The sequence below is a fragment of the Mycobacterium sp. SMC-15 genome (genome assembly GCF_045310925.1).
In the GTDB taxonomy this organism is placed as follows: domain Bacteria; phylum Actinomycetota; class Actinomycetes; order Mycobacteriales; family Mycobacteriaceae; genus Mycobacterium.
In genome coordinates this window covers 55,179-169,486 of sequence record NZ_JBJIAJ010000001.1, presented here as the reverse complement: position 1 = coordinate 169,486, position 114,308 = coordinate 55,179, and the positions used below count along the sequence as shown (strand labels likewise).

Below are 114,308 nucleotides of genomic sequence, written 5' to 3'. Positions count from 1 at the left end.
CGGATCGCCCTACCTGATCTCACCGGGCCGCGTCGTGAGAGACGACGGCAGCCCGTATCGGGTCTTCACGCCGTTCTTTCGGCGGTGGCGCGAACACGGCTGGCGCCGTCCGGCGCTGTCACGCCCCGAATCGGCGCACTGGATCGACCCCACGGAGCTGCCCGGCAAGGGTGCGCAACCGGTGGAGATCCCCGACTTCGGCGGGCAGGCCGACGCCCCGGCCGGGGAAGCCGCCGCGCGTGAGCATTGGAAAACGTTTGTGGCCAGCGGGTTAGACCGCTACGACCAAGACCGCGACCTGCTCGGCCGTAACGGGGCCAGTCGGATGTCGGCCTACCTGAAGTTCGGCAACATCCACCCGCGCACCATGGCCGCCGACCTCGACGCGCACCGGCCAGGACCCGCAGCGTATTTGCGGCAGTTGGCTTTCCGGGACTTCTACGCCGCGGTACTGCACCACTGGCCACGCAGTGCCTGGGAGAACTGGAACACCGAGTTCGACGCGATCCAGACCGATACCGACGCCGAGGCACAACGACACTTCGAACGCTGGAAGGCCGGGACCACCGGCTTTCCCCTTGTCGACGCGGGCATGCGCGAACTGCTCGCCACCGGATTCATGCACAACCGAGCGCGAATGATCGTGGCCTCGTTCCTGGTCAAGGACTTGCACCTGCCCTGGCAGTGGGGTGCCCGCTGGTTTCTGGATCAGTTGGTCGACGGCGATCTGGCCAACAATCAGCATGGCTGGCAATGGTGCGCGGGGACCGGTACCGATGCGTCGCCGTACTTTCGCGTGTTCAACCCGACGCTGCAGGGCCGAAAGTTCGATCCCGACGGGTCCTACGTACGTCGCTGGGTTCCGGAGTTGGCCGATGTCACCGATGCCCACCTGCTGCGGCCCGGGCGCCCGCCGGGTTACCCGGAGCCGATCGTCGACCATCGTCACGAGCGGGCCGAGGCGCTGCGGCGGTATCAGCGGATCAGTACGTAGCGCTGCCCGCACGCCCCAACAGATGCCGCAGCAGCGGTTCGAGTTCGGGGGCACGGAAACGATGTTCGGCCGCGCTCAGGCGCGCCGGCAGCACTCGCTGGCTCGCGCAGGCCAGTTCACGCGCGCCTTGGGCGCCGAGCAGCAGGCGTGGCCCCAGGCCCGGGACGGGAAGAATCGTGGGCCGGCGCAGCACGCGACCCAGTGTCTTGGTGTAGTCGCTGTTTCGTACCGGATGCGGAGCGACGGCGTTCACCGGTCCGGAAAGTCCGGTGTCCCACAGGGCTCGGTGATAGATGTCGATCAGGTCGTCGATCCCAATCCAGGGCAGCCACTGTCGGCCGCTGCCCAACCGACCGCCCAGGCCGGCGGCGAACAGCGGCCGCATCAGCCGCAGCGTGCCGCCGCGCGGCGACTGCACAATGCCGGTGCGAACGCGCACGACGCGGGTCCCGGACTGCTCCGCCGGCGCCAGCGCGTCCTCCCAGGCGGCGACGACGTCGGCCAGATAGCCGTCCCCGCGTTGACTGTCCTCGGTGAGGACATCGTCGCCGCGGTCATAGCCGTAATAGCCGACCGCCGAAGCGCAGATCAGGGCGCTCGGCCCGGCGGCCGTGGCGGCAACCAGCTCGGCGAGTCTGCGCGTCGGACCGATTCTGCTGTCGCGGATCACCCGGCGATGCTGCGCGGTGAAGCGTCCCGCGATCGACGCACCGGCCAGATGAATCACCGCATCGATGCCGGCCAGCAGATCGCGATCCGGATCGTCGGGATTCCACTGCCGCTCGTCGGGGCTGCCGGCGGTGCGCCGCACCAGCCGGATCACCCGATGACCGCCGGTGCTCAAAAATGCCGTCAGCGCCGAACCCACCAGCCCGGATGCGCCGCTGACCGCCACCGTAAGCGGCTGTAGGCCATGGGCTTTGGCGCGCTGGTGCGCCGCGAGGTCATCGGCGAGCTGGCGATGCCGATAGACGAACATCGGCCGCAGCAACGCCCCGGGCACCGGGGTGTCGACCCGGTCGGTCATCAGCGTCCGGCCGTCGCCGAGATCGTCGAATTCGTGGATGTGTTGCCACTTCATCACCCACCTCGCCGGCAGTGACGCCAGGCCGCCGCTGCCGAGCTCGTCGGCGAATTGCCGGGGCGGGTCATAGTCGCTCGCCTGGTGTTCGGCCACCCAGCGCAGCCCACCCGGCAGCGCCAGCTCGGCGATACCGTCGCGCAGCGAGTCGGCTTCGCGTCGCAAGCGCATCGCCTGCCACGGCGGGCTCAGCCGGGTGAAGGCCCCCGGCCTGGCGTGCCAGGCGAAGACCTCATCACGCGGTGCCTCGAGCTCGCTGGAGAAGACCAGGCTCATGTCACGACGCTACCCGGATCGAGCAGTCCGTCGCCGCTACGAGCCGTACTGCTTGCGCAGCTGCGGTTTGACCACCTTGCCGCTGGCATTGCGGGGCAATGCGTCGATCAGCACCAGTTCCTTCGGGTGCTTGTAGCGGGCCAGGCGCTCGTTGAGGAAGGGTTCGAGGTCTTCCAGCGTCAGCGGCGCCTCGCCGGCCGCTACCGCCACTATGGCCACCGGAACCTCGCCCCACTTGTCGTGGGCACGCCCGATCACGGCGGCCTCCTGGATCAGTGGGTGCTCGAACAGCACGTTCTCCACCTCGGCGCAGTAGATGTTCTCGCCGCCGGAGATGATCATGTCCTTCTTGCGGTCGACGACGTAGACGAAACCCTCGTCGTCGACGCGGACCAGATCCCCGGAGTGGAACCAGTCGCCGGCGAACGCCTCGGCGGTCGCCTCGGGTTTGTTCCAGTAGCCCTGCATCATGGTCGGCCCGCGGTAGACGATCTCGCCGATCTCACCGGGCGCCACGTCGTTCATGTTCTCATCGACGACCCGCGCCGAGATGGTCGGGATCACCTTGCCCACCGAGCCGAGTTTGCGGATCGCGTCCTTGCCCTGCAGCACGCAGGTGACCGGTGACATCTCGGTCTGGCCGAACACCGCGACGTTGAGCGCGTCCGGGAAGGTCTCCGCCATGGCCCGCAGTACGGTGTCGGACGCCGGAGCCGCCCCCCAGCTGATCACTTCGAGCGCCAGGTCTCGTTGCGGCACAGTCGGATCGGCACAGATGACCTGCCACTGTGCCGGAACCAGGAACACCGAGGTGGCGCGCTCGCGCTCCCAGGCGTCCAGGGTGTCGGTGGCGTTGAACGCGCCGAGCGGGTGAATCACCGTCTTGGTGCCCAGCATCAGGTTGGGTGCGATGCTGCCCAGGCCGGCGATGTGGAACATCGGCGCGGCGCAGAAGTACACGCTGTCCGGGCTGATCTGCAGCGCCTGAATACAGGTCAGCGACTGGGCCAGCAGGTTCGAGTGGGACAGGATGGCGCCCTTGGGACTTCCGGTGGTTCCCGAGGTGTACATGATCAGGGCCGGGGTGTCTTCTGGGACGTCGGCGCCGGGGTGCGGGTCGCCCGGCTCGGCGATCAGCGATTCGTAGTCATCGCCGAGCACCACGGCCACGTCGAGTCCGGGGGTGTTCTTGCGGACTGCCTCCATGAGCGGTGCCAGCAGCTGATCGGTGATGACGCCCTTGGCACCGCTGTCGGTGACGATGTAGCTGATCTCGGGGTCGGTGAGGCGGAAGTTGACCGGTACGGCGATGGCACCCAGGGCGTTGATCGCCAAGGTCGCCTCGATGTATTCGGTGTGGTTGAGCATCACGATCAGTACCCGATCGCCGAAGGAGATGCCGCGCCGGAACAGTGCCCCGGCCAGGCGCTCGGAGCGATCGTGCAGTTGTTGCCAGGTGGTGTCGTTGCCGCGGCAGCGGAAGGCAACGGCGTCGGGACGCATTTCGGCGTGGGTCGCCACCTGATTCATCCAGTGGTTGCGGCGAGACCGCAGCGGCTGAGCGATCATTCGCCGAACACCGCCTTGCGCTTCTGCAGCATCGCGGCGGCGCCTTCGAAGAAGTCGGGCGAGCCCAGCAACTCCACCTGACCGGCTTTCTCGCGGGCCAGCGCGGCGTCGAGCGCTGCGAGGTTGGTGGCATTGAGCGCACGCTTGGTCAATTCGATGGCGCGACGCGGTCCGTGGGCCAGCTTCTCGGCGGCCTCATTCACCCGGGCGTCCAACTCCGCCTCGCCGAGCACCGCGTTGATCAGGCCGGCATCGCGGGCGGCGGTCGCCGACAGGCGCTCACCGAGCAGGGCCATCTCGTTGGCCACCGCCCGTCCGGCGGCCGCCGCGACCAGGGCGGTTGTGCCGCCGTCGGGCATCAGGCCGATGTTGGTGAACGAGAGCAGGAAGTAGGCGCTCTCGGCGGCGTAGATCAGATCCGCGGCCAGCGCCAGACCGACGCCGACGCCGGCGGCCGGACCGTTGATCCGCGCGATCACCGGTACCGGGGTCTGCGCGACCGAGTTGACCAGCCGCGAGGCGCAGTCCATCACCTCCTCGGGGCTCACGCCGCCGGCGGTGGCCGACAGGTCGGCACCGGTGCAGAAGGCCTTGCCTTCGCCGGTGATCACGATGGCCCGCACACCGGGGTCGTCGGCCGCGCCGGCGATGACGTCACCCAGGCCCGCCATCGTGGCGTAGTCGATCGCGTTGAGCCGGGCGGGGTTGGTAATCGTCACCCGCAACACCCGGCCGTCGCGGGTCGCGGTGAGTTTGGCGGAGCTGGCGTTCTCGGACACGGTCAGACCCGCCCTTCGATGAACCGGGATTGCAGCACGTCACTTCCTCCGTGGATGAAAACGTAAATTGTGGTTAACGTATGGGCGTCGGGTCCAACAGTCAACACGGGGGTGAAAATGGCCGCGTCCATGGCTGCGGGATCGGTCACTGCGGTGCAGCGCCGCCCCAAGGACCGCAAGGCGCAGATCGTGCGCGCCGCGGCCCGTGCCTTCAGCGAACGCGGCTACCACGCGGTCGGGGTCGACGAGATCGCCGCGGAGGTCGGTATCTCCGGACCTGCGCTGTATCGGCACTTCGCCAACAAGTACGCGCTGCTGGTCGCGACGGCCCAGTACACGGCGGGGGCGCTGGTGAGCGCCGCGCGATCCGCCGACGATCCGAGCCGGCCGGCGCCGGAGCGGTTGCGCGCGATCACCGCCGCGCTGATCGAGACCACGATCGGGACGCGGCGTGAGGGCGCGTTCTACCGGTGGGAGCGGCGGTACCTGCAGTTGCCGGATCGCAAGGACATCCGGGCCGGCTATGACGCGCTCAACGCCGCGATCGCCGAGCCGTTGGCGGCGCTGCGCCCGGAACTTCCCCAGGCCGACACCGCGATCCTGGCCGCCGCCGCCCTGAGCGTGATCGGGAGCATCTCCGCTCACCGAACGCGATTGCCCGCCGCCGCACTTGCGGAACTGTTGGCGGAGCTGTGCTGGTCGGTGCTCACCGTCGAGTTGCCCCCGGCGCCGTCGGGTCCCGCGCCCCGACGACCGGAGCGGGGTCTGCCCAGCACATCCAAGCGGGAACGGCTGCTCGCGGAGGCGATCCGGATGTTCGGCCAGCGCGGCTTCTACGAAGTCAGCATCGAGGAGATCGGCACCGCGGCCGGACTGAACGGCTCCAGCGCCTATCGCTATTACCCGAGCAAGGCGGCCTTGCTGGCCGTCGCCTTCCATCGGGCCAGCGCCCGAGTGCTGATGGCCATCACCGACTCCCTGGCCGAGTCGACCAGTGCGCGGCAGGCGGCCCTGCGCATCGCCGAGCGCTATACCGCGCTGGCGTTCGCCGCGCCCGAGCTGATCAACATCTATTTCGCCGAGTTCGCCAACCTGCCCGAACCCGACCGCGTCGAACTGCGCGGTCTGCAGCGGCAGAACGTCGACGAATGGGCTCACCTGGTGAGCCAGGTCGGCGCAGGCGACACCGAAGCGGTCTTCCGCGTCCATGCGGCGCTTGCGCTAGTCGTCGATATAGGACGCCTGGTTAACTTTGATGATCGAGACGAACAGCGGTCCCGGATCCATGCCTTGATGGCGGCCGTACTTTTCGGCACCGGCGGCCGGTGACTGCAGACCGCCACGCTGGCTACGATCGAGCGATGACTGCCGCACCGACAGGACAGCGAAACGCCGTCACCGCCGCGCGAGGGCTCGCCGGACTGCTGCTGGGTGCCGGGGCAGGACATTTCGTCGTCCCTCAACCGTTCGACGCGATCGTTCCGCCGGAGTTGCCGGGCAGCGCCCGCATGTACACCTATCTGTCGGGAGTCGCCGAGCTGGTCATCGGTGCCCTGCTGTTGGCGCCGCGCACCCGCCGCAGGGCCGGGCTGGCCGCGGCCGCCCTGTTCGTCGCGGTGTACCCGGCGAATATCCACTCGGTCCGGTTACTGTGGGCCAAACCGTGGTTGAGGGCGGGGGCGATCGCGCGCCTGCCGTTGCAGATTCCGATGATCGTCGCGGCGTTGCGGGTGTGGCGCACCGGTTAGTGGTGGCTTGATGAATGTGGTGGCCTAGATGGCCTACGTCAAGGCGTCCGAGCGCGAGGGACAGATCGTCGCGGCCGCGATGCGGGTACTGCGTGACGTCGGCGTAGCGGGCACGACGTTGCGTGGGGTTGCCGCTGAAGCCGGAATCCCACTGGGCACATTGCACTACGTCTTTCCGTCCAAGGACCTGCTGCTGCGTGCGGTGATCGCCGCGGTCATGGACGACGTTGTGGACGCGGTGCGCGCCGATCTGCAACTCGACCGGGGGGTGGCCCATGCGCTGCGGCAGGGCGTGACGAACTTCTGGACCACGTTGGTGGAAAGCGACACCGGCCTGCAGATCATGCAATACGAGCTGGCCATGTACTCGGTGCGCAGCGAAGGCTCGGGTGGCCTGGCCCAGCTGCAATATGAGCGCTACACCGCGCTCGTCACCCAGTTCTGCGCCCAAGCCGCGCAGGCGGCGGGGGAGCGCTGCGCCGTTGATTTCGACAGTCTCGGACGGCTCGCGCTTGCCCTGGTGGACGGCCTGATTGTGCAGTACGTGACAAACCCGGACTCTGAGCGGGCACGGCGCGACCTCGACCGCGCCGTGGACATGGTCGTGCAGTTCGCCGACCCGCAGCCCATCGGTGACCGCCCGCGCCACGGCGGCTGATTCTTGGACCGCCGCCCGGTAAGTCGCCGAAACCTTGACTCGGTCGGTTGACCGACTTAGATTATCGAGCGTGCAGTCAGGCGACGCGGCGGTGGCCACCACGGTGGCCGTAGTGGGTGCGGGGATGTCCGGATTGACGGCTGCCCGCGATCTGCACCGGGCCGGCATCGACGTACTGGTTCTCGAGGCCGCGGACCGGCTCGGCGGACGGGCCATGACCGAGACGAGCTCCCTGGGGTCGCGAGTGGACCTCGGCGGTCAGTGGATCGGCCACGACCACCACCGGATCATGGCGCTGGCCGCAGAACTGGGCGCCACGCAGTTTCGGATGCACACCCGGCCGTTGCCGATCGTGGTCGACGGGGCGCGCCGGCTACGCGCCGCGGGGCCGTCGATGCTGGTGACCCTTCTGGTTCTGGTCGGCGTCGAGGTGTGGTCCCGTATCGCCAAGACGCAACGGTGGAATGCCAAGACGGTGCAGGCCTGGCTGCGCCGAGTGCCGGGGCGCGCTCGGCGGCTGCTCGAAGTGCTGGCGTACATCTCGTGGACCGCTGACCTTGATCGCTGCTCCGTTCACGCGATGGCGCGGAGCATCCGCCAGCAGGGCGGGCTGCGAACCATGTTGGCGACGGCCGGGGGCGCTCAGGAGTCCTTGGTCGCCGAAGGGATCGGCTCGCTGATCGATGGCCTCGCCGTCGAACTCGGTTCGCGGGTGCTCCCGGGGCGCCGGGTCACCTCGATCGTGCACAGCGGTGATGGCGTCACCGTCGGAACGACCGCGGGTGACATCCGTGCCGCGAAAGTCATTGTGACGGTGCCGCCGCCGCTCACCGGACGAATCACCTACGACCCGCCGCTCCCGCCCGATCGTGCCGCATTGGCGTCCGATACCTATATGGGTTCGGTGTACAAGGGCGTGGCGGTCTATCCACGCCCGTTCTGGAGAGACCGGGCCGGCGGCGAGTTCCTGGTCCTGGACAAACCCGGACGGGCGGTGTTCGACACCGGCGCGCCGGGCGGTCCCGGCCATCTGTGCGTGCTCGTAGGGGGTCCGGAGGCGCGCGAGCTCGACCGACTCGATGCTCTCGAGCGGCGCAACGCGGTGCTCGGTGCGCTGGCCCGCTACGTCGGTCCCGACGTTCTCGAACCGGCGAGCTGGCACGAAAAGTCCTGGCACCTCGATGAATACGTCGGCGGCGGCTACGTCGCACTGGCGCTGCCCGGGACCACCGACGGTATCCCGCCGATCGAGTGCACCCCGACCGGCGACATTCATTGGGCGGGTAGCGAGACGGCGCGTGACCACGCGGGATATCTGGAGGGCGCCATCGAGTCGGGCACCCGGGCGGCCCGTGAGGTGCTCGAGGCGCTGTCGTTCTCCCAATGAAGCACGGCGCGGTCAGGCCTGGCGTTGTCCGTAGCGGCGGCGAAATTTCTCGACCTGCCCGGCGGAGTCGACGATTCGGCTGTTTCCGGTCCAGAACGGATGCGAGGCCGCGCTGATCTCCACGATCACCAGCGGATAGCTGCGAGGGCCCGCAGGGGTGGGCCACTCGATGGTGCGGTCGCTGGTCACGGTGGAGCGGGTCAGGAACGTCTGGCCGGTGGTGGCGTCCTGGAAGACGACGGGGTGGTAGTCGGGGTGGATGCCGGGCTTCATCGCTGGTCTCCGTCTCGGGTGCGGTAAAGGGAAATGTCTGCAGTGGCCGTGGGGGTTTCGTCGCACGGTTCCTGGTGGTGATCGCCGAACGGGTCGGGGTAGCCGGCCCACTGGTTCGGGCTGCGTAGCTCGTCGTCGGTGAGCAGTGCGTCCGACAGTGCCTCGCGGATCCGCTCGGGTCGGGCGCCGCAGACCAGAACCACCAGCGAGGTGTGCCGATCGCCGTAACGGTGGTCCCAGATCAGATCCGCGAACGCATGCCGCTCCGGGGAGACGCGGGCGGCCTCCTCGGCCGTCATCGCGGCCAGCCACTTGCCCACTGCGCAGGTGTGCAACCCGCCACCCGCCGACTCCAGCCAGATCGCTCGCTCGCCCCGGTTGGCCAACCACAGCCGCCCGCGAGCTCGGATCACTCCGTCGAGTAGGGCATCAAGGGCCGCGTGCAGGCGTTGCGGATGAAACGGTCGGCGGGCGTGGAATTCGATCAGCTCAACCGGGCCCTCGGCCCGTAGCGGCGGTTGACCGGCCAGCAGCGGGGCGTGTGGATCATCGCCGCGACCGCGGCGCGCGCCGTCATCGAGATGGGTCAGCGCCTGTTCAAGGCGATCGGTTCCGGCGGTGATGCGCGCCAGCGGAGCCAACCGGCGCAGTATCGCCAGAGCCGTCGGGTCCGGGGCGTAAACCACCAGGGCATCGGCGGACTCAGCCTGGCCGACCACCACCTGCGCGATGGTACGGCCGTCGTCGAGTTCGTCGTCGCCGAGCGCTTGCGGCAGCCACGCGGTGGCATCGAGGCAGGTGACGACCGCGGCGACCGCCACATCGCGGCCGGCCGGTCCGTCGATGTATCCCGGTCCCACGCGGACCCGCACGTTGCGGATCGCCCAGCAGATGGGCTGCGGCTCCAGCCAATTGGGCAGCTGAACGACGATGCGTTCAACGCCGGCCCGCCGGTGCAGTCGGCGCAACAGGACCAGTAGGTCGTTGCGCAGGGTGCAGGACACGCAGCCGTGCGCCAGCTCCAGGGCCAACGTCGTGGCAACCGCTGTCGTGCTGGTGGTTTCCCGCACCACCACGTGACCGTCCAGGCCGTAGGCGACGGTCACCGTGCCCGCCTTGGCCTGCAAGGCTTTGGTCGCTGCGTCGGTGCCGTACTGCCCGGCCACCAGGATCACCGGAGTCCGCATCATCCTCCTACTGAAAATCATTGTCATTAAGACCGTCCCTACGGTAGCCTCCAGCGCGTCGCTTGTCGACAATCATTTTCAATAAGGGTTGAAGGAGAGCTCCGTTGTCTGCACGCTGCCAAGTCACCGGCCGGGTGCCCGGATTCGGGAATGCGGTGTCGCACTCGCATCGCCGCACCCGGCGCCGCTGGTCGCCGAACATCCAAGTCAGGACCTACTATCTGGCGTCGCAAGATCGCCGGATCCGGCTACGGGTCAGCGCGAAGGGCATCAAGGTCATCGACCGGGACGGCATCGAGGCCGTGGTGGCCCGGTTGCGACGCGAAGGACAGCGGATCTGATGGCGCGCACCGATATTCGTCCCATCGTCAAACTGCGCTCCACCGCGGGCACCGGCTACACCTACGTCACCCGCAAGAACCGGCGCAACGACCCCGACCGCCTGGTGCTGCGCAAGTACGACCCCGTGGTCCGTCGCCATGTCGACTTTCGGGAGGAGCGCTGAGCCATGGCCAAGAAATCCAAGATCGTGAAGAACGAGCAGCGCCGAGTGCTGGTGGCCCGCTACGCCGAGCGGCGCGCTGAGCTCAAGGAGATCATTCGTTCGACGGCGAGCAGCCCGCAGCAGCGACTGGCCGCCCAGCGCGCGCTGGCGCGCCACCCGCGCGATGCCAGCCCGGTCCGGTTGCGCAACCGCGACAGCGCCGACGGGCGCCCCCGCGGCTACCTTCGCAAATTCGGACTCTCGCGCGTGCGTATGCGCCAACTCGCGCACGAAGGCCACCTGCCCGGCGTCCGGAAGGCGAGCTGGTAGATGGCGATCAAACCCAAAGAGTCGCGGCGTGTTTCGCGGAGCGCGCCCAGGTCTGCCAAGCCGAACCTCCTCGCCAAACTGGGCCTGACGGTTGTGGACTACAAAGACACCGCCGCGCTGCGCATCTTCATCTCTCCGCGCGGCAAGATCCGCTCACGTGCCGTCACCGGCCTCACCGTTCGTCAACAACGCCAGGTCGCCTGCGCCATCAAGAACGCTCGGGAAATGGCACTCCTGCCGTATCCGGGGCCCACGGTCGAGGGCTGACGACGCCCCGAGCCGGATCACGCCGGTAGCTGTTTGGTGGGTCGGTCGTGCACCACGATCGGCCACCAGAACCAGCGACCGGCCAGGGTTGCGACGGCTGGGATGACCAGGGACCGGATGAGCAGCGTATCCAGCAACAGTCCCAGGCCGACAGCAGTACCGGTCTGGGCGATGTTGTGCGCATAGCCGGCCAGCATGGCGAACATGGTGAACCCGAACACCAACCCGGCGGTGGTGACCACCCCGCCGGTGTTGACCATGGCGCGGATGATGCCGGTCTTGATGCCGGCCCCGATCTCCTCTTTGAACCGGGCGACCAGCAGCATGTTGTAGTCGGCGCCCACCGCGACCAGAAACACGAAGGAGACCGGGGCCACCGACCAGTGCAGCGGGTTGCCGATGAGGTCCTGCCAGACGAAAGCGGTCAAACCCAGTGCCGCCAGATAGGACAGGGCCACGGTTCCGATCACCGCGATCGCCGCGACCAGACTGCGGAGCAGGATCAGGATCACGCAGAACACGAACGCGAACGCGGCTACCGCACTGGTGATGAAGTCTTCCCGCGCGAAGGCCTCGATATTGAGCAGGGTGCCCCCGGGGCCACCGAGGCTTACCGTGCTGCCGGCCAGCGATGTGCCTTTGATCGCTTGCAGTGCGGTCGGGATGACGTTGGCGCTGACATCCATCGCTTCGCGGCTGAACCCCTCCATCTCGGGGGTGACGACCATGCGAGTCATCATGCCGTCGGGGGAGAAGAAGTAGGGCATAGCGTTCTTGAACAGCGGATTGTCGAAGGCCTGACTGGGCAGGAAGAACGAACCGTTGGGGTCGCCGCCGGAAAAGCTTTGGCTGAGTTCCTCGGTGAACGTGGTGATTTCGGCGATCTGGGGAACCAACGTCTGCAGGGTGGCGCGCACCGGTTCGGTCGCGGCATTGACCTGGGCTGCGAAGCCTTTCAGGCTGTCGAGCTGTGCGGACAGCTCGGGCAGGGTGCGGGCGACGGCGTGGGTTCCGCCGGCCAGTCGGTCCACCAGTCCGTCGAAACGATGAAGGTCTTCGAAGAGCGAGAAGCTGGTGAGTGCCGCCCGGCACGGTTCATTGTCCCGGCAGTTGGGGATGGAATCGATGAACACGCGGGCGGGCGCGGCGGCGTCGCGCAGCGAATCCATCTTCGTCACGACGCCGCTCAGGGCGGCCTGGAGTTCGGTTGCGCTGCCGTTGATCTCATCGCTGCCGGCGCGCCCGCTGTGCAGGGCCTGCTCAATCCCGGCGATGGTGAGCTGGAGTCGTCCCACCTCGCCGTTGAGGATCAGCAGGTCATCGGCGCGTTGGCTGAGCACATCGGTCATCTGCGTCAGTCGTTGACCGAGGTAGCCGGCCTGGGAGGTCAGCGTGCCCTGCTGCAGCGGCGCGCCCAGGGGGCGGGTGATGCCTTGAACGTTGGAGATTCCGGGAATCGCCAGCACCGCGTTGGCCAGTTTGGCCAGGGCGATCATGTCCGACGGATTGCGCATGTCGTGATCGGCTTCGACCAGGAAGACGCTGGGAGACATGATGTTGGGCGGAAGGTGGCGGTCGGCCGCGGCGATGCCCAGGTTGGCCGGTGAGTTGCTGGGCTGGGCGATGCGTTCGTTGTAGCTGGGATGAAACGTCGGCAGCACCAGCAGGGCCAGGCTCAGCACCGCCAGCGAGCCCACCAGGACCGGGCCCGGCCAGCGCACCACGGTGGTGGCGATCCGCCGCCAGCGACGCAGCGACTTCTGATCGCGGCCTTTGTGCGGCTCGAAGAACCCCAACCGGCTGCCGACCGCGAGGATGGCCGGCCCCAGCGTCAGTGCCGCGGCGAGGGTGATGACGACCGCGATGGTGCACGGCAACCCGGAGGTGCTGAAGATCGCCAGCCGGGTGAATGTCATGCATGCGGTCGCCCCGGCGATGGTCAGGCCCGAGGCGATGATGATGTGTTGCACACCGCGTAGCGCCGCGTAGTACGCGGCGGACGGGTCGGCCCCGGCCCGGCGTGCCTCTTGGTAGCGACCCAAGAGAAAGATGCCGTAGTCGATTCCGGCTCCCAGGACCATGACCGCCATCAGTGCTGAGGCGAAGATGGAGACGCCGATGACGTGGTGGCTGCCCAGCAGTGCGACCACCGGCCGGCCGACGCCGAGTCCGGCTCCGGCGACCAGCATCGGCATCGCCACCGTGATCGGTGAGCGGTAGACCCAGAACAAGATGGCGCCGACGAGCGCGCCGCAGGCGATCAGCAGCAGCAGGATCGAGTCGTTGATCGACACCAGTTCGTCGTTGACGACCGCTGACGGACCGGTCAGGTGTGCGGTGATCCCCGCAGGGGGCTCGGTGGCGGCGATGATGTCGCGAACGGCCTGGGTCGAGGACATCGCCAGGGCGGTGCCCATGTTGCCGCTCAGGTTGAGCAAGACGTAGGCGGCATGACCGTCGGCGCTCTCGTTCGCCGAGGCGAACTGGGGATCGGACCAGAGATCCATTGCCGAGTTGACGTGCGCGGTGTCGGCGGTAATCCGATCCAGCAATGTGGAGTAGTAGCGGTGGGCGTCGGGGCCAAGGGGTTCGTCGCCTTCGAGCAACAGGTAGACGAAGTTGTTGGTGCCGGCGCCGCCGAAGTGGTCGCCCAGCTTCACGATGGCCTGCACCGACGCGGCATCGTCGGGCAGAAAAGACTTCGCGTGCTCGGTGATGACCGTTTCCAATTGCGGGACGGCGAGATTGAGCGCGCCGGCGGCGCCCACCCACAGCACGATGATGGGCACTGCGAACCGATAGAGCAGCCGGGCGATCAGGGGCCGGCTGTCCGGCGCCCTCATGCGACCGGCTCCTTGCATGCCACCGCCGACGACATGGACGATTGCTCATCGCGTACCTGCCCGTCGATGACGACGCGACAGGACAACGGTTCGGTCTCGGATTGCGCCATCACCCCGGTGGGCACGGTGATGCGCTGGGTGCGCAGGGTGGTCTGCCAGGGCAGGGTCGCCGATACCTGGCGCACCGAGCCGTCGACGTCGAGATAGGACGCGAATACCGGGGTGCCGGCCGGACCGTCCACGCGGTATTCGACGACCTTCTCTTTGAGTCGGCCGACCGCCGGAGGGCGCGGCGAGTGGCCGACCGCTGGGTCGGGGATGTCGCTGAGCCTCAGATGGGCGATGAACACCCCGGTGGCGCCCAGCGTTGCTGCCACGACCAGATACACCCAGGCGGAACGCATCTCACACGGCACCGTCGGTGAAGGTGATGCGCACGGAGACCGGCGCGCTCGCCAGCGCGCGAAACGTGGCCACGGCCAAGCCGGCGAAGGCGGGCCGGGACGCGAAGGTGCGTGCGCGGGCCGTCACGTCGTCGTCGGGTTGGAACCGTGCGAGTCCGCTGCGCCATTGCTTGCCCTGGCGTATGCGGACTTGTGGATTGGCGGTGATGTTGGCTCCCCACCCCGACCGTGCCCCATGCTGGGAGATCACCCAGGCGCCGCTGTCGTCGAAGCAGGCGGCGACCGGAACGTGCCGCGTCTTTCCTGTCTTGCGGCCGATGGTCTGCAGTTCGGTGGCCAGTGTGGTGCTGATGCCCAGGCGGGCCAGTGCCGATACCAGGGGGTTGGCGATGTAGCGCCCCACTCGTCGTTCGGCGCGGAACTTGCGTAGGGCTTGCTCGGCGCTTCGTGTCATCGCTGACTCCCCATCCCCCTGCGCCGATGAACCAGCCCGGCGACCGCGGTATACCAATTGGTCTACTCGTGTGCTGCGAGGCTAGTAGACTGATCGGTATATCGCAAACAGTCGGGGTCGGGAAAGGTGATGGTGATGGCGGCGCGTGACCGGCTCATCAGCAGTGCGATCGCACTACTGCAGCGCAAAGGTGTTGCAGGTACTGGGATTTCCGAACTCCTCGCGCATAGCGGGATCGCGCGACGCTCGGTGTACCTCAATTTTCCCGGTGGCAAAGCCGAACTTGTCGCCAATGCGGCCAGAACCGCTGGTCGGACTACCTCTGACATGATCCGGCGGTTGCTGGCCGAGGCGGATGCGGTGACGGCCGTCGAGGCGTTCATTGCGGTGTGGAAGGAAGCCTTGATCGGCAGCGAGTTTCGTGCGGGCTGTCCGATTGTGGCCGCAGCGTTGGGACGCTCCGAAGCGCCCGATGCGGCCGATGTCGCCGGCGCGGTATTCGCCGACTGGGAGCACCTACTGGCCGATCGGCTGGAAGAGGCCGATGTCGCGCCCGAGACCGCGCAGCAGCTGGCCACCACCACCATCGCAGCGGTTGAGGGCGCGGTGATCATGTCGCTGGCCGCCAAATCGGCGGCGCCGTTGCTGCGGACCGGGCAACTGCTCAAAGAGCTTGTCGCGCAGCACACCCGGTCTTAGCGGCCGGTGGCCTCAGCCGATGTGGAACACGACCTCCAGGGCCAGGAATCCGAAGACGAGCAGTCCGAGGATTCCGGCGAGTACCGGGAGAACAAGCACTGGATCTTTCATGGATCGAGACGTTATACAGCCGCGGGTTGTAGGAAATGCAAAAGTGTTGCCGATCACGTCATCTCGGGACTTTGGTCTGTGACCGCGATCACTTGGGTTGCTGCGCGGGCTCAGGTGTAAGCGACGCGAACCCGGTGGATGTGGCCCTCGAACGGAAACGGTGCGCGCTCCCGGTAGTCCAGGGACACCGGCGAGCCCAGGCAGGTGCCGACGTCGAGGCAGTCGTTGGCGGTGAACAACAACGGTGCGCTGACGGGCACCTGGCCCTCGGCAACAGTGTCGCCGTTGACGGCCACGGTGATGTCGAGCGGTCCGGCCGGGCGCGGTTCCGCATACTGCGTGGTCACGGCAATGGTGGCGCGTCCGGGCGGCACCTTGGTCGCTGAACGAATCTTGGTGCGCGACAAGATGAACAGGTTGTACTCGTAGCAGAGATGACCGTCGTCGAAGTAGCACGTCAGGCCGCCGGCGCCGGCCCCGAGGGCATACAGCACTCCGTTCGCGTCGGCCGGGATGTCGGCATCGATGGTGACCACGTTGTTCTTGTTGCCAAGCGCCGGCGCACAGAATTCGGGCATCCGCACGGTATCGCCGGTGAAGTCCCACTCGGTGTAGGGCGGGGCGATGCGCAACTCGGGGTGGTAGACGGGCACCCACAGGCCACCGCCGATGGGCAGCACCGCATTGCGGGCCGCCTCGACCATGAACACCTCGCGCAGCTGGGCGAGTTTCTCGGGCATCTGTGCGGCCAGATCGCGGGCCTGCGTCCAGTCCTCGTCGAGGTTGTAGAGCTCCCACACGTCAGCGTCGGGGGTCCAGGTGGCTATGCCGGGCGGTTGGCCGGGCACCCACGGCAGTCGGGGACCGCGGGCCGACGCCATCCAGCCATCGTGGTAGATCGCGCGGCTGCCCATGATCTCGAAGTGCTGGGTCTTCTTGCCGCCGGTCGCATTCCGGTCGGCCAGCGTGCGCGCGAAGCTGGCCCCGGCCAACGGCAGCTGTGGTTGTCCGTGCACCGTCTGGGGTGCCTCGATCCCGATGACTTCGTAGATGGTCGGTACCACGTCGTTGCAGTGCAGGAAAACGTCCCGCGGCGCCGAGTCCGCGGCGATCTTGGCCGGCCAGCGCACCACCATCGGGTTGCGGGTGCCGCCCAGGTGCGACGCCAGCAGTTTCATGCCCTTGTACGGGGTGGATCCGGCCCAGGCCCACCCCGCGTGGTACTGGTTGTCGACCAGGGGAGATCCCAACACGTCCAGGCCGCCGAGTGCGTCGAGGGCATCGATGTGCTGACGCACCGTGGTGGGGATCCCGTTCTGGGCCAACAGCTCCGAGATGGTGCCGTTCTGGCCTTCGCCGGAGGAGCCGTTGTCGCCCCAGATGTAGAAGAACAGCGTGTTGTCGGCGTAGCCGAGGCTTTCCAGCTCGTCGGCGATCCGGCCGACCTGGACGTCGACGTGCTCGGCGTAACCGGCGGCAACCTCCATCAGTCGGCGCTGGAACGGCTTCTCGTCCTCGGGGATGTCGTCCCAGGCGGTCAGGGTCTCGTCGCGTTCGGTGAGCGAACAGTCCTGGGGAATCCATCCTTTGGTCTTGGCCCGTTCGAACACCCGCTGGCGATAGGCGTCCCAGCCGTCGTCGAACTTGCCGGCGTACTTGTCGGCCCATTCCTTCATGATGTGGTGCGGGCCGTGCAGGCAGCCGCTGGCCCAATACATGAAGAACGGCTTGTCGGCGTTGAAGGCCTTGTGCCGCCGCAGCCAGGAGATGGCGTCGTCGGCCAGGTCCTCGGACAGGTGATAACCCTCTTCGGGTGTCCTCGGCGGGGCCACCACGGTGGTGTTGCGCACCAGGTTGGGCTCGTACTGGGATGCTTCGCCGGCCAAGAATCCATAGAAGTATTCGAAACCCAGACCGGTGGGCCAGTTTTCGAACGGTCCGGCGGCGGTGGTCTGCTCTGCGGGGGTGTTGTGCCACTTCCCGAAGGCCGACGTGGCGTAGCCGTACTGCTTGAGCACCTCGGCTGCCGTGGCGCTTGATGCTGGAATCTTGCCGGCGTAGCCGTCCCAGTCATTGGCCAGCTCGGCGATCTGTCCGTTGCCGATCTCGTGGTGATTGCGGCCGGTGAGCAACGACGCCCGGGTGGGTGAGCACATGGCTGTGGTGTGAAACCGGTTGTAGGACACGCCTTGCCCGCAGATCCGGTCGAGGGTCGCGGTGGTCACCTCGCCGCCGAACGTCGACGGCAGGCCGGGGCCGGCGTCGTCGATGAGCACGATGACGACATTGGGTGCATCGGCGTGCAGTCGCCGGGGGACCGGCCGCGGACTGTAGGTCGACTCCTGCAGGGTCCGGCCCGCGACACTGCCGGACCCGACCGGCGGGAACGGCAGCACCGCGCCGTTGGGCAACACCGGAGCCACTATCTGATCGCCCAACGCCGGTCTCCTTACCTGAGGTGCATCGTCAGCTGCGTCGGACACATCGTCGTATGCCGCCGGCCGTTCAGCTACTCGAGCCGCCTCGTGGCGGGTCGGGCGCCAGGCTGCCGTCCGGGGCGATGTGGGCGAAGATCTGCTGCAGCAGCGTCAAGATGTGCGGGTCATCGACGGTGTAGATGTGGTGGCGCCCGTCACGGCGGGCATTGATCAGGCCGGCCAGTCGCAGCTTGGTCAGGTGCTGGCTCATGGTGGCGACATTGACGCCCGCTCGCCGCGCCAGGGTTGTCACGTCGTAGGCATCCTGGGCGGCCAGCCACATCACGTGCAGGCGTGCCGGACTGCTGAGCAGCGCGAACGTACTCGCGGCGGATGCCAGTTGGGGTTGGGTGGGTTCATCGGGCCGGTTGCCTGAACTGATTTCTTCGGGCAGCCGTTCTTCATCTTTAGCCATGGCGGCATTCATTTTGTCTCAACTCCCATGACGGGATTCGCCGAACGACACATTCATATAGTTGCGCAATCGCCAAAGTGTCGCCAGAATTGGGCAGTTCACGCGGCGTGTTGGCCGCCCGGCGGGTGCGACCCAAGCCCGCTGTCAGACCACAGGATTGGTTGCTGCCGAATTGAATCCGACATCGTTGCTGCTGCGCCCGGCCGCCCTGGGCATCCGTGCTGCCTCAGCCGTCGTCGGCGCGGCCGCTCGCAGTGCATCGGCCACCACCGAGGCCGTGGGGGCCATCACCTCGGCCGGACTGCAGGTCGCCGCGCTGCCGATTCGTGAAGCCACCCGGGTGCTGTCCGGCGAATCCACCACGGCGACGCTGACCCGCAGGTGCTGGCGCGGGGAGAACCGCGCCTGGATCGAGGTCCGTGGCTTGAGCGAATCCGCCGACCTCGGGCAGCGGGTGCTCGACGCGCTCGCCGCCGAGCCCGGAGTGGTGTCGGCGCGGCTGAACCGCCCGTTGTCGCGGGTCGTGGTGGAGCTCGCCGTCGATGACGAGCAGGTATCGCTGAATGACCTGTGCCGCCTGATCGCCGGAGTCGAACGCGGCTACCGCCGCGCCGAAGGCCCGGCAGCTACGAACGGCGCGGCACCGGCCACCGTCTTGCCCGGCGACGGGTTGTTGCTGATGGCCCGGGGTGTGATGGTCGGCGTCAACGCCGCCGGGCTGGCCATCGCGGTCGCCGGGCGCGCGTTGCGGCTGCCGCAGGCGCCGATCACCGTCGACGCCGTCGCGGCGCTGGCGAACTACCAGCCGTGGCTGCGCCAGCAACTTGCCGAGCGAATCGGCCGGGGTCCGGCCGACACGGTGCTGTCGCTGATCTCCACCGGAGCGCGCATCGCCACCTTGTCGCCGGCCACGCTGGCAGTGGACTTGGCGTTGCAAGGCGTCAAGGCCGCCGAATCTGCGGCCGCGGCGCAGGCCTGGATCCGCCACGAGCCGCACCTGGCCAGGCACGCCGACCAGGCGCAGGTACACGTGTCGTCGCGGCCGGTGCCCCTGCCGGAGGGAGCGATCGACCGGCACGGCAGGCGGGCGGGCTACGTCCAGCTGTTCGGGGCCGGCCTGGTGGGAGTGCTGACCCGCAATGTCACCACGGCCGCCACCGCGGCCGTGGTCGCCGGCCCGAAGGCCATGCGCACCACGACGGAGTCCTTCGCGGCCACCCTGAGCCGGTCGTTGGTCGAGCAGCACTCGGCGCTGCCGTTGCGCCCGGAGGGTGTGCGCCGACTCGATCGCGTCGACGCCGTTCTCATCGATCCGCGGTTGCTCTGCACCGCGAATGCACGCCACCCACTGGCCGCGGCGCTGCTGGCCGAGGCGCGGGCGTCCGGGGCGGAACTGGTCACCCTCGACGTCGAGTCCCTGGGGGAACTGCGACCCGCGTTCGACGAACTGGCGCCGGTCGAGATCGCCGCCGACGATGAACAACTCGACGACGCATTGGCCGCCGCGTTGACGGCACGGCAGCAAGACGGCCGCACCGTTGCGGTGCTGACGTCGACCGGCGCGCAGGCACTCGCCAGCGCCGACGTGGGCCTGGGGATCCTGCCCGACGATGCGGAGACGGCGCCGCCGTGGGAAGCGGATCTGCTGCTGGCCGACCTGGCCGGTGCCTGGCGGGTGCTGCATGCCATACCGGCGGCACGCGCGGCCGCCCAGCGCGGCATCTCCCTGTCCACCGGCGCCTCGACACTCGGTGCGCTGCTGATGGTTCCCGGCGTACGGGGCGGGCGCGGCCCCGGGCCGGTCACCGCCGGGGCGGCCACCGGGCTGCTCTCGGGATATCTGCTGGCGCGCCAGGTCGCTCGGACGCCGGCGCCGCGACCCGCACCGTCCTACGAGTGGCATGCGATGTCGCTCGACGAGGTCCGCGCGATCCTGCCGGTCCCCGACGTCGCCTGCGCCGCCGCCGAACTCGATGTTGTGCCGCCGCACATGGCCTGGCAGTTCATCAAGGCGGTGCGCGCCGAACTGTCGGATCCGCTGATGCCGGTGCTGGCGCTCAGTTCGGCGGCCACCGCAATGCTGGGTTCGCCGGTCGACGCGTTGATGGTCAGCACGGTGCTGATCGGCAACTGCATGCTTGCGGCAGCCCAGCAACTGCAGGCCGAGAACCGGCTGAACCGGCTTCTGGCCCAACAGACCCCACCGGCCCGCACCGTCGAGCCGGGCACCGACCGCTACGCCGAGATCGTCGCGGACCGCCTGATCCCCGGCACCGTGATCGAGGTCCGCAGCAATGAGGTCGTACCCGCCGACGCGCGGCTGATCGAGGCCACCGATCTCGAGGTCGACGAATCCTCGCTCACCGGCGAATCACTGTCGGTGGACAAGCAGACCGCGGCTGTGCTGCCCGGTGCTGAACTCGCCGAACGGCGCTGCATGCTCTACGCCGGCACGACGGTTGTCGCCGGCACGGCACGGGCCGTGGTCACCGCCGTCGGCGCCGACACTCAGGCCCGTCGTGCCGCCGAACTGGCCGCCGGGGATCTGCCGGTGGTCGGCCTGCAGCACCAGCTCAGTCAGCTGATGAGCCGTGCCTTCCCGGCCAGCGCCGGCGGCGGCCTGATGGTGGGTCTGCTGGGGATGCTGCGCGGCGGTGGGCTGCGCCTGGCCCTGGGCAATGCGATCGCGGTCGCGGTCGCCGCGGTGCCCGAGGGCATGCCGCTGATGGCGACCCTGGCCCAACATGCCTCGGCTCAACGCCTGACCGATTCCGGTGCGCTGGTGCGTATTCCACGCTCGGTGGAGGCCCTGGGCCGAGTCGAGGTGGTCTGCTTCGACAAGACCGGAACGTTGAGCGAGAACCGGCTGCGGGTCACCCGGGTGTACCCGGTCTCCGGCCACGCGCACGACGACGTGCTGCGGTGCGCGGCCAACGCCGCGCCGGCCCCCGAGGGCGACCCCCACGCGCATGCCACCGACCAGGCCGTGACTGAGGCTTCCGCCGCGATATCCGATGGCGGGGCACCCCTGTGGACCACCCCGGACGCGCACCTGCCGTTCCGCTCCGGCCGGGCGTTCTCGGCATCGGTGTTGGGCAGGGAGTTGATGATCAAGGGAGCTCCGGAAGTCGTGCTGTCCGCCTGCACGGGCCTCGGCCCGGACAGCGACGCGCCGGTCGCCGAACTGGCGGCCGGTGGGCTGCGGGTGATCGCGGTGGCGCAGCGTCGGCTCACTGCCGCTCAGGTGAAGGCCCTCGCCGACGACCCGGACATCCTCGCCGGGTTGTGCCAGGCCGGGCTGACACTCACCGGGTACCTCGGTATCTCCGACACTCCCCGTGCCGAAGCGCCACAACTGCTCGCCGACCTGGCGGACCGCGGCGTCGGGATCCGGCTGATCACCGGTGATCACCCCGTCACCGCCACCGCGATCGCTGCGGAATTGGGGGTGCCGGTCGCCGCCGAGCAAGTCATCACCGGGGCCCAGTGGAACGCGCTGTCGCGCAAGGATCAGGAAAGTGCGGTGGCGCAGCGGATGATCTTCGCCCGGATGTCGCCGGAGAACAAGGTGCAGGTCGTGCAGACCCTCGAACGCAGCGGACGGGTGTGCGCCATGGTCGGAGACGGCGCCAACGACGCGGCGGCGATCCGGGCCGCCAGCGTGGGTCTGGGTGTCGTCGCGCGCGGCAGCGATTCGGCGCACCTCACCGCCGACATCGTGTTGACCGATGGGCGCATCGGTGCACTGGTGGATGCCATCGACGAGGGCCAGCGACTGTGGCGCGGAGTGCAGTTGGCGGTGACCGGTCTGCTCGGCGGCAACGTCGGCGAGGTGATCTTCGGCGTCATCGGCACTGCACTGTCCGGGACCTCGCCGCTGAACAATCGCCAGCTGCTGCTGATGAACATGCTGACCGACGCGCTGCCGGCCACCGCGGTCGCGGTGAGCACCCCCGCCGGCTCCTCGCATCGGGTGGTGCACGGCATCGACGAACGCAGCCTGATGCGCGCCGTCGCGGTCCGCGGGGCGATCACCGGGGCCGCGGCCAGCGCCGCATGGGGGATGGCTCGCCTTTCTGCTGTACCGGGCGCTCGCCAGCGCGCCGCCACCGTCGCGTTGATCACCCTGGTCACCACCGAGCTTGCCCAGACCCTGGTCGACTCCCACGCGCCGTTGGTGTTGCTCACCGCCGCCGGTTCGTTCGCGGCGTTCGCGGCGATGATCAGCCTGCCGGGAATCAGCCAGCTGCTGGGTTGCGTCCCCGTCGGACCGCTGGGCTGGTCGCGGGCACTGGGGGCCACCGGCGCCGCAGTCCTGGCGATCGGCGCGGCGCCGCACGTGCTGCCGGCTGGGCGGCGCGGCTCGCAGGCCTCCGAGAGCGGCGCCGACGCTGCACCGCCGCACGCCAGGAGGCCAGGAGAGATGGCCGCGGTGCAAGCGCTGAGCGGGCCTCCCGACGGCCGGCCGCGCCGGACTGTAGCCCGCACCGGCATCAACCATCACCCGGCAGAGCTGGAGAATTCTTCGACGGCCTGACGGCCTGCGATGGGTGTCAATCGTCTTCGGAGACCGGTCGATTCAATTCGCTGAGGATGTCGTTCGCGCTGCCGCTGCGGCTCACGCCGAGCCGCTGGGCCCGGGAATCGAGTTCGCGGTGGGCATGTTCGGGGGCATAGCCGCGGGCGATCAACACCCCGATCGCCTGATCGATCAGCGAGGTCGCTGCGAGCCCGCCGGGCGCGGCTCCGGCTAGGGGAGGGGCGCGGTGCTGGTCCAGGACGAACTCGCTCAGGGCGTGGCCGGTCAGCCAGGCGAGGTCGGCGGCCAGGTCGACGAAGGCGCCGGGGTGGCCGGCGTAGAGAATCAGGACCGCGTGCGGCGCGGCGCTGTCGTCGGACCCGTCTGGAGGCATCGGCAGGCACAGTGAGGTGACGATGTCGCCAGACTCGGTGCCTTCCTCGAGCACAGTGAAGCTGGTTCGACGACCCAAGACGGTGATGATCACCGTAAGTCCCAGATACGACCCCACTGCGAGTTTGGTGTTGTCCGCCAACTGGCGCAGCGTGTCGGTGAGGTCGAGGTCAGGCTCGTCCAGAATTTCGGTCAGGGCCGCGAGATCGGCAGCCAGCGCCGCGGAGATGTCCACAACGGGTCGTGCTCCCCATTGACGCCCCGAACGCCGATCTTTCGGTCCAAGCCGAGTGCCGCAGGTCGCGACTGCCCGGGCGCAATATCTGACCACGGATCAGGGATCCGGGTCTAACAGTGCCTATACCCAACGCTACTCGCGGTCAACGGGCGGTGTTGCGAGCACGAGCGCGGCGCACCGCTTCGTCGACGATGCCTCGTGCGACCACCGCCAGTTTGATGTTCTCGGTCTGGCTGATCCGGCGCAGCCGGTCGAACGCCTCCTCGGCGGTTCCCCCGGAACGGGCTCGCAGAATACCGATGGCCTGGTCGATAACCGGTCGGGTGGACAGCGCTGCCTGCAGCTGTGCGGTCAACGCCCGGGCCTGGGTGAGCACGTGCGCGTTGTGGACGGCGACGGCGGCGGGAATGGCGAACAGTTCCCCGAGTTCGGCGGCGCGTTCGGTGAAGGCGTCCCTGCGGTGCGCGTAGACATTGATCGCACCGACCACCTGGCCGGGCAGCAGCAGCGGTAGTGACAACACGCTGTGCACGCCGAGGCGTCCCACCCGCGGGCCGAAGCGTGGCCAGAGCTTTTCGCCGCCTAACGACCCGGACCGCACGGTGCGTCGCTCCAACGCCGCGGTGATGCAGGGGCCCTCGTTCACCTCGACGTATTGAATCTCATCGATCTGCTGCACGAAGGGGGCACTGGCAGCCAGAACCTCGACCCGGTTGTCCGTGCGGTCAGTGCGCAGCAACGTCAACCCCGCGCCGTCAGCGGCGGGGATGGCCTGCACCGCGAAAGTGGCCACCCGGGCAAGGAGTTCCTCGAGGCCCAGTGAGTCTGCAACCAGACCGGCGAGATCGGCCAGACCGGACCGCAGATCGTCGGCGTCCGGGTCGGCGCCTTCCGCAGTCGGCGCCGGCCGATTGCCGGGCTCGGATACGTCGGTCACGACCGCACCGTCACCTGCTGAATCGCGGCGAGCTCACGCTGACATTCTAGGTCGGCGGATCGGCGTAATCCACGTGTGCCGGGACTGATCCCGGCGGCGCGGCGCCGACAGCGCACCGCCGCGATCGCCGACTTGAGCCCGCGGCGGCGCCCGGTCGCCGGGTCGGTGCCGACGAAGTCGGTCGGCAGCACGGTGAACATGCGCTCGCTGCGCGTCTCCGGGGCATCGTCGGCGGTCTCGCGCAGGTAGCGATCCGGCAGCGACAGCTTGGCGACGGTGCGCCACGTCTTGCCGTACTGCGTCAGGAACGAGCCCGTGGTGTAGGGCAGGTCGTATTTGTCGCAGATCTGACGCACCCGGGCCGAGATCTGGTGTAACCGGTTGCTCGGCAGGTCGGGATAAAGGTGATGCTCGATCTGATGGCACAAGTTGCCGCTCATGAACCGCATTGTCGGCCCGGCGTCGAAGTTGGCGCTGCCCAGCATCTGGCGCAGATACCACTGCCCCTGGGATTCCCCGATCATGTCGGTCTTGATGAATTTGTCTGCGCCGTCGGGGAAATGCCCGCAGAAGATCACCGCGTTCGCCCAGACGTTGCGGATCACGTTAGCCAGGGTGTTGGCCTTCAGCGTCGCCCTGTAGGTGGCTGCCGGTGACAGGGAGGTCAGTGCGGGGAACACTAAGTAGTCTTTGAACACCTGCCTGCCGGCCTTGGCCACAAACTCGCGTGCCTTTCCGAGGGCGGTTTCGCGATCCGAGCCGCCCTTGGCGATGTTGCCGAATTCGATGGGCTGCAAGCCGATTCCCCACTCGAAACCGAGCGCGAGAACGATGTTGAACAGCAGGTTCCCGATGTTGGCCGGATGCCAGGGCTGGTCCCGAGTGACTCGCAAAGTGCTGTAGCCGACGTCGTCATCCATGCCGACGATGTTCGTGTACTTGTGATGGCGAAGGTTGTGGGTGAATTGCCAATGCTTCGACACCCCGGCCATGTCCCACTCCCATGTCGAGGAGTGGATCTCGGGGTCGTTCATCCAGTTCCACTGGCCATGCATGACGTTGTGGCCGATCTCCATGTTCTCGATGATCTTGGCCAGAGCGACGGTCAGCGTGCCCGTCCACCAGACCAGGCGTTTCGAACCAGCGGTCAGCAGGAGCCGCCCCGCCACTTCCAGGGCACGTTGTGCGGCGATAGTACGGCGGATGTAGAGCGCATCGCGCTCGCCAAGGGAATCCTCGATGTCCAGCCGGATTGCGTCCAAGTCAGCGGCCAAAGCGTCGATATCGGCGTCGGTCAGATGGGCGAAGACCGAAATATCAGTGATCGCCACCGGTCTCCCCTTTCGTCGGCCTTCGGTCGGGCGAGCGGGGAGTCGCTGAATACATCTGCGGGTTAGTAGTAGGTGCGGCGCCCGCCGACTGCATGCCCCATCCGTCCCATCAGGGTCAGGAGCAACCCGACGGCAAGAAGGATGACGCCGATGACCAAGCAGAGATGGGCATAGGCAAAGGTGGGGACAAGAGCGGGCAAGAGGAGCCCGAGGACGATGAGGATCACTCCGAGAGTAATCATGGTGTTTGCCTGGTTTCTGGGTAGCGGGTGTGGGAGTACTTGCGGTTCAAGTCGTGACGGTGTCATTGCCAACTCGAATTCGGCTGGTCTGCCGGTGAGAATGGGCAAGGTGTCCACGCTTGTTCGACAGCATCGTCGGTAGAGATCGGAATGTGCGGCTCGAATAAGAACTCATCGAAATCGGCGGCGTACAGCCGAACTCGCTTCCGCACCGGCTGAAGGTCTCAGCACCCTTAACACTACCCGCTTTCCGCTTTCGCGGGCGGCCGACAGGCGAGCCGTGGAATGCGATGCGGTTTGACTCATGGTCGAACGCGGGGCGATCCTGCGCGCTCCGGCGCTCGGACCGGATGGCGTAGGGTTGTTGGCAGCGGCGGTACTTCAGTACACGTGGTGCTTTTAAGTCCTGTCATCGCCGGAAATTCTGGCCGCTAGGGCTCAGATGGGAGCGTCATCATGACGCGACACAAGACAACACGCAAAAGCCCCGATAACTCCACGTCGCCACTGCAGACGCCGCGGCTGCGGTTGAAGCGCAAAGCTTCGCAGAGCGGATACGTCGATGGGGCATGGTGGCCTCACACCGATGACCTGGTCGTGGAGTTACCTGACCTGCTGGCGGTGCTCTCCGTTCGATTGGGTCGCATCAGCCGGGTCTTGTACAACCTGAACGAGTGGGTGGGCGCGCCTCGGAAACTCGTCAGTGACGGGCAGCCGGTACGGCTGGATGGGTACCGGCTTCAGCCGGTCGACACGGTTGAACTTCTCGGGCTCGACGGTGACCGTCTCACGTTGGTAGTGGTTCCCGCGCGCGCCGAGGCGAGCGATGCGCACACCACCATGATGACTGCGGCACAGCCGAAAAATGCAGTGACAGTGAGTGATCTGCTGACGGTCAGTTCGCGTAGCCGGGAACGGCGCAATATGGCAGCTACTGCTCTTGATGGCTGGGAATCAGATGGGGGAAGTGCGGCATCGCCGGCTACGGCAGGCTGAACCGATCGCGAACAGGAGGCGGATGAGTACGGCCAGGGTTGCATCGTGCTTGATGCGAGTGTCGCATCTGGACCACTCCGTGAAGTTCTACTGCCACGTATTCCAGTGCGATGTAGCCATTTACGAGAAGGATGCGGCACTTCTCTTGACGCCGGACGGCTTCGAGATCTACTTGCGCACGCATGAGGCGTCCAGGGCGGGTGGCATCACCGGCGTCGGTGTCGAGCAGATCATCTGGTCTGTCGGCAGCGAAGAGGAACTGCAGCAGGTTGAACAACGTATGCGAGTCCACGATCCGAGCACGTACTCAAACACCTTGGGTGAGATCAGTTTCGTCGATGGCGCTGATCCGGATGGCATTCGGGTACTGGTCACCTATCCGACCCCCCACCAGCTTCCACGTGAGGTCATCGACCGACGATTCCGGTGATCGGACTCGGTGGACCGGCCGCGTAGGACGGCTGATGCGTCTACCGTAGGGCATTGCAATACGTTGACTAGTGGAGGTGTCCTGTGCACCCTTTTCGGCAAGCTGTGGAGGCCCGCGATGCCGCGGCCATCGAGGGGCTGCTGTCCGACGATGTCGTGTTCACCAGCCCGGTGGCGTTCAAGCCCTACCCGGGCAAGCCGGTCACCGCGGCGATCCTGCGGGCGGTGATGCGCGTCTTTGAGGATTTTCACTACGTGCGGGAGATCGGTGACCCTGGAGGGCGCGACCATGCCCTGATCTTCGAAGCGTCGGTCGACGGCAAACGGATCACCGGATGCGACTTCCTGCACTTCGACGACGACGGCAAGATCGACGACTTCGTCGTGATGGTCCGGCCGCTGTCGGCGGCTACCGCGCTGGCCGAAGCCATGGCGCAGCAGTTCGAGCAGATCACCCGTGAGGCCGCCGCCGCGCCGCATGGGCACGGCGGCTCCGCCTAGCGGAGAAAACCTCGCTGCACACCTCGCAGCCAGCGGTTATAGTGGATGGAGGCGATGAAGCTCGCCATGAACCGCCGCCCCGGCTGATAGCTTCTACCACTTCCAATGACACGTTGGTCGTACCGGTAGGAGGCGCGAAATGGCTTCGTATCTAAACGATTTGCCATCGCTACTCGATCAGGGACCGCGCCGCGGCGCGCTGGATCGCCGGGTCGAGATCGGGCACTGGGCCGGATCGATTCCCCAGGAAATGGCGCAGGTTCCCGCGCTGCGGTTCGGTAAGCGCTGGGTGTCCTCGGTCTGGCTGATCCCGCTGGGCGCGGTCGGGCTCGTGATCGGGATCGCGCTGGCTCAGCAGCTGCGCCAATACGACTGGATGCAAGGCTTCATCGCCGCCTACCCGGGTACGTCGACGCACGTCACGCCAACGATCGACACCGGCTTTCCGGCATGGCTGCGCTGGCAGCACCTGTTCAACATCGTCTTCATGATGTTTCTGATGCGGGCGGGTCTGCAGATCCTTGCCGATCACCCGCGGTTGTACCTCAACCAGGGCTGCAGGCCCGGGACGGCCTGGCTGCGGATGCGCGGCCCAGTGCCGAAGGACCGGATGAACGAAGCCGACGCCGCGCACATGTGGACTGCCAAGGATGATTCGGTGGCGCTGCCGAAGTGGCTGGGCATCCCCGGCGTTCGCCACACGGTGGGCCTGGCGCGCTGGTGGCACTTCACCTTTGATCTGCTGTGGCTGCTCAACGGCGTGGTGTTCTACGTGCTGCTGTTCGCCAGCGGCGAGTGGCGCCGGATCGTTCCGCAGTCATGGGAGGTGCTGCCCAACGCGGTATCGACCATGATTCAGTATGCGTCACTGGACTTTCCGGTAAACGAAGGTTTCACCAACTATAACGCGCTTCAGGTCATTGCCTACTTCAGTACCGTATTCATCGCCGCACCACTGGCTTTCGGAACCGGGCTGCTGCAGTCGCCGGCCATCGCCGCACGCTTCGGCCTGGACCGGGGACCGCTGAATCAGCAGGTGGCGCGGACCGTGCACTTCTCGGTGCTGCTGTGGATGGTGTTCTTCATCGCGGTGCACACCCTGATGGTGTTCACCACTGGTCTGGTGGGCAATCTCAACCACATCGTGATCGGCACCGACACCCAATCATATTGGCCGGTAGTCGTTTATCTGATCGTCGTGGTTGTCATCGTCCTGCTGTGGTTGGCAGCCTCCCCGCTGACGCTGCGCTATCCCGCGATGGTCCACAAAGTCGGCACCGCGATGCTCGGCTGGCTCACCGAATTGTTGGAACTCCCGCATCCGAACACTACCTACGCGGAGAAAGATCTTTCACCGTACCTGTGGCCCAACGGAACACTGCCCACCTCCGAGCACTACCGCGCGCTGCAGAACGGCGAGTGGTCCGATTACGTGTTGCGGATCGAAGGACTGGTGGAGAACCCGGTCGCCTTGACCTACGTACAGCTGTTGGCGCTGCCCAAACACGAACAGATCACGGGCCACCACTGCATTCAGGGCTGGACCGGAGTAGCCAAGTGGGCCGGGGTGCGGATGTCGGACATCGTCGAGCTGGTGCGGCCACTGCCGTCGGCGCGCTGGGTGGCGTTCTATTCCTTTGCCGAAGGATCCGGCCCGTCGAACGAGGGCCGCTACTACGACTGCCACAAGATCGCCCACATGAGGGAACCCACGACGCTGCTGGCCTACGAGATGAACAACGCACCGCTCACCGAAGCGCACGGCGCACCGCTGCGGCTCCGCAATGAGCACGAACTCGGCTTCAAAATGGTGAAATGGATCGAGGCAATCGAGTTCATCGACGACTTCCGCCATCGCGGCCTCGGGATGGGCGGCTACAACGAGGACCACGAATATTACGGCTACCGAATGCCCATCTGAGCCATGCAGATTTCCGGTCGTGACGTGACCGCCGGCCCTGACTTGTTTGTTCGGCACCGGCGATCCTCTGCGGTGCGCGATCAGGCGCCGGTGGTCGCGGCGGTCGCGGTCGGCGGCGCCATCGGCGCAAGCGCCCGCTACGGCATCGAACTGGCCTGGCCTGCCCCCTCCGGCGGCTTCCCCTGGGCCACAATGGCTGTCAACGTCAGCGGGTGCGCGCTGATGGGGGCGTTGATGGTGGCGATCACCGAACTATGGGTGGGGCATCGGCTGCTGCGGCCGCTGTTGGGCACAGGTGTGCTGGGCGGCTACACGACGTTCTCCACATTCGCCGGCGATGTCGACACCCTGGCCGCCGCCGGCCATCCGGTGCGGGCGTTGCTGTATCTACTCACCACGCCGGTGCTGGTGCTCACCGCCACCTGGACCATGGCCGGCCTCACCCGACGTCTGATCATCAGGAGAACATCATGACCCAGCTCATCGGATCCGCACTGCGCATGACGGTGTTGGTCGGCGAAAGCGACACCTGGCACCACAAACCGCTGTTCAGCGAGATCGTGCACCGGGCCCGCCGGGCCGGCCTAGCCGGGGCGACAGCATTCCGCGGAATCGAGGGTTACGGCGCATCCTCGGCCATTCACACCACCCGGCTGCTGTCGCTGTCGGAGGATCTGCCGGTCTCGATCATCATCGTCGACAGCGCCGAGCGAATCCGCGCCTTCCTGCCGGAACTGGACGAGTTAGTCACCGAAGGGCTGATAATGCTCGACGAGGTCGAGGTGGTCCGACACGTCGGTCGACCCGCCGAGGGCCAGTGACCTGGCTGCTGGTGATCGCCGGCGCCGCGGTGGGGGCGCCACTGCGGTACCTGACCGACCGATTCGTCCAATCCCGCCATAACACCACCTTCGCGTGGGGCACGTTCACCGCCAACGTGTTCGGCTGCCTGATCTTGGGTGCACTCACCGGTGCGGTCAGTGCCGGCGACGAGCGGTTGCACCTGCTGATCGGCACCGGCCTGTGCGGGGCGCTGACCACGTATTCGACCTTCTCCTACGAGACCTTGCAGCTCGCCGGTGCCGGCGCACGGCTCTACGCGGTGGCCAATCTGGTGCTCACCTTGAGCTGCGGACTTGGTGCCTACTACGTCGGTAGCATTGCGGGGCAGGCTATCTGGGCGTGAGCGGTATCAGCCGGCCGCCGGTGACCGGGGTATGACGCTGCGCCGTAGATGTTTCGCCGCCGCGTTGTTGGCTCCGCGCCCGGCCAGGGTGCCCAGCATGGCTTCGCCGAACACGCCCGGCGGCACTGCCTGCGACGCCGTCGGCCCAGTCGCCGGGCTCTGGGAGCGCGGGATGAGGCCCGGAGCGGGATCCGCTGCAGGCTGCATGGCCGCCCAGCCTTGCGGCACCGACAGTCTGCCGACCGCGCTGGCCCGGCCTATCAGCGCTGAAACCGTAGGCGCGGCAACGAGTACCGGACCGGTAGCCGCTACGGGCCGGTTCGCGCTCACGATGAACGGTCCGATGCCCTGCTGCCCGTCGCGCATCGCGTTGACCGCCAGTGCGTGGTTGGTGGTCTGGATGGCGGCCCCCGAGAAGGTGGAACTCGTCGTCGACGCAGCCGCACTGGTCAACGACGGGACGTCCAGCGCCAAGGACAGCAGCGTGGCGGGATCCACTGTCGCTGCCGCCGGGGTCGCAGCGGCCGTCGTCGTCACCGCGGGCGGAGCGCTGAACGGTGTCAGCGTCGAGGCGGCCGATGCCGATACCGCGTAGCTGCGCATGGCGGCGGCATCTTGTGCCCACATCCGCTCGTAGTCAGCTTCGGTGGCGGCGATCGCCGGGCTGTTCTGCCCGAAGAAGTTGGTGGCGACCAACGTCCTCAACTGCAGCCGGTTCGCCTCGATCAGCGGCGGCGAGACGGTGGCCGCCCACGCGGTCTGATAGGCCGCCGCGGCGGCCCTGACTGCGACAGCGGTCTGCTCGGCCTGCCCGGCGGTCGCGTGCAGCCAATCCACGTATCGGCCCGCCGCGCCGGTCATCGTCGCCGACGACGGACCCCGCCAGGCGTCGGTGGCCAGGCCGGCGATCACCGCGCGGCAGCACGCTGCGGACGTATTCAGCTCGCGGGCAAGCTGGTCCCAGGCGCTGGCCGTTGCAAGCATCGGGCCGCTGCCGGGTCCGCCGTACATCCTTGCCGAGTTGATCTCCGGTGGTAGGACGCCGAAGTCCATATCGAAATACATGGCACACGAATCCTTTCCTGATCGGTTCTGGGATGACGTGCGCTAACCGGCGGCCGGAGAACGCACGATGATCGGTTTGCTTTTGGCGCGCGAGAACCGGGGCTCGTTCCGGGCCAGCGTTCCCAGCATTGACTGGCCGAAGACGGTGCCGCGGCCGGCGGGGTCGGCCGAGTCGGCCGGGGCGGTGCTCACCACCGAATCCGTCAGCGCCAGCTCAACCGGCCGTGCCTCGGGTGCCGCGGCGAACCAGGACGGTGGCGCGGAGAGCGTTCCTATCGGCCTGGCCCGTCCCCAGGCTGCGAGCGCGGGGAGTGCTGCGGCCTGCCGGGCAACCAACCGAATCGGCGAGGGCGGCCCGACGGTCTCTTGCGCCGCGAGCCGCAGGTTGATGACAGAGATTCCGCGGCCGGAGGTGACGGCGTTTGCCGAGGACAGCACGGAGTTGGTCACGTTCGGGACGTGTTCGAGGATCTGCGCCAATGGTGACGACAACACCGTCTGGATCTGTTGGGCTGTGGTAGCGGCCGGATTGGTCGTGCGCGGGGGATCGCTGAACCCCGGCAACGTCGATGCGACTGCCGATGATTCGGAGTAGACGTACATCGCGGTGGCGTCCTGGAGCCACATCTGCGCGTAGCGCGCTTCGGTGGCGGCGATCGCTGCGGTGTTCTGCCCGAAGAAATTGGTGGCGACCAGGGTGAGCAGCAGCGTGCGGTTGGCGGCGATCACCGGTGGCGGAACTGTCATCGCGAAGGCCAACTCGTAGGCAGCGGCCGCCGCTCGGGCCTGCCCGGCGATCTCGGCTGCGACGACGGCAGTTTCATGCAGCCAGGTCGCGAACGGTGTTGCCGCCCCGGCCATCGCCACCGATGTCGGTCCCAGCCAGGCAAGGCTGGTCAGTTCCGAAACGACCGAGGTGTAGCCGTTTGCGGCGATCGACAGCTCGTCGGAGAGCGCGCCCCAGGCACCTGCGGCGGTCAGTAGCGGGGCGGAGCCCGGGCCGAGATATATACGCCCGGAATTGACTTCTGGGGGAAGTGCGCCGAAATCCGGTCTTATCGCGACGGAAGGGAAGTTGCTGCGGATCATCCGGCACCGCCTTCTACCACGACTAGATCGGGGTAGAAGCCATTAGCCGAAGGCGGCGGTTGAGGCGGGCTTCATCGCCTATCGGAATGCTACACCGGCCCGGTCGATGAGTGTCGTGTTAATTGACGCTGCCTGACCGCTGCCAGGGCGAGGTGTCACAATCAAGCCGGTACTGTCCCGTGGCGTCCGCCCAGTCCTTCCAGGAGTAGTCATGTCGTTCTCGGTAGAGCTCAGCGATGACGTGATCGAGGTGCGGGACTGGGTCCACCAGTTCGCCGCTGAGGTCGTCCGCCCGGCAGCCGCCGAATGGGATGAGCGCGAAGAGACGCCGTGGCCGGTCATCCAGGAGGCGGCCAAGATCGGCCTGTACTCACCGGAACTGTTCGCCACCCAGGCCGCCGAACCGAGCGGAATCGGCATGCTGACGGTGTTCGAGGAGCTGTTCTGGGGCGACGCCGGCATCGCCCTGTCGATTCTGGGCACCGGACTCGCCGCCGCAGCCCTGGCGGGCAACGGAACTCCCGAACAGCTGGGCCAGTGGCTGCCGGAGATGTTCGGCACCGCTGATGACCCCAAGGTCGCGGCGTTCTGCTCCTCGGAACCCGATGCCGGTTCCGACGTCGGTGCGATCCGGACCCGTGCTCGCTTCGACGAAGCGACCCGCGAATGGGTGCTCAACGGCACCAAGACCTGGGCCACCAACGGAGGCATCGCCAACGTGCACATCGTGGTCGCCTCGGTCTATCCCGAACTCGGTTCGCGCGGACAGACCAGCTTCGTGATCCCGCCGGGCACTCCGGGCCTGGCGCAGGGACAGAAGTTCAAGAAGCACGGCATTCGGGCCTCGCACACCGCCGAGATCGTGCTCGACAACGTCCGGTTGCCCGAGGAGATGATCCTCGGTGGCCGGGAGAAATTCGAGGAGCGCGTCGCCCGGGTCAAGTCCGGTGCGTCGGCCGGGGGACAGGCCGCGATGAAGACCTTCGAACGGACCCGACCGACCGTCGGCGCGATGGCGGTCGGCGTGGCCCGCGCCGCCTACGAGTACGCCCTCGAATACGCCTGCCAGCGTGAGCAGTTCGGTCGCAAGATCGGCGAGTTCCAGGCGGTGGCGTTCAAGCTGGCGGACATGAAGAGCCGCATCGACGCCGCCCGGCTCATGGTGTGGCGGGCCGGCTGGATGGGACGTAACAACAAGGCCTTCGACAACGCCGAGGGCTCGATGGCCAAGTTGTTCGCCAGCGAGACCGCCGTCTATGTCACCGACGAGGCGATCCAGATTCTCGGCGGCAACGGCTACACCCGCGACTACCCGGTCGAGCGAATGCACCGCGACGCGAAGATCTTCACCATCTTCGAGGGCACCAGTGAGATCCAGCGGCTGGTCATCGCCCGGGCGTTGACGGGATTGCCGCTGCGCTGAGCAGCCCGGTCGGCTACTGCGCGATCGTTGCGCGCAGTGGTCCACCCACGCTGTTGAACAGCAGGTCCCCGTTGGGCAGTCCCTCGATCAGGGCGTACGCGCCGTTGCCCAGATTCGACTGGCCGAAGATGGTGCGGTGCACCGTCTCCCCGGTCTGCCAATCCAGCCCGGTCACCTCCCAGCCGTCACCTTCGGTGTAGCCGTTGAGGAAGACGATTCCCGAGGTCGCGGATACGGCCGGGACCATCGAGGTGGACACCACATCGCCTGGCCGACGTCGGTGCATTGCTGGCTCAGCACCGCATCGAGTTGCTGCGTGGAAATCGGTTGCACCCCAGGAGCTTCGACGTAGCGCGCACCCGAGCTCGAGGACACCCACCGGAAGTTCGGATCGGTGGGGCGCCGGCGTGATGATGTTGACCGGACCGCCGGCAGCTCGGGTAGCGGTCGAGGTGAAAGGTGCCCCCGCGGGATCGGATCGTCGAAGCTGTCCGACGGTGCGGAGTCGATGTGAGTGATGCCGTACTTTGCCGCCGACAGATACGGGTTGGCTGCCGCTGCGGCGGCAATGCCGTGCGCATCCGTGCTCGCTGCGCCATACCCGCGGATGCTAATCCGCTCGCCGGGCCACGGATGCCAAACGCGGACCTCGGTCAGAAGGTGAAGCGGGTGCAGTCGGTCGGGAACGCGAACCAGGACAGTGCTCGCCGGGGGATGAGCATGCGCAGTCCGCCGCCGTCCTGCCCCGACCAGGCATCGGGGCGGGGAGCGTACTGCGGGTGGTATTTCTCAAACGCGGTCGCGAGCCGGGCGCCGAGGCCGTCCGGGTCTGCCGAGGTCGCGGTGGAGACGCCCTCGACGATCACCACCTGCGTACCGCTTTCGAGCGTCAGCGTGCAGGCCGGATTGCCTTGGAGGTTGCGTGCGTGGCGGGTGGTTGGCGCGCCGTCGTAGTAGAACCGGCCGTCGAGCCACACGCCCCAGCGCGGCACCGAATGCGGGGTGCCGTCCGGGCGTACCGTGCTCAACCAATAGTGCTGTGAGGCCAGCAGTCGCTGTTCCACGTCTGACCAGCTCAACAAGCCCTCCGCTGAACTTGGCAATCCATAACCCTCGGGCAGGACGGGACGTGTCGCAGCAGGGTCCGGTTTCGGTTCCATGACGCGCACGCTAGCGCCGCCGTCCGACAACGGCGGGTGATGTCGCGACCGCCTACCCGGCCGTTTTCCCGTTGTCGGTCATATAGACCGCGCCGTGCACCGCGGCCGCGGCATCGCTGGCCAAAAAGGCGATCACCTCGGCGACGTCACTCGGGGCGCTCATCCCGCGTGGCGAAGCCACCCGCATGATCAGGTTGACGTCGGCGCCCTCGGGAAGCTGGAAGTTGGTCACCTGCGGGGTCAGCATCCCGCCCGGGCAGATCGCGTTGACGCGCAGCTTCTCCGCGGTGAACTCCACGGCCAATGCCCGGGTGAGCCCGACGAGCCCGTGCTTGGCTGCGCAGTAGCCCGCCGAGTACGCCTGCCCTTCCACCCCGGCGATCGAGGCGACGTTGACGATATTGCCGGCGGTCTCCAGCAGGTGCGGCAGCGCCGCGCGGCACAGGAAGAACGGCCCGTTGAGGTTGACCGCCAGATCATGGGCCCACTCGTCGTCGGTGACGGCCTGCGTGTGGCGCATCTGATGGGCGCCGGCGACGTTGACCAGAACATCGAGCCGGCCGAACTGGGCGACGCATTGCTCGACCGCCGCAGCACAGGCTGCCGCGGTGCTGATGTCGGTGGGGGCGTACTGCCCGCCGGGAACGTCGGCGAACACCGTGGCCAACCGCTCGGCGTCGCGCGCCAACCCGAACACCGTCGCACCGCAGGCGGCGAACAGTTGGGCAGTCGCGGCGCCCAGGCCGGACGACGCACCGGTTACCAGCGCCACTTTGCCTGACAGATCGGTCATTTCGACTCTCCGCATCACCCAGTCGACCGGCACTGATGCGCAGCCGTCTACCGTCCAGTTATGGCTTCAGTATCAGTGATCACCGGAGGCGCGGGCGGCATGGGCCTGGCGACGGCCAAGATCCTCGGCCGAGATCACACGGTGGTGCTGTGCGATGTCCGGCAGGAGCGGCTCGACTCCGCGCAGGTCGCGCTCTCCGAACTCGGTATCGCCGCGACCGCCGTCAACTGCGATGTCACCGATCGTGACGCGGTCATGCGGCTGTTCGACACCGCATCGGGCCTTGGGCCGCTGGCGTCGGTGATCCACACCGCCGGGGTCAGCCCGAGCATGGGCGACGCCGAGTTCGTCATGCGGATCAACGCGTTCGGCACCCTCGTCGTCAACGAGGTGTTCCACGACGTCGCGCCCGACGGCGCGGTGATCGTCAACGTGGCTTCGATGGCCGCGCAGCTGCTGCCCGACAAGGCGTACCCCACCAAGCAGTTCCCGCTGGCGTACAGCGACGGCGACGCCTTCGTGGCCGCGATGACGGCGTACTGCAACAACGCACCCGAGCAGATGCGCTCGGGCTTCTCGTACACGGTCAGCAAGGCCTTCGTGAAGTGGTACTGCGCCTCGCAGGCCGAACGCTTCGGCGGGCGCGGGCTGCGCATCGTGTCGGTGTCGCCAGGCAACATCGATACCGAGATGGGCCGGCGCGAAGAGAAGGCCGGGGTGGGCCTGATGATGCCCGACGCGCTGATCCCGCGGTGGGGTACGGCCGAGGAGATGGCCGAGCTGTTCGCCTTCTGCGCCGGCGACAAGTGCCGGTACCTCACCGGCGCCGACATCCTTGCCGACGGGGGAGTGGTCGCCTCGATGCGCGAACGTGCCCGGGTGGCCGCCGAACTTGGGTAGCGTGCCGTTGAGGGGAAGGGGGCGCCGATGCAGTACACCCGCACCGATCCCATCGCGGCTCGTCCCAGCGCCGTCTGGGCCGTTCTGACCGATGTCGAGCATTGGCCGGACTGGACGGCATCGATGCGTGAGATCACCCGCCTCGACTCGGGTCCGCTGCGAGTCGGCAGTACCGCCCGTGTCCGGCAGCCCGCTGGTCGCCCGATGGTGTGGACCGTCACCGAACTGGTCGACGAGCGCTCCTTCACCTGGACGGCGTCGACGGCGGGCATCCGCTTCACCGGCTTCCACGAGTTGTCGCCGACCGGGTCGGGGGTGCGGGCCGTGCTGACTTTTACCCTGACCGGTCCGATGGCCTGGCTGGCCGGTCTGCTCGCCGGCGGTCGTATTCGTCGCTACGTCGACATGGAGGCTGACGGGCTCAAGCGGCAGTCGGAAGGCCGAGAGGCGCCCTAGCGGGTCGCCGCCTTTTACCCCAGGCTCGGCGGCTGCTGCGGCTGGTGGGAAAGCGGATTTTCAGCACGGAATGCACCGAGGCAGCTAAGTTAACGGTTGACACGGGTCGGCGTGGCTGCCTAACGTGGGACCAAACCTACGGGACCGTAGGTTGGCTGGGGGGCCAAGCGACAGCCCACCTGTCGATCAGGGAGGGGACTAAAAGCGATGGTAAATGTCCAGACGGCGTTGCTTCATGAGCTGGAGCCGATTGTCGAGCAGAACCTCAATCGGCATCTCAAGGCCGCCAAGCCGTGGCTGCCGCACGACTACGTGCCATGGAGCAAGGGGCGCGACTTCGCGTTCCTCGGAGGCGAGGACTGGGTCCCCGAAGACTCGCCGCTGGACCCGGTCGCCAAGGCTGCCTTGCTGGTGAACCTGTTGACCGAGGACAACTTGCCGTCCTACCACCGCGAGATCGCCACCACCTTCAGCCGTGACGGCGCCTGGGGCACCTGGGTGGGCCAGTGGACCGCCGAGGAGGGCCGCCACAGCATCGCGCTGCGCGACTACCTCATCGTCACCCGCGGTATCGACCCGGTGAACCTCGAGACCATGCGGATGCAGCACACCGTCGCCGGCTATGACGCCGGGGGTAAGTCCGCGCTGCAGGTGCTGGCGTATGTGTCGTTCCAGGAACTGGCCACCCGGGTGTCGCACCGCAACACCGGCAAGGCCTCCGGATGCCCCCTCGCTGATCAGTTGCTGGCCCGCGTCGCACTCGACGAGAACCTGCACATGGTGTTCTACCGCAACCTCATGCAGGCGGCCCTGGACATCGCCCCGGACGAGGCGATGTGCGCCATCCGCGACGAGGTGCTCGGCTTCTCAATGCCCGGGATGAACATGCCCGGTTTCCAGGAGAACGCGATCCTGATCGCCAAGGCCGGCATCTACGACCTGCGCATCCACCACGACGACGTCATCCAGCCGGTGCTGCGTTTCTGGAAGATCCAAGAGCGCAACGACTTCGGTGCTGCGGGCGACGAGGCTCGCGAGCAGGTGATCGGCTTCATGAAGATGGTCGACGAGCGGGCCACCTACTACGAAGAGAAGGCCAAGGCGCGCGAGACCGTCTCCGCCTAGCCCTTGATCGAGGTGTAGTAGGTCGTGTCGGCCATCGACACCGAGTCGGCGCCCCGTGCGGGCGTCGGACGTCCGTACTGCGTCAGCAACTCGGTCATGGTCTGGCCCGTCGAGGTCCAGCCCAAGGCGTTGAGGTAGTCGGCGACGTCGTTGCGCTCACCTTCGTATCCGAGCTCGGAGAACTCCAGGTCGAAGCCGTGCGCTCGCCATTTCTCGGTGGCGCTGCGCATCATCTCCTTGGCCTGCTCGTGCTGGGCCGCCGAGATGTTCGGAATGGCCTCGGTGGCCAGTCGGCTGCCGTCGGCACTCAGTGCGGTGATGTTGTCCAGCAGCCGGTCCTGTGCTTCGGGCGGGAGATAGCCGAGCAGTCCCTCCGCGATCCATGCGGTGGCCTGGGTGCGGTCGAACCCCGCCTCGATCAACGCGGCCGGCCAGTCATCTCGCAGGTCGACGGCGACGCCGCGGCGATCGGCGGTGGGCTCGGCGCCCAAGTCGGCCAGCGTCGCGGTCTTGAATGCCAGCACCGCGGGTTGGTCGATCTCGAAGATCGTCATGCCGGAGGGCCACGTCAGTCGGTAGGCACGTGCATCCAGACCCGATGCGAGGATCACTGCCTGGCGAATGCCGGCCTGGGTGGCGTCGGCGAAGAATGCGTCGAAAAAGCGGGTGCGGGCGGCCATCGCATCGGGCATCTGCCCGAGCTTCCAGCCGGACTCGTGGTCGTCGAGATCGGTGCCCGCCAGCTCCCCGCCGGCCCATTTGGTCAAGAAGTCGACGCCGACCGCCCGGACCAGTGGCTCGGCGAAGCGGTCGTCGATCAGGGGATTGTCGGCGTTGGTGGCGATCGCCCGGGCGGCGGCGACCATCGTCGCGGTGGCTCCCACGCTGGTGGCCAGGTCCCAGGTGTCGTTGTCGGTGCGTGCCATTGAGCGCTCCTTGAGGTGATGGACAGGGCGATTTGCTTAGTCTAGCAATTAATTAGTCTATTTAACAAACTTACGAACCGGACGGTGGTTTCGGCTCCGCGGTCCAGGTGGTGGGCAGCATCGGAACCGTCGGGCCGCTGCCGAAGGCGTCCTCGTCCAACGTCGCCAAGCCGGTTGCGGGTTCCCCGCTGCCTCGCGAGTGGGTTCCGGCCAGGCCCAAGGCGCCCGCGTTACGGTCGGACGCCGCCGTCGACGGTGGGGGCGCTGGTGCATCGGGTACGAGTGGTTCGGAGTCCATGGCCATGGTGGCGCCGGGCTCCTTGGCCGCGGTGCGGCGTCGGCGACGCGCTGGGCTCGAGGCGGCCTTCCGGGTCCGAACGCCCGCGGCGGGCGCCGTTTCCCGGTCATTGAGCGTGGGGCCGAACCCTTTGTCGGGACCGTGGCCAGACGGTGCCGCCGCGCGGACCGCCGGAGCGATAGCTACGGCTGTCGGGATGAGGGCGGGGGTGGCGGGAGTCGGGGTGGTGGCAGTGACCGAGGTGGCGGGAGTCGGCGAGCCCGGCGCAAATCCCGCCGCCGGCACGTCATCGGGGGGTGGCGCCATGAGCACCGCCGGCACCCTTGCCGCGACCACGGTGACGGGTCTTGCCACGGCCGCGATCACCGGCGCCATGGGTGGCACGTTCGCGACCTGGGATGCCGCGGCGTTGATGGCCTCGATGATGCGATTCACGATCTCCACGATGATCGCGATGATCGGGCCGTCCAGGATGTCGGCGATCTCAAGGAAAATCGCCAGGGTTTCGTACAGGGCCGCGAGGGCGTCGGCCGGGTTGCCGCCGGCGCCGCCGTCATCGTCGCCGCCGTCGCTCTCGAACGCCAAGATCGGCGGCGGCGACGGTGTGCGGGGCACGGCGGCCAATGCCGTGTCCGAAATCGTTTGATACGTGCCCATTGTGACGGCGGCCTGGATCCACATCCGGGTGTAGTCGGCTTCGGTGATTGCGATCGGGATGGTGTTGATACCGAAGAAGTTCGTCGCCACCAGGATCGCGTGCGTGGCGTGATTGGCCGCCAGCTCGGCCATAGTCGGCATGGTGGCCAAAGCGCCGGCGTAGGCCGCCGCGGCGATCTCGTGTTGGGCGGCGGCGCGCGCACTGTCGGTGCTGGCCTGCATGAGCCACGCCGAATATGGTTGGTGGGCAGTCACATAGCGTTCTGCGCTTGGTCCCATCCAGATTCCGGCCTGAACGGTGCCCAAGGTGGTGTTCAAATCCGCCGCTGCCGAGGCGTATTCAGAGCTCAATGATGACCACGCTGACGCGGCGGCGATCAGTGCCCCGGGGCCCGGTCCACTGCTCAGCAATGCGGAATGGACCTCGGGCGGCGAAGCCAGCCACGTCGGCGCAATCGGATGCAATTAGCCCATCAACTCCTTCGACGACGAACTACTTCGACGACGAACGCGCAATAGTCACGCTAGGAGCGGTTATCGACGTGGGCGGGAAGGGTGGCGGCGCAGGAGTTAACGTCGAAAGAACGCTCGGCAGGAAAGGTGGAGCCGTCAGGTCAGTACACCTAGCGCACGGTCAGATAGATCAGCGCCACATTGAGCGTCCCGATCACCGCGGTGATCGCCCAACCGAGGGCCGAGGTCAGCGGCCCGTTGGCATCGGCACCCATCAGCGCCCGGTCACCGGTCACCCGGATCAGCGGTACCAGCGCGAACGGGATGCCGAAGGACAACACCACCTGCGAGATCACCAGTGCCCGGGTGGGCTCGATTCCCAGGGCCAGGATCGCCAGCGCCGGGCCCAGCGTGATCAACCGGCGCCAGAGCAGCGGAACCGACACCCGCAACAGGCCCTGCATGATCATCGCGCCGGCATAGGCGCCCACCGAGGTCGACGCCAATCCCGAGGCCAGCAGTCCGATCGCGAAGAACAGTGCGACTGTCGGCCCCAGGGTGTTGCCGACCGCGGCGTGTGCACCCTCGATGGAACCGGCGTCGTCCATGCCGCGCAGGTTGTTGGCGGCCACCACCAGCATGGCCAGGTTCAGCGTTCCGGCCACCAGCATCGCCAGGCCCACGTCCCAGCGCGTCACCCGCAGCAGCCGCCGTCGCGCCGATCCGGGTTCGGGCTGGCCGTGCCGATCGCGGGCCAGGCCTGAGTGCAGGTACACCGCGTGCGGCATCACCGTCGCGCCGAGGATAGCGGTGGCCAGCAGCACGCTCTCGGTGCCGTCGAAGCGGGGCAGCAGGCCCGCCGCGACGTCGGCGGGCGCCGGTGGGGCGACCACCAGGCTGGCCAGGAATCCGATGGCGATGATGATCAGCAGCCCGCTGGTCACCTGCTCGAAAACCCGCGGCCCGCGCCGGTCACCGACCGCCAGCAGCGCCATCGACACCACCCCGGTGATGAGGCCGCCAAGCACCAGCGGTAGTCCGAAGATCAGGTTCAACGCGATCGCACCGCCCACCACTTCGGCGAGATCTGTTGCCATGGCTACCAATTCGGCTTGGAACCAATAGGCGATCCGGACCGGCTTTCGGCTGTGGGCGCCGATCACCTCCGGCAACGAGCGTCCGGTCACCAATCCGAGCTTGGCCGACAGGTACTGCACCAGCGCGGCCATGATGTTGGCCGCGACGATGACCCACACCAGCAGGAAACCGAATTTCGCTCCCGCGCTGACGTTGGCGGCAACGTTGCCCGGGTCAACGTAGGCGATCGCAGCGACGAAAGCCGGGCCGAGCAATGCCCAGCCCGGCTTCAGTCGAACCGCGGTGTCTGCGGCCACCGACACCCTTTCCATCCGGATTAACGAACAGGAAAGTCAGGGTAACCGGAATTTCGCCGACGGTCCGCGGTCACGGCGCCGCTGTGGTCAGCCGGCGTTATAGAGGCCGCGGCCGGTGACCAGCGGCAGGTCCAGCGTGGTCCGGATGCCCGGCTCGGCCGCCACCACCGCGGGAATCGCGTTGACGACCCGCATCGCGGTGGCCACCAGGCCGGCGTGGTTGTGGTCGCCGTTGGGGCTGGACAGGCACAGGTCCAGCGCGTACGACGGCTCCCCGGTCACCTCGACGCGGTACGAACCGCCTTCCTGGGCCGGCTGCGGCCAGTCCGGGCACAGGTCTTCGCGCAGCCGCGTGACGTGCTCGAGGACCACGGCGGCCTTGCCGTCAACCATCCCGCGTACCTCGAACCGCAACGCCGCGGCGGTGCCTTTCGCGATGTCACCCGAGGAAATCGAGAAGTCCTCCGGCGCGGGCACCCGGATGTGGGACTGCTCGACCGAGTCGAGTTCCAGGCCCAGGCCGGCTGCGAGCTGGCGCACCACCGAACCCCACGCCAGGCTGAGCACGCCGGGCTGCAGCAGCATCGGGGTCTCGTCCATCGACTGTCCGAAGCCCATCACGTCGAACATGACGGCCGCGCTGTCGTAGGTGGCGTAGTCGACGATCTCCATGCAGCGGATCTGCTGGATGCTCTGGCAGGTACCGGCCAGCGCCAGGGGCAGCAGGTCGTTGGCGAAGCCCGGGTCGATGCCGTTGATGAACAAGCTCGAATTGCCGGCCTTGGCGGCGTCCTCGATGGGGGTCAGCATCTCCGCGGGGATGACGTTCCACGGGTACTGCAGGAACACCGCGCTGCTGCCGACGACGTTGATGCCGGCGTTCAGGATGCGCTTGAAGTCCTCCAGCGCCTCGACCAGCCGGTTGTCGGCCAGCGCGGTGTAGACCACGCAGTCGGGCTTGGTGTCGAGCACCTGCTGCAGGTCGGTCGTCGCGGTCACGCCGGTCGCCGTCTCCACGCCGGCCAGTTCCGCGGCGTCCTTACCGGCCTTGGCGTCCGAGGACACCCACACCCCGGTCAGTTCGAACTCGGGGTTGGTGATCAGCGCTTTCAGTGCGTGGACACCGACGTTGCCGGTGCCGATCTGAGCAACACGAATGGTCATAAGTCAGCAGTTCCTCACAGGTCCGGGACGGGCAGGTCAAGGTTCGGGAAGGTGATGCCGCCGTCGACTTCGAGCACCTTGCCGGTCAGGTAGTTACCGGCCGGGGAAGCCAGGTACAGGGCGGCGGCCGCGATCTCCTCGGGGTCACCGAGACGACGCATCGGCGTGGCCTTCTCCATCGGGGTGCGCAGCTCTTCGTTGGCGGCCACCACGTTCAGCGCCGAGGTCATGATCGATCCCGGGGCAATGGCGTTGACGCGGATCTTCGGGCACAGGTCCAGTGCGGCCAGCCGGGTGTAGTGGGCCAGCGCGGCCTTGGCGGTGCCGTAGGCGGCGAATCCGCGCCCGGGCACCCGGCCCATGGTGGAGGTGATGTTGATGAACGAGCCGCCACCGGAGTGCTCCAGCATCAGCGGCACCGCCGCGATGGTCAGCGCATGGGCGGTGGCGACGTTGAACGTGAACGCGTCTTTGAGGTCTTTGGTCGACGTGGTCAGCAGGGTGTTGGGCATGGTTCCGCCGACGTTGTTGACGACGATGTCGAGCCTGCCGAACGCCTCGACCGCTTCGGCGGCCAACTTGGCAGTCTCCTCGGGGTGGGCCAGATCGGCGACCACGATGTGGGCACGACGACCCGCCGCGCGGACCTGCTGCGCGACGGCCTCTAGTTCGGATTGGGTGCGCGATGCGATCACCACGTCGGCGCCGGCTTCGGCGAATGCCACCGCGATGGCGGCGCCTAAGCCCCGGCCAGCGCCGGTGACCACGGCTGTTTGGTTGTCGATTCGGAATTTGTCGAATATCACCGCGCCACCGTAACAAGGATTGACAACGCCGTGAAGCAGTTTTCTGCAACACGTTCTAATTCGTCGTTGGGCGTTGTCCCGTGGGTTACGTCGGCGGCATTCTATGGTTGATGCCGTGAGCCAGGACATCGACATTGCGGGCGCCCCGACGTGGTCGCCGCGTGAGGTCGAGCTGTTGGAAGTCACCCTGGCGCTGCTGCAGGAGAACGGCTACGACCGGCTGACGGTTGATGCTGTCGCGGCGGCCGCGCGAGCGAGCAAGGCCACCGTGTACCGGCGTTGGCCGTCGAAGGCCGAGTTGGTGTTGGCCGCGTTCACCGAGGGCATCCGCCAGGTCGCGGTCCCGCCCGACACGGGCACGCTGCGTGGCGATCTGCTGCGACTGGGCGAGTTGGTCTGCCAACAGGTCGCGCAGCATGCCGGCACGCTGCGTGCGGTTCTGGTGGAGGTGTCGCGGAACCCGGCGCTGAACGAGGTGATGCAGAGCAACTTCGTCGATCAGCGCAAGGCGCTGGTCCTGCACATTCTGGGGCAAGCCGTCGACCGCGGGGAGATCGGCGCCGACGCCATCGACGACGACCTGTGGGACGTGTTGCCGGGATATCTGATCTTCCGGTCCCTGGTCTCGGGCCGGATGCCCACGGCGCATACCGTGGCCGACCTCGTCGATCAGGTGGTTCTGCCGGGTCTTACCCGCCGCGCCGACTGACGTCGCCTCGCGCGACATCGGGGCGCGGCGCGCTATTGAACCGTACGGTTCGGTACCGTACGCTCATTTTCATTCGAGCAGCCCACCGATACCGGGAGGCTTCCGGTGAAGAGACCGTCGCTTTTCCTCCTGGTCCGGCGCGGGTGGATGGTTCTGGTGGCGGTCGCGGTAGTCGCCGTCGCGGCGTTCTGCGTATACCGACTGCACGGCATCTTCGGCTCGGGTGACACCACGTCGACCAGTAGTGACGCCGCCGAGGACATCGTCCCGTTCAACCCCAAGGACGTCGTCTACGAGGTCTTCGGCGCACCGGGGGCGGTGGCCACCATCAACTATCTCGATGTCAATGCCGCTCCTGTGCAGGTCATCGATGCCCCGTTGCCCTGGAGATATCAGGCGACGACGACGGAGCCGGCCGTCATCGCCGATCTGCGGGCACAGGGCAACGGCGACACACTGGGCTGTCGCATCGTGATCGACGGCGAGCTCAAGGACGAGAGGACCGCGAACGCCGTGAGCGCCTACATCTACTGCCTGGACAAGTCCGGATGAGCGAGTCCGGCCGGCCGCCGTTCTGGCCACGCACCATCCGCCGACTGGCGCTGCCGATCGTGCTGTTCTGGGTGGCGCTGGCCGCCGTGACGAACAGCCTCGTGCCGCAACTGGAGGTCGTGGCCGAAGCCCACAACGTGGGGATGAGCTCGCACGACGCGCCGTCGTATCAGGCGGCGAAGCGCATCGGAAAAGTGTTCCAGCAGTACGACACCGACAGCGCGGCGATGATCGTCATCGAAGGCGAGGCGCCGCTGGGTGCCGACGCCCACCGGTTCTACGACACCCTGGTCGCCAAGCTTGCGGACGACACCCGTCACGTCCAGCACATCCAGGACTTCTGGGGCGACCCGCTGACTGCCGCCGGTTCGCAGAGTAACGACGGGAAAGCGGCACTGGCGCAGGTGTTTCTGGCCGGAAGCCAGGGCGAGACGTTGGCCAATGAGTCGGTGGCCGCCGTCCGCGACATCGTCGAGCAGACGCCGGCGCCGCCCGGCGTTCACGCCTACGTCACGGGCGCGGCCCCGCTGGTCGCCGACCAGTTCTCGGTCGGCAGCGAGGGCACCAACAAGGTCACCGCGATCACCTTCCTGGTGATCGCGCTCATGCTGTTCGCGGTTTACCGCTCGGTCGGCACCACCGTGCTCGCGCTGCTCACCGTGGCCATCGAGATGGCTGCCGCGCGTGGATTCGTCGCGTTCCTCGGCTACCGCGAGATCATCGGATTATCCACGTACTCAACGAATCTGCTGACCCTGCTGGCGATCGCCGCGGGAACCGACTACGCGATCTTCATCATCAGCCGCTACCAGGAGGCGCGCGCGGCCGGTGAAGATCGCGAGACGGCCTTCTACACCATGTACCGCGGCACCGCCCACGTCGTGATCGGTTCGGGCCTGACCATTTCCGGTGCCGTGTACTGCCTGACCTTCACCCGGCTGCCCTACTTCCACACCCTGGGGCTGCCCGCCGCCATCGGCATTTTCGTCGCGCTGATCGCCGCGCTCACCCTGACGTCGGCGGTGCTCACGCTGGGCAGTCGGTTCGGATTCTTCGAGCCCACCCAGGCGATGCGGACCCGCGGCTGGCGCCGGATCGGTGCCGCCATCGTCCGGTGGCCCGGGCCGATCCTGGTGGTGGCGTGCGGCGTGGCCCTGATCGGGCTGCTGGCTCTGCCGGGCTACAAGACCAGCTACGACGCCCGTATCTACATGCCGGATCGTGCCCCGGCCAACATCGGGTACGCGGCCGCCGAACGCCACTTCTCGCAAGCTCGGCTGAACCCCGAGCTGCTGATGATCGAAGCCGACCACGACCTGCGTAACCCGGCGTCCTTCTTGGTCTTGGAACGCGTCGCCAAGGCCGTGTTCCACACGCCGGGTATCGCCAAGGTGCAGTCGATGACACGCCCGTTGGGCACACCGCTGAAGCACACGTCGATACCGTTTTCGGTCGGCCAGGGCAGTGTCGCCCAGACCCAGAATCTGAAGTACCAGATGGATCGGGCGGCCGATCTGCTCAAGCAGGCGGCCGAAGCCGAGAAGTCGATCCACACGCTGGAACAGCAATACGCGCTGCAGCAGCAGCTGGCCGACGCCACCCACTCCGAGACCCAGAGCTTTCACGACACCGTCGACCTCACCAACGATCTGCGTGACCAGATCGCGAACTTCGACGACTTCTTCCGTCCGATCCGCAGTTACTTCTACTGGGAACCGCACTGCTACGACATCCCGGTGTGTGCGGCGCTGCGCAACGTGTTCGACCTGCAGGACGGTATCGACAAGCTCAGCGAGAAACTCGGACAGCTCACGACCACCTTGGACAAGTTGGACGCCCTGCAACCGCAGTTGGTGGAGCTGATTCCGTCCCAGATCGAAAGTCAGCGTGTCAACCGCGATCTGGCGCTGAACAACTACGCCACCAACTCCGGGATCAGCGACCAGTCCGCCGCCGCCAACGACAACCCGGCCGCCATGGGCCAGGCCTTCGACGAAGCCAAGAACGACGACTCCTTCTACCTGCCGCCCGAAGCGTTCGACAACGCCGAGTTCAAACGCGGGATGAAGTTGTTCCTGTCGCCGGACGGCAGAGCGGCGCAGATGATCATCACCCACGAGGGTGATCCGGCGACCCCCGAGGGCATCGCGCACATCGATTCGATTCGCAATGCCGCCAAAGAAGCGGTCAAGGGAACCCCGTTGCAGGGCTCACACATCTATCTCGCCGGCACCGCCTCGACCTACAAGGACATCGCCGACGCTGCCCGCTACGACCTGCTGATCGCCGGAATCGCCGCACTGAGCTTGATTCTGCTGATCATGATGATCATCACCCGCAGCCTGGTCGCCGCGATCGTCATCGTGGGCACCGTGGCGCTTTCGCTGGGCGCCTCGTTCGGGCTGTCGGTGCTGGTGTGGCAGTACCTGTTCGGCATCCATCTGTACTGGATCGTGTTGGCCCTGGCCGTCATTCTGTTGCTGGCGGTGGGCTCGGACTACAACCTGCTGTTGATCTCGCGGTTCTCCGAGGAGATCGGCGCCGGCATAAACACCGGGATCATCCGGGCAATGGGGGGCACGGGCTCGGTCGTGACCGCCGCCGGGCTGGTGTTTTCCGCGACCATGGCCTCGTTTATCTTCAGCGACCTGCGGATCCTCGGCCAGATCGGCACCACGATCGCGCTCGGCCTGCTGTTCGACACGTTGATCGTGCGATCGTTCATGACGCCGTCCGTCGCGGCGCTGCTCGGACGCTGGTTCTGGTGGCCGCAACGGGTGCGTCAGCGGCCCGCGGTGACTGCGAGCAGCTAAGCCCGTTACTTCTTGGCCGCCGCTCTTTTCGCCGGAGCCTTCTTCGCGGCCGTCTTCTTGGCCGGGGTCTTCTCGGCGGACGACCGCTTCTTCACGCTGGCTTCGAGTTTGGCCAGCAGGTCGGAAACATCCTCGGTCGCATCCAGTTCAGCCGGGCGCTCCTCGGGGGTGAACGCCTCGTCGCCTTCGAGTTTGGCCGCGATCAACTCCTGCAACTGCTCCTGATAGGTGTCGTGGTACCGGTCGGGGTCGAAATCGTCGGCCATCGAGTCGACCACCTGCCCGGCCATCTCCAGCTCGGCCGGCTTGATCTCCACCTTGGTGTCCAGTGCGGGGAAGTCCGGGTCGCGGATCTCGTCTGGCCAGAGCAGGGTGTGCACCATCATCACGTCGCGCTTGGAGAAATCCTTGACCCGCAGCGCCGCCAGCCGGGTCTTGTTGCGCAGCGTGAAATGAACTATCGCCACCCGATCGGTCTCGGCAAGTGTCTTGGCCAGCAGCACATAGGATTTGATCGACTTTGTGGCCGGCTCCAAGAAGTAGGAGCGGTCATAGAGCATCGGGTCCAGGTCGCCGGCGGGGACGAACTCGAGCACCGCGATCTCGTGGTCGCGCTCCTCGGGAAGGTTCGCGATGTCGTCGTCGGTGATCACCACCATCCGGCCGTCATCGGATTCATAGGCCCGCGCGATGTCGCCGTAGTCGACGACTTCCCCGCATTCCTCGCACACCCGCCGGTAGCGGATCCGCCCGTGATCCTTGGCGTGCACCTGACGGAACTTGATGTCGTGGTCTTCGGTGGCGCTGTAGACCTTCACCGGCACGTTGACCAGACCGAATGCGATCGAACCCTTCCAGATGGAACGCATGAGGCCAGTATGCCCACGCGAGAGTGCCGATAACCTGCTTTGGCGCGACGTAGGTTGGTGAGATGGCCGCTGAGTCCGTCCAGACCCGGGTCAAGCTGACCAACGCCGACAAGGTGCTTTACCCAGCCACGGGCACCACCAAGGCCGAGGTCTACGGCTACTACACCCGGATCGCCGAAGTGATGCTGCCGCACATCGCGGGGCGGCCGGTGACGCGCAAACGCTGGCCCAACGGTGTCGATCAGGGGTCGTTCTTCGAAAAGCAGCTCGCCACTTCGGCGCCGGGCTGGTTGGCCCGCGCTGAAATTCAGCATCGCTCCGGCGTCACCACTTATCCGATCATCGAGGATCTCGACGGCCTGGCCTGGATCGCCCAGCAGGCGGCTCTGGAAGTTCACGTTCCGCAGTGGCGTTTCGAGGCGCAGTGGTCCCACGGCGGGAAGGTGCTCAAGCCAGGACTGGCGACGCGGCTGGTATTCGACCTCGACCCCGGCGAGGGCGTAACGATGAGCCAGCTCGCCGAAGTGGCGCGCGCCATCCGCGACCTGATGACCGAGCTCGGCCTGGACACCTTCCCGGTCACCAGCGGCAGCAAGGGCTTGCACCTGTACGCCGCTCTCGAGCGTCCGGTGAGCAGCACCGGTGCCGCCACGGTGGCCAAACGTGTTGCGCAACAACTCGAAAGCGGCCTGCCGGAGCTGGTGACCGCGACCATGGCCAAGAAGCTGCGGGCCGGCAAGGTCTTTCTCGACTGGAGTCAGAACAACGCGGCCAAGACCACCATCGCGCCGTACTCGCTGCGCGGCCGCGACCATCCGACGGTCGCCGCCCCACGTACCTGGGCCGAGCTGGACGACCCGGACCTGCGGCAGCTGCGCTTTGACGAGGTGCTGGACCGCGTCGGCCGCGACGGCGATCTGTTGGCCGGCCTGGATCACCCCCTGACCGGGCAGGATCGACTGTCGGTGTACCGGTCCAAGCGTGATGCCGGCCGGACTCCCGAACCCGTCCCGGCCGCGGCACCAGCGCCAGGGGAGGGCAACAGTTTTGTCATCCACGAGCACCACGCCCGTCGGCTGCACTACGACTTCCGGCTGGAGCGCGATGGGGTGTTGGTGAGCTGGGCGGTGCCCAAGAACCTCCCGGACACGACGTCGGTCAACCATCTCGCGGTACGCACCGAGGACCATCCGCTGGAGTACGGCCGCTTCGAAGGCACCATCCCCAAGGGCGAGTACGGCGCCGGCACGGTGAATATCTGGGATTCGGGTACCTACGTGACCGAGAAGTTCGAGGACACCCCCGAGAAGGGGGAGGTGATCGTCGTACTGGCCGGCAGCCGGATCTCCGGGCGATACGCACTGATCCGTACCGGCGGAGATCAGTGGCTGGCGCACCGGATGAAAGACCAGCAGGCATTCACGTTCAGCGAGCTGGCGCCGATGCTGGCCACCCACGGCTCGGTGACGCGCCTGGACGCCGGCCAGTGGGCTTTCGAAGGCAAATGGGACGGGTACCGGCTGTTGGTGGACGCCGACCACGGCCGGGTCCGATTGCGTGCCCGCAGCGGACGCGACGTCACCGGCGAATACCCGCAGCTGCCGTTTCCGGCCGCCGACTTGGCCGAGCACCACGTGGTGCTCGATGGTGAACTCGTCGCGCTCGACGACCGCGGTGTGCCCAGCTTCGCCGAGATGCAGAACAGCGCCCGTTCGGCCCGCCTGCAGTTCTGGGCTTTCGACCTGCTCTTTCTCGACGGGCGCCCGCTGCTGCGGGTGGCCTATCGGGATCGTCGCCGTCTCCTGGAAACCCTTGCGCGCGGAACCGATCTGGTGGTCAAAGACCTCCTGACGCCCGACGGCGCGAAGGCGCTCGAACAGTCTCGCCGGCTGGGCTGGGAAGGGGTGGTCGCCAAGAAGTGGGATTCGCCCTATCAGGCCGGGCGTCGTTCGACGGCGTGGGTCAAGGAGAAGTATTGGCGGACCCAGGAGGTGGTGATCGGCGGCTGGCGGGCCAGAAGGGAGAGCGCTCGGAAAGGCACGAGCGGGGGGATCGGGTCGCTGCTGATGGGCATTCCCGACGGTGACGGCCTGCGTTTTGTCGGCCGGGTCGGTACCGGTTTCACCGAGCGTCAGCTGGCCGCCCTGAAGAAGATGTTGGTGCCGCTGCGTGCCGGTGAATCACCTTTCGGGGCACCGCTTCCCACGGCGGACGCCAAGGGCGTCACATTCGTGGAGCCGACCGTGGTGGGGGAGGTGCGCTTCAGCGAGCGGACCGGCGATGGCCGACTGCGTCAGCCCAGCTGGCGTGGACTGCGGCCCGATAAGGCCCCCGACGATGTGGTGGGTGAGGATTGACCGGTGCGATGGGTGACCTATCGAAGCGAAGACGGTGAGCGCACGGGAGTGCTGGACGAGGGCGTGATCCATGCGCTGCCGCCCGGTGTGACATTGCTGGAATTGATCCGGCTCGGCCCCGACGGACTGCGCGACGCCGGCGAACGGGCGTTGAACGCCCCGTCGGCGACGGTACGGGCCGACCAGGCGGCGCTGATGGCGCCGATCCCGCGTCCGCCGTCGATCCGCGACAGCCTGTGCTTTTTGGACCACATGCGCAACTGCCTGGCCGCGACCGGACGCAGCCGCGAGCTCGACGACACCTGGTATCGAATACCGGCATTCTATTTCGCCTGCCCGGCAACGGTTCTGGGTCCCTACGACGATGTCCCCATGGCACCCGGCAGTGTCTGCCAGGACTTCGAGCTGGAGGTCGCCGCGGTCATCGGCACGGCCGGGGCGAACCTGTCGGTGGAGCAAGCCGAGCAGGCGATCATCGGCTACACCATTTTCAACGACTGGTCGGCGCGGGACCTGCAGGCTCAGGAGGGGGTGCTGGCCATCGGGCAGGCCAAGGGCAAGGACAGCGGGGTCACGCTGGGGCCCTACCTGGTCACCCCCGACGAGCTGGAGCCCTACCGCCGCAACGGCAGACTCAGCCTGCACGTCACCGCGATCGTCAACGACGTGATCGTGGGCCTCGGGTCGACCGAGGCCATGGACTGGACCTTCGGCGAGATCATCAGCTATGCATCGCGCGGGGTGCCGCTGGAGCCGGGTGACGTCTTCGGGTCCGGCACCGTACCCTCTTGCACACTGCTCGAACACCTCGATCCCGCCCTGCCGCAACCGTTTCCGGGTTGGCTGAGCGACGGTGACGTGGTGACTCTGCAGGTGCAGGGCCTCGGCGAGGTTCGCCAGACGGTGCGCGCCAGCGCACCGCCGATACCGCTGCCCGAGCGCCCGCGGCCCTAGGGTGCCTAGAACGCCTAGGACGCCGTGACGGTCACCTTGATGGTCGAGGCGCCGTCTGAGGTGATGATCAGCTGCGACGCGTTGGGTCCGGAGGTGACGTGTCCGCCGGTCACATTGACCGTGTAGCCGTTGGGGTATTGGTTGGGTGGCACTGAGATGGTGGTCTGTGATCCGGCGGCGAAGGATCCGGATCCGTCGGCCTGGTCGGTGGAGTAGCTGAGGGAGAAGACTCCATTGTTGAAAGACAACGAGGTCGGGATGCCGGAGATCGCCTGCGGGTAGGGCTGAGACAGGACGTCAAGCTTGTCCCAGTTGACGTTGTCCCCGACCGGCGCCTTGCTCAGGTCGAACACCAGTGCCTGATCGTTCGGTGACGCGCTGGTGATGTCACCGCCGGTGTAAGCCCACTCAGACCAGCCGAAGAGCCACTTGTTCGAGGCAGTCAGGCTCGCCCCGATGGCTCCGAGGTTGTTCGTCGCACCGAACTCGCTGAGCCAGCCTGGGATGTTGTGCTCTTGGGTGTATTCCGACGCATACCCGAACACGATGTCGGCGTTCCAGTCGCAGCCGAAGCTCGAGCCGGGGATGAGTGACGTTGTGACGCAGTAGTGGTGGAACGAGAAGGCCGAGTTCTCGTCGTCGACCGTGCCCAGGTGCGTCGGGACCGGCAGGCTGCCGAAGAGGGTGTTCGGCTCGAAGAAGACGGTCTTGTTCGGGTCGACCGACCGGATCGCGGCGTCGATCTGGTTGTAGAACGGGGTCAGCTGCTGGGCGTCGAAGTAGGGGTTGCCCAAAATGCTGCCCAATGCGTGGGTGCCCGCCCACGGCTCGTTCATGATGTCGTAGCCGGCGACGTTGGGATCGCCCTTGAAGTAGTTGGCCACGGCCTGCCACGACAGCGCGTAGTGATTCTGCAGCCCGATGCCGTCGGGTGCCTTGTCGTTGGCCCAGAACGAATCCCAGGCAAAGTTCTGCGCCGGGTTCAGCGGGTACGTGCCCGGGAAGCCCAGGAGCGGGTTGGGCAGTCCGCCGGTGAGGACGGCCCAATCCGGAGCGCCCTCGCCGCCGAACTCCTCGTTGTAGAGGTCTTGGTGCATGTCGAGGATCGCAACGATGTTGTGGCGGCCGAGCATCTCGACCGTCTCCTTTACCGAGGCCAGGTAGTCGTAGTCGATCACGCCGGGCTGCGGTTCCACGCCGGCCCAGATGATGCCCAGGCGGACCGAGTTGAAGCCGCTCGCGGCCAGGAAGGCCGCGTCTTCCTCACTGAAGCCGCCGGCGGCCGGCTCGTAGGGCGGGATCTTGTAGACCTGGTTGAGTCCGCGCAGTAGGACGACTTGGCCGTCGCTGTTGGTGAGCCAACCGTTGGTGACCTCGACAGGTGCCGTGACTGTTCCGGTGATGCCGCCGGGCAGGGCGCCGTAGTGGCCTACGGCGCCGTGGGTTCCGTCGAGCAGGCCGGCCACACCGCCGACGCCGCCGAGTGCGGGTAGTCCGCTGGCGGTGTCGCCGTCGCCGGCGTTCCCGCCGTCGCCGCCGTTGCCGAACAGCCAGCCCGCAGCGCCGCCGTCGCCGCCGACGGCACCGGCACCGCCGTCGCCGCCCGCGCCGCCGTTGCCGAGGATTCCGACGGCGGCGCCGCCGTGGCCGCCGGCGACGCCGTCGGTGGTGCTGTTCCAGCCTGCGCCGCCGTTACCGAAGAGCCAGCCGCCGTTGCCGCCGTCGGGGTTGTCTTCGGTGCCGTCGGCACCGTTACCGATGACCGTGGAGCCGAACAGGGTGTTGATGGCGCCGTTGACCTGGATGCCCAGATCGCTGTCGATCCACTTCTCGGCGAGGCTGTACAGCCCGGCATAGGGGTCGAAAGCGAAGGCGAAGGCGGGGCCCGGTTCGGCCAGCGCGGTGAAGGCGGCGTCCCAATGCTCGGCGGACAGGAAGGTGTCCCACGCGGCCGCGTCGAACAGGGCGTCACCGTCGAGCGCGCCGTCGGTGGTGACGAACGGGGTGGCGAGCACGTCCATCATGTCGTCGAAGTCAGCCTGAGCGGTCGGGGCGATCGGGGCGATCGCCAAAAACGCGGCGATTCCGGCAACCTTGCTGCCCACAACTTTGCTGCGGTGACGAGACATCCCGACAAACCCTTCTCATGGACAACGGCCGATGCTGAAGTCTGTCTGAGAAGGTAAACGAGTTACTTACCCTGCGCAAGGTTACGGTAGGGCGCGCGAGGGCAGCAGCTGTCGACCCAACCCGAAGTGATTCGCTATTACGCCGCGGTCACCGTCACCTTGATGGTGGAGGCGCCGGAGTCCGAGGTGATGATCAGCTGCGACGCGTTGGGTCCGGAGGTGACGTGCCCGCCGGTCACGTTGACGCTGTAGCCGTTGGGGTACTGGCTGGTCGGAACGGAGATGGTGGTCTGCGATCCGGCTGCGAAGGCCCCGGAGCCGTCGGCCTGGTCGGTGGAGTAGCTGAAGGAGAAGACACCGCCCGAGAACGACCAGGAAGTCGGAATGCCCGAGATCACCTGCGGGTAGGGCTGGGACAGGGCGTCGAGTTTGTCCCAGTTGACGTTGTCGCCGTCCGGCGGTTTGGTCAGGTCGTATACCAGCGCCTGATCGTTGGGTGAGGTACTGGTGATGTCGCCGCCGGTGTAGGCCCATTCGGTCCAGCCGATCAGATGCTGATTGGCGGCGTTCATTCCGGCGTTGATCGCCGGGATGTTGTTGGTGGCGCCGAACTCGCTGAGCAACGCCGGAATGTTGTGCTCCTGTGCGTAGTCCATCGCGAATCCGAACGAGACGTCGGCGTTCCAGTCGCAGCCGAAGCTCAGGGTCGGGAACAGCGCATTCACCATGCAGTAGTGGTGGAACGAGAAGACGGTGTTGTCGTCGTCGACCGTGCCCAGGTGGTTCGGCACCGGCAGGCTGGCCTCGAGGGTGGTGGGTCCGAAGAACACCGTCTTGTTCGGGTCGACGGAGCGGATGGCTTCGGTGATCTGGTTGTAGAACGGGGTCAGCTGTTGGGCGTCGAAGTAGGGGTTGCCCAACAGGCTGCCCAGGGTTTGGGTGCCTGCCCAGGGCTCGTTCATGATCTCGTAGCCCGCCACGTTGGGCTCGCCCTTGAAGTAGTTGGCGACGGCCTGCCACATCAGTGCGTAGTGGTTCTGCAGCCCGATTTCGTCGGGTCCGTTGGAGTTGGCCCAGAACGCATCCCAAGCGTGGTTCTGCGCCGGGCTGACGAAGTAGCTGCCCGGGAAGCCTGCCTCGACGTTGGGCAGCCCGCCGGTCAAGACGGCCCAGTCCGGCGCACCGTCGCCGCCCAGGCTGCCGCTGTAGAGGTCTTGATGCATGTCGAGGATGGCGACGATGTTGTGGTTGGCCAGCATCTGGACGGTCTGTTGGAGCGACGCGAGGTAGCCGTAGTCGATGACCCCCGGTTCTGGTTCCACCCCGGCCCAGATCACGCCCAGGCGTACGGCGTTGAAGCCGTTGGCGGCCAGGAAGGCGGCATCGTCGTCGCTGAACCCGCCGGCGGACGGCTCGTAGGGGGCGACCTTGTAGACCTGGTTGAGCCCATGCCACATGACGACCTGGCCGTCGCTGTTGGTGAGCCAGCCGTTGGACACCTCCACCGGCGGGGCGACCGTTCCGGTGATCCCGCCCGGGAGTGCGCCGTAGTGGCCTACCTCGCCGTGGGTGCCATAGAGCAGGCCGGCCACACCGCCGACGCCGCCCAGTGCGGGCAGCCCGGCCAGGGTGGCGCCGTCACCGGCGTCGCCGCCGTGGCCGCCGTTGCCCCACAGCCAGCCGGCGGCACCGCCGTCGCCGCCGACGGCACCGGCTCCACCGTCACCACCGGCGCCGCCGTTGCCGAAGAGCCCGACCGCCGAGCCGCCGTGGCCGCCGGCGACGCCGTCGGTGGTGCTGTTCCAGCCGGCGCCGCCGTCTCCGAAGAGCCAGCCGCCGTCGCCGCCGTCGGGGTTGTCCTCAGTGCCGTCGGCGCCGTTGCCGATGACCGTGGAGCCGAACAGGGTGTTGATGGCGCCGTTGACCTGGATGCCGAGGTCGCTCTCGATCCACTTCTCGGCGATGTCGTGCAGGCCGGTGTACAGGTCGAAGGCCAGAGCGGGGCTGGGCTCGGACAGTGCGGCAAAGGCGGCGTCCCAGTGTGCGGAGGACAAGAAGGTGTCCCATGCGGTGGTGTCGAACAGGGCGTCACCGTCAAGGGCGCCTTCGGTGGTGACGAACGGCGTGAACAACACGTCCATCATGTCGTCGAAATCAGCATGAGCGGTCGGGGCGGTCGGGGCGATCGCCAAGAACGCGGCGATACCGACAACCTTGCTGCCCACAACCTTGCTGCGGTGACGAGACATCGCGACGAACCCTTCTCATGGACGCGCCTTTTTCTGAGGCCTGTCTGAGAAGCTAAATGAGTTACTTAACAACGCGCAAGGGTGCGGCGGAAAAGGGATGCGATTAGGTGCCCGGCTGACGTGCCCGCGTCGCTGCCGGACTAGCGGTAATAGCTGGTGGGCGCGTTACAACGCCGGCATGGATGAAATCGCGCGATAGTTCGCTACGACAACTATTTCGTCGGCCCGATCAGCATTGGGTCGCGGCGCGAATCCACTGACGCCGGGCATCGCTCTGCCCGGCCTCAGCGGCTGCGGCGCGAAGCAGGTGGATCACCCGCTGGCGGTCGACATGACCGGCTCGCGGATCGAGCGGTAGGTACGTGTATTTCTTCATGTGAATACCCCCTGCAGGTCACGCAACGAGAACTGCAGTACCCGACCGCGGTGGGTGGGCGGTCAGTGCACGTATCGATCAACGCCGGCGGCGACGAAATGTATCCCGATTCGGCCGGGCAAAACGGTGAGCGTGCACACGTGCGGGCGAAGACGTGACCGCCGTCACCCCGCCTTGGCGATCACGTGCTCGGCGAACCGCTCCAGGTTGCGGATCTTGGTGTCCAACGGCTCGGTGTCGGATCCGACGATGTAGGGCACCCGGAATCCAACGATGACGTCGGTGACGCCCTTGTCCTCGAGCCGTTTGATGCCGTCGAGGGTGAAGCCGTCAACCGAGATCACGTGGATTTCGAAGGGATCGTCGGCGCGGCCCTCCTCTTCTCGGAGCTGTTTCAGCCGAGTGATCAGCCCGTCCAGCTCGGCCGGGTCGCCACCGCCGTGCATCCAGCCGTCGTGCCGGGCCGCGCGGCGCAGCGCGGCTTCGGCGTGGCCGCCGATCAGGATCGGGATCGGCTGCGACGGAGCCGGGGCCATCTTCGTCTTGGGGATGTCGTAGAACTCGCCGTGGAACTCGAAGTAGTCGCCGGTGGTGAGCCCCTGGATGATCTCGATGCACTCGTCCATCCGCTTGCCGCGCCGGGCGAACGGCACCCCCATCAACTCGTAGTCCTCCGGCCACGGGCTGGTGCCCACGCCCAGGCCCAGCCGGTTGTTGATCATCGCGGCCAGCGACCCGGCCTGCTTGGCGACCAAGGCCGGCGGGCGGATCGGCAGCTTGACGACAAACGGGGTGAACCGCAGCGTGCTGGTGACCGCGCCCAGCGCGGCGATCAAGACGAAGGTCTCGATGAAGGCCTTGCCGTCGAGGAATTCCCGGTTGCCGTCGGGGGTGTACGGGTATTTCGAGTCCGATTCGAACGGGTAGGCGATGCTGTCGGGGATCGTCATGCTGTGGTACCCGGCGGCCTCGGCGGCCTTGGCGAGCGGAATGTAGTAGCTCGGGTCGGTCATCGCTTCGGCGTAGGTGAACCGCACGTCGTCTCCTCGGTCTTTGGGTGATGGGGCGCTGTTCTCTGCATAGCAGACTCGCCCGGCCCGGACTGAGTGGGGGACTGCGTCAGATGCGCGGCGGCATCGCGATCTCGACGTCCTCCAGGGGAAACGGCGGATATCCGGCGGCTCCGATCACGGTCAGCGTGCCCCACGGCGTCCGCTCCGCGACGCGACCTTCGGCGGTGTGCTCGCCAATCCGGATGCTGACCTTCGAACCGGTGACGCCCGCTCCCGGCAATTCGTTGAAAAACATTCCCTGCCAATGGTATTGGCCATCGATCGGATCGAAGTGGCCGGTCAGGCGCACTCGTGTCGGGTAGTCCTCGCCGTTGTGGCTGAGAACCGCCGGCCCGTCATAGGTTTCGGCGTTTTCTAAGTCCACGCCTCCGCAGCCGGTGAGGTAGAACCGGGAGATTCCCCGGGTCGGCAGCAGCGGGTGCACCCGCAGCCGCGGCGAGTGGGACTCGATCCGGCTGGCTCCGCTTCGCCGTAGGGCATCGATGAGCCGGGCCACATACCGGGCCTGCCTGCGGGTGTGCGGGCCGGGAATCTGGAATCGGTTGGGGGCGCCATGCCTGGCGACGACGTCGTCGGTTGAGGCGGCCGTGCTGATCAACATGCGGGCGATCAGCTCCTCGCCGTCGGCAGTGGTCACCGTCCAGGTGTCGTTGCCGCTGTCGAATCGGGTGGACACGTTCGTCGCGTCGACGGCGCGGGCAACATCGACCAACCCGTGCAGGTGCGCCGGGTCGCCCAGCACCACCACGTCCAGGACGCCGTTGCGGCTCACAGGAATCCGGCCCGCCGCCACATCCGTCGGGCCAGCCCACCCATCAGTCCGATTTCGGTGAAGAACGCGGCCAGCGGTGCGAACGACGAGCGGGAAGCGGCATGGAAGTGCGGGTTGGCTCGCGCCACCCGGCGCGCTTCGCGGCCGTCGAGCCCGACTCGGCTGTAGACGACCGGCAGGGTGAACAGGTGGCGGTAGAACGGTCCGCCGACCCCCTGCAGGTTGGCCAGCAGGGCACGGCGGTAGCGGGGCATCGCCGGCACGCTGCGTCGCAGACCGTCGCGGGCGTACTGAATGTGGCGGGCTTCTTCGGTGACATGGATGCGCATCACGCGTCGCACGATCGGCTGCAGGTCCGGATCGTCGAGGATCTGGCGCTGCAGCGAGTCGAAGATCTCCTCGCCGACCAGCGCCGCTCCCCACAAGATGCTGCCGCGGAACAGGAAGGGAAGCGCGTTGATAACGATGCGCTGGTGCAGTCGCGGGCGCACCGGTACGCCGCCGATCCGATCGATGGTCTTACCGAACATCAGCATGTGGCGGGTCTCGTCGCCCAGTTCGGTCAGCGAGTAGTGCGTGGTGCGCGCGGTGGGGTTCTTGTGCATCATGTCGCGCAGCAGCGCCTGGTTGAGGATGTTCTCGAACCAGATGCCCGCCGACAGGACGTTGACCAGCTCCTGGCGCGACATCTCGATCTGCTGTTCGCGGGTCATGGCTTCCCACAGACCGGTCCCGTAGAGCGTGCACATCCGCGGCGGCAGGAAGAACTTGTCGTCCTCCAGCGGGGCGTTCCAGTCGATGTCGACGACCGGTGCATAGGACTTCTTCACCGAGCCCTTCAGCAGACGCTCGGCAAATTCCTCCCGGGTCGGTTCGCTCGGCCGCACCGCAGTGGTCATGACGGAATCCCTTCTCGCTCGGACCTGTAAAAACTAAGAGTCGCGACAAGACATGTCAATACCGACGGTACCGGATACCTGCGGTTCTTTGTGTGAGGCCCGTCACACCATCTGGCTGGGCGGTATCCCCGCTGAATCGGTGCCGTCGAGACCGCGGCGCAACCATGACCGAGGGTGCCCTCGGCTGCCACAATTGTGGCCATGCGACCAGGTCTGGCGGACCGAAGAGCTGAGGCGTCAGCCGTGTGCGCCTTCCTCGACGCGGCCTTGACCGAGCCCGCCACTCTGCTGCTCGAAGGCGAAGCGGGCATCGGAAAGTCCACGCTGCTGTGGGAGGCGGCCGCGGCCGCGGCCGCGCGGGGTTACCAGGTGCTCTCGGCCGCGGGCGCTCCGACCGAGGTCCGCTACGCCTACGCCGCGGTGGCGGACCTGCTCGGTGGTGTCCACGCGGAGACGCTGGCACAGTTGCCCGACGAACAGCGCGCGGCAGTGGATCGGATCATGCTCGGCGGTGGTGACGGGCCGGGCAGCGATGAGCGGATGGTTGCCACCGCGTTCCTGGCGGTTCTTCGCCGGTTGAGTTCGGTCGCGCCGGTGCTGTTGTGTGTCGACGACGTCCAGTGGCTGGACATGTCGAGTCAGATGGTGATCGGGTTCGCCCAACGACGGCTCAGCGGACGGGTCGGCCTGTTGCTCGCGGTTCGAACCGGCGCCATGGGCGCTGCCGACATGAGTTGGCTGAGTTCGGCACGGCCCGGGGCGGTGGCGCGGCTGCGGATCGCTCCGCTGACCCTGGGCGGCGTGCATGCTCTGATTTCCGCCCGGCTGGGGCACACGTTGCCCCGCCCTTCGATCACCCGGATCTATGAAATATCAGGCGGCAACCCGTTTTTCGCTCTCGAACTGGCAAGGTTCATCGCCGAGGATCCCGCCCGGGCCGCGGTCGAGCTCCCCGAAGCCCTTGCCGCGCTGGTGGGCCATCAGATCGGCTGTTCCGAGGACGACGACGTCGCCGCCGTGCTGCTGGCTGCGGCGTGCGCCGCGTCGCCCACTGTCGAACGGGTGAGCCTCGCCACCGGAATCAACGCCGATCGCGTCGTCGAGCTGGTCGAATCCCAGCAGGCCAACGGGGTGGTCGAGATCGACGGCAGCCGGATCCGGTTTCACCATCCGCTGTTCGCCACTGGCGTCTACAGTGCTGCCGGGCCGGCCGCGCGCCGGGCAATGCACCGTCGCCTTGCCGAGACTGTCGAAGAGGCTGAGCTGACCGCGCGTCACCTGGCGTTGGCGGCCACCAGCGCCGACCCGCAGGTATTGCAAGCGCTCGATGAGGCCGCCGAAGTCACCCGGGCGCGCGGCGCCCCCGCGGTAGCGGCAGAGCTGATCGAACTCGCGATCAATCTGGGGGGTGATACCCCGTTGCGGCGGATGGCCGCTGCCGAACAGCACTTTCGCGCCGGAGCTATCGCGCCTACCCGTGCCCATCTGCAATGGATCTTGGACGGGTCGTCGTCGCCGCCCGGGCTGCGCTGTACGGCGATGATCGCCCTTGCCGCGGTCACCGGCTACGACGGGAGTTTGGTGGCCGCAGCCGAACTGCTCGCGCAGGCCATCGACCAATCCGCCGACAATCCGGTGCTGCAGCTTCAGGCCAGACTCCTGCTGGTGCCGCTGGCGAGGGTGATCGGGAACGGTCGGGAATCGGTCGACCTCGCGCGCGTCGCCGTGGCGCAAGCCGATCAGCTTGGTATCCCCGGATTACACAGCCAGGCGTTGACGATTCAGGCCGTGGTCCGCTTTTGGCATGGGCTTGGAATTGATCCGCCCACTTTGCAACTGGCGTTGGATCTGGAGGATCCGGACGGCGGCGCGGCCGCGACCTACCGGGCCAGCACTGTCGCGCCGGTGATTCGTTCCTGGGCGGGGGAACTCATTGATGCGCCGCGCCAGATCCGTAGCGTCCGGCACCGGCTTCTCGAAGGCGGGACCGAGACCGACATCCTCTGGATGGCCGACTACGCCACGATGGTCGAACTCTGGCTGGGGCACTTTGCGGCGGCGGGTGAGATCGCCGACGAGGCCATGCAACGTGCCGAGCAGATGGGCGCTGAGATGGTGTTGGTATGCGCGCGGGCACGGCGTGCCGCGGTGGCCGCCTACACCGGAGCCGTCGACGTTGCCCGCTGCGCAGCGGGCGCTGTCATCGACGCGTCCCGCCTCAGCGGAGATGTGCTGCACCGGCAAGCGGCAACAGCCACCTTGGGCTTCATCGACGTGTCGTTGGGCGACCACACGGCAGCGATCACGACGCTGGCGCCCTTGTTGGCCGCGTTCGATCCGGACCACGACACCGAGATGATGGTCGGCGCCTACCTGCCCGACGCCGTCGAGGCGCTCGTCGCGTTGGGACGCCTCGACGAGGCCGAACCGCTGATCGTTGCGCTGGAGACCAACGGCGCGCGGCTTGACCGGCCGTGGATGCTGGCGGTGGGCGCCCGCGGGCGCAGCCACTGGCTGGCTGCGCGTGGTGAACTCGACGCCGCCGAGCGGACCGCGCTGGAGGCACTGGTGCACCATGGGCGGTTGCCGATGCCGTTCGAGACAGCGCGCACGCAGTTGTTGTTGGGTCAGGTTCAGCGGCGTCGCCGGCGCAAACAGGACGCTCAGGCGAGCTTGAATACGGCGCTGGCCACCTTCGAAAGGCTGGGCGCGCCATTGTGGGCCCGACGTGCTCGTGCCGAGCTGGACCGGATGACTGCGGCGGTCCCCGGCACGGGACTTACCTCGGCCGAACGGCGGGTTGCCGAACACGCGGCGGCGGGGTTGTCGAACAAGCAGATCGCCGCGGAGCTGTTCATCGCCGAAAAGACCGTGGAAATGACGCTGAGCACCGTGTATCGCAAGTTGGGCATCCGCTCGCGCGCCGGGCTGTTTGCGGCGCTCAATCCCGGAGATGTCCAGGGAAAACCCTGATTCGCTGCGGCACGGGTTTGGTTAGCGTCGGGCGCATGGGCGACAGCGGATCGGCGCGTCAGTGTTTCTTGGTGGAGTGGTACCAACCGGACCTGGCCGAAGCAACCGTCGACGCGGTGATCGACCGGCTGGCGTCCGCCGCGGCCGACGTGCGCGGGAGGCTGGTGGTTGCGTTGACCTCGCCGCGCGACGAGACCTTGTTCGGGGTGGTCGCTGCCGACTCTTCTGACGCGGTTGTGACGGCTTGCCGTCAAGCCGGATGGCAGGTCGACCGGATCACTGCTGGGGTGCAGGCCCGGGTTGGAGCTGCTGGGAGCTGGCTCTAGCGGGCTTGGATTGTCTCGGGTTTCCCGCCCGACGCAATTGACAAAGTCGGGTTTTCGTCGTTTGCGCCGTGGCAAGATCTGCGCATGGGACCCTTCCTGCTCCGCGCCGCGCTGACCGGGCTCGCCTTGTGGATCGTCACTCAGATCGTTCCGGGGGTCGAGATCGTCGGCGGTGACACCACGCTGCAACGGGTGGGCATCATCTTCGTCATCGCTTTGATCTTCGGGCTGGTGAATGCCTTCATCAAACCGGTGGTGCAGTTGCTGTCGATACCGCTGTACATCCTCACCCTGGGCCTGTTCCACATCGTGATCAACGCACTGATGCTGTGGATCACCGCGTGGATCACCGACAAGACCGCCAAGCACTGGGGCCTCTACATCGCCGACTTCTGGTGGGACGCGATCTGGGCCGCGATCGTCTTGTCGCTGGTGGGCTGGGTCTTGTCGCTGGTCGCCGGCCGCATCGCCAGGTAGGTCAGTCGCGGCGATCAGTCATCGTCGGCGGCGTGGGCGCCGGGCAATGCCGCGGACAACCCGGCTCGCGACCGGATGCCCAGTTTGCGGTAGACCCGGCTCAGATTCATTTCGACGGTCTTGGCCGAGATGTACAGCTGCGCGGCGATCTGCTTGTTGGACATGCCTTCCGACGCAAGTACCGCCACCCGGTGCTCGGCGGCGGTCAAAGTCGCGCGGTCGCCGTGGATCTGGTCGATGCGGCCCAGTTCGGCTTGTGCTCGCGCGGCCCACAGCGGCGCGCCGAGCTGGTGAAAGGTCTTCAGCGCCGCACCCAGGCTTGCCGTTGCACTGGAGTGGCGTCGCCGGCGGCGCTGCACCGTGCCCAGCAGCAACTGGGTGCGGGCTTGCTCGAACGGCATCGGCAGCCGGGCATGGTGTGTCATCGCCCGATCGAGGGCCTCGATCGCGGCCGGGAATTCGCCGCGGGCCGTCAACACCTGGGCGCGCCCGCGTGCCGCCACGGCCAGCGTCCACGGCCAACCATGGGTGTCGCCATGCTGCTCGAGCGTGTCGACCAGATACGCGGCGTCCTCGAGGTGACCCAGAGCGGTCAGTGCTTCGATGGCGTCGGGGAGATATCCGCCGCCCTGAACGTCGCAGCTGGGGGCGGTGCGGAATCCGTCCAACAGGGGCCGTAGTGCCGCCAGCGCCGCCGGATAGTTCTCGAGCGAGACCTCGAGGAAACCCAGGACCGCAGCGGGTTCTTTGGCCAACAGCGGAGCCCCGATCCGACCGGCGGTATCGATCGCACCCGCCGCCGCACCGCGGGCTTCGGCTTCGCGGCCGGTGTATGCCGCGACAGCGGCCTGGACCGTCCAGGCAGTGACCAACGCCAGCCGCGCATTCATCTGCTCGGCGCGTTCCACCGCCTCGCGTGCCGCAGCATCGGCCTCCTGATAGCGGCCCGCCCACAGCGTGATCATGGATATCCGAACGGCCGCCCAGAGAATGTCCACCTCGGTGCCGCCGACCCGAAGTTGCTGCTGAAATGCGCGCATCTGGGTCAGTGCACGGCCAAGGTCACCGCTGTAGGCGGGCATCATCGCCGCCACGCCACTGGCCCGAAACCAGGTGGTGGCGCCACCGTGCGGATCTTCCAGTTCCAGCGCCAGCCGCAGAGCGTCGCGATCCTCGCCGAGGCCGCGCGCGAACCTGGTGAAAACCAAGATCGACAACGCCTGGCTCCGCAGGTTCGGCACGCCGAGCTGGTCGGCGAGGCCAACGGCCTCCTGTGCCCGTGCGACGGCATCGTCGAGGCGGTCGAGCATGGCCAGCGGCAGAATCATCCGAAGCAGGCACAGCAGTCGCAGCGCGGCGTTGTCGCCGGCCTCGTCGGCCGCTGCGGCCATCGTCTCCGCAGAGCCCACCGTGTCGTCGTCGTATCCGAGCACCGCGCCCAGCCACATCAGTGCCATCGAACGCAGCACCCCCGGGGGCGCGTCCTGCAAGCTCGTCTGCAGATGTCGGCGTGCTGCAATCAGCGATCCCGCGCGGAACTGCAGCTCTCCGGCGCGGATGCGTCGCTGCGGGGTGTCGCCGCCTAATTTGATTGCCAGCTCGATCAATTCGGCGGCGACCGCCGGTGCGCCTCGCGCGGAGGTGGACTCGGCGGCCGCGTCGAGCGCCGACAGCGTGAGTTGGTCACCGCTGACCACGGACAGGGCCAGATGGCGTGCCTTGATCTCGGGCTGATCGATGACGTCGGCGAGCCGGCGATGCATCGCCCGCCGACGTGCGGGCGGGGCGCCGGTGTAGACGCCGGTGGCGAACAGCGGGTGGGTGAACCGCACCCGATTCCCGTCCAACCCGACGATGGCGCGACTTGCCACCGAGTCCAGCAGCTCGACGACGCGGGCCGCGGTGAAGCCGGCTCCTTGGGCGATCAATTCGACGGTGGGCGCCGCTGTGCATGCCGCGGCCAGCAGTACCGTGGTCTCCTCATCGTCGGCGTCCCCGATTCGACCGCGCACCAACGCCGACAGACTGTCCGGCAGGTCGACGATGGAATCGGATTCGCCGGTTGCCGTACGGGCCGCGAGTTCGAGGGCGAAGAACGGGTTACCGCCGGAGATGTCGTGAATGCGGGTGATCGTCGGCCGCGGCAGCGTGTGGCCCAATCGCGCGGCGATCAGGGCATGCAAGCCGCCCAGGGGCAACGGCCGGATGCGCAGTCGGGTCAGGGCCTCCGGACGGCGGAACTGCAGCCGCGACCGCATATCGAGCGAGTCCGGTTCCCCGATGCGGATACTGGCCAGCAGTCCGGCTCGTCCACTGAGTCGGCGGGCGGCATAGCTGATCACCGCCTTGCTGGAGCGATCCAGCCATTGCGCGTCATCGATGGCCAGCAACACCGGTGCCTGGACGCCGAGGTGTTCGACCACTGACAAGAAGGCCGTGGCGACCACGCGTTCGTCGGTAGCCGGGCCGTCCGCGACATCGCCCAGCTGCGCGCGGCCCAGGGCCAGGCGGTGCATGTCGGGCAACTGAGCCAGCACCGCGTCATCGACACCGCTCAACAGGTCAGCGACCGCCGAATAGGCATAGCTGACTTCGGCCGGCGAACCCCGTGCCGACAACACCTGAAACCCGCGTGTCAGCGCTTGATCGGTGCCGTCGACCAACAAGGTGGTCTTGCCGATGCCCGGTTCGCCCTCCAGCATCAGCCCCGCCGGGCCGTCCCCGATGCGCACAAGGAAATCCGATATCGCGCGGATTTCGGCTTCCCTCCCCGCCAACCCTCCCGACACGATCAACATGGTCGCAACGAACGGCGGCTTGCGGAACCGGTTGACAGTGAATGCGACCGGAGTAACGTTCCCCTTAGCTGAATCTCATATTTTTTTCAGCGGGTGGGGGCCGTCCGAAATGATTCGCGTTGGCGTGACCGCGGTGGCCGCGGTGCTGCTGGACCTGGCCATGATGGCGCCGGCAGCGCACGCCGATGTCGTCGACGAGCTGCTCGATCAGGCGCTGGCGCCGTTGGTCGACGCAGCGACCAACGGTCTTGACTGGGAGGCGTTGGGGGCGCCGTCGGCCTGGAATGCCTTCTTCGACTCCGCCCATTGGGAGGCCGCCTTCGCGGACCTCGGATGGCCGGGTGGTGGCGACGCATCCGCACTTGACGCGGCCGCATGGTTCGACCAGAACGTCTACACCCCACTGCACACCGGCATCGAGAACTGGATTCACAGTTCGACTCCCACCCCGCTGCTTGACGGGCTGAACCAGCTCAGCGAAGCGGTCGGCCTCGGGCCCATGGTTGCCGACGGAGCCGACGGCACCGCGCAGCATGTCGACGGCTATGCGGGCGGCTGGCTGTTCGGCGACGGCGGGGCCGGCTATGACAGCACCACCGCCCAGGTCGCCGGCGGCGGCGGAGGAGCGGCGGGATTGCTCGGCAACGGGGGGATCGGCGGGGCCGGCGGCGCGGGCGCAGGCGGGGGTGCCGGCGGAGCGGGCGGTGTGTTGCTGGGTGTCGGCGGGGCCGGGGGCGCCGGCGGTGACGCGTCGGGCGCGACCGGTGGCGTCGGCGGGGCGGGCGGCCAGGCGGCCGGGCTGCTGTTCGGGATCGGCGGCGCCGGCGGGCACGGCGGCAGCGGGGCCGATGGTTCCCACGGCGGTGACGGCGGCGACGGCACCGGGTTGCTGGGCAGCGGCGGTCACGGCGGTGACGGTGGCGACAGCGGCGTGGGCGGGCCTGCCACGGGCTTGCCGGCGTTGGGTGGAGCGGGCGGCAACGGCAGCACGCTAGGCACCCACGGCGCGGTCGGCCACTTCGGCGCCGATCCCACCCGGGGGCCGGTGGACCCGGCGGCTTTGGCCAGCACAGGAGGCTGGATCACCAATGCCGACGGGCAGGTCGTCATCCTGCACGGCCTCAACGAGGTGTACAAGCTTGCGCCGTACGAACCCTCGGCGATCGGATTCGGCGACGACGACGCGGCCTTCCTCGCCGACAACGGGTTCAACGTGGTGCGCCTGGGCGTCATCTGGGCCGGCGTGGAGCCGCAACCCGGCATCTTCGACGACGCCTACCTCTCGTCGATCGCCCAGACCGTGCAGATCCTGCACAACCACGGCATCACCGCCATCCTCGACATGCACCAGGACGACTACTCCGGCATGTTCGCCGGCGAAGGAGCGCCCGACTGGGCGGCACAAGACGGCGTTCTGCCCAACCTCGACTTCGGCTTCCTGCTCAACGGCCTCCTCAACCCCGCGAGTAACCACGCGTGGGATGCGTTCTGGTCCAACTCGCCCGCGCCCGACCAGGCCGGGCTGCTGAACCACTACGCGCTGATGTGGGAGCACGTGGCCGACTACTTCAAAGGCAACCCCGGAGTGGCCGGCTACGGCATCATGAACGAACCGGCCGCGGGCTTCCAGACCCTGTCGAGCCTGTTCAGCCCCCACTTCGGCACCCAGGAGCTGACACCGTTCTACAACCAGGTGGACGCCGCGATCCGTGCTGTCGACCCGCACACCCCAGTGTTCTTCGAGCCCGAGGTCATCAACGGCATCGCATTCCCGATCAGCTTGGGCACGGTCGACGACCCCAACACCGTGTTCTCGTTTCACAACTACCTCGGCTACGTCGGACCACTGACCGGCGTCGCGGTGAACAACGCCATGGCCTATGCGAGCACCCACGGCATCCCGACATTCATGAGCGAATTCGGCTCAGGCGCCGACCTGGACACCATCGGCGCCACCATGGGCGCTGCCGACCAGAACTTCATCGGGTGGACCGAGTGGGAGTACAGCGACCGGGGCGACATCACCACCACCGGCGGCGGCCACGGGTGGCTGGTCCACGACCCAGCGGTGGCACCGACGGGCGACAACGTAGACGCCGCGAAGTTGGGCCTGTTGGCCGAGCCGTACCCGCAGCTGGTGTCCGGCACCCCGACCTCCTGGTCCGTCGTCGACGGCGCACTGCATTTCAGTTTTTCCACCGTGATGGCGAACGGGTCGGGCAGCTTCGCCGCCGGTTCCATCACCACCATTTCGGTGCCGGCGCTCGCCTATCCCGACGGCTATGACGTCTTCGTCAGCGGCGGGCACGTCGTCTCGGCGGCCGATGCCGCCGAACTGGCCATCGCCTCCGACTCCGGTGCCGCCACGGTCTCGGTCGTGGTGAGCCCCGCCGCCGCGACGGGCTGACAACTCGCCCACGGGCCGAAAGAGTCGGGCGCGCCGGCAGCGAAACGGGCAGACTCGGGGGCATGCCGGAGCTGCCCGAGGTCGAAGCACTCGCCGATCATCTGCGCCGGCACGCCGTCGGCTGCACCATCGGCCGGATCGATGTGGCGGCACTGTCGGTGCTCAAGACCTTCGACCCGCCGCCGACGGCGTTGCATGGCGAGCAGGTGACCGGCGCGCACCGCTGGGGCAAGTATCTGGGGTTGCAGGCAGGCGAGCTGTTCTTGATCGCGCACCTGTCCAGGGCGGGCTGGCTGCGCTGGTCGGATCAGCTGGCGGCTGCGCCGCTGCGCCCGGGCAAGGGCCCGATCGCGCTGCGGGTGCACCTGGGTGTCCCGGGGCAGGCCCCCGGCTTCGATCTGACCGAAGCCGGCACCCAGAAGCGACTGGCGGTCTGGTTGGTCGACGACCCGACGAAGGTGCCGGGCATCGCCACCCTGGGTCCCGATGCGCTGGCGATCGACGCCGAGGAGCTGGCTGGGCTGCTGGCCGGCAATACCGGTCGCATCAAGACCGTCCTGACCGATCAGAAGGTGATCGCTGGGATCGGCAACGCCTACAGCGACGAGATTCTGCACACCGCGCGGCTGTCGCCATTCGCCACCGCCGGCAAATTGTCGACAGCTCAGCTGACCGCACTGCACGAGGCCACCCGTGCCGTGCTGACCGATGCGGTGACCCGCTCGGTCGGCCAACAGGCCGCCACCTTGAAGGGGGAGAAGCGCTCCGGTCTGCGGGTACACGCCCGAACCGGGCTGCCGTGCCCGGTCTGCGCCGACACGATCCGGGAAATATCTTTCGCCGATAAGTCGTTTCAGTACTGCCCGACCTGCCAGACCGGCGGCAAGGTACTCGCCGACCGTCGGATGTCACGACTGCTCAAGTAATTCTTCTAAATCTTCGACGTGACTTCGACAGCCGGCGACCGCCGTTAAGCTGCCCTGGTGACCCGTCAGAGAATCCTCATCACTGGGGCCAGTTCAGGACTGGGTGCCGGCATGGCCCGCGTTTTCGCTGCGCAGGGACGTGATCTGGCCCTGTGCGCGCGCCGGACGGACCGACTTGATGAACTGAAAGCCGAACTGACAGACAAGTTTCCGAAAATCAATGTAGCGGTGGCTGCGCTCGATGTAAATGACCACGACGAAATACCCAAGGTGTTCAACCACTTCGCCGCCGAGTTGGGTGGAATCGACCGGGTCATCGTCAATGCCGGCATCGGCAAGGGTGCCCCGCTCGGCTCCGGCAAGCTGTGGGCCAACAAGGCAACCGTGGAAACGAACTTGGTCGCTGCGCTGGTGCAGATCGAGACCGCGCTGGAGATATTCAAGTCTGCCGGCAGCGGCCACCTGGTACTGATCTCATCGGTATTGGGCAACAAGGGCGTTCCGGGCGTCAAGGCGGCGTACGCCGCCAGCAAGGCCGGGGTGTCATCGCTGGGCGAGTCGCTGCGCGCGGAGTACTCGCGCGGCCCTATCAAAGTCACGGTGCTGGAACCGGGTTACATCGAATCGGAGATGACCGCCAAGTCGGCGTCCACCCTGTTGATGGTGGACAACGCGTCCGGGGTCAAGGCCATGGTGCGGGCCATCGAACGTGAAACCGGCCGGGCCGTGGTCCCGTCCTGGCCATGGGCTCCCCTGGTATGGCTGCTGCGCCGCATGCCCCCGCAGTGCACCAAACGCTTCGCCTGATCGGTCCCGGCTCGGGTCAGCGGGCCATCCAGTCCAGGGCTTTGGCCCGCCTGCGGTAGATCAGCAGGACCGCCTTGGCGATCAAGAACGCAACGGCCACGCCCATCAGCAGCGTGGACACGGCATAGGCGCCGTACTCGGCCCCGCGATGGTAGCGATCGTTGACCAACAAGGTCAGGGTCTGCGAGTGTCCAGGCAGGTTCGAAGACACCATGATGACCGCGCCGAACTCGCCGAGGGTGCGCGCCGTGGTCAATACCACGCCGTAGGTCAGCCCCCAGCGGATCGACGGCAGCGTGACCCGCCAAAGTGTCTGCCACGCATTGGAACCCAGTGTGGCGGCGGCCTGCTCCTGTTCGATTCCGATCTCCACGAGCACCGGCTGGACCTCGCGCACCACAAACGGCAGGGTGACGAAGATGCTGGCCAGCACCATCCCGGGCAACCCGAAGATGATCTTGAATCCCAGGTTGTTCTCGACAAAGCCCAGCGCGCCCGATGACCCCCACAATGCGATCAGGGCGACCCCGACGATGATGGGTGAGACCGCAAAAGGCAGGTCCAGGATCGCCTGAAGCGTTGATCGGCCCCGGAATTTGTTGCGCACCAGCAGGATCGATGTCGAAACGCCGAACAATGCGTTCAGCGGCACCACGATGATCACCAGGAGCAGCGACAGCTTCAGCGCCGAGATAGCCGCCGGGGTGCTGATCCAGGCCCAAAACTGGCCCAACCCGGGCTCAAACGTCCGGTACAGAATCACCGACACCGGAGCGATCAACATGACGCCGATATAGGTCAAGACGGTGAAGCGCAGCAAGTGCCGCTTCTCCAGCCGCGCCGTCACTCGGCCTCCTCCTCGCGCTTGGCCGCACGCCCACCCACGGTCCGAAGCAGCATCAACACCGCGAACGAGATCGCCAACAACACGATCGAAATCGCCGCCGCGCTGGTGTGGTCGTCGTTCTCCACCAGTGAGCGGATCCACTGCGACGACACCTCGGTCTTGCCCGGCACGGCGCCACCGATCGTCACGACCGAGCCGAATTCGGCGACACACCGCGAAAACGCAAGTCCGGCACCGGTCAACAACGCGGGCTGCAACGACGGCAGCACGACCGTCCTGAAGGTGACCAGGCGCGTCGCGCCGAGGGCCGCGGCCGCCTCCTCGACTTCCCGGTCGATCTCCATCAGCACCGGCTGGACGGCACGGACCACCAGCGGCAACGTGACGAACGCCAGTGCCATCGCCACCCCGGGTGGAGTGTGCTGCAGGTGAATGCCGATCGGACTGGTGTTGCCGTAGAGGGCGAGCATCACCAAACTGGTGACGATGGTCGGCAGCGCGAACGGCAGATCGATAAGCGCATCGATCACTCCTTTTCCGACGAAGTCGTCGCGCACCAGAACCCAGGCGGTCGCCAGACCGAACACCACGTCGAGCACGGTGACCAGCACCGAAATCGTCAGCGTCACACGGAACGACTCGAGTGCCGCGTGTGAGGTGACGGCCAGCCGGAAGCCGTTCCAGCCCCTACCGCCGGCTTGCCAGGCGATGGCCACCAGCGGCAGCAGCACGATCACCGACAGCCACAGTGTGGTCACGCCGATGCGAAGCGGCGTGATGACGGACCGGCTCGAAGCGCCGTGAAGGGCCGTCGTGGTGTCGGCGGCCTCCGGGTGGATTTGGACTCGTGCAGCCGGCTCGAGTGGAGTCGTGACAGTCATCGGGCGAACCCGAAAGAAGAATGCATGCTGGCCTTCCCATGCCCGAGATGTTCGGCACCGGTCACCGAAAGTGACTACCGAGAATTAGCAAGTGGCGGGAGAGTCAGCGACAACAGTGCAGAAAGCGCGCGAAGGCACCGCGGTGGCGGCCGAACGCCGGTGCGGCGCTCCGCCCAGCACGCGATGGCATCTGCATGGCGCGTAGCTTAAAGAAACCTGGACGTCGAAATCTTTGTCGTGCCGCGATAGGTTTCCCGGCTGAAATGCCATGTGTCGCACTTCAGCAGGGCCGACATCCACGCCCGGCGGCAAAAACTCAGGGTGAGGGAAATGCCTAGGGCTGCTTCTGGTGCCAGTCCCAGACCGACATGTCGCCTGCCGGGTAGTTCATGCAGATGTCTGTGGTGCGGGCGGCCACGCCTTTGTTGTTGAAGAACAGCTTGGCCCAGTTGGGCCAGCGCCACGACATGGTTTCGAAAAAGGCGTTGGTGGCGGTGTCTTCGGAATATTGGCGGCGGCCGGCGTAGTCCATGCCGAAGAACCAGTGGATGCGGTCTTGGGCGCCTTGCCGGTCGGCGGCGGGTTTGTTGTTGTAGTCGATCATGTAGCGCTCGTAGTAGACCGGCGCGACGTCGCGGGCTGCGGCCATGATCTGTTCGGCCGAACAGGGGGTGCGCAGGATGCGGCTGGGTATCGGGTAGTCGTCGGTGGCGTCGGCGGCGACGACACCGGCGGTGGTCACGGCGCCGATCAGGGCTGCCGTGGCGATGCCGAGGTGGACTGCATACTTCACGCGGGGACCTCCTCGGGCTGCCGCTGGACGGGATCGGGCCACTTCGCGGGAACCGGACGCTGGCGCACCAGCTGCGGCCACCAGAACCACTTGCCCAGCAACGCCGCGATCGACGGCGTCATGAACGACCGCACGATCAAGGTGTCGAACAACAGGCCCAGACCGATGGTTGTACCGATCTGCCCGAGGATCACCAGGGGGCTGAAGATGAAGGCTGCCATGGTCGCCGAGAAAACCAGGCCGGCGGCGGTGACGACCGAACCGGTGCCACCCATCGACCGGATGATGGCGGTGTTGAGGCCCGCGTCCATCTCCTCCTTGAATCGCGACACCAACAGCAGGTTGTAGTCCGCTCCCACCGCCAGCAGCAGGATGATGGCCAGCGGCACCACGACCCAGAACAGATGAATCCCGAAGATGTACTGCCACACCAGGACTGACAGACCCACCGATGCCCCCAAGGAGAGGACGACGGTGCCGACGATGACGAAGGCGGCGACGAGGCTGCGCGTCACAATCACCATGATCAGCAGAATGAGAGCGACCGCGGCCAACGCCGAGATCAGCAGGTCGTACTTCATCCCCTCCTGGATGTCCTTGTTGGTGGAGCCGATACCCGCGACATAGATCTTGGCGTCCGACATCGGCGTCGCCTTGAGGGCATCGAACACCGACTCTTTGATGGCGTTGATGTGCGGAATCGCCTCGGGATTGGCGGGATTGCCCTGATGGGTCACGATCATCCGGGCCGCCTTGCCGTCGGGTGACAGGAACAGCTTGAGGCCGCGCTTGAAGTCGGCGTTGTCGAAGGCCTCCGGCGGCAAGTAGAACGTGTCATCGTTCTTGGCGTCGTCGAACGCCTTGCCCATCGCGGTGGCGTTGTTCAGGGCTTCTTCGCTCTGGGTGTTGATGCCCCCGGTCGTCGCAAAATTCGACAGCGTCAGGTCGCGGTTGCGCTCCTGAATCGCGATCTGCGGTGGCAACAGGGCCACCAGTTGTGGTTGCAGCGCGTCGAGGTTGTCGAGGCTGGCGGTGATGGAGCCGAACTTCTCGGACAGCTCCGAGATCCCGTCCAGTGAGTCGAACACCGACCGCAGCGCCCAACACATCGGAATGTCGAAGCAGTGTGGCTCCCAGTAGAAGTAATTGCGCAGCGGGCGGAACTGGTCATCGAAATCGGCGAGCTTGTCCCGCAGCGCGTTCATCGTCGTGACGGTGTCGTGAAACGCCTGGGTCTGTTCGTGGGTGACCGCAGCGCTCTGCTGCTGCAGGGCAAGCTGTTGGCGGAGCACCTCGATCGTGTTGTCGATCTCGCCGGCCTGCTTCAGCAGATCGTTGGCCCGGTCTTTCTGGTAGTCGAGGTTCATGATCTGGCTCGCACTCGACGCGCTGATCTGGAACGGAATGGAGCTGTGCGTGATCGGCGTTCCGAGCGGTCGCGTGATGGACTGCACCAGCGCGATTCCCGGCGTGTGGAGTATCGCTTTGGCCGCACGTTCGAGAATCAGCATGTCTGCCGGGTTGCGCATGTCGTGATCGGTTTCGATCATCACCAATTCGGGATTGATCCGCGCTTCGGTGAAGTGGCGTTCGGCGGCTTCCATCCCGACGACGCCGGGTGCGCTGTCGGGGATGTAGGGGCGGTTGTCGTAGCTGGTCTGGTAGCCGGGCAATGCGAGCACGCCGATGAGTGCGGTCGCGCCGGTGACTACCAGGATCGGTCCGGGCCAGCGCACGATGGCGGTGCCGATCTTGCGCCAGCCCCGCGTCCGTTGAGCGACCTTCGGTTCCATCAGCCCGAACCGGGTGGCTATCAACAACACGGCGGGCCCCAGCGTCAGCGCGGCCGCCAAGGTCACCAGAACACCGATGGCAGCCGGTATTCCGAGGGTCTGGAAGTAGGGGAGCCGGGTGAAGCCCATGCACGCGACCGCGCCGGCGATGGTCAACCCCGATCCGACCATGACGTGGACGGTGCCGCGCCACATGTCGTGGTAGGCCTCGATCCGGTCCATCCCCTTGCCGCGCGCCTCTTGGTAGCGGCCGACGACGAAGATCGCATAGTCGGTGCCGGCCGCAATAGCCAAGAGCGTCAAGAGATTGGTCGCGTAGGTGGACAGGCCGATGACGCCGGCGTGGGCGAGGACCGCAACCACACCGCGGGCCGCCGCGAGCTCGACGGCGACCGTCAGTAGGACGATCGCCATGGTCAGCACCGAGCGGTAGACGAACAGCAGCATGAGGCCGATGACCAGGAAGGTGACGGCGGTGACCTCGTTGGTGCCGGCGCTGCCGACCTCGAAGTTGTCGGTCACCAGCGGCGACGCGCCGGTGACGTAGGCCTTGACGCCGGGTGGGGGTGGCGTGGCGGCGACGATCTTGCGCACGGCGTCGACAGATTCGTTCGACATCGCCTCGCCCTGATTGCCGCGGAGGTAGATCTGCGTAAGGGCCGCTTTGCCGTCTTTGCTCTGTGAGCCGCCGGCGGTCAGCGGGTCACCCCAGAAGTCCTGGACGTGCTCGACGTGCTCGGTGTCGGCCCGCAGCTTCTTCACCAGGCCGTCGTGGTACTCGTGTGCCTCGGGGCCCAGGGGCTGATCGCCTTCGAGAACGATCATGGCCGCACTGTCGGAATCGAATTCGTCGAAGACCTGCCCGATGTGTCGCATCGCGAGAATGCCCGGCGCGTCGGGCGCGTTCTGCCCGACCGAGCGTTCCCAGCCGACCACCTCGAGTTGGGGTGCGATGGTGTTCGAAATGGCAGCGATGGCGATCCAGATCAACAGGATCGGTAAGGACAGCCTCCGGATGAGCCGCGCCGGCAGGGAGCCCTCGTGGGCTTCAGGGGCGGTGTCGGTGTGCTGGCCACTCATGCGGTCTTGTCCAGGCACGCGATGTATCCGTTCACGTGGTTCGTAGACCTTTCATCCGTGACGATGCCGTTGACGGTGATTCGGCAGCCGATGGTGTTGCCGTCGCCCTGTGCGCGAAGGTCGGCGTACATCGTCGGGTCGTCGGTGGTCAGCGCCTGCGACCACGGCAGCGGGACGCTTTCGACGCGCTGGGGCTGGGCGTTGATGTCCAGAAAGTTGATGGTGGCCACGGATCCGGGCGAACCGAACACCTCGAACAACACCTGTTTGGGGTTGTAGCCGGTGTTCTCCAAAGCCTCTGAGCCGGGCCTCGACACCTCGTTGTTCGAGCCGAAGATGCCGCGCAGTCGGTCGACACTGAACCCGACCAGGGCGACCACCACGATCGCCACGATCGCCACCCACTGCCGGCGGACCAACTTGGTTACCGAAAACTTTTTCAAAACAAAGCCTTTCGACGCCGCGCTGACGATCTCGCCGAATGCGACGCGGAGAAATTGTCACGTAAGATGGAACGGTACGGTACCGTGCCGATGTATCGCAACCTGCTTGACATCTGCGCAAAACACTGCTCTCGCGGAACAACCGCGGTGCGGGTGGAAGGAGACGACGATTTCCAAGGATCGTGGCGATGACTCGGGGTGCCCGTGGAGTGCGCGGGAGGCCGAGCTGTTGGCGATCACGCTGGAGCTGTTGCAGGAGCATGGATACGACCGCCTCACCGTCGAGGCGGTGGCGACCAGGGCCAAGGCCAGTAAAGCCACGATGTACCGGCGTTGGCCCACGAAGGCCGACCTGGTGCTCGCGGCGTTCATCGAAGGCACCCGTGCGTCGGCAGCCGCTCCCAATACCGGCTCACTGCGTGGTGACCTGCTGGAGATCGGCCGCTGGACCTGTGGGCAAGCGCTGGAACAGATGCGCACGATGCGCGCGGTGCTGAACGAGATGTCTCACAGCCCCGCGTTGCAGGAGGTGATGCAGCAGAAGTTCATCCAGCATCGCAACGTTGTGATCGACTCCGTGCTGGCCGATGCCGTCGCACGCGGTGAGATCGAGGCCTCGGTGATCAACCAGGAGATCTACGATCTGCTCCCGGGCTACCTGGTGTTCCGGGCACTGGTTTCCGATCGGCCTCCGACGCAGGAAACGGTTCGTGTTGTGGTCGACGACGTGCTGCTGCCCAGCCTGCGGGCCAAGGGTGCGGGGCGACGGCCGACTTAGCCACCGTCGGGCAGCGCAAATTACGACGAAGCCCGGCCGCGTTCGGCTCGGTAGCGGCGCACCAGCGCGTCGGTGGAGCTGTCGGTCTGGCGCGGTGGGGCGGCGTCGTCGGTGAGCACCGGCAGCAGTGCCTTGGCCTGCGTCTTGCCCAGCTCCACGCCCCACTGGTCGAAGGAGTCGATGCCCCACACCACACCCTCGGTGAACACCTGATGCTCGTAGAGCGCGATCAGCTGTCCCAGCACCGACGGGGTGAGCTGGGTCGCCAGAATCGAGGTCGTCGGGCGGTTGCCGGGCATCACCTTGTGCGGCACGACGTCCGCGGGGGTGCCCTCGGCGGCGATCTCCTCGGCGCTCTTGCCGAACGCCAGCACCTGGGTCTGGGCGAAGAAGTTGCTCATCAACAGGTCGTGCATGCTGCCGGTACCGTCCGCGGTGGCCAGGTCGTCGACGGGTTGGGCGAAGCCGATGAAGTCGGCCGGTATCAGCCGGGTGCCCTGGTGCAGCAGTTGGTAGAACGCGTGCTGGCCGTTGGTTCCCGGCTCGCCCCAATAGATTTCACCGGTGTCGGTGCTGACCGGCGTGCCGTCGGCGCGGGTCGACTTGCCGTTGGACTCCATGGTGAGCTGCTGCAGATAGGCGGCGAAGCGATCCAGATCGTTGGAGTAGGGCAATACCGCGCGGGACTGGGCGCCGAAGAAGTCGGAGTACCACAGCCCGATCAGGCCCAGCAGCGCCGGCGCATTGGATTCCAAAGGCGCGGTGCGAAAGTGCTCGTCGACGATGTGGAAGCCGGACAAGAATTCCGCGAAGCGCTCCCGGCCGATGACGGCCATCACCGACAGCCCGATGGCCGAATCCACCGAGTACCGCCCGCCGACCCAGTCCCAGAATCCGAACATGTTCGCGGTGTCGATGCCGAACTCCTCGACCAACGCAGCATTGGTGGAGACCGCCACGAAGTGCTTGGACACCGCCGCGTCGCCCAGCGCCTCGGTAAGCCAGCGACGGGCCGCGGTGGCGTTGGTCAGCGTCTCCAGGGTCGAGAACGTCTTGGAGGCGACGACGAAAAGCGTACTGGCCGGATCCAAGCCGGCCAGCTTGGCGATCAGGTCGGCCGGGTCGACGTTGGAGACGAAACGTGCCGAGATACCGGCGTCGGCGTAGTGACGCAACGCCCGGTCCACCATCACCGGGCCAAGGTCCGAGCCGCCGATACCGATGTTGACCACGGTCTCGATGCGTTTCCCGGTGGCGCCGGTCCATTCACCGCTGCGCAATCGGTCGGTGAAATCGCCCATCGCGTCGAGCACCGCGTGCACGTCGGCGACCACATCCTGGCCATCGACGTGCAGGTCGGCGTTGCGCGGCAGCCGCAAAGCGGTGTGCAGCACTGCCCGGTCCTCGGAGGTGTTGATGTGCACCCCGGCGAACATCGCGTCGCGCCGGTCCTCGAGGCCGGCCGTCTGGGCCAGATCGACCAGCAGACGCACGGTCTCGGAGGTGATGCGGTGCTTGCTGTAGTCGATGTAGAGGTCACCGACGGTGGCGGTGAACCGGGTGCCGCGTTCGGGATCGTCGGCGAAGAACTCGCGTAGGTGGGTGTCGCCGATCTGCTCGTGATGCTTGCGCAACGCGTTCCAGGCCGGGGTGGTTGAGATGTCCGGGATCTGGGGAACGGAGCTCATACCCCGACATTAGCGGCGGGTCGCCGTCGTCGGTGCGGCGCCGGACGTTACAGCGGGTCGGCGCCAATCAGCCCGGCGGCAACTGCGGGCGCGGCGCCCTAGTGGCCGAGCCGGCCGCGGCCGAGCCGCAGCAACAGCATCGCCAGGTCCTTGCCGTCCTGGCCGAGTTCGCTGTAGCGCTCGAGCACCTTCATCTCGCGGCTGTGCACCAGGCGGGTGCCGCCGGACGCCATCCGGGCCTTGCCGATTTCCTGCGAGATCTCGGTGCGGCGCTTCACCGCGGCCAGGATCTCGGCATCGAGCCGGTCGATCTCGTGGCGCAGGTCGTCAATGTCGGGCAGCTGTTGGGGTTGGGCAGACATGATCAAAACTCCAGGTTCTCGCTGTTGGTGGTTTCTGGTCCCATCGGCGATCCGGCCTCACACAACAGACGAGCCCCGGGTCGGCGAAGCGGACCGCGGGGCTTGGCGTTGCAGCTAAACCACGGGCACCGCTGACCGGTACCCGTAGAAAAATCGACGCTGCATGTCGAGCACGAAACGAGTCTGCCACTAAGGGCCGTGCCAGCGCAAAGAGTGTCGTCGGGCGGCGGTACGTTGGGTTGCGATATGACAGTGCACGCGACTCCGCAGACCGATCACCTCCTCGATGGGCTCAATCCGCAGCAGCGGCGGGCCGTGCTGCACGAGGGCTCCCCGCTATTGATCGTGGCTGGAGCCGGCTCGGGCAAGACCGCGGTGCTCACCCGGCGCATCGCCTATCTGCTGGCCGCCCGCGACGTCTCGGTGGGCCAGATCCTGGCGATCACCTTCACCAACAAGGCCGCCGCCGAGATGCGTGAGCGGGTGTCGAGCCTCGTCGGTCCCCGGGCCCGGGTGATGTGGGTGTCGACGTTTCACTCCACCTGCGTGCGGATCCTGCGTAACCAGGCCTCGGTGGTTCCCGGCCTGAACTCGAACTTCTCGATCTATGACGCCGACGATTCGCGCCGCCTGCTGCTGATGATCGGCCGAGACATGGGCCTGGACGTAAAGCGGCACTCGCCGCGACTGCTTGCCAATTCGATCTCCAACCTGAAGAACGAACTGATCGACCCGGACCGGGCGCTGGCCGACCTCACGGAGAGCTCCGATGACCTGAGCCGGGTGGTGGCCGCGGTCTACACCGAGTATCAGCGCCGGCTGCGCTCGGCCAACGCGCTGGACTTCGACGACCTGATCGGTGAGACGGTCGCGATTCTGCAGGCGTTCCCCGAGATCGCGCAGCACTACCGGCGCCGATTCCGGCACATCCTGGTCGACGAGTATCAGGACACCAACCATGCCCAGTACATGCTGGTGCGCGAGCTGGCGGGGCACGGCGGGCAGCCCGACGACATCCCCCCGGCGGAACTGTGCGTGGTCGGTGACGCCGATCAATCGATCTATGCCTTCCGCGGCGCCACCATCCGCAACATCGAGGATTTCGAGCGCGACTACCCTGACGCGACCACCATCTTGCTGGAACAGAACTACCGCTCCACGCAGAACATCCTCTCGGCGGCCAATGCGGTGATCGCCTACAACTCCGGGCGCCGGGAGAAGCGGCTGTGGACGGAAGCCGGTGACGGCGAGCTGATCGTCGGATACGTCGCCGATAACGAACACGACGAGGCGCGGTTCGTCGCACAGGAGATCGATGAGCTGACCGATGCGGGCGCGGTCAACTACAGCGACATCGCGGTGTTCTACCGGACTAATAACGCGTCGCGGTCGCTGGAAGAGATCTTCATCCGCAGCGGCATCCCGTACAAAGTCGTTGGCGGCGTGCGCTTCTACGAGCGCAAAGAGATCCGCGACATCATCGCCTACCTGCGAGTGCTGGACAATCCCGGCGACGCGGTGAGCTTGCGGCGCATCCTCAACACCCCGCGCCGCGGTATCGGCGACCGTGCCGAGGCGTGCGTCTCGGTGCACGCGGAGAACACCGGTACCGGATTCGCCGCCGCGCTGGCTGCCGCCGCCGAGGGTGGCGTACCGATGCTCAACAGCCGTTCGCAGAACGCGATCGCCGCCTTCGTGGCGATGCTCGAGGAGTTGCGGGCGCACCTGAACACCTGCGACGACGACCTCGGCTCTCTGGTGGAGCTGGTGCTGGACCGCACTGGCTACCGCACAGAGCTGGAGGCCTCGACCGATCCGCAGGATTTGGCCCGCCTGGACAACATCAACGAACTCGTCAGCGTCGCACACGAATTCAGCATTGACCGAGCCAACGCGCTCGCCGACCAGGACGGCATCCTCGAGGAGGAGGACGTGCCCGATGTCGGAGTGCTGGCGGCGTTTTTGGAGCGGGTGTCGCTGATCGCCGACACCGACGAGATCCCCGAGCACGGGTCCGGCATGGTCACCCTGATGACGTTGCACACCGCCAAAGGGCTGGAGTTCCCGGTGGTGTTCGTCGTCGGCTGGGAAGACGGCATGTTCCCGCACATGCGCTCGCTGGGGGATGCTCGCGAGCTGTCCGAGGAACGCCGGCTGGCCTACGTCGGCCTGACCCGGGCGCGCCAACGGCTGTACCTGAGCCGGGCCAAGGTGCGTTCGTCGTGGGGTCAGCCCATGTTGAACCCGGAATCGCGATTCCTGCGGGAGATCCCGCAGGAGCTCATCGACTGGCGGCGTACCGACGTCACCGCCTCACCGAGCGCTCCGGTCAGTGGTGCCGGCCGGTTCGGAACCCCCAGACCGGCACCGAGCCGATCGGGCAACCGGCCGCTGCTGGTGCTGGCGGCCGGCGATCGGGTGTCGCACGACAAGTACGGGCTGGGCCGGGTGGAGGAAGTGTCCGGGGTGGGGGAGTCGGCGATGTCGCTGATCGACTTCGGCAGCTCCGGGCGGGTCAAGCTGATGCACAACCACGCGCCGGTGACCAAGCTCTGACCGCTGGGTTCCCTAGCTGCCGGGCTTGAGTCGGCAGTCCAGCTTCGCCTCTCCTTCGTCGAGGCTCCCTAACTGCCGGGCTTGAATCGGCAGTCCAGCTTCGCCTCTCCTTCGTCGAGGCTCACTAACTGCCGAACAGCCAGCGCCTGGTGGCCGGGTGCAGTGCCGCCGCGACGGTGGCGATCTCGATGAACGGGATGACGTGCACGATCCCCGGCACCCGGGCTCCGGCCAGGAACAGGCTGCCGAACGTCAGCAGGGCGACCACCGCTCCCACCGCGATCAGGTAGCGGCCGACCGGGCGCCGCAGCAGCAGCATGATCACCCCGGACACCGTCGTCCCGGCGAACACCAGGCTCAAGAAGGCGACCGCGACGCAGAACAGCCGGTCGGTGTGCCACCAGCTGGCGATCAGGTCGGTGGAGACCACCGAGGTGGCCCAGCAGCCCACCAGGGCGAGCACACAGGCGCCGATCGCGACACCGGATGACGGGAATCGCGCCGGCAGCGACGCTGGGCTGGGCTGGAAGGGCGGCGGTATCCGCGACGACGAGGTGACGATCGGGATGGCGCCGGTGGGCGCCCGACGGATGATGCGGCTGGGGGAACTCGCCGGACTCTGGCCGGAAGGGTTTGCGCCGGTAGGTGGGTGGTGGCGGTCGCTCACCATTCCAGATTAGGCGAAGTTGATGCCGCGCTTGGCGAGCCAGGAAGCCGGATCGATCCGGTTGGTGCCGTTCTGCAGCACCTCGAAGTGCAGGTGCGGGCCGGTCGAGTAGCCGCGATTGCCCATCTCGGCGATCTGGTCGCCCGCCATCACCCGCTCGCCGACGCTGACCAGCGACCGGTTGATGTGGCCGTAGAGGGTCACTGTGCCATCGGAGTGGCGCAGCTTGACCAGCATGCCGTAACCGGCGCTGGGGCCCGACTCGATCACCACGCCGTCGGAAGCCGCCAGGATCGGGGTGCCGATGGCGTTGGCGATGTCGATGCCGGCGTGCAGCACGCCCCAGCGGTAGCCGAAGTTCGACGTGAACGCGCCCTGAGTGGGAGCCACGAACAGCGGGCGTTGCAACCGGGCTTCCCGCTCGGCGCGCTCCTGCGCGTACGCCACGCCCTTGGCCAGCTCCTCGTTGTGCACGACGACGTTGGCCGCGGCTTTGACCGTGATCATCTGCAGGCCGTGGCTGGAAGTGGTGGTGGTGCCGTCGTTCAGCATCGTCTTGCTGGCCGCCAGCACGGCGGGCCGGGCGACGGTGTCGCCCGACGGGTGAGTGGCGGCGTGTGCGGCAGCGGCGGCTGCGCCGGCGGCCATCGCAGCGATCATCACCCGGCTCTTGACGGCACTGGCCGGCTGGTTGCGGTGTTTGCCGCCGCGCGCGGGCGGCTGGGCCACCTCGTGCCGGCGGTAGTGGCGCTCCGAGTAGCCACCGCGGGGGAACGCCAGCTGCAGCACCGGCATGTTGTCGGTGTCGGTCATGTCATCGAGCTCGGGGGCCAGCAACACGTCGGAGGCCTCGTCGAACGTGTCTTCGCTGAAGGCGTCCTCGGGCCAGCCGAACTCGTTGAACGGAATGATGTCGGTGACCTCGGCGGGGCTGGGAGCCGAAGGCCGGATCGCGGCTGCCGTGGCGCCGTTTCGACGTCGAGGGAGAGCCCCGCCGGAAACCGGACGCATCGGTGCACCGTGCTGCATCAGTCTGGAAGTTCCTCTGGTCGTGATCAGAACGTTATAAAGACCTGGACCTGGTGACGGTAACCACTCCCGCTGGGGCCTGGCAAGCTATCGGCCGAATCCAGTCATTAATGTGAAACGAATCACGTTTTTCTGGCGGTGAGATGTGCCACAGCAGTGGTACGCGAGGAGGGAACCCCGCCGCACTCTCGATACAGTGCCTCGGGAGCTAAATCTCTCACAATCCGACAGCGCCGGCTTGCCGGCGACCCGCAATAAGACAGTGAGCCCATGGATCTTTTCGAGTATCAGGCGAAGGAGCTGTTCGCCAAGCACAACGTGCCCACCACCCCCGGCCGGGTAACCACCTCGGCTGAGGACGCCAAGGCCATCGCCACCGAGATCGGCCGGCCGGTCATGGTGAAGGCGCAGGTCAAGGTCGGCGGCCGTGGCAAGGCCGGTGGCGTGAAGTACGCCGCCACCCCGGACGACGCGTTCACTCACGCGCAGAACATCCTCGGTCTGGACATCAAGGGCCACGTTGTCAAGAAGCTGCTGGTAGCCGAGGCGAGCGACATCGCCGAGGAGTACTACATCTCCTTCCTGCTCGACCGCTCCAACCGCACCTACCTGGCCATGTGCTCGGTCGAGGGTGGCATGGAGATCGAAGAGGTCGCCGCCACCAAGCCGGAGCGCCTGGCCAAGGTGCCGGTCGACGCGGTCAAGGGTGTCGACCTGGCGTTCGCCCGCTCGATCGCCGAGCAGGGCCACCTGCCCGCCGAGGTGCTCGACGCCGCCGCGGTGACCATCCAGAAGCTGTGGGAGGTCTTCGTCGCCGAAGACGCCACCCTGGTCGAGGTCAACCCGCTGGTTCGCACCCCCGACGACCAGATTCTGGCGCTGGACGGCAAGGTCACCCTGGACGGCAACGCCGAGTTCCGTCAGCCGGGCCACGCTGAGTTCGCGGACCTGGACGCCACCGACCCGCTGGAGATCAAGGCCAAAGAGCACGACCTGAACTACGTCAAGCTGGACGGCGAGGTCGGCATCATCGGCAACGGCGCCGGCCTGGTCATGTCGACCCTGGACGTCACCGCCTACGCCGGTGAGAAGCACGGCGGCGTGAAGCCGGCCAACTTCCTCGACATCGGGGGCGGCGCCTCCGCCGAGGTGATGGCCGCCGGCCTGGACGTCATCCTGGGTGACAAGCAGGTCAAGAGCGTGTTCGTCAACGTGTTCGGCGGGATCACCGCCTGCGACGCGGTGGCCAACGGCATCGTGTCGGCGCTGGGGATCCTCGGTGACGCCGCGACCAAGCCGCTGGTGGTGCGCCTGGACGGCAACAACGTCGAGGAGGGTCGGGCGATCCTGGCCGAGGCCAACCACCCGCTGGTGACCGTCGTCGCCACCATGGACGAGGCCGCCGACAAGGCTGCCGAGCTGGCGAACGCCGGAAAGGACGCTTAAGTCATGTCGATCTTCGTCAACAAGGACAGCAAGGTCATCGTCCAGGGCATCACCGGTGCCGAGGCGACCAAGCACACCGCGCGGATGCTTGCCGCCGGCACCCAGATCGTCGGTGGCGTCAACGCCCGCAAGGCCGGCACCACCGTCTCGCACAAGGACAAGGACGGTAACGCCGTCGAGCTGCCGGTGTACGGCAGCGTCGCCGAGGCCATGAAGGAGACCGGCGCTGACGTGTCGATCGCCTTCGTGCCGCCGGCCTTCTCCAAGGACGCGATGATCGAGGCCATCGACGCCGAGATTCCGCTGCTGGTGGTCATCACCGAGGGCATCCCCGTGCAGGACAGCGCCTACGCGTGGGCCTACAACGTGGACAAGGGTGAGAAGACCCGGATCATCGGGCCGAACTGTCCCGGCATCATCACCCCGGGTGAGTGCCTGGTCGGCATCACGCCGGCCAACATCTCGGGCACCGGCCCCATCGGTCTGGTGTCGAAGTCGGGCACCCTGACCTACCAGATGATGTACGAGCTGCGGGACTTCGGTTTCTCCACCGCCATCGGCATCGGCGGCGACCCGGTGATCGGTACCACCCACATCGACGCCATCGAGGCATTCGAGAAGGACCCGAACACCAAGGTCATCGTGATGATCGGCGAGATCGGCGGCGACGCCGAGGAGCGGGCCGCGGCCTACATCAAGGCCAACGTCACCAAGCCCGTCGTCGGCTACGTGGCCGGGTTCACCGCGCCGGAGGGCAAGACCATGGGCCACGCCGGCGCCATCGTGTCCGGCTCGTCGGGCACCGCGGCCGCCAAGCAGGAGGCCCTGGAGGCCGCCGGTGTGAAGGTGGGCAAGACCCCGTCGGCCACCGCGGCCCTGGCTCGACAGATCCTCGAGAGCCTGTAGGTAACAGCAGCACCGCTCGTGCCGTTTCGTACGCCGCCACCAGCGCGTCGTACGAAACGGCACGTTCGGCATTTGTGGTGAGGTGAATCCATGAGCATCGATCCCCGCACTCCCGTCATCGTCGGCGTCGGGCAGGCCGCCGAGCGCATCGACGACGCCGGCTACCGCGCGATGTCGCCGGTGGAGCTGGCCGCAGCCGCCGCACAGGCGGCGTTGGCCGACTGCGGGGCGAGCTCGGAGCAGATCGCGTCGGCCATCGATGCGGTGGTGGCCACCCGCCAGTTCGAGATTTCGATTCCCAAAGCCCCAGCACCGCTGGGCAAGTCCAACAACTTCCCGCGGTCGGTTGCGCGTCTGCTCGGCGCGGAGCCGGCGCGCGCTGTGCTGGACAAGGTGGGCGGCCAGGGGCCGCAGAAGCTGCTCACCGAGTTCGCCGAAGAGATCGTGGCCGGCACCGCCGACGTGGTGCTGCTGTGCGGGTCCGACGCGACCTCGACGCTGCGCCACTTCGCCAAGGCCGACAACAAGCCGGACTTCACCGAGACCATCGACGGCCAGCTCGAAGACCGCGGCTTCGGTCTGGAGGACTTCGTCGAGCGCTACACCGTCATCCACGGGCTGACCGGTGCGCCGGTGCAGTACGGCCTGCTGGAGAACGCCCGGCGTGCCCGGCTGGGCATGAGCACCGCCGACTACCTGCAGGCCATGGCGGAGCTGTTCGCGCCGATGACCAAGATCGCCGCCAAGAACCCGTTCTCGGCCTCGCCGGTGGAACGGTCGGTCGATGAGCTGGCCACGATCAGCGCCGGCAACCGGATGATCTGCGACCCCTACCCGCGGCTGCTGGTGGCGCGCGATCAGGTCAACCAGGGCGCCGCGGTGCTGGTGATGTCGGTCGAGGCCGCCCGCCGCCTGGGTGTGCCCGAAGACCGCTGGGTGTACCTGCACGGTCACGCCGACCAGCGCGCCCAGCGCCTGCTGGAACGGCCCGACCTGAGTGCCTATCCGGCCGCTATTACGGCTACCACCGACGCGCTCGACATGGCCGGGATCGGCTTCGACGACATCGCGGCCATGGACCTCTACAGCTGCTTCCCGGTCCCGGTGTTCGCCATCTGCGACGCCTTCGGTCTGTCTGCCGACGACCCGCGCGGCCTGACCCTGACCGGTGGGTTGCCCTTCTTCGGTGGCGCCGGCAACAACTACTCGATGCATGCGATCGCCGAAGCCGTCGCCTCAGCGCGAAGTGTCCCAGGGCAATTCACGTTCGTCGGGGCCAACGGCGGCATGATGAGCAAGTACGCGGTCGGGGTGTACTCGACCACTGCGGTGCCGTGGACGCCGGATCGCAGCGCGGAATTGCAGGCGCAGGCCGATACCGCACCCGCCGTGCCGGTCACCGAGAGCGCCCAGGGGCCGGCCACCATCGAGACCTACAGCGTTCGTTACGACTGGGACACCCGGACCGGGATCATCATCGGTCGACTGGACGCCGACGGCACCCGATTCCTGGCGACCACCGAAGACGAAGACTTGGTGGCGCTGCTGTCCGACGGCGACCCGCTGGGCGCTCCGGTGACGGTGCACGCGTTCGACTACGGCAACCGCTGCTCCCCGCGCTGAGCCCCCGCCGCGCCGCGAGGGTGCGCGGAGTGTCAGCGCGAAGGGCGTGTCGGCGTACAAACACGCACCTTCGCGCGGGTGGGGCTTCGCGCGGGTTCTAGGCGCTGAGCCCCAGCTTGGCGGCCAGGCGCTCCACATACGCCGCCACCTCGGACTCGGACTTGTCCGGCAACCCGAACAGCGTCTCGGTGACGCCGATCTCAGCCCAGTGCGCCAGCTTCTCGGGAACCGGCTTGAAGTCCAGTGCCACGATCTGCGGTGCGCCGTCGCGGCCGGCGGCCGCCCAGGTGTCCTGCAGCAGCTTGACCGGTGCGTCGATGTCGAAGTCACGCGGCGTGGTGATCCAGCCGTCGGCGCTGCGGGCGATCCACTTGAAGTTCTTCTCGGTCCCGGCCGCGCCGACCAGTACCGGAACGTGCGACTGCACCGGCTTGGGCCAAGCCCAGCTCGGGCCGAAGTTCACGAACTCGCCCTCGAAGGACGCTTCCTCCTGCGTCCACAGTGCCCGCATCGCCTCCAGGTACTCCCGGAGCATGGTGCGCCGCCGTCCGGCGGGGACGCCGTGGTCGGCCAGTTCGTCGGTGTTCCAACCGAATCCGACACCCAGGCTTACCCGGCCGCCGGACAGGTGGTCCAGCGTGGCGATCGATTTCGCCAGCGTGATCGGGTCGTGCTCGACCGGCAGCGCCACCGCAGTCGACAGCCGCACTCGCGAGGTCACCGCGCAGGCAGCTCCCAGGCTGACCCAGGGGTCCAGGGTGCGCATATAACGGTCATCGGGCAGCGATTCGTCCCCGGTGGTGGGGTGAGCGGCCTGTCGCTTGACCGGAATGTGTGTGTGTTCCGGGACATAGAAGGTGGTGAAGCCGTGATCATCGGCGAGTTTTGCGGCCGCTGCCGGGTTGATTCCACGGTCACTGGTGAATAGCACGAGCCCGTAATCCATATCCCGATTAGAACGTGTTCCTATTCGGCGGGCAACGGGGGGGTCCTTGTCGCGCAGTGTTGACCCAGCGACTCGGCCCGCAAGTGCGCTAGCGTGGATGGTCGAAGCGCGCCGCACCGCCCACAAGCGCCCTGCCACAAGCACAGGAGAGGTCATGACCTACTCGCCCGGGAACCCCGGCTTCCAGCCTTCTCAACCACCAGGCTCGTATGGGCCATCGACCCCGTCGTTCGCGAAATCGGGCGGCGAAGTCGAGAGCAAATTGCCGCAGTACCTCCGGATCGCGGTGGTTGCGTTGGGGCTGGGTGTCTACCTGGCGAACTTCGGGCCGATCGTGACGATCACCGACGTCGACTACCCGCTGATTCTCAGCGACGCCGGCCACACCGTTCCGCTGGCGGTGCTGGCAGCACTGCTGGCCGGGGCGGCCCTGCTGCCCAAGGCGAAGAGCTACACGGCCGTGGTCGCCGTGGTCTCGGCACTGGGTGCGCTGCTGGCTATTTCGACCGTCGCCGATGCCAGCGGCAGCTACACCATCGGTTGGGGGCTGTGGCTGATCCTGATCTTCAGCGTTCTGCAAGCCGCCGCCGCGGTCGGATCGCTGCTGCTGGAGGCCGGCGTGGTGACCGCGCCGGCGCCGCGTCCCAAGTACGACCCCTACGCGCAGTACGGGCTGCCGCCCGGCGGTAACTACTACGGTCAGCCTGGCCAGCAGGGTTATGGCCACCAGGGCCACCAGGGTCAGCAGGCTCCGCAGCAGTCTGGCTACCCGTCGTCGTATGGCAGCTACCCCTCCGGGCCTGCCAGTGGCGGCTTCGGCGCCCAGCAGGCACCGGGCTCCCCTTCGTCGGGCGCCTTCAACTCCGGCGCGCAGCAGGCGGCACCGCAGGGGCCGCCGACCCCGCCGACCGGATTCCCCTCTTACAACCCGCCGTCGTCCGGTGGTTCGGGGAGTGCGTCGACCGGTGGCCACAGCGCAGCCGGTTCGGATCAGAGCTCGACGGGTGGCCAGCAGTCGCAGGGCGGCTCGGCCTCGTCGGGGCCGGCGCAGCCCTAACCCGCGCCCGCGCGCCGAGTTGAACGTGCTCGCAGCGTGACATCGGTGACCGGCGGCAAACCAGGCTCGAACCCGACCCGCGACCTGCTACGGGTCGCCTTCGGGCCGTCCGTGGTGGCGTTGACGGTTATCGCAGCGGTGACGCTGCTGCAGTTGCTGATCGCCAACAGCGACATGACCGGGGCTTCCGGTGCCATCGCCAGTATGTGGCTGGCCGTGCACCAGGTGCCGGTCTCCATCGGCGGCCGTGACCTGGGTGCACTGCCCCTGTTGCCGGTGCTGTTGATGGTGGCCGGGACGGCGCGCACCACCGCGCAGGCCACCGCCCGTGGGGCCTCATGGTTCGTCATCCGCTGGATCGTGGCTTCCGCGGTGGGCGGGCCACTGCTGATCGCCGCGGTCTCCCTGGCGGTCATCCACGACGCGGCGTCGGTCATCACCGAACTACAGACGCCGCATGCCCTGAGCGCCTTCGCGCACGTGTTTCTTGTGCACGCGATCGGAGCGGCACTGGGAGTGGGCACGCGGGTGGGCCGGCGGGCGCTTGCCGAGACGCGGCTGCCGGACTGGCTGGTGGACTCGGTCCGCGCCGCGATCACCGGCATGCTGGCACTGTTCGGGCTGGCCGGCGCGGTGACGGTGCTGTCCCTGGTCTGGCACTGGGGAACCATGCACGAGCTCTACGCGATCACCGATTCACTGTTCGGCCAGCTCAGCCTGACCCTGCTGGCGGTGCTGTATGTGCCCAACGTCCTGGTCGGTGCGACGGCGATGGCGGTCGGCTCGAGCGCACACATCGGCCCCGCGCTGTTCAGCGCGTTCACCGTGCTCGGCGGCGATATCCCTGCGCTGCCGATCCTGGCTGCCGCACCCGCACCCCCGTTGGGTCCCGCGTGGGTGGCGCTACTGATCATCGGCGCGGCTTCGGGAGTGGCCGTCGGCCAGCAGTGCGCCCGCCGGCCGCTGCCGCTGCTTCCGGCGCTGGCCAAGGTCGCCGTCGCCGCCTTGATCGCGGCGGTGTCGATGGCCGTACTGGGCTTGGCCGGTGGGGGACGGCTGGGCAACTTCGGCGACGTCGGGGTGGATCAACTGACGTTCGGTCCCGCGGTGTTCGGCTGGTTCGCCGCGATCGGAGCCCTGACGGTGGTGATGATCGGTGGCGTCCGGGCTGATGCGGTGCCCGGCACACAGCGCGTGCTGCCGCCCGCCCCGGAGCGGCCGGCGGAGCCCGAACAGGTCTCCGAACCGAGCCCGCCGCCCATCGCCGACGTCGATCCCGAGGACCTCGCCTCAGCCGGAGAACCTTTCGAACCGGACGAGCTGTTCGATGCGGACTTCGAACCGGGTTTCCAAGCCGACGAGGTCACCGACGACGGCGAGTTGAATTGGACGCCGGAACCCGAGCCGCCGCGACCGTTCCGGTCGCACGCGCCGACGCAGCCGCCGGGCCCGCTGGAAGACCCCGAAGACCTGATGTTCACCGACGACGACGGATACGACCGCTAAATCGAGGACTTCGGTCCCTTATATATGTTGCCGTTGGCTGATCGGATGGGTAATGCCGACCCGTCCGAACTCCAAGGGGACGACATGACCGACGTCGTGAGTACCGAGCCCGCCGGCAAGAACGTTCCCGCTGGCGTGCCGAGGCGGCGGAATCTGCACATGCTGGCCGGCGCCCGGGCCGAACTGCTGACTGGGCTGATCCTGCCGCCGGGCCATGAGCGGGTGCTCGACGTCGTGGCGCTGATCTGGGTGGACGGCGTCGAGGCCGGGATGCAGATGATCGAGCCGTCGCCGCAGTCGTGCAGGATCGGACTGACCGATGATCTGGCTGAGGCCCTCTATGACCAGCTGGCGGGCGCTGGGTTCTGCAGTGAATACGACGAGTTCCCCGAGTTGGACGACCCCGACTTTCAGGATCTGGCGTACGGGCGGGTCAGCAAGCTCGGCAAGATGACCCAGCCGATCGGTCACCCCGAGGTCACCTGGGACATGGTCGAGATCTGGACGGATGGCGTAGCGGCCGCACTGCGGGTCGCCCGGGATCGAGCGCCGCGCTCCGCCTGAACCACGGCGCCCACCTTCGCTACGTTCGCAATCATCACCGCGTTAGGCTCAGTCACCGTGCAACCGATCCATGTGGCTCCCAGCGTCCCCGCCCGAATGGTGGTGCTGGCTTCAGGCACCGGGTCGCTACTCGAGTCGCTGCTGGCCGCGGCGGTAGAGGACTACCCCGCGCGGGTGGTTGCCGTCGGCACCGACCGGGACTGCCGCGCCGTGGAGATTGCCGCGGCGGCGGGGTTGCCGGTGTTCACCGTCCGGATGGGTGACTATCCGAACCGGGCGGCATGGGACCTTGCGCTGACCGAGGCCACCGCGGCCCACAGTCCGGATCTGGTGGTCTCGGCGGGCTTCATGAAAATCCTGGGCTCGCACTTCCTGTCCCGGTTCCTGGGGCGCACCGTCAACACCCATCCGGCACTGCTGCCTTCCTTCCCGGGAGCGCACGCGGTGCCCGAGGCGTTGGCCTACGGGGTCAAGGTCACCGGCTGCACCGTGCACCTGGTGGACGCCGGCACCGACACCGGCCCGGTGCTGGCCCAAGAACCGGTCGCCGTGCTCGACGGCGACGACGAAGACTCTTTGCATGAACGCATCAAGAAGGTGGAGCGCAAGCTCCTGGTTGACGTACTGGCCGCATTGGCGACCGGCGGCGTGACCTGGAACGGACGAAAGGCAACCCTAGGATGACCGACGGCAAGCGACCGATTCGTCGGGCGTTGATCAGCGTCTACGACAAGACCGGACTGGTCGACCTGGCCGCCGGCCTGCACGCCGCCGGCGTGGATATCGTCTCCACCGGATCCACCGCCAAGTCGATAGCGGCCAAAGGCATTCCGGTGACGCCGGTGGAGCAGGTGACCGGCTTCCCGGAGGTTCTCGACGGCCGAGTCAAGACTCTGCACCCCCGGGTGCACGCCGGGTTGCTGGCCGACCTGCGCAAGCCCGAGCACGCCGCGGCGCTCGACGAGCTGGAGATCGCAGCGTTCGAGCTGGTGGTCGTCAACCTGTACCCGTTCAGCGAGACCGTGGATTCCGGCGCCGGCGAGGACGAGTGCGTCGAGCAGATCGACATCGGCGGGCCCTCGATGATCCGGGCGGCCGCCAAGAACCATCCCAGCGTCGCGGTAGTGGTCGACCCGCTCGGCTACGAGGGTGTGCTGGCTGCGGTCAACGCCGGCGGTTTCACCCTCGACGAGCGGAAGCGTTTGGCGTCACTGGCATTTCGGCACACCGCCGAGTACGACGTAGCGGTCGCCAGTTGGATGTCGACGACGCTGGCACCCTTCGAACAGGCCGGAGAGCCGCGCCAGGCGCTGCCGGAGTGGTACGGGCGCACCTATCGTCGGGCTGCGCAGCTGCGCTACGGCGAGAACCCGCACCAGCAGGCCGCTCTCTACTGTGACGCCGGCGCGTGGCCGGGCTTGGCTCAGGCCGAGCAGCTGCACGGAAAAGAGATGTCCTACAACAACTTCACCGATGCTGATGCCGCCTGGCGGGCGGCGTTCGATCACGAAGAGACGTGTGTGGCCATCATCAAGCACGCCAACCCGTGCGGTATCGCAGTCTCGGCGACCTCGGTGGCCGATGCCCACCGCAAGGCGCACGAGTGCGACCCGTTGAGCGCGTTCGGCGGCGTTATCGCGGCCAACACCGAGGTCAGCGTGGAAATGGCGGAGTACGTCAGCACCATCTTCACCGAGGTGATCGTCGCACCGGCCTACCAGGCGGGTGCCGTCGAGATCTTGTCGCGGAAGAAGAACATCCGGGTGCTGCTGGCCTCCGAGCCGCTGCGCGGCGGCACCGAATGGCGCCAGATCAGCGGTGGGTTGTTGATGCAGAGCCGCGACGGCCTCGACGCCGCCGGTGACAACCCGGCGAACTGGACACTGGCCACCGGGGCACCGGCCGACCCGGCCACGCTGGCCGACCTGGTCTTCGCGTGGCGGGCCTGCCGCGCGGTCAAATCCAACGCGATCGTGGTCGCCGCCGACGGTGCCACCATCGGTGTGGGCATGGGCCAGGTCAACCGGGTCGACGCGGCCCGGCTCGCGGTGGAGCGCGGTGGCGAGCGGGTCGCCGGTGCGGTGGCTGCCTCCGACGCGTTCTTCCCGTTCCCCGACGGGCTGCAGACGCTGACCGCGGCCGGGGTGAAGGCGATCGTGCACCCGGGTGGCTCGGTGCGCGACGACGAGGTGACTGCGGCTGCGGCCGAAGCCGGGATCACGCTGTACCTGACCGGGGCGCGGCACTTCGCGCACTGAGCTAGGGCCCCTCGTCTTCGTCGGCACCGGAACCGTTGTCGCCCAACAGTTTTTCGGGGTGGTGGTAGTGGTTGGTGCGGGGTTGGCCGTGGTCGAGGTGTGGCGGCGGCAGGGTTTGGGTGGTCCCATCGTGTTGTTTGCGCGTTTTCCATCCGCCTGAGGTAATCAGCTGGTGGTGGGGGCCGCACCGCAGAGTCAGGTCGGTGATGTCGGTGCGCCTGGTCTTCGCGTAATCGTGGTCGTGATGGACTTCGCAGTGGTAGCCGGGTATGGGGCAGCCCGGGTGGGAGCAGCCGCGTTCTTTGGCGTAGAGCACGATGCGTTGCCCCGGCGAAGCCAGCCGTTTGGTGTGGAACAGCGCCAGCTCTTTGGCGCCGTGGTAGATCCGCAGGTAGTGGTGGGCGTGGCTGGCCATGGCGATCACGTCACGAATGGGGAGCCAGGTGCCGCCGCCGGTGTGAGCTTTCCCGGTGCCGGCTTCCAGGTCGGCCAGGGTGGTGGAGACGATGATGGTGGCCGGTAGCCCGTTGTGCTGCCCCAGATCTCCGGAGGCCAGCAAGGCGCGCCCCATGGCGGTCAGGGCGTCGTGGTTGCGTTGCGGCGCACTGCGCGCATCGGTGTCGATCGCGATTTGTGAGGGGGTGCCGGCGGTGCAGGGGATCTCATCGTTGGGGTTGCACATGCCGGGGGCGGCCCAGCGGGCCAGCACCGCGTCGAGGGTGGCGCGTGCTTGCGGATCGAGGTAGCCCTTGATGGGTGTCATGCCGTCGCGGTCTTGGGGGCCGAGCACCACACCGCGGCGTTTGGCGCGCTGGTCGTCGGTGTAGTTGCCGTCGGGGTGCAGGTGGTCGGCCAGGCGTTGCGCGAGTTTGGCCAGTTCGTCGGGACGGCACTCGGTGCCCAATGCGGTGAGGTGCTGTTCGGCCTGGATCAGGGTGCCCGCGTCGATATCGGCGGGCAGGTAGCTGAAGAACGCGCGGATCACCGCGATGTGGGCGGCACCGATCTGCCCTGCACGTTGGGCGGTGGCCGCGCTGGGTAATACCGGCGCCAGGGTTTCACCGGTCATGGACCTGCGGAGCCCCAGTTCGGCGGCCTCGGTGATACGCCGCCCGGCCTCCCCGCGGGTGATGTGGAGTTCGTCGGCCAGCACCCAGCGGGGTTTGCCGCCGATCTCGGCGGGGTCGGTGGCGGCGAGTTGGTTGACCAGCGGATGTTCCACTGCAGGAAGCCGCCGCCGCAGCCGTTCGCAGCGCCGCAGCAGTGCCAGGCATTCCCGCGGGGTCAGCGCCTCGAAGTCCAGATCCAGCGCTCGATCCAGATCCGCCGACAGTGCGTCGAAGACTTCGACGACCGCTTCCCCGCTATTCGAACGCATGTGCTAATTCTATGGCGCCCGTCCGGGATTGGTGCAGGCAGAACGCGAATCTGTGGATCAAACCCGAACTGGGGATAACCGCCCTGGATCGACCCCTTGACAGAAAGATTGTCAGCGCTCACTATCTATCTCAACCTCGAAGTTGGGAGACGTAGTGGCCTATGACCTGATCATCCGCAACGGACTGTGGTTCGACGGCCTGGGCAACGCACCGCAGGTCCGCACCCTGGGCATCCGTGACGGCATCGTCGCCGACATCGTCGCCGGGGAGCTGGATGAGTCCGGCTGCCCGGAGGTGATCGACGCGGCCGGCAAGTGGGTGGTCCCAGGCTTCATCGACGTGCACACCCACTACGACGCCGAGGTGCTGCTGGACCCGGGCCTGCGGGAATCGGTGCGCCACGGCGTCACCACGGTGCTGCTGGGCAACTGCTCGCTGTCGACGGTGTACGCCGAGTCCGAGGACGCCGCCGACCTGTTCAGCCGCGTCGAGGCGGTCCCGCGCAAATTCGTACTGGACGCGCTGCAGTCCAAGAAGACCTGGTCCACGCCCGCCGAGTACGTGCGCGCCCTCGAGGAGTTGCCGCTCGGACCCAACATCAGCTCCATGCTCGGCCACTCGGATCTGCGGACCGCGGTGCTCGGCTTGGACCGCGCCACCACCGACGGCGTCGTCCCGACCGATGCCGAGCTGGAGAAGATGGCCACGCTGCTCGATCAGGGCCTTGAAGCCGGACTGCTGGGCATGTCCGGGATGGACGCCCCCATCGACAAGCTCGACGGCGACCGGTTCCGGTCCAGGGCGCTGCCGTCGACGTTCGCCACCTGGCGGGAGCGCCGGCGGTTGATCAAGGTGCTGCGCAAGCGCGGCCGGATGCTGCAGAGCGCGCCCGACGTCCGAAACCCGTTGACGGCGTTGAACTTCTTCCTGACCAGCAGCGGGATGTTCGGCCGGCGACGCGGGGTCCGGATGAGCCTGCTGGTCTCCGCGGACGCCAAGTCGGCGCCGGGCGCGGTGCGGGTCTTCGGTCCCGGTGCCCGGCTGCTCAACGCCGTGCTCGGCTCCAGCGTTCGGTTCCAGCACCTGCCGGTGCCGTTCGAGTTGTATTCCGACGGAATCGATCTGCCGGTGTTCGAGGAATTCGGTGCGGGAACCGCCGCGCTGCACCTGCGCGACCAGCTGGAGCGCAACGCGCTGCTGGCCGACACCGAATACCGCCGCAAGTTCCGCAAGGCCTTCGACCGCAAGAAGCTGGGTCCGTCGTTGTGGCACCGCGACTTCCACGACGCGGTGATCGTCGAATGCCCGGACGCCAGCCTGGTCGGCAAGAGCTTCGGGCAGATCGCCGAGGAGCGCGGGCTGCACCCGTTGGATGCGTTCCTCGACGTGTTGGTGGACAACGGCGAACGCAACGTCCGCTGGACCACGATCGTCGCCAACCACCGGCCCAAGCAGCTGGACAAGTTGGCCAACGAGCCGGTGATCCACATGGGCTTCTCTGACGCCGGAGCACACCTGCGCAACATGGCCTTCTACAACTTCTCGCTGCGCCTGCTCAAGCGCGTTCGCGACGCCGAGGCCGCCGGCCGGCCGTTCATGAGCGTCCAGCGGGCGGTGTATCGGCTGACCTCCGAGGTCGCCGACTGGTTCGGGTTCGACGCCGGCACGCTCCGCCGAGGTGACCGCGCGGACTTCGTGGTGATCGATCCGGCGGGTCTGACCGACGCCGTCGACGGCTACCACGAGGAGAAGGTGCCGTTCTACGGCGACCTGAGCCGGATGGTCAACCGCAACGACGATGCGGTCGTCGTGACCGGCGTGGGTGGCACCGTGGTGTTCCGCAACGGGCAGTTCTGCGACGGCTACGGAGCGACGGTGAAGTCTGGCCGTTTCCTGCGCGCCGGATCCCGTGAGCTGCAATCGGTCTAGCGCATGGCCAGAACTCAGCAGGAGCGCCGCGAGACAACCGTCGCTGGATTGCTCGACGCCAGCATCGCCACCATCTCCGAGATCGGCTACGCCCGGGCGTCGGCCAAGGTGATCGCCGCGCGCGCCGGGGTATCCGATGGGGCGTTGTTCCGCCACTTCGGCACCATGGGCGACTTCATGGCGGCTACCGCACAGGAGGTGCTGCGACGTCAGCTGGAGCTGTTTGGGAAACAGGTCGCTCAGATCCCGGCGGACGTGCCGGCGCTGGAGGCGGTGTTGACGGTACTGCGTGACTTGACCGCCAACGCCACCAATGCGGTGGTCTACGAGCTGCTGATCGCCGCGCGCACCGACGACAAACTGCGCACCGTCTTGCAGGACGTGCTGGCCGACTACAGCGACAAGATCTGCGACGCCGCCCGGGCGATTCCCACCGCGGACGCATTTCCGCCGGAGCTCTTCCCGAATCTGGTTGCATTGCTTACGAACACCTTCGATGGTGCGGCAATCGTGCGCGCGGTGCTGCCGCAGCCCGAGATCGAGGCCAACCGCATTCCGCTGCTGCTGGCCCTTTTGCAGGGGCAGGCCTAGGCGCCGAGAGTCGACTCGGCGCTGGGCGCAGCGTCGGCCACCGCGTACTCCACGAAGTCGGCGATCTCGGCGACTGCCCGCCGAGCGTCGGGGTTGAAGTCGAAGGTGAGCTGGAACATGTGCAACGCGCGGTCCCAAACCTGAACCCAGTTCGGCACACCGGCGGCGGTGAGTTTGTCGGCCAGCACGAAGGTGTCGTTGCGCAGCATCTCGTCGTTGCCGACCTGCAGCAGGAATGGTCCCAGCCCGCGCAGTTCTGCCTCCGGCGGCATCACCGGCAGTTCGCGGGTGCCGTTCACGGTGGCGAACACCCGGTAGATGAACATGAACGCCATGAACGGGAAGAACGGGTCGCGGTGGGTGCGCGCGGCCTGTCGTTTGATCTCCATGTCCGACGACGTCAGCGGTGACATCAAGACCTGAGCTGCGGGCGCCGGCAGCCCGGCGTCGCGTGCGGCCAGGGCGGTGTTCACCGCCATCAGCCCGCCGGCTGAATCTCCGGCCACCACAATGCGATCCGCGGTGAAACCAGCATCCAGCACGCGGCGGTAGGCGCACAGGCCGTCGGCGACAGCCTCGTCGATGCCGGCCAGCGGCGCCAAGCGGTAGCCGACGTTGAACACCTTCGCGCCGGTGACCGCGGAGAGCTTGCTGGCGAAACGGCGGTGCGAATTGAGGCCCAGCGTCACCAGTGCCGAACCGTGGAAGTAGACGATCACCCGGTTCGAGTCGCGAGCCTCCGGTGCCACCACCCACTCCGCCGGGCAGTCGGTCAACCGCTCCGGTGTCACCTCGGTGCCCGGCAGTGCCCGGATGTAGCGCATCGGCTGGTCGATGAGATCGAGGCGTGCGCGCTGCAAGCCCGCCGGCCAGAACCGGTTGACGACCATGCCGACCAACGTCAGCACTGCGATCGAAGTGCGCAGAAAGATGGCTGCGGCCGCGGCCAGCAGTCGGGCCTGCCAGGAAGCCGGACCGAAATAGGTCTGAGCCGGTCGTTCACGCCATTCCGGAAAGTTCACGGTACCCAGGGTATCGGGTATTGGGCGTCCGGATAAACACAGGACATCGTGACGGACTTTCGCGCCCGTCGTAGCGTGGAGTGGTGACCGCGCCGAATGCCCCGCACGATCTGCCCAAAACTCTCGGTGAGCTGCGCGCCGCCGGCCATCGCGAAAGGGGGGTCAAGCAGGAGATTGCCGAGAACCTGCTGGCCCGACTCGGCGACGGTGACGACGCCGCAGCCATCTGGCCCGGCATCTTCGGGTTCGAGGACACCGTGCTGCCGCAACTGGAGCGGGCGCTGATCGCCGGTCACGACATCGTGCTGCTCGGCGAGCGCGGTCAGGGCAAGACCCGACTGTTGCGAGCGCTGACCGGGCTGCTCGACGAGTGGACCCCGGTGATCGCCGGCGCCGAACTCGGCGAGCACCCGTACTCGCCGATCACACCCGAGTCGATTCGCCGGGCCGCCGAGCTCGGCGACGACCTGCCGGTGGCGTGGCGGCACCGCAGCGAGCGCTACACCGAGAAACTGGCCACCCCCGACACCAGCGTGGCCGACCTGGTCGGCGACATCGACCCGATCAAGGTGGCCGAGGGACGCAGCCTCGGTGACCCCGAGACCATCGCCTACGGACTGATCCCGCGGGCGCACCGCGGCGTCGTCGCCGTCAACGAACTGCCCGACCTCGCCGAGCGCATCCAGGTGGCGATGCTCAACGTGATGGAAGAGCGCGACATCCAGGTGCGCGGCTACACGCTGCGGCTGCCGCTGGACGTGCTGGTGGTCGCCAGCGCCAACCCGGAGGACTACACCAACCGCGGCCGCATCATCACCCCGCTCAAGGACCGCTTCGGCGCCGAGATCCGCACCCACTACCCGCTGGAACTGGACGCCGAGGTCGGCGTGATCGCCCAAGAGGCGCATCTGAGTGCACAGGTGCCCGACTACCTGCTGGCGGTACTGGCCCGATTCGCCCGCTACCTGCGTGAGTCGCGCTCGGTGGATCAGCGCTCCGGCGTCTCGGCGCGCTTCGCGATCGCCGCCGCGGAAACCGTCGCGGCTTCGGCGCGGCACCGCGGCGCGCTGCTGGGCGAAACCGATCCGGTGGCCCGAGTGGTGGACCTGAGCACGATCGTCGACGTGTTGCGCGGCAAACTGGAATTCGAATCTGGCGAGGAGGGTCGCGAGCAGGCAGTGCTGGAGCACCTGCTGCGCCGAGCCACCGCCGATACCGCATCGCGGGCACTGGGCGGGATCGACGTGGGCCCGCTGGTGGCGGCGGTCGAGAACGCGACGGTGACCACGGGAGAGCGGATCTCAGCCAAGGCGGTGCTGGCGGCGTTGCCGGATCTGCCGGTGATCGACGCCGTCGCGCAGCGCCTGGGTGCGGAATCCGACGGCGAACGCGCCGCGGCGCTCGAGTTGGCATTGGAAGCACTGTATTTGGCTAAGCGCATCGACAAGACCTCCGACGAGGGCGAAACCGTCTATGGCTAAAAGCCATTCCTCCCGGTACTCGGCCTACTCCGGTGGGCCGGATCCCTTGGCGCCGCCGGTCGACCTGGCCGAGGCGCTGGAGGAGATCGGGCGCGACGTCATGGAAGGGACCTCGCCACGGCGGGCGCTGCAAGAGCTGCTCCGCCGCGGCACCAAGAGCCTGACCGGAGCCGACCAGCTGGCCGCCGAGGCGCAACGGCGTCGTCGGGAATTGTTGCGCCGCAACAATTTGGACGGAACCCTGGCCGACGTCAAGAAGCTGCTTGACGAAGCGGTGCTCGCCGAACGCAAAGAACTGGCCCGCGCGCTCGACGACGACGCGCGCTTCGCCGAGATGCAGATCGAGGGGCTGTCGCCGTCGCCGGCCAAAGCGGTGCAGGAGCTGGCCGACTACGACTGGCGCAGCAGCGAGGCCCGCGAGTCCTACGAGAAGATCAAAGACCTGCTCGGCCGCGAGATGCTCGACCAGCGTTTCTCCGGCATGAAGCAGGCACTGGAAGGCGCCACCGACGCCGACCGGCAACGGGTCAGCGACATGCTCGACGACCTCAACGACCTGTTGGACAAGCACTCTCGCGGCGAAGATACCCAGCAAGACTTTCAGCAGTTCATGGACAAGCACGGCGAGTTCTTCCCGGAGAACCCGCGCAATGTCGAGGAGTTGCTGGATTCGCTGGCCCAGCGGGCGGCCGCAGCGCAGCGCTTCCGCAACAGCCTGAGCGCCGAGCAGCGTGCCGAGCTGGATGCGTTGGCCGAGCAGGCGTTCGGCTCCCCGGCCTTGCAGCAGGCGCTGGGACGTCTGGACGCGCATTTGCAGGCGGCGCGGCCGGGAGAGGACTGGACCGGTTCGTCGGAGTTCTCCGGCAACAACCCGCTCGGCATGGGGGAGGGCGCCCAGGCCCTGGCCGATATCGCCGAGCTCGAGCAGCTGGCCGAGCAGCTCTCGCAGGCGTATCCGGGCGCGAGCATGGACGACGTCGACCTTGACGCGCTGGCCCGCCAACTCGGCGACCAGGCCGCCGTGGACGCGCGCACCCTGGCCGAACTGGAACGTGCACTGCTCAACCAAGGGTTCCTGGACCGCAGCTCCGACGGGCAGTGGCGGCTGTCGCCCAAAGCGATGCGCCGGCTCGGCGAGACCGCGCTGCGCGATGTGGCGCGGCAACTTTCGGGGCGCCGCGGCGAACGCGACCACCGCCGGGCCGGGGCGGCCGGCGAGCTGACCGGGGCGACCCGGCCCTGGCAGTTCGGCGACACCGAGCCGTGGAACGTCACCCGGACCCTGACCAACGCGGTACTGCGCCAAGTAGCCGAACCGGGCACGGCCGCCACGCGCAGTCGGCTGTCGATCAGCGTTGACGACGTCGAGGTCTCCGAGACCGAGACTCGCACCCAGTCTGCCGTTGCGCTGCTGGTGGACACGTCCTTCTCGATGGTGATGGACAACCGCTGGCTGCCGATGAAGCGCACCGCGCTGGCGTTGCACCACCTGATCAGCACTCGGTTCCGCTCAGATGCGTTGCAGATCATCGCGTTCGGTCGCTACGCGCGCACGGTGACCGCCGCCGAGCTGACCGGCTTGGAAGGCGTCTACGAGCAGGGCACCAATCTGCACCATGCGCTGGCGCTAGCCGGCCGGCACCTGCGCCGCCATCCCAACGCCCAGCCGGTGGTGCTGGTGGTCACCGACGGCGAGCCGACGGCACACCTGGAGGACTATGACGGCCGCGGCACGACGGGCCCCTCGGTGTTCTTCGATTACCCGCCCCACCCGCGGACCATCGCCCACACCGTCAGGGGCTTCGACGACGTCGCCCGGCTCGGTGCCCAGGTGACGATCTTCCGGCTCGGCGACGATCCCGGGCTGGCCCGCTTCATCGACCAGGTGGCGCGTCGGGTCGAGGGCCGGGTCGTGGTGCCCGAACTCGACGGTCTGGGCGCGGCGGTGGTCGGTGACTACCTGAGGTCGCGCCGCCGCTAAGTGGTGCGCGGCCCTAGGGGGTCACCGGGACAGCAGCCGGCGCTTTTGGGCGGCGAACTCCTCGCCGGTCAGATAGCCGGCGTCGTGCAGTTCGCCGAGTTCGCGGATCCCGGCCGCCAACTCCACCACCGAGCTCAGCGGAGCATGCGCCACCGCCACCGCTGTCTGCTCGGCCGAATCCGAGGACGGCTTGCCGCCCCCCGTGGATGCGGCGGCCACAGTCGCCTTCCCGGAATCCGAGCGGCGCTGGTTCAGGGCGCCGGCCAACGCACTGCCGCCCATACCGGCCAGAGCCATCTGGCCGAATGCGGTGCCCAGCCCAGCCGCCGACGTGGGGGCGGCGCCCAGCGGCGTCGAGAAGCTGGCATGGCGGATCTCGGGGGCCAGCTCGGCCCAACTGATCGGCGTCGAAAGCGCCCCGAGCGGAAACCCCTCGCCCCTGGACGCCACCACCGGGACGTGCGGGATGCGCAGCGTATCCGTGCCCGGCAGTTCCGCGACTCCACCCAACTGGCCCAACGCCTCCAAGATGCTGCGCTGGCCGCCGCGCAGGATGTCCTGCGTGTCGAAGATCTCTTGGGAGTCCTGCTCCGCGAAATGCATTGCCGCGCCGGCGAGGAAGACACCGAGGATCGACATCGGCAGGGCGATCCCAAGGGCCGTCTCGTCGGCGATGACGCCCATCCAGTCGAAGAATCCAGAAGGGATGTCGCTCGGCAATGCCATGCCGGGCAACCCCGGCGCGGCCTCCGCCGAGCCGGGCCCGGCCAGTGTGGAGGCCAGCCGCGACGACACCGTCTGCGCGAGGTTGGCGGCGGGATTGGCCTGAGCGCCGGTCTGGCCGACTGGTCCGGCCGGGTTACTGGTCTGCGGCGGCGGCGCGAACGGCTCCAGTTCCCTGGCGGTCGTCGACAGGGCCGAGTAGCTGTACATCGCGGTGGCGTCCTGCGCCCACATTTCGCCGTACTGGGCTTCGGTGGCCGCGATCGCCGCGGCATTCTGGCCCAGCAGATTGGTGGCCAGCAACGTCAGCAACTGAGCGCGGTTGGCCGCGATGATCGACGGAGGAACCGTCAGGGCGAACGCGGCCTCGTAGGCGGCCACCGCCGCTTTGGCTTGTAGGGCAGTCTGTTCCGCCTGTCCGGCGGTGGTGTTCAACCACGCCACGAAGGGGGTGGCCGCGGCCGTCATCGCCGCCGACGAGGGGCCCGACCATGCCCCGCTGGTCAATTCGGCAACCACGGACTCGTAACCTGCTGCCGCCGTATGCAGTTCAGTCGCCAGTCCGCTCCAGGCAGTCGCAGCGGCCAGCATCGGCCCCGAGCCGGCGCCGAGGTACATGAGGCCGGAGTTGACTTCCGGCGGCAACGCCGCGAAGTTCATTGCCCGTGCGCGCCTGTAGCGGCGTTCGCCCGCGTAGCGGGACGCCGCGCTCGGGAACAGCGGTCCATTGCAGTTGCATCCCTCCGGTCACGGGTCGGTGGTGGTGTGATCCGTCGATCTAACTCGCCCGGCGCTCCACAGGGGGCTCGACACTCCGGGGCGGCAAACACCTCGACCATGGCGTCAAGGCCGACGATGCGCTGGGCGTACCACCATTCTCCGAGCCCGAACCGGTGACTCGCCATGGTGTTTGACACCCAATCGCGCGCTGCGGTGACCCGTATGGACATTGTGTGTCGCGCAGACCAGGGTGGTGGTATGAGCCGTTGGACTGGGCTCGTCGACCGATTTCGGCGGCGGGCGAGCGCGCCCGCGCGGGGGTTTATTCGGCGTGTCGTCCTGATCAACGGTTTGGTCTTCACCTTCGGCACCCTGGTGCTGGCCATGTCGCCCGCCACCGTTTCGGGGCCCGTCCGATTGACCGAGATCCCGGTGCTGGTCATCGGGCTGGCAGTCGTGGTGGGGGCCAACGCGTTGCTGTTGCGGTCAAGCTTGGCCCCGTTGGACCGTCTCGCCGCGTCCATGCGGCGGGTGGATCTGCTCCGGCACACCGACCGGGTGGACGACACCGGCGACGCCGATCTGCACCATCTCATGGCGTCGTTCAACGCCATGCTGGACCGGCTGGAAACCGAACGAGCCTCCTCGAGTGCTTTGGTGCTGGCCGCGCAGGAGAACGAGCGGCAGCGGATCGCCCGCGAGTTGCACGATGAGATCGGCCAGACCCTCACCGTTGCCCTGCTCACCCTCAAACGAGCTGTCGACGCGGCGCCGGACGGAATACGCGGTGACCTCGCGGACGCGCAGGAGATCGTGCGGGCCAGTCTCGACGAAGTGCGCGACATTGCGCGACGGCTGCGCCCGGATGCCTTGGAAGACCTCGGCCTACAGAGCGCACTGCAGGCGCTGTGCAACCAGTTCACCCAGGCGAGCGGTATTGACGTCGTCAAAGACATTGGTCCGCAAGCAGAACGGTTGAATCCCAACGTGGAGTTGGTGTGCTACCGCATCGTGCAGGAGAGCTTGACCAATATCGCCCGGCACTCCGGTGCGCAGAAAGTGTGGCTGGATTTGCACGTCGATGCAGCGGGGGAGCTGACCCTGCGGATCTCCGATGACGGCACGGGCGGGATGAGCGCAGAAGGTGCGGGCATCACCGGAATGCGCGAGCGCGCACTGCTGGTGCACGGCACCCTGACCATCACCTCGTCGGCCGACCAAGGTACCGAGATCCGGCTGGTGGTGCCGGCCCGACCGGGGGTGGGACGGTCATGATGCCGACCCAGCCGGCACGCATCCTGCTGGCCGACGATCACGCCCTGATGCGCAGTGGGCTGCGGATGATCCTGGACGCCGAGCCCGACCTGTCCGTCGTCGCCGAGGCCGCCGACGGGGCCGAGGCGCTCGCAGTGTTGCAGGAAACCCCTGTCGACCTGGCCATTCTGGATATTGCGATGCCGCGGATGACGGGATTGCAGGCCGCCCGCGAGATCAACCGCAACCATCCCCACGTGCGGGTGCTGATGCTGTCGATGCACGACAACGAGCAGTATTTCTTCGAAGCTCTCAAGGCCGGCGCGTCGGGCTACGTCTTGAAGTCGGTAGCCGACCGCGACCTGCTCGAGGCCTGCCGGGCGACGATTCGCGGTGAGCCGTTTCTCTACGCCGGGGCGGTGACCGCGCTGATTCGGGACTACCTGCATCGGGCGCGGCACGGCAATACGCTGCCCGAAACCATCCTCACGCCGCGTGAAGAGGAAGTCCTCAAGTTGATCGCCGAGGGCTTCTCGGCCCGGGAGATCGCCAAGACCCTCGGCATCAGCGCCAAAACAGTCGACCGGCACCGGACCAACACCCTGCAGAAGTTGGGCCTGCGTGACCGCCTGGCGCTCACCCGGTACGCAATCAGGACCGGGCTGATCGAGCCGTAGCGGCGTTCGCAAGCGCGGCGGAGCCGGGCGCAGCGGGACGCCGCTTCCGAGCCGTAGCGGCGTTCGCAAGCGCAGCCGTAATGGGTGTTTAACCCCCCGCCGAATGGGGGTTGTATTCCATGGCGCGAGGCCGCTGCACCACACAGACTGGTTTTAGTGGTGGTGGGAGATGGGTGCGGACGTGCTCTGGGCGCGTCCGCGGTCTCCTCACGATTAGCCACGACTGAACGCATCGACTTAAACGAAACGGCCCGTGGAGCGTGATGCTGGCGATACTGCTTGCCCATGTTGTTGGCACAGCTGCTGCACCGGCGTTGGTGCGCAGGTGGGGCAGGACGGCCTTCTATCCGCTGGGATTGATCCCGCTGGTATCGCTGGGTTGGGTGGTGGCGAACTGGCCGGCCGGTCCGGCTGACGACCACCGCGTCACGGTGCCCTGGGTGCCTGGACTGTCGATGGACATCGCGTTGCGGTTCGATTCGCTGAGCGCGATCATGTGCGTGCTGGCGCTGGGGATCGGCGCCTTGGTCTTGTTCTACTGCGCCGCATACTTCCGCCCCGTCGGGTCGCAGACCGACACCGATCCGCGGCTGCCCAGCTTCGCCGCCAAGATGGTCGGTTTCGCCGGAGCGATGTTCGGGCTGATGGTCGCCGACAACGCGTTGGTGCTCTACGTGTTCTGGGAAATGACGACGGTGTTGTCGTTCCTGCTGATCGGCCACTACGCCGAACGCGCCATCAATCGCCGGGCAGCCACCCAGGCATTGCTGGTGACCACCGCCGGCGGGCTGGCCATGCTGGTCGGCATCATCATGGTGGGCAACGCCGCCGGGACCTACCTGCTCTCGGAGCTGGTGGCGCATCCGCCGTCGGGGACCGTCGTCACTGTCGGGGTGCTGTTGATCCTGGTCGGTGCGCTCAGCAAGTCGGCGATCGTGCCGCTGCACTTCTGGCTGCCCGGCGCCATGGCGGCACCGACACCGGTCAGTGCCTACCTGCATGCCGCGGCGATGGTCAAGGCCGGGATCTACCTGGTGGCCAGGCTGGCGCCGGGGTTCGCCGATTCGCCTGGCTGGCGGCCGACGCTGATGATTCTCGGACTGGCCACCGCACTGTTGGCGGGATGGCGGGCCGTGCGCGAGTACGACCTCAAGCTGCTGCTGGCCTACAGCACCGTCAGCCAACTGGGGCTGATGATCGTGTTGGTCGGAGCCGGCACCGGTGATCTCATGCTGGCCGGGTTGACTGCCATGTGCGCGCACGCGGCGGCCAAGGCGACGCTGTTCATGGTGGTGGGGATCATCGACCATGCCACCGGCACCCGCGATCTGCGCGAACTGGCCGGATTGGGACGCCGTGCCCCGGGGCTGTTCGTGGTCGCTGCCGCTGCCGCCGCCAGCATGGCCGGGGTGCCGCCGTTCGTGGGCTTCATCGCCAAGGAGACCATCTTCGGGACCGAGGCACAGTCCCCGGTCCTGGGTTCTGCCGGTCCGTACGTGCTGGCCGCCGGGGTGCTCGCCTCGATGTTCACCGTGATCTACAGCGTGCGGTTCGTGTGGGGCGGCTTCTCCAGCAAGGGCCGGGTCGCGCCGAGTGCTCCTGTGGCCGGGCTGCACCGACCGGAAGTGTCCTTCCTGGCACCTCCGGCCGTGCTGGCCGCCGCCAGCCTGGCCTTGGGGTTGTGTGCGCTCACCCTCGACACCGTGTTGCGCAGCTACGCCGACACCATGCCCGGCGGAACCGGCTATCACCTGGCGCTGTGGCACGGCGTGGGTCTGCCGGTGATGCTGTCGGCGCTGGTGCTGGTGGTCGGCACCGGTATCTTCGCCGCCCGCGGACCACTGCAGCTCACCCGGTTGCGGCGGCTACCGCTGGGCAAGGCCGACCGCATCTATGACGAAGTGCTTCGGCTGCTCGATGTGGCAGCGGTCCGGCTGACCGGTGTCACTCAGCGCGGCTCCCTGCCGCTCAACCAGGGGATGATCTTCGCGACGCTGGTGGTGCTCCCGCTGACGGCGCTGGCGTTGGGTGCGCGCAACCACGTCGAGCTGCACCTGTGGGATACGCCGCTGCAGTTGACGGTCGCGGTGCTGGTGGTCGCCGGCGGGATCGGCGCGACGATGGCTCGTAACCGGCTGTCCGCGGTGTTGATGGTCGGCGTGACCGGTTACGGGTGCGCGGCGGCATTCGCCTTCCACGGCGCGCCCGACTTGGCGCTGACCCAGCTGCTGGTCGAGACCGTGACCCTGGTGATCTTCGTGCTGGTGTTGCGCACTCTGCCGGCGGAGGCCGAGCGACCCACCATGGCGCTGAACAGGCTGCCGCGGATAGTGCTGGCCGCAGGGGTGGGTATCAGCGTCGCGGTGCTGGCGGCCTTCGCGATGGCGGCGCGCGCCAGCGACGGCGTGGCCGAGGCGTTGCCCGAGGCGGCCTATGTCCGCGGCCACGGCGCCAACACCGTCAACGTGCTGCTGGTCGATATCCGGGCCTGGGACACCCTCGGCGAGATCTCGGTGCTGCTGGTCGCCGCGACCGGGGTGGCCTCGATGGTGTTCCGCAACCGCCGGTTCGGTCGGGCCCCACGGATCGCCGACGCCGGCGCCGGGCGCAAGAACCGGGGCATCGCCACCCCGTACAGCCCGGCAATCGGGTCCACCACCTGGCTGCGGGGCAGCGCGTACCACGATCCCAATGAGCGGTCGCTGGTGCTGGAGGTCGCGACCCGGATCATCTTCCCGCTGATCATGGTGGTCTCGATCTACTTCCTGTTCGCCGGGCACAACTATCCGGGCGGCGGCTTCGCCGGCGGTCTGGCCGCCGGACTCGGGCTGGCGTTGCGCTATCTGGCCGGCGGACGATACGAGCTCGGCGAGACGCTGCCCCTGGACTCCAGCAAGATCCTGGGCGTCGGGCTGGCCCTGGTGGGCGGGACCGCGTTGGGGTCGTTGTTCCTGGGGGCGCCGGTGCTGTCCTCGGCGGTGCTGAGCTTCACGCTTCCGGTGGTGGGGCACGTCGACGTGGTGACGTCGTTGTTCTTCGATCTGGGCGTGTACCTGGTGGTGGTCGGCATGGTGCTTGATGTGCTGCGCAGCCTGGGGGTGCGATTGGACCAGGAGCTTGAATCGCAGTCCGCTGCCCGACCGATGGCAGGAGTGTCATGACCGCCCATCTGGTTCCCTTGCTGATGGCCGCCGGGCTCAGCTCGTGCGGGGTCTACATGTTGCTGGAACGCAGCCTGACCCGAATGTTGTTGGGCCTGATGATGATCGGCAACGCCATCAATCTGCTGATCATCGATGTCGGCGGACCTGACGGGAATCCGCCGATCCTTTGGGCCAGCTCCGGCAAGGAAACCGACGCCGACCCGCTGGCTCAGGCCATGGTGTTGACCTCCATCGTCATCACCATGGGCGTGGGCGCCTTCGTGCTTGCCCTGACCTACCGCTCCTACAACCTGACGACCACCGATGACATCGGCGACGACCAGGAAGCGACCCGCGTCTCGCAGCTGTCCGACGAAGAGGTCATCGCCGCAGAACAAGAACAGGGCGTGCCGGTGGCGGCCGGTGATCTCGACGCCGTTCCCGAAAGCGAGGTGTCACGGTGAGTCTTGCCGCCGTCTTGATGCCGCTGCCGGTGTTGCTGCCCACGCTGGGCGCGGCGGTGACGCTGATCGTCGGCCGTCGTCCCCGGCTGCAGCGGCCGATCACCATCGGAGTGCTGTGCGCGGTAGCCGCGGTCAGCGCGGTGCTGCTGTACCTGACCGACCGCAACGGCACGCTGGTGCTGCATGTCGGAGGTTGGGGGCCGACCGAGCAGGGGCTGGGGCCGCTGGGTATCAGCCTGGTCGTCGATCGATTGTCTGCGCTGATGCTGGTGGTGTCGGCGGTCGTGCTGCTGGCGGTCATGGTCTACGCCATCGGGCAGGGCGTGCGCGACGGCGACGACCGCCAGCCGGTGTCGATCTTCCTGCCCACCTACCTGACCCTGGCCACCGGCGTCTCCCTGGCGTTTCTGGCGGGCGACCTGTTCAACCTGTTCGTCGGGTTCGAGATGCTGCTGTCGGCCAGCTTCGTATTGCTGACCATCGGCGCCAGTGCCGAACGCATCCGCGCCGGCATCGGCTACGTGATGGTCTCGATGGCCTCGTCGTTGGTCTTCCTGTTCGGCATCGCCCTGGTCTACGCCTCCACCGGCACACTGAACCTCGCCGAGTTGGCGACGCGGACCGGCGACCTGCCCGGCGGCATCCGCAGTGCCGTGTTCGCGGTGTTGCTGGTGGCGTTCGGCATCAAGGCCGCGGTGTTCCCCCTGTCGGCGTGGCTGCCCGACGCCTATCCCACCGCGCCCGCCCCGATCACCGCGGTGTTCGCCGGGATTCTGACCAAAGTCGGTGTGTACGCGATCATCCGGGCGCACTCACTGCTGTTCCCGGACGGCGGACTGGACTCGGTGCTGCTGGTCGCGGCGCTGTTGACCATGCTGATCGGAATCTTCGGTGCGATAGCGCAGAGCGACATCAAGCGGGTGTTGTCATTCACGCTGGTCAGCCATATCGGCTTCATGATGTTCGGGGTCGCGTTGTCGAGCCAGCAGGGCATGGCCGGCGCCATCTTCTACGTGATGCACCACATCATCGTGATGACCACGCTGTTCTTGGCGGCGGGACTGATCGAACGCCAGGGCGGCGCCTCGTCGCTGCAGCGGCTGGGTGGCCTGATCGCCAACCCGTTGTTGGCGTTCGTTTTCCTGGTTCCGGCCTTCAATCTCGGTGGTATTCCGCCCTTTTCCGGCTTCATCGGTAAGACCGCCGTACTGCAGGCCGGCGTGGGTGACGGATCGGTGCTGGCCTGGTGCCTGGTGGGCGGGGCGGTCGTGACGAGTCTGCTGACGTTGTACGTGCTGGCGCGGGTGTGGACCATGGCGTTCTGGCGCCGCCGGGTGGACGCCCCCGAGGGGGAGCTGGTACTCGCCGCTCCGCCGGTGCTGCTCGACGACGTCGGTGACATTGCATACGACGACCGCGATGATGTCGGAAAGATGCCGACGTGGATGGTGGTTCCAACACTCGCACTCATCGGACTGGGCCTGTCGCTGAGCGTGCTGGCCGGACCGATCTTCGCCTACACCCAGCGGGCCGCGGCGGAGGTTCTCGACCGGGGCGAATACATCTCGACCGTGTTGTCGGTGGGTACACCATGAGGTCCCTCGCGCTGCGCGTCTTCGCGGTGACCGCGCTGGCAACAGTGTGGGTGCTGTTGTGGGGCCGCTTCACGATCCCCAACATCGCCACCGGGATCGTGGTCGCGATCGTGATCCTGGTCTTGCTGCCCATGCCGCCCGTGCCGGTGCAGGGCCGGGTGCACCTGGTGCCGCTGATGAAGCTGTTGGGACTGTTCACCTGGTACCTGATGGAGTCCAGCATTCAGCTGATGTGGCTGGCGATCCGGCCCGGACCGCCGCCGCGCACCGGGGTGCTACGGGTGCCGCTGACCATCAAGTCCGACCTGGTTTTGGTGCTTGCCGCCAACATCACCACGTTGATTCCCGGATCGATGGTGCTCGAGATCGATCAGGTGCGCCGCATCCTGTATTGCCATGTGATCGATGTCGGGTCTGCGCCGGCGGTGGAACGTTTCTTTCAGCAAGTCGCGCAGGTGGAGCGACTGTTGATCGCCGCCTTCGAGCGCGACGACGAATGGCTGCCGGCGGGAGCAAGCGCATGAACGTGATCTGGGCGACCGCGGGCGTGCTGTTGGGCATCGCCGCGGTCATCACCATGTATCGGTTGCTGGCCGGACCCAGCACCTTGGACCGGCTGGTGGCACTGGACACGCTGGCCGCGATGACCATGTGCGGTATCGGGATCTGGGCCGCGGTCAGCCGGGACACCACCGTGACCTACAGCCTCGCGGCACTGGCGTTGGTCGGCTTCATCGGCTCGGTGAGTGTGGCGCGTTTCCGGGTGCCCGACGACGCACCTGATCTGGGGAGGCAGCCGTGATCCTGCTCGACGTGTTCGCCGGCGTGCTGGTGCTCGCCGGGTCGGTGCTGGCGCTGACCGCGGCGATAGGCGTGGTGCGGTTCCCCGATACCTTGGCCCGGATGCACTCGGCCACCAAACCGCAGGTATTGGGCCTGTTGCTGGTGCTGTTCGGCGCGTTGATCCGGCTACGCGGCAGCCACGACGCGGGAATGGTGACCGTGAGCATCCTGTTCACCCTGATCACCGCGCCGGTGGTCGCGCACCGGGTGGGTCGGCTGGCCTATCAGGAGCAGGACATGACCGAGGTGCTGACCGTTGATCAGCTCGGCGAGCTGACCGAGGAGGATCAGCTGCCGCTGTGATCGGGCCGTAGCACCGCGACCAGGAAATCGGAGTCCGCGGTGAAGGGCCGCAGGTCCCAGGTGGCCAGCAGTAGATCGGTCGCAAAACCGGCGGCCGACGCATCACGCAGGAACTGATCGAAGTCGTAGTCCCGGTCGGCGCCGAAGCCGATCACGGTCCGGCCGTCGTCGGCGCAGTGAGCGCGCAACCGGCGCAGGATCTCCGCGCGCGTGCTCGGGGCCACGAATGCCATGACGTTGCCCGCCGACACGATGATGTCGAACGGTTCGGAGATGCCGCGGGCGGGCAGGTCGAGTTCGGCGAGGTCGCCCACCAGATAGCGCGGTCCGGGATAGTCCTGCTCGGCGGCCTCGATGAGCGCCGGGTCGACGTCGACACCGACCACGTCGTGACCGCACGTGGCCAGGACGCCCGCGACCCGGCCCGGGCCGCAGCCGGCGTCGAGGATCCGGGCGCCACGGGAAGCCATCGCGTCGATGAAGCGCGCTTCGCCGGCCAGATCCTTACCGGCGCGGGCCATCTCGCGGAAGCGTTCGATATACCACTGCGAATGCCCGGGATCGGCGGCGACTTTCTGCATCCAGAGGCTCTGCTCGACCATGAGTGCATTCTTCCAGGGGCGTCACGGGGTGGGCAGGCGGACGTCGATCGACTCCAGCAGTGCCTGTTTGGCGGCGATGTAGTGCGGGTTGTCGGCGTCGGTGGTCTGCAGGGTGACCGTGATCGCCCAGATCCTGGCCTTGGTGTTCTGCACCGCGATGAGCAGGCCGGTCGTGGGTCGGCCCTGCAGGTTGTAGGTGATCGTCCTGCTGGGAAAGCCCGACACCGTGCCTGCGATGTCGGTGTCGAGGTCACCGACGAGGTCGATGACCGCGGCGCGCTCCTTGGCCAGGGCCTGCGATGGGAGTCCCACCTGGCCGGTGAGCTCTTCGCACGTCACCACCGCGTTGGGCGTGAAGCCGTGCCGCCGCAGCTCCTGGTTGAACAGAATGCCGCGGATCGACGTCTCGTCTTTGCCCGGCATGAACCCCCAACCCGGCGGATGGGGGAGGGTGATCGTCGGTTCGTCGGGCGTGCGGGGATCGAGTTGGATGGGTCCCTCGCTGGCTGGCTGACTTTCGGGTTCCACGTCAAGTCCTTTCGGTGCGTCAAGAACGAGAACCAGGCCATCGCCCGATCGGCCAGCGTTTGCGGACGTAGGCGGCGCCGAAGCCGAGGTAGGAGAAGAACGCTGCTCCGATGGCCGCGCTGATCAGGTCTGACGTCTCGGGGTTCTTCACGGCGCTGTAGAGCGCGACAGCGAATAACGTTGTACACACCAGAGGGCCGATGAGCCAAAACAGCCACTTCGACTTCGCGTCCTTACGGGGGTCCACCGGGACTGCGATAAGAAACATCACCGCCCCGGCGGCAAAGATGATGCGCTCTGCGTTATTGATGGTGATCGATCTCCCTTACCTATGGGCCAGCTCAGCCGAAGAGGCTACGCCAAACACTGTGGGACACATCCGAAATCTCTTCGCCCATCTTCTTTCCGATCTCGCTGCCGATCACGCCGCCGACCACCGCTCCGACGCCGGCGCCGATCACGGTTCCGGCCCCCGGGGCGATCATGGTCCCGATCCAGGCCCCCGCTTCGGCCCCAGTGGTGGCGCCGACCAAGCCACCGCCGATA

General features: G+C 67.2%; 104 protein-coding genes, 3 pseudogenes and 2 riboswitches (2 of these 109 cut by a window edge). Of the genes and pseudogenes, 57 read left to right on the top strand and 50 right to left on the bottom strand.

The genetic code is table 11. From position 1 onward, the window contains the following. Window positions 1-994, top strand: the 3' portion of a protein-coding gene (locus ACJH71_RS00805) for a cryptochrome/photolyase family protein (RefSeq protein ID WP_406756146.1). 353 nt of this gene lie to the left of the window's left edge; 994 of the gene's 1,347 nt are visible here — the last part of the coding sequence; its start codon lies beyond the left edge, outside the window; the stop codon is at window positions 992-994. Here ACJH71_RS00805 and ACJH71_RS00800 read toward each other — a convergent pair. From ACJH71_RS00800 to ACJH71_RS00790, 3 genes are read right to left on the bottom strand one after another with little or no spacing between them, the layout of a single operon-like run. Beyond that, complete coding sequence (locus tag ACJH71_RS00800) at window positions 984-2,351, bottom strand: TIGR01777 family oxidoreductase (RefSeq protein WP_406756145.1); 1,368 nt, start codon at window positions 2,349-2,351, stop codon at window positions 984-986. The two genes, ACJH71_RS00805 and ACJH71_RS00800, sit on opposite strands and share 11 nt — an antisense overlap. A gap of 36 nt (window positions 2,352-2,387) precedes the next feature. Beyond that, complete coding sequence (gene fadD5, locus ACJH71_RS00795; protein ID WP_406756144.1) at window positions 2,388-3,920, bottom strand: fatty-acid--CoA ligase FadD5; 1,533 nt, start codon at window positions 3,918-3,920, stop codon at window positions 2,388-2,390. Then, the gene (locus tag ACJH71_RS00790) at window positions 3,917-4,699 is read right to left on the bottom strand and encodes an enoyl-CoA hydratase (RefSeq protein WP_406756143.1); all 783 of its coding nucleotides are present in this window, start codon (window positions 4,697-4,699) and stop codon (window positions 3,917-3,919) included. The genes fadD5 and ACJH71_RS00790 overlap by 4 nt, the downstream gene beginning before the upstream one ends. Window positions 4,700-4,816: 117 nt before the next feature. On the opposite strand from ACJH71_RS00790, the gene ACJH71_RS00785 reads away from it, so the two are divergent. From ACJH71_RS00785 to ACJH71_RS00770, 4 genes are all read left to right on the top strand, one after another. Continuing rightward, a complete protein-coding gene (locus ACJH71_RS00785; protein ID WP_406756142.1) occupies window positions 4,817-6,028 on the top strand; it encodes a TetR/AcrR family transcriptional regulator in 1,212 nt (403 codons plus the stop codon). Between the two features lie 32 nt (window positions 6,029-6,060). Next, the gene (locus ACJH71_RS00780) at window positions 6,061-6,447 is read left to right on the top strand and encodes a hypothetical protein (protein WP_406756141.1); all 387 of its coding nucleotides are present in this window, start codon (window positions 6,061-6,063) and stop codon (window positions 6,445-6,447) included. A gap of 28 nt (window positions 6,448-6,475) precedes the next feature. Next, window positions 6,476-7,105, top strand: a complete 630-nt coding sequence (locus ACJH71_RS00775) for a TetR/AcrR family transcriptional regulator (protein WP_406756140.1) — start codon at window positions 6,476-6,478, stop codon at window positions 7,103-7,105. Between the two features lie 70 nt (window positions 7,106-7,175). Then, complete coding sequence (locus ACJH71_RS00770; RefSeq protein WP_406756139.1) at window positions 7,176-8,492, top strand: flavin monoamine oxidase family protein; 1,317 nt, start codon at window positions 7,176-7,178, stop codon at window positions 8,490-8,492. 12 nt (window positions 8,493-8,504) lie between these two features. On the opposite strand, the gene ACJH71_RS00765 is transcribed toward ACJH71_RS00770, so the two are convergent. Together ACJH71_RS00765 and mrf are read right to left on the bottom strand one after the other, a co-directional pair. After that, a complete protein-coding gene (locus tag ACJH71_RS00765; RefSeq protein ID WP_220695731.1) occupies window positions 8,505-8,765 on the bottom strand; it encodes a type B 50S ribosomal protein L31 in 261 nt (86 codons plus the stop codon). Continuing rightward, window positions 8,762-9,952, bottom strand: a complete 1,191-nt coding sequence (gene mrf, locus ACJH71_RS00760; protein WP_406756138.1) for a ribosome hibernation factor-recruiting GTPase MRF — start codon at window positions 9,950-9,952, stop codon at window positions 8,762-8,764. The genes ACJH71_RS00765 and mrf overlap by 4 nt, the downstream gene beginning before the upstream one ends. A 104-nt stretch (window positions 9,953-10,056) precedes the next feature. On the opposite strand from mrf, the gene rpmB reads away from it, so the two are divergent. The 4 genes from rpmB to rpsR are packed head-to-tail and all read left to right on the top strand — an operon-like array spanning window position 10,057 to window position 11,033. Then, a complete protein-coding gene (gene rpmB, locus ACJH71_RS00755; protein ID WP_406756137.1) occupies window positions 10,057-10,293 on the top strand; it encodes a 50S ribosomal protein L28 in 237 nt (78 codons plus the stop codon). Then, window positions 10,293-10,457 (top strand): 50S ribosomal protein L33, encoded by a 165-nt coding sequence (gene rpmG / locus ACJH71_RS00750; RefSeq protein WP_024441797.1) that lies wholly within the window; start codon window positions 10,293-10,295, stop codon window positions 10,455-10,457. The genes rpmB and rpmG overlap by 1 nt, the downstream gene beginning before the upstream one ends. 3 nt (window positions 10,458-10,460) lie before the next feature. Further along, a complete protein-coding gene (rpsN, locus tag ACJH71_RS00745) occupies window positions 10,461-10,766 on the top strand; it encodes a 30S ribosomal protein S14 (protein ID WP_406756136.1) in 306 nt (101 codons plus the stop codon). Beyond that, complete coding sequence (gene rpsR / locus ACJH71_RS00740; protein ID WP_406756135.1) at window positions 10,767-11,033, top strand: 30S ribosomal protein S18; 267 nt, start codon at window positions 10,767-10,769, stop codon at window positions 11,031-11,033. A 17-nt stretch (window positions 11,034-11,050) separates the two neighbouring features. On the opposite strand, the gene ACJH71_RS00735 is transcribed toward rpsR, so the two are convergent. The 3 genes from ACJH71_RS00735 to ACJH71_RS00725 are packed head-to-tail and all read right to left on the bottom strand — an operon-like array spanning window position 11,051 to window position 14,734. After that, window positions 11,051-13,876: an RND family transporter gene (locus tag ACJH71_RS00735; RefSeq protein ID WP_406756134.1), complete on the bottom strand. Its 2,826-nt coding sequence runs from the start codon at window positions 13,874-13,876 to the stop codon at window positions 11,051-11,053. Then, window positions 13,873-14,280 carry an MmpS family transport accessory protein gene (locus ACJH71_RS00730; protein WP_406756133.1) on the bottom strand — a complete coding sequence of 136 codons (408 nt, stop codon included), beginning with the start codon at window positions 14,278-14,280 and terminating at the stop codon, window positions 13,873-13,875. Before ACJH71_RS00730 ends, ACJH71_RS00735 begins: the two co-directional genes overlap by 4 nt. Window position 14,281: 1 nt before the next feature. After that, window positions 14,282-14,734 (bottom strand): nitroreductase family deazaflavin-dependent oxidoreductase, encoded by a 453-nt coding sequence (locus tag ACJH71_RS00725; RefSeq protein ID WP_406756132.1) that lies wholly within the window; start codon window positions 14,732-14,734, stop codon window positions 14,282-14,284. A 135-nt stretch (window positions 14,735-14,869) separates the two neighbouring features. Here ACJH71_RS00725 and ACJH71_RS00720 point away from each other — a divergent pair, with 135 nt between their 5' ends. Next, window positions 14,870-15,433: a TetR/AcrR family transcriptional regulator gene (locus ACJH71_RS00720; protein ID WP_406756131.1), complete on the top strand. Its 564-nt coding sequence runs from the start codon at window positions 14,870-14,872 to the stop codon at window positions 15,431-15,433. Between the two features lie 221 nt (window positions 15,434-15,654). Here the strand turns inward: ACJH71_RS00720 and ACJH71_RS00715 are convergent, their stop codons facing one another. Both ACJH71_RS00715 and ACJH71_RS00710 read right to left on the bottom strand, forming a co-directional pair. After that, window positions 15,655-17,982 (bottom strand): arylsulfatase, encoded by a 2,328-nt coding sequence (locus tag ACJH71_RS00715; protein WP_406756130.1) that lies wholly within the window; start codon window positions 17,980-17,982, stop codon window positions 15,655-15,657. A gap of 67 nt (window positions 17,983-18,049) precedes the next feature. Continuing rightward, on the bottom strand, window positions 18,050-18,436 hold the full coding sequence (locus ACJH71_RS00710; protein WP_406756129.1) for an ArsR/SmtB family transcription factor: 387 nt from the start codon (window positions 18,434-18,436) through the stop codon (window positions 18,050-18,052). A 214-nt stretch (window positions 18,437-18,650) separates the two neighbouring features. Between ACJH71_RS00710 and ACJH71_RS00705 the strand changes: the two genes are divergently transcribed. Next, window positions 18,651-22,973 (top strand): HAD-IC family P-type ATPase, encoded by a 4,323-nt coding sequence (locus ACJH71_RS00705; protein ID WP_406756559.1) that lies wholly within the window; start codon window positions 18,651-18,653, stop codon window positions 22,971-22,973. 16 nt (window positions 22,974-22,989) lie between these two features. Here ACJH71_RS00705 and ACJH71_RS00700 read toward each other — a convergent pair whose 3' ends face one another. The 4 genes from ACJH71_RS00700 to ACJH71_RS00685 form a co-directional block, all read right to left on the bottom strand. Continuing rightward, window positions 22,990-23,583: an ANTAR domain-containing protein gene (locus ACJH71_RS00700; protein ID WP_406756128.1), complete on the bottom strand. Its 594-nt coding sequence runs from the start codon at window positions 23,581-23,583 to the stop codon at window positions 22,990-22,992. A gap of 145 nt (window positions 23,584-23,728) precedes the next feature. After that, window positions 23,729-24,523 carry an ANTAR domain-containing protein gene (locus tag ACJH71_RS00695; protein WP_406756127.1) on the bottom strand — a complete coding sequence of 265 codons (795 nt, stop codon included), beginning with the start codon at window positions 24,521-24,523 and terminating at the stop codon, window positions 23,729-23,731. Further along, on the bottom strand, window positions 24,520-25,854 hold the full coding sequence (locus ACJH71_RS00690; protein WP_406756126.1) for a fatty acid desaturase family protein: 1,335 nt from the start codon (window positions 25,852-25,854) through the stop codon (window positions 24,520-24,522). Before ACJH71_RS00690 ends, ACJH71_RS00695 begins: the two co-directional genes overlap by 4 nt. Window positions 25,855-25,916: 62 nt before the next feature. Beyond that, on the bottom strand, window positions 25,917-26,096 hold the full coding sequence (locus tag ACJH71_RS00685) for a DUF6131 family protein (RefSeq protein ID WP_406756125.1): 180 nt from the start codon (window positions 26,094-26,096) through the stop codon (window positions 25,917-25,919). A 456-nt stretch (window positions 26,097-26,552) separates the two neighbouring features. Between ACJH71_RS00685 and ACJH71_RS00680 the strand changes: the two genes are divergently transcribed. The 7 genes from ACJH71_RS00680 to crcB all read left to right on the top strand — a co-directional run bounded on the left by ACJH71_RS00680 (window position 26,553) and on the right by crcB (window position 31,129). Further along, window positions 26,553-27,092 (top strand): DUF5994 family protein, encoded by a 540-nt coding sequence (locus ACJH71_RS00680; protein WP_406756124.1) that lies wholly within the window; start codon window positions 26,553-26,555, stop codon window positions 27,090-27,092. A gap of 79 nt (window positions 27,093-27,171) precedes the next feature. Next, window positions 27,172-27,522, top strand: coding sequence for a glyoxalase (locus ACJH71_RS00675; protein WP_406756123.1), 351 nt, complete (start codon window positions 27,172-27,174; stop codon window positions 27,520-27,522). Window positions 27,523-27,605: 83 nt separating this feature from the next. Further along, window positions 27,606-28,022 carry a nuclear transport factor 2 family protein gene (locus ACJH71_RS00670; protein ID WP_406756122.1) on the top strand — a complete coding sequence of 139 codons (417 nt, stop codon included), beginning with the start codon at window positions 27,606-27,608 and terminating at the stop codon, window positions 28,020-28,022. Window positions 28,023-28,063: 41 nt separating this feature from the next. Then, window positions 28,064-28,125: riboswitch (Fluoride riboswitch) on the top strand. Window positions 28,126-28,161: 36 nt separating this feature from the next. Next, window positions 28,162-29,943 carry a molybdopterin-dependent oxidoreductase gene (locus tag ACJH71_RS00665; RefSeq protein WP_406756121.1) on the top strand — a complete coding sequence of 594 codons (1,782 nt, stop codon included), beginning with the start codon at window positions 28,162-28,164 and terminating at the stop codon, window positions 29,941-29,943. A gap of 72 nt (window positions 29,944-30,015) precedes the next feature. Continuing rightward, window positions 30,016-30,417, top strand: coding sequence for a fluoride efflux transporter FluC (locus ACJH71_RS00660; protein WP_406756120.1), 402 nt, complete (start codon window positions 30,016-30,018; stop codon window positions 30,415-30,417). After that, window positions 30,414-30,764, top strand: coding sequence for a DUF190 domain-containing protein (locus ACJH71_RS00655; protein ID WP_406756119.1), 351 nt, complete (start codon window positions 30,414-30,416; stop codon window positions 30,762-30,764). The genes ACJH71_RS00660 and ACJH71_RS00655 overlap by 4 nt, the downstream gene beginning before the upstream one ends. Further along, window positions 30,761-31,129 (top strand): fluoride efflux transporter CrcB, encoded by a 369-nt coding sequence (gene crcB / locus ACJH71_RS00650; RefSeq protein WP_406756118.1) that lies wholly within the window; start codon window positions 30,761-30,763, stop codon window positions 31,127-31,129. The genes ACJH71_RS00655 and crcB overlap by 4 nt, the downstream gene beginning before the upstream one ends. Window positions 31,130-31,135: 6 nt before the next feature. Here crcB and ACJH71_RS00645 read toward each other — a convergent pair whose 3' ends face one another. Both ACJH71_RS00645 and ACJH71_RS00640 read right to left on the bottom strand, forming a co-directional pair. Next, window positions 31,136-32,194: a PPE family protein gene (locus ACJH71_RS00645; RefSeq protein WP_406756117.1), complete on the bottom strand. Its 1,059-nt coding sequence runs from the start codon at window positions 32,192-32,194 to the stop codon at window positions 31,136-31,138. 42 nt (window positions 32,195-32,236) lie between these two features. Next, entirely contained in the window at window positions 32,237-33,283 is a 1,047-nt protein-coding gene (locus ACJH71_RS00640) for a PPE family protein (protein ID WP_406756116.1), read from the bottom strand. A gap of 26 nt (window positions 33,284-33,309) precedes the next feature. Further along, window positions 33,310-33,371: riboswitch (Fluoride riboswitch) on the bottom strand. Between the two features lie 123 nt (window positions 33,372-33,494). On the opposite strand from ACJH71_RS00640, the gene ACJH71_RS00635 reads away from it, so the two are divergent. Beyond that, window positions 33,495-34,706: an acyl-CoA dehydrogenase family protein gene (locus tag ACJH71_RS00635; RefSeq protein WP_406756115.1), complete on the top strand. Its 1,212-nt coding sequence runs from the start codon at window positions 33,495-33,497 to the stop codon at window positions 34,704-34,706. Between the two features lie 13 nt (window positions 34,707-34,719). Here ACJH71_RS00635 and ACJH71_RS00630 read toward each other — a convergent pair whose 3' ends face one another. From ACJH71_RS00630 to ACJH71_RS00620, 3 genes are all read right to left on the bottom strand, one after another. Then, on the bottom strand, window positions 34,720-34,965 hold the full coding sequence (locus ACJH71_RS00630) for a hypothetical protein (RefSeq protein ID WP_406756114.1): 246 nt from the start codon (window positions 34,963-34,965) through the stop codon (window positions 34,720-34,722). Between the two features lie 394 nt (window positions 34,966-35,359). Then, window positions 35,360-35,866 (bottom strand): pyridoxamine 5'-phosphate oxidase family protein, encoded by a 507-nt coding sequence (locus ACJH71_RS00625; RefSeq protein ID WP_406756113.1) that lies wholly within the window; start codon window positions 35,864-35,866, stop codon window positions 35,360-35,362. Window positions 35,867-35,918: 52 nt separating this feature from the next. Continuing rightward, window positions 35,919-36,659 (bottom strand): SDR family NAD(P)-dependent oxidoreductase, encoded by a 741-nt coding sequence (locus ACJH71_RS00620; RefSeq protein WP_406756112.1) that lies wholly within the window; start codon window positions 36,657-36,659, stop codon window positions 35,919-35,921. Window positions 36,660-36,719: 60 nt separating this feature from the next. Between ACJH71_RS00620 and ACJH71_RS00615 the strand changes: the two genes are divergently transcribed. The 3 genes from ACJH71_RS00615 (at window position 36,720) to ACJH71_RS00605 (ending at window position 39,140) form a co-directional block, all read left to right on the top strand. Next, a complete protein-coding gene (locus ACJH71_RS00615; RefSeq protein ID WP_406756111.1) occupies window positions 36,720-37,559 on the top strand; it encodes an SDR family oxidoreductase in 840 nt (279 codons plus the stop codon). Window positions 37,560-37,586: 27 nt separating this feature from the next. Further along, window positions 37,587-38,015, top strand: coding sequence for an SRPBCC family protein (locus ACJH71_RS00610; RefSeq protein ID WP_406756110.1), 429 nt, complete (start codon window positions 37,587-37,589; stop codon window positions 38,013-38,015). Between the two features lie 207 nt (window positions 38,016-38,222). After that, complete coding sequence (locus ACJH71_RS00605; protein ID WP_406756109.1) at window positions 38,223-39,140, top strand: acyl-ACP desaturase; 918 nt, start codon at window positions 38,223-38,225, stop codon at window positions 39,138-39,140. On the opposite strand, the gene ACJH71_RS00600 is transcribed toward ACJH71_RS00605, so the two are convergent. The 3 genes and pseudogenes from ACJH71_RS00600 to ACJH71_RS00590 form a co-directional block, all read right to left on the bottom strand. Continuing rightward, the gene (locus ACJH71_RS00600) at window positions 39,137-40,066 is read right to left on the bottom strand and encodes a class I SAM-dependent methyltransferase (RefSeq protein WP_406756108.1); all 930 of its coding nucleotides are present in this window, start codon (window positions 40,064-40,066) and stop codon (window positions 39,137-39,139) included. The genes ACJH71_RS00605 and ACJH71_RS00600 overlap by 4 nt on opposite strands. 70 nt (window positions 40,067-40,136) lie before the next feature. Further along, window positions 40,137-40,364 carry a hypothetical protein gene (locus ACJH71_RS00595; RefSeq protein ID WP_406756558.1) on the bottom strand — a complete coding sequence of 76 codons (228 nt, stop codon included), beginning with the start codon at window positions 40,362-40,364 and terminating at the stop codon, window positions 40,137-40,139. A gap of 582 nt (window positions 40,365-40,946) precedes the next feature. Beyond that, window positions 40,947-41,402, bottom strand: a pseudogene (locus ACJH71_RS00590) (PPE family protein); the annotation flags it as partial. On the opposite strand from ACJH71_RS00590, the gene ACJH71_RS00585 reads away from it, so the two are divergent. Continuing rightward, entirely contained in the window at window positions 41,329-41,490 is a 162-nt protein-coding gene (locus tag ACJH71_RS00585; protein WP_406756589.1) for a hypothetical protein, read from the top strand. The pseudogene ACJH71_RS00590 and the gene ACJH71_RS00585 sit on opposite strands and share 74 nt — an antisense overlap. 154 nt (window positions 41,491-41,644) lie before the next feature. Here ACJH71_RS00585 and ACJH71_RS00580 read toward each other — a convergent pair whose 3' ends face one another. From ACJH71_RS00580 to ACJH71_RS00570, 3 genes are all read right to left on the bottom strand, one after another. Next, complete coding sequence (locus ACJH71_RS00580; protein WP_406756107.1) at window positions 41,645-42,883, bottom strand: Nramp family divalent metal transporter; 1,239 nt, start codon at window positions 42,881-42,883, stop codon at window positions 41,645-41,647. 72 nt (window positions 42,884-42,955) lie between these two features. Continuing rightward, window positions 42,956-44,032, bottom strand: a complete 1,077-nt coding sequence (locus ACJH71_RS00575) for a diacylglycerol kinase (protein WP_406756106.1) — start codon at window positions 44,030-44,032, stop codon at window positions 42,956-42,958. Window positions 44,033-44,046: 14 nt separating this feature from the next. Beyond that, a complete protein-coding gene (locus ACJH71_RS00570) occupies window positions 44,047-44,838 on the bottom strand; it encodes an SDR family oxidoreductase (RefSeq protein ID WP_406756105.1) in 792 nt (263 codons plus the stop codon). Between the two features lie 103 nt (window positions 44,839-44,941). Between ACJH71_RS00570 and ACJH71_RS00565 the strand changes: the two genes are divergently transcribed. From ACJH71_RS00565 to ACJH71_RS00555, 3 genes are all read left to right on the top strand, one after another. Beyond that, a complete protein-coding gene (locus ACJH71_RS00565) occupies window positions 44,942-45,547 on the top strand; it encodes a TetR/AcrR family transcriptional regulator (RefSeq protein ID WP_406756104.1) in 606 nt (201 codons plus the stop codon). Between the two features lie 105 nt (window positions 45,548-45,652). Then, the gene (locus ACJH71_RS00560; RefSeq protein ID WP_406756103.1) at window positions 45,653-46,099 is read left to right on the top strand and encodes an MmpS family transport accessory protein; all 447 of its coding nucleotides are present in this window, start codon (window positions 45,653-45,655) and stop codon (window positions 46,097-46,099) included. Beyond that, window positions 46,096-48,912: an RND family transporter gene (locus tag ACJH71_RS00555; protein ID WP_406756102.1), complete on the top strand. Its 2,817-nt coding sequence runs from the start codon at window positions 46,096-46,098 to the stop codon at window positions 48,910-48,912. The genes ACJH71_RS00560 and ACJH71_RS00555 overlap by 4 nt, the downstream gene beginning before the upstream one ends. A 5-nt stretch (window positions 48,913-48,917) precedes the next feature. On the opposite strand, the gene ACJH71_RS00550 is transcribed toward ACJH71_RS00555, so the two are convergent. Next, window positions 48,918-49,781: a Ku protein gene (locus tag ACJH71_RS00550; protein WP_406756101.1), complete on the bottom strand. Its 864-nt coding sequence runs from the start codon at window positions 49,779-49,781 to the stop codon at window positions 48,918-48,920. A 62-nt stretch (window positions 49,782-49,843) separates the two neighbouring features. On the opposite strand from ACJH71_RS00550, the gene ACJH71_RS00545 reads away from it, so the two are divergent. Further along, on the top strand, window positions 49,844-52,138 hold the full coding sequence (locus ACJH71_RS00545; RefSeq protein WP_406756100.1) for an ATP-dependent DNA ligase: 2,295 nt from the start codon (window positions 49,844-49,846) through the stop codon (window positions 52,136-52,138). A 3-nt stretch (window positions 52,139-52,141) separates the two neighbouring features. Beyond that, a pseudogene (locus ACJH71_RS00540) lies at window positions 52,142-53,089 on the top strand (fumarylacetoacetate hydrolase family protein); the annotation flags it as partial. 17 nt (window positions 53,090-53,106) lie between these two features. On the opposite strand, the gene ACJH71_RS00535 reads toward ACJH71_RS00540, so the two are convergent. From ACJH71_RS00535 to ACJH71_RS00510, 6 genes are all read right to left on the bottom strand, one after another. Then, the gene (locus ACJH71_RS00535; RefSeq protein ID WP_406756099.1) at window positions 53,107-55,221 is read right to left on the bottom strand and encodes a cellulase family glycosylhydrolase; all 2,115 of its coding nucleotides are present in this window, start codon (window positions 55,219-55,221) and stop codon (window positions 53,107-53,109) included. A gap of 137 nt (window positions 55,222-55,358) precedes the next feature. Then, window positions 55,359-57,470 carry a cellulase family glycosylhydrolase gene (locus tag ACJH71_RS00530; protein ID WP_406756098.1) on the bottom strand — a complete coding sequence of 704 codons (2,112 nt, stop codon included), beginning with the start codon at window positions 57,468-57,470 and terminating at the stop codon, window positions 55,359-55,361. Between the two features lie 229 nt (window positions 57,471-57,699). Next, the gene (locus ACJH71_RS00525) at window positions 57,700-57,846 is read right to left on the bottom strand and encodes a hypothetical protein (protein ID WP_406756097.1); all 147 of its coding nucleotides are present in this window, start codon (window positions 57,844-57,846) and stop codon (window positions 57,700-57,702) included. A gap of 164 nt (window positions 57,847-58,010) precedes the next feature. Then, on the bottom strand, window positions 58,011-58,883 hold the full coding sequence (locus tag ACJH71_RS00520; RefSeq protein WP_406756096.1) for a TIGR03619 family F420-dependent LLM class oxidoreductase: 873 nt from the start codon (window positions 58,881-58,883) through the stop codon (window positions 58,011-58,013). An 82-nt stretch (window positions 58,884-58,965) separates the two neighbouring features. Beyond that, the gene (locus ACJH71_RS00515; RefSeq protein WP_406756095.1) at window positions 58,966-59,691 is read right to left on the bottom strand and encodes a DUF4873 domain-containing protein; all 726 of its coding nucleotides are present in this window, start codon (window positions 59,689-59,691) and stop codon (window positions 58,966-58,968) included. Continuing rightward, window positions 59,688-60,590 (bottom strand): diiron oxygenase, encoded by a 903-nt coding sequence (locus ACJH71_RS00510; RefSeq protein WP_406756094.1) that lies wholly within the window; start codon window positions 60,588-60,590, stop codon window positions 59,688-59,690. Before ACJH71_RS00510 ends, ACJH71_RS00515 begins: the two co-directional genes overlap by 4 nt. A gap of 201 nt (window positions 60,591-60,791) precedes the next feature. Here ACJH71_RS00510 and ACJH71_RS00505 point away from each other — a divergent pair, with 201 nt between their 5' ends. From ACJH71_RS00505 to ACJH71_RS00495, 3 genes are all read left to right on the top strand, one after another. Continuing rightward, window positions 60,792-63,563: an AAA family ATPase gene (locus ACJH71_RS00505; protein ID WP_406756093.1), complete on the top strand. Its 2,772-nt coding sequence runs from the start codon at window positions 60,792-60,794 to the stop codon at window positions 63,561-63,563. Between the two features lie 35 nt (window positions 63,564-63,598). Then, complete coding sequence (locus ACJH71_RS00500) at window positions 63,599-63,889, top strand: hypothetical protein (protein WP_406756092.1); 291 nt, start codon at window positions 63,599-63,601, stop codon at window positions 63,887-63,889. Between the two features lie 84 nt (window positions 63,890-63,973). Continuing rightward, window positions 63,974-64,366, top strand: coding sequence for a phage holin family protein (locus ACJH71_RS00495; RefSeq protein ID WP_406756091.1), 393 nt, complete (start codon window positions 63,974-63,976; stop codon window positions 64,364-64,366). A gap of 14 nt (window positions 64,367-64,380) precedes the next feature. Here the strand turns inward: ACJH71_RS00495 and ACJH71_RS00490 are convergent, their stop codons facing one another. After that, window positions 64,381-67,164 (bottom strand): AAA family ATPase, encoded by a 2,784-nt coding sequence (locus ACJH71_RS00490; RefSeq protein WP_406756090.1) that lies wholly within the window; start codon window positions 67,162-67,164, stop codon window positions 64,381-64,383. 109 nt (window positions 67,165-67,273) lie between these two features. On the opposite strand from ACJH71_RS00490, the gene ACJH71_RS00485 reads away from it, so the two are divergent. From ACJH71_RS00485 to ACJH71_RS00470, 4 genes and pseudogenes are all read left to right on the top strand, one after another. Then, a complete protein-coding gene (locus ACJH71_RS00485; protein WP_406756089.1) occupies window positions 67,274-69,571 on the top strand; it encodes a cellulase family glycosylhydrolase in 2,298 nt (765 codons plus the stop codon). Between the two features lie 62 nt (window positions 69,572-69,633). Then, window positions 69,634-69,876, top strand: a pseudogene (locus ACJH71_RS00480) (DNA-formamidopyrimidine glycosylase family protein); the annotation flags it as partial. Between the two features lie 153 nt (window positions 69,877-70,029). Continuing rightward, window positions 70,030-70,497: a zinc finger domain-containing protein gene (locus tag ACJH71_RS00475; protein ID WP_406756557.1), complete on the top strand. Its 468-nt coding sequence runs from the start codon at window positions 70,030-70,032 to the stop codon at window positions 70,495-70,497. A gap of 57 nt (window positions 70,498-70,554) precedes the next feature. After that, window positions 70,555-71,304 carry an SDR family oxidoreductase gene (locus ACJH71_RS00470; protein ID WP_406756088.1) on the top strand — a complete coding sequence of 250 codons (750 nt, stop codon included), beginning with the start codon at window positions 70,555-70,557 and terminating at the stop codon, window positions 71,302-71,304. A gap of 16 nt (window positions 71,305-71,320) precedes the next feature. On the opposite strand, the gene cysW is transcribed toward ACJH71_RS00470, so the two are convergent. The 5 genes from cysW to ACJH71_RS00445 all read right to left on the bottom strand — a co-directional run bounded on the left by cysW (window position 71,321) and on the right by ACJH71_RS00445 (window position 77,141). Further along, on the bottom strand, window positions 71,321-72,151 hold the full coding sequence (gene cysW, locus ACJH71_RS00465; protein WP_406756087.1) for a sulfate ABC transporter permease subunit CysW: 831 nt from the start codon (window positions 72,149-72,151) through the stop codon (window positions 71,321-71,323). After that, a complete protein-coding gene (cysT, locus tag ACJH71_RS00460) occupies window positions 72,148-73,032 on the bottom strand; it encodes a sulfate ABC transporter permease subunit CysT (protein WP_406756086.1) in 885 nt (294 codons plus the stop codon). Before cysT ends, cysW begins: the two co-directional genes overlap by 4 nt. Window positions 73,033-73,366: 334 nt before the next feature. Continuing rightward, window positions 73,367-73,825, bottom strand: coding sequence for a DUF5078 domain-containing protein (locus ACJH71_RS00455; RefSeq protein ID WP_406756085.1), 459 nt, complete (start codon window positions 73,823-73,825; stop codon window positions 73,367-73,369). After that, window positions 73,822-76,698, bottom strand: coding sequence for an RND family transporter (locus ACJH71_RS00450; protein WP_406756084.1), 2,877 nt, complete (start codon window positions 76,696-76,698; stop codon window positions 73,822-73,824). The genes ACJH71_RS00455 and ACJH71_RS00450 overlap by 4 nt, the downstream gene beginning before the upstream one ends. After that, on the bottom strand, window positions 76,695-77,141 hold the full coding sequence (locus ACJH71_RS00445) for an MmpS family transport accessory protein (protein ID WP_406756083.1): 447 nt from the start codon (window positions 77,139-77,141) through the stop codon (window positions 76,695-76,697). Before ACJH71_RS00445 ends, ACJH71_RS00450 begins: the two co-directional genes overlap by 4 nt. 169 nt (window positions 77,142-77,310) lie before the next feature. On the opposite strand from ACJH71_RS00445, the gene ACJH71_RS00440 reads away from it, so the two are divergent. After that, on the top strand, window positions 77,311-77,919 hold the full coding sequence (locus tag ACJH71_RS00440) for a TetR/AcrR family transcriptional regulator (protein WP_406756556.1): 609 nt from the start codon (window positions 77,311-77,313) through the stop codon (window positions 77,917-77,919). A gap of 20 nt (window positions 77,920-77,939) precedes the next feature. On the opposite strand, the gene pgi is transcribed toward ACJH71_RS00440, so the two are convergent. Together pgi and ACJH71_RS00430 are read right to left on the bottom strand one after the other, a co-directional pair. Next, window positions 77,940-79,607, bottom strand: coding sequence for a glucose-6-phosphate isomerase (pgi, locus tag ACJH71_RS00435; protein ID WP_406756082.1), 1,668 nt, complete (start codon window positions 79,605-79,607; stop codon window positions 77,940-77,942). A gap of 98 nt (window positions 79,608-79,705) precedes the next feature. Further along, window positions 79,706-79,969: a chorismate mutase gene (locus ACJH71_RS00430; RefSeq protein WP_406756081.1), complete on the bottom strand. Its 264-nt coding sequence runs from the start codon at window positions 79,967-79,969 to the stop codon at window positions 79,706-79,708. A 246-nt stretch (window positions 79,970-80,215) separates the two neighbouring features. On the opposite strand from ACJH71_RS00430, the gene pcrA reads away from it, so the two are divergent. Further along, window positions 80,216-82,525, top strand: coding sequence for a DNA helicase PcrA (pcrA, locus tag ACJH71_RS00425; RefSeq protein ID WP_406756080.1), 2,310 nt, complete (start codon window positions 80,216-80,218; stop codon window positions 82,523-82,525). Window positions 82,526-82,649: 124 nt separating this feature from the next. Here the strand turns inward: pcrA and ACJH71_RS00420 are convergent, their stop codons facing one another. Both ACJH71_RS00420 and ACJH71_RS00415 read right to left on the bottom strand, forming a co-directional pair. Continuing rightward, entirely contained in the window at window positions 82,650-83,192 is a 543-nt protein-coding gene (locus ACJH71_RS00420) for a hypothetical protein (protein WP_406756079.1), read from the bottom strand. Between the two features lie 9 nt (window positions 83,193-83,201). Continuing rightward, window positions 83,202-84,203, bottom strand: coding sequence for a M23 family metallopeptidase (locus ACJH71_RS00415; RefSeq protein ID WP_406756078.1), 1,002 nt, complete (start codon window positions 84,201-84,203; stop codon window positions 83,202-83,204). A 288-nt stretch (window positions 84,204-84,491) separates the two neighbouring features. On the opposite strand from ACJH71_RS00415, the gene sucC reads away from it, so the two are divergent. The 3 genes from sucC to ACJH71_RS00400 all read left to right on the top strand — a co-directional run bounded on the left by sucC (window position 84,492) and on the right by ACJH71_RS00400 (window position 88,196). Beyond that, window positions 84,492-85,667, top strand: coding sequence for an ADP-forming succinate--CoA ligase subunit beta (gene sucC / locus ACJH71_RS00410; protein WP_406756077.1), 1,176 nt, complete (start codon window positions 84,492-84,494; stop codon window positions 85,665-85,667). 3 nt (window positions 85,668-85,670) lie between these two features. Next, entirely contained in the window at window positions 85,671-86,573 is a 903-nt protein-coding gene (gene sucD / locus ACJH71_RS00405) for a succinate--CoA ligase subunit alpha (protein WP_046286308.1), read from the top strand. 90 nt (window positions 86,574-86,663) lie between these two features. Next, window positions 86,664-88,196: an acetyl-CoA acetyltransferase gene (locus ACJH71_RS00400; protein ID WP_406756076.1), complete on the top strand. Its 1,533-nt coding sequence runs from the start codon at window positions 86,664-86,666 to the stop codon at window positions 88,194-88,196. Window positions 88,197-88,293: 97 nt separating this feature from the next. On the opposite strand, the gene ACJH71_RS00395 is transcribed toward ACJH71_RS00400, so the two are convergent. After that, a complete protein-coding gene (locus ACJH71_RS00395) occupies window positions 88,294-89,142 on the bottom strand; it encodes an LLM class F420-dependent oxidoreductase (RefSeq protein WP_406756075.1) in 849 nt (282 codons plus the stop codon). 154 nt (window positions 89,143-89,296) lie between these two features. Between ACJH71_RS00395 and ACJH71_RS00390 the strand changes: the two genes are divergently transcribed. From ACJH71_RS00390 to purH, 5 genes are all read left to right on the top strand, one after another. After that, on the top strand, window positions 89,297-90,199 hold the full coding sequence (locus ACJH71_RS00390; RefSeq protein WP_406756074.1) for a DUF5336 domain-containing protein: 903 nt from the start codon (window positions 89,297-89,299) through the stop codon (window positions 90,197-90,199). A gap of 45 nt (window positions 90,200-90,244) precedes the next feature. Then, on the top strand, window positions 90,245-91,705 hold the full coding sequence (locus tag ACJH71_RS00385) for a DUF6350 family protein (RefSeq protein WP_406756555.1): 1,461 nt from the start codon (window positions 90,245-90,247) through the stop codon (window positions 91,703-91,705). Between the two features lie 84 nt (window positions 91,706-91,789). Then, window positions 91,790-92,269 (top strand): hypothetical protein, encoded by a 480-nt coding sequence (locus ACJH71_RS00380; protein ID WP_406756073.1) that lies wholly within the window; start codon window positions 91,790-91,792, stop codon window positions 92,267-92,269. Window positions 92,270-92,365: 96 nt separating this feature from the next. Beyond that, on the top strand, window positions 92,366-92,953 hold the full coding sequence (purN, locus tag ACJH71_RS00375; protein WP_406756554.1) for a phosphoribosylglycinamide formyltransferase: 588 nt from the start codon (window positions 92,366-92,368) through the stop codon (window positions 92,951-92,953). Next, window positions 92,950-94,527 (top strand): bifunctional phosphoribosylaminoimidazolecarboxamide formyltransferase/IMP cyclohydrolase, encoded by a 1,578-nt coding sequence (gene purH / locus ACJH71_RS00370; RefSeq protein WP_406756072.1) that lies wholly within the window; start codon window positions 92,950-92,952, stop codon window positions 94,525-94,527. Before purN ends, purH begins: the two co-directional genes overlap by 4 nt. A 1-nt stretch (window position 94,528) precedes the next feature. On the opposite strand, the gene ACJH71_RS00365 is transcribed toward purH, so the two are convergent. After that, complete coding sequence (locus tag ACJH71_RS00365; protein WP_406756071.1) at window positions 94,529-95,905, bottom strand: HNH endonuclease signature motif containing protein; 1,377 nt, start codon at window positions 95,903-95,905, stop codon at window positions 94,529-94,531. 127 nt (window positions 95,906-96,032) lie between these two features. On the opposite strand from ACJH71_RS00365, the gene ACJH71_RS00360 reads away from it, so the two are divergent. Beyond that, complete coding sequence (locus ACJH71_RS00360; protein WP_406756553.1) at window positions 96,033-97,835, top strand: amidohydrolase family protein; 1,803 nt, start codon at window positions 96,033-96,035, stop codon at window positions 97,833-97,835. Between the two features lie 3 nt (window positions 97,836-97,838). Then, complete coding sequence (locus ACJH71_RS00355) at window positions 97,839-98,426, top strand: TetR/AcrR family transcriptional regulator (RefSeq protein ID WP_406756070.1); 588 nt, start codon at window positions 97,839-97,841, stop codon at window positions 98,424-98,426. Here ACJH71_RS00355 and ACJH71_RS00350 read toward each other — a convergent pair. Then, complete coding sequence (locus ACJH71_RS00350; RefSeq protein WP_406756069.1) at window positions 98,423-99,448, bottom strand: alpha/beta hydrolase; 1,026 nt, start codon at window positions 99,446-99,448, stop codon at window positions 98,423-98,425. The two genes, ACJH71_RS00355 and ACJH71_RS00350, sit on opposite strands and share 4 nt — an antisense overlap. Window positions 99,449-99,531: 83 nt before the next feature. Between ACJH71_RS00350 and ACJH71_RS00345 the strand changes: the two genes are divergently transcribed. Together ACJH71_RS00345 and ACJH71_RS00340 are read left to right on the top strand one after the other, a co-directional pair. Then, on the top strand, window positions 99,532-100,929 hold the full coding sequence (locus ACJH71_RS00345; protein ID WP_406756068.1) for a sigma 54-interacting transcriptional regulator: 1,398 nt from the start codon (window positions 99,532-99,534) through the stop codon (window positions 100,927-100,929). Beyond that, the gene (locus ACJH71_RS00340) at window positions 100,922-102,910 is read left to right on the top strand and encodes a vWA domain-containing protein (protein ID WP_406756067.1); all 1,989 of its coding nucleotides are present in this window, start codon (window positions 100,922-100,924) and stop codon (window positions 102,908-102,910) included. Before ACJH71_RS00345 ends, ACJH71_RS00340 begins: the two co-directional genes overlap by 8 nt. Window positions 102,911-102,931: 21 nt before the next feature. Here ACJH71_RS00340 and ACJH71_RS00335 read toward each other — a convergent pair whose 3' ends face one another. Continuing rightward, the gene (locus ACJH71_RS00335; protein WP_406756066.1) at window positions 102,932-104,293 is read right to left on the bottom strand and encodes a PPE family protein, SVP subgroup; all 1,362 of its coding nucleotides are present in this window, start codon (window positions 104,291-104,293) and stop codon (window positions 102,932-102,934) included. A 318-nt stretch (window positions 104,294-104,611) separates the two neighbouring features. On the opposite strand from ACJH71_RS00335, the gene ACJH71_RS00330 reads away from it, so the two are divergent. The 8 genes from ACJH71_RS00330 (at window position 104,612) to mnhG (ending at window position 112,632) form a co-directional block, all read left to right on the top strand. After that, window positions 104,612-105,628 (top strand): histidine kinase, encoded by a 1,017-nt coding sequence (locus ACJH71_RS00330; RefSeq protein ID WP_406756065.1) that lies wholly within the window; start codon window positions 104,612-104,614, stop codon window positions 105,626-105,628. Beyond that, entirely contained in the window at window positions 105,628-106,284 is a 657-nt protein-coding gene (locus ACJH71_RS00325) for a response regulator transcription factor (RefSeq protein WP_024443568.1), read from the top strand. The genes ACJH71_RS00330 and ACJH71_RS00325 overlap by 1 nt, the downstream gene beginning before the upstream one ends. A gap of 263 nt (window positions 106,285-106,547) precedes the next feature. After that, the gene (locus ACJH71_RS00320; RefSeq protein ID WP_406756064.1) at window positions 106,548-109,445 is read left to right on the top strand and encodes a Na+/H+ antiporter subunit A; all 2,898 of its coding nucleotides are present in this window, start codon (window positions 106,548-106,550) and stop codon (window positions 109,443-109,445) included. After that, the gene (locus ACJH71_RS00315) at window positions 109,442-109,891 is read left to right on the top strand and encodes a Na(+)/H(+) antiporter subunit C (RefSeq protein WP_406756063.1); all 450 of its coding nucleotides are present in this window, start codon (window positions 109,442-109,444) and stop codon (window positions 109,889-109,891) included. Before ACJH71_RS00320 ends, ACJH71_RS00315 begins: the two co-directional genes overlap by 4 nt. Then, window positions 109,888-111,486 (top strand): Na+/H+ antiporter subunit D, encoded by a 1,599-nt coding sequence (locus tag ACJH71_RS00310; RefSeq protein WP_406756062.1) that lies wholly within the window; start codon window positions 109,888-109,890, stop codon window positions 111,484-111,486. Before ACJH71_RS00315 ends, ACJH71_RS00310 begins: the two co-directional genes overlap by 4 nt. Continuing rightward, complete coding sequence (locus ACJH71_RS00305; protein ID WP_406756061.1) at window positions 111,483-112,010, top strand: Na+/H+ antiporter subunit E; 528 nt, start codon at window positions 111,483-111,485, stop codon at window positions 112,008-112,010. Before ACJH71_RS00310 ends, ACJH71_RS00305 begins: the two co-directional genes overlap by 4 nt. Continuing rightward, window positions 112,007-112,288, top strand: coding sequence for a monovalent cation/H+ antiporter complex subunit F (locus ACJH71_RS00300; protein ID WP_406756060.1), 282 nt, complete (start codon window positions 112,007-112,009; stop codon window positions 112,286-112,288). Before ACJH71_RS00305 ends, ACJH71_RS00300 begins: the two co-directional genes overlap by 4 nt. Further along, entirely contained in the window at window positions 112,285-112,632 is a 348-nt protein-coding gene (gene mnhG / locus ACJH71_RS00295) for a monovalent cation/H(+) antiporter subunit G (protein ID WP_406756059.1), read from the top strand. Before ACJH71_RS00300 ends, mnhG begins: the two co-directional genes overlap by 4 nt. On the opposite strand, the gene ACJH71_RS00290 is transcribed toward mnhG, so the two are convergent. The 4 genes from ACJH71_RS00290 to ACJH71_RS00275 all read right to left on the bottom strand — a co-directional run. After that, window positions 112,617-113,234: a class I SAM-dependent methyltransferase gene (locus ACJH71_RS00290; RefSeq protein ID WP_406756058.1), complete on the bottom strand. Its 618-nt coding sequence runs from the start codon at window positions 113,232-113,234 to the stop codon at window positions 112,617-112,619. The two genes, mnhG and ACJH71_RS00290, sit on opposite strands and share 16 nt — an antisense overlap. A 21-nt stretch (window positions 113,235-113,255) precedes the next feature. Continuing rightward, the gene (locus tag ACJH71_RS00285) at window positions 113,256-113,762 is read right to left on the bottom strand and encodes an LpqN/LpqT family lipoprotein (RefSeq protein WP_406756057.1); all 507 of its coding nucleotides are present in this window, start codon (window positions 113,760-113,762) and stop codon (window positions 113,256-113,258) included. A gap of 19 nt (window positions 113,763-113,781) precedes the next feature. Beyond that, window positions 113,782-113,952 carry a hypothetical protein gene (locus ACJH71_RS00280; protein ID WP_192830995.1) on the bottom strand — a complete coding sequence of 57 codons (171 nt, stop codon included), beginning with the start codon at window positions 113,950-113,952 and terminating at the stop codon, window positions 113,782-113,784. A gap of 151 nt (window positions 113,953-114,103) precedes the next feature. Then, window positions 114,104-114,308, bottom strand: partial view of a hypothetical protein gene (locus ACJH71_RS00275; protein ID WP_406756056.1) — the final stretch only. Its footprint extends 1,187 nt past the window's final position; only the last 205 of its 1,392 coding nucleotides appear in the window; its start codon lies beyond the right edge, outside the window — the gene reads right to left on this strand; the stop codon is at window positions 114,104-114,106.

Bases quoted from the DNA above. Each gene is read 5' to 3' on its own strand.
- ACJH71_RS00725 (WP_406756132.1), bottom strand. From the start codon at position 14,734: ATGACACGAAGCGCCGAGCAAGCCCTACGCAAGTTCCGCGCCGAACGA.
- mrf (WP_406756138.1), bottom strand. From the start codon at position 9,952: ATGCGGACTCCGGTGATCCTGGTGGCCGGGCAGTACGGCACCGACGCA.
- ACJH71_RS00335 (WP_406756066.1), bottom strand. From the start codon at position 104,293: ATGAACTTCGCGGCGTTGCCGCCGGAAGTCAACTCCGGCCTCATGTAC.
- ACJH71_RS00400 (WP_406756076.1), top strand. From the start codon at position 86,664: ATGAGCATCGATCCCCGCACTCCCGTCATCGTCGGCGTCGGGCAGGCC.
- ACJH71_RS00380 (WP_406756073.1), top strand. From the start codon at position 91,790: ATGACCGACGTCGTGAGTACCGAGCCCGCCGGCAAGAACGTTCCCGCT.
- ACJH71_RS00640 (WP_406756116.1), bottom strand. From the start codon at position 33,283: ATGATCCGCAGCAACTTCCCTTCCGTCGCGATAAGACCGGATTTCGGC.
- ACJH71_RS00300 (WP_406756060.1), top strand. From the start codon at position 112,007: ATGAACGTGATCTGGGCGACCGCGGGCGTGCTGTTGGGCATCGCCGCG.
- ACJH71_RS00505 (WP_406756093.1), top strand. From the start codon at position 60,792: ATGCGACCAGGTCTGGCGGACCGAAGAGCTGAGGCGTCAGCCGTGTGC.
- ACJH71_RS00550 (WP_406756101.1), bottom strand. From the start codon at position 49,781: ATGCGTTCCATCTGGAAGGGTTCGATCGCATTCGGTCTGGTCAACGTG.
- ACJH71_RS00730 (WP_406756133.1), bottom strand. From the start codon at position 14,280: ATGCGTTCCGCCTGGGTGTATCTGGTCGTGGCAGCAACGCTGGGCGCC.
- ACJH71_RS00450 (WP_406756084.1), bottom strand. From the start codon at position 76,698: ATGAGTGGCCAGCACACCGACACCGCCCCTGAAGCCCACGAGGGCTCC.
- ACJH71_RS00620 (WP_406756112.1), bottom strand. From the start codon at position 36,659: ATGACCGATCTGTCAGGCAAAGTGGCGCTGGTAACCGGTGCGTCGTCC.
- ACJH71_RS00315 (WP_406756063.1), top strand. From the start codon at position 109,442: ATGACCGCCCATCTGGTTCCCTTGCTGATGGCCGCCGGGCTCAGCTCG.
- ACJH71_RS00555 (WP_406756102.1), top strand. From the start codon at position 46,096: ATGAGCGAGTCCGGCCGGCCGCCGTTCTGGCCACGCACCATCCGCCGA.
- ACJH71_RS00580 (WP_406756107.1), bottom strand. From the start codon at position 42,883: ATGGAAAGGGTGTCGGTGGCCGCAGACACCGCGGTTCGACTGAAGCCG.
- purH (WP_406756072.1), top strand. From the start codon at position 92,950: ATGACCGACGGCAAGCGACCGATTCGTCGGGCGTTGATCAGCGTCTAC.
- ACJH71_RS00305 (WP_406756061.1), top strand. From the start codon at position 111,483: ATGAGGTCCCTCGCGCTGCGCGTCTTCGCGGTGACCGCGCTGGCAACA.
- ACJH71_RS00290 (WP_406756058.1), bottom strand. From the start codon at position 113,234: ATGGTCGAGCAGAGCCTCTGGATGCAGAAAGTCGCCGCCGATCCCGGG.
- rpsR (WP_406756135.1), top strand. From the start codon at position 10,767: ATGGCGATCAAACCCAAAGAGTCGCGGCGTGTTTCGCGGAGCGCGCCC.
- ACJH71_RS00365 (WP_406756071.1), bottom strand. From the start codon at position 95,905: ATGCGTTCGAATAGCGGGGAAGCGGTCGTCGAAGTCTTCGACGCACTG.
- rpmG (WP_024441797.1), top strand. From the start codon at position 10,293: ATGGCGCGCACCGATATTCGTCCCATCGTCAAACTGCGCTCCACCGCG.
- fadD5 (WP_406756144.1), bottom strand. From the start codon at position 3,920: ATGATCGCTCAGCCGCTGCGGTCTCGCCGCAACCACTGGATGAATCAG.
- purN (WP_406756554.1), top strand. From the start codon at position 92,366: ATGGTGGTGCTGGCTTCAGGCACCGGGTCGCTACTCGAGTCGCTGCTG.
- ACJH71_RS00575 (WP_406756106.1), bottom strand. From the start codon at position 44,032: ATGACCATTCGTGTTGCTCAGATCGGCACCGGCAACGTCGGTGTCCAC.
- ACJH71_RS00325 (WP_024443568.1), top strand. From the start codon at position 105,628: ATGCCGACCCAGCCGGCACGCATCCTGCTGGCCGACGATCACGCCCTG.
- ACJH71_RS00530 (WP_406756098.1), bottom strand. From the start codon at position 57,470: ATGTCTCGTCACCGCAGCAAGGTTGTGGGCAGCAAGGTTGTCGGTATC.
- ACJH71_RS00685 (WP_406756125.1), bottom strand. From the start codon at position 26,096: ATGATTACTCTCGGAGTGATCCTCATCGTCCTCGGGCTCCTCTTGCCC.
- ACJH71_RS00495 (WP_406756091.1), top strand. From the start codon at position 63,974: ATGGGACCCTTCCTGCTCCGCGCCGCGCTGACCGGGCTCGCCTTGTGG.
- ACJH71_RS00605 (WP_406756109.1), top strand. From the start codon at position 38,223: ATGGTAAATGTCCAGACGGCGTTGCTTCATGAGCTGGAGCCGATTGTC.
- rpsN (WP_406756136.1), top strand. From the start codon at position 10,461: ATGGCCAAGAAATCCAAGATCGTGAAGAACGAGCAGCGCCGAGTGCTG.
- ACJH71_RS00735 (WP_406756134.1), bottom strand. From the start codon at position 13,876: ATGAGGGCGCCGGACAGCCGGCCCCTGATCGCCCGGCTGCTCTATCGG.
- ACJH71_RS00720 (WP_406756131.1), top strand. From the start codon at position 14,870: ATGGCGGCGCGTGACCGGCTCATCAGCAGTGCGATCGCACTACTGCAG.
- ACJH71_RS00645 (WP_406756117.1), bottom strand. From the start codon at position 32,194: ATGTATTTCGATATGGACTTCGGCGTCCTACCACCGGAGATCAACTCG.
- ACJH71_RS00780 (WP_406756141.1), top strand. From the start codon at position 6,061: ATGACTGCCGCACCGACAGGACAGCGAAACGCCGTCACCGCCGCGCGA.
- pcrA (WP_406756080.1), top strand. From the start codon at position 80,216: ATGACAGTGCACGCGACTCCGCAGACCGATCACCTCCTCGATGGGCTC.
- ACJH71_RS00390 (WP_406756074.1), top strand. From the start codon at position 89,297: ATGACCTACTCGCCCGGGAACCCCGGCTTCCAGCCTTCTCAACCACCA.
- ACJH71_RS00565 (WP_406756104.1), top strand. From the start codon at position 44,942: ATGGTTGATGCCGTGAGCCAGGACATCGACATTGCGGGCGCCCCGACG.
- ACJH71_RS00765 (WP_220695731.1), bottom strand. From the start codon at position 8,765: ATGAAGCCCGGCATCCACCCCGACTACCACCCCGTCGTCTTCCAGGAC.
- ACJH71_RS00775 (WP_406756140.1), top strand. From the start codon at position 6,476: ATGGCCTACGTCAAGGCGTCCGAGCGCGAGGGACAGATCGTCGCGGCC.
- ACJH71_RS00785 (WP_406756142.1), top strand. From the start codon at position 4,817: ATGGCCGCGTCCATGGCTGCGGGATCGGTCACTGCGGTGCAGCGCCGC.
- sucC (WP_406756077.1), top strand. From the start codon at position 84,492: ATGGATCTTTTCGAGTATCAGGCGAAGGAGCTGTTCGCCAAGCACAAC.
- ACJH71_RS00800 (WP_406756145.1), bottom strand. From the start codon at position 2,351: ATGAGCCTGGTCTTCTCCAGCGAGCTCGAGGCACCGCGTGATGAGGTC.
- ACJH71_RS00525 (WP_406756097.1), bottom strand. From the start codon at position 57,846: ATGAAGAAATACACGTACCTACCGCTCGATCCGCGAGCCGGTCATGTC.
- ACJH71_RS00625 (WP_406756113.1), bottom strand. From the start codon at position 35,866: ATGGAACCGAAACCGGACCCTGCTGCGACACGTCCCGTCCTGCCCGAG.
- cysT (WP_406756086.1), bottom strand. From the start codon at position 73,032: ATGACTGTCACGACTCCACTCGAGCCGGCTGCACGAGTCCAAATCCAC.
- ACJH71_RS00635 (WP_406756115.1), top strand. From the start codon at position 33,495: ATGTCGTTCTCGGTAGAGCTCAGCGATGACGTGATCGAGGTGCGGGAC.
- ACJH71_RS00415 (WP_406756078.1), bottom strand. From the start codon at position 84,203: ATGCGTCCGGTTTCCGGCGGGGCTCTCCCTCGACGTCGAAACGGCGCC.
- pgi (WP_406756082.1), bottom strand. From the start codon at position 79,607: ATGAGCTCCGTTCCCCAGATCCCGGACATCTCAACCACCCCGGCCTGG.
- sucD (WP_046286308.1), top strand. From the start codon at position 85,671: ATGTCGATCTTCGTCAACAAGGACAGCAAGGTCATCGTCCAGGGCATC.
- ACJH71_RS00545 (WP_406756100.1), top strand. From the start codon at position 49,844: ATGGCCGCTGAGTCCGTCCAGACCCGGGTCAAGCTGACCAACGCCGAC.
- ACJH71_RS00355 (WP_406756070.1), top strand. From the start codon at position 97,839: ATGGCCAGAACTCAGCAGGAGCGCCGCGAGACAACCGTCGCTGGATTG.
- ACJH71_RS00430 (WP_406756081.1), bottom strand. From the start codon at position 79,969: ATGTCTGCCCAACCCCAACAGCTGCCCGACATTGACGACCTGCGCCAC.
- ACJH71_RS00485 (WP_406756089.1), top strand. From the start codon at position 67,274: ATGATTCGCGTTGGCGTGACCGCGGTGGCCGCGGTGCTGCTGGACCTG.
- ACJH71_RS00655 (WP_406756119.1), top strand. From the start codon at position 30,414: ATGACCCAGCTCATCGGATCCGCACTGCGCATGACGGTGTTGGTCGGC.
- ACJH71_RS00395 (WP_406756075.1), bottom strand. From the start codon at position 89,142: ATGGATTACGGGCTCGTGCTATTCACCAGTGACCGTGGAATCAACCCG.
- ACJH71_RS00500 (WP_406756092.1), top strand. From the start codon at position 63,599: ATGGGCGACAGCGGATCGGCGCGTCAGTGTTTCTTGGTGGAGTGGTAC.
- ACJH71_RS00610 (WP_406756110.1), top strand. From the start codon at position 37,587: ATGCAGTACACCCGCACCGATCCCATCGCGGCTCGTCCCAGCGCCGTC.
- ACJH71_RS00340 (WP_406756067.1), top strand. From the start codon at position 100,922: ATGGCTAAAAGCCATTCCTCCCGGTACTCGGCCTACTCCGGTGGGCCG.
- ACJH71_RS00535 (WP_406756099.1), bottom strand. From the start codon at position 55,221: ATGTCTCGTCACCGCAGCAAAGTTGTGGGCAGCAAGGTTGCCGGAATC.
- ACJH71_RS00595 (WP_406756558.1), bottom strand. From the start codon at position 40,364: ATGGACTCCGAACCACTCGTACCCGATGCACCAGCGCCCCCACCGTCG.
- ACJH71_RS00680 (WP_406756124.1), top strand. From the start codon at position 26,553: ATGACGCGACACAAGACAACACGCAAAAGCCCCGATAACTCCACGTCG.
- ACJH71_RS00710 (WP_406756129.1), bottom strand. From the start codon at position 18,436: ATGGCTAAAGATGAAGAACGGCTGCCCGAAGAAATCAGTTCAGGCAAC.
- ACJH71_RS00330 (WP_406756065.1), top strand. From the start codon at position 104,612: ATGAGCCGTTGGACTGGGCTCGTCGACCGATTTCGGCGGCGGGCGAGC.
- ACJH71_RS00600 (WP_406756108.1), bottom strand. From the start codon at position 40,066: ATGGCACGCACCGACAACGACACCTGGGACCTGGCCACCAGCGTGGGA.
- ACJH71_RS00510 (WP_406756094.1), bottom strand. From the start codon at position 60,590: ATGACCACTGCGGTGCGGCCGAGCGAACCGACCCGGGAGGAATTTGCC.
- ACJH71_RS00615 (WP_406756111.1), top strand. From the start codon at position 36,720: ATGGCTTCAGTATCAGTGATCACCGGAGGCGCGGGCGGCATGGGCCTG.
- ACJH71_RS00490 (WP_406756090.1), bottom strand. From the start codon at position 67,164: ATGTTGATCGTGTCGGGAGGGTTGGCGGGGAGGGAAGCCGAAATCCGC.
- ACJH71_RS00665 (WP_406756121.1), top strand. From the start codon at position 28,162: ATGGCTTCGTATCTAAACGATTTGCCATCGCTACTCGATCAGGGACCG.
- ACJH71_RS00320 (WP_406756064.1), top strand. From the start codon at position 106,548: ATGCTGGCGATACTGCTTGCCCATGTTGTTGGCACAGCTGCTGCACCG.